Source organism: Burkholderia sp. L27(2015), from assembly GCF_009765705.1.
Taxonomy (GTDB): Bacteria; Pseudomonadota; Gammaproteobacteria; order Burkholderiales; family Burkholderiaceae; genus LMUX01.
This window is the reverse complement of sequence record NZ_LMUX01000002.1, coordinates 1-87877: the sequence shown is the minus strand read 5'-3', so window position 1 is coordinate 87877 and position 87877 is coordinate 1. Positions and strand designations below refer to the sequence as shown.

General features: G+C 59.9%; 81 protein-coding genes, 2 tRNA genes, 1 other RNA gene, 2 pseudogenes and 1 riboswitch. Of the genes and pseudogenes, 38 read left to right on the top strand and 48 right to left on the bottom strand.

Features of this window, described 5'->3' with window-relative positions; genetic code table 11:
- Positions 1 to 833 (bottom strand): PhzF family phenazine biosynthesis protein (locus GSQ77_RS00435; protein WP_254067387.1); only part of this gene is annotated, 833 nt, incomplete at its 3' end.
- Positions 834 to 997: 164 nt separating this feature from the next.
- Positions 998 to 1819, bottom strand: a complete 822-nt coding sequence (locus GSQ77_RS00430) for an AraC family transcriptional regulator (protein WP_158897918.1) — start codon at positions 1817 to 1819, stop codon at positions 998 to 1000.
- Positions 1820 to 2122: 303 nt separating this feature from the next.
- Here GSQ77_RS00430 and GSQ77_RS00425 point away from each other — a divergent pair, with 303 nt between their 5' ends.
- A complete protein-coding gene (locus GSQ77_RS00425) occupies positions 2123 to 3679 on the top strand; it encodes an NADH-quinone oxidoreductase subunit M (RefSeq protein WP_158897916.1) in 1557 nt (518 codons plus the stop codon).
- A 28-nt stretch (positions 3680 to 3707) separates the two neighbouring features.
- On the opposite strand, the pseudogene GSQ77_RS00420 reads toward GSQ77_RS00425, so the two are convergent.
- Positions 3708 to 3917 (bottom strand): annotated as a pseudogene (locus GSQ77_RS00420) (sterol desaturase family protein); the annotation flags it as partial.
- Between the two features lie 326 nt (positions 3918 to 4243).
- Here GSQ77_RS00420 and GSQ77_RS00415 point away from each other — a divergent pair.
- On the top strand, positions 4244 to 5884 hold the full coding sequence (locus GSQ77_RS00415) for a methyl-accepting chemotaxis protein (protein WP_158897914.1): 1641 nt from the start codon (positions 4244 to 4246) through the stop codon (positions 5882 to 5884).
- Between the two features lie 10 nt (positions 5885 to 5894).
- Here GSQ77_RS00415 and GSQ77_RS00410 read toward each other — a convergent pair whose 3' ends face one another.
- The 8 genes from GSQ77_RS00410 to GSQ77_RS00375 form a co-directional block, all read right to left on the bottom strand.
- Positions 5895 to 6608 (bottom strand): response regulator transcription factor, encoded by a 714-nt coding sequence (locus tag GSQ77_RS00410; RefSeq protein ID WP_158897912.1) that lies wholly within the window; start codon positions 6606 to 6608, stop codon positions 5895 to 5897.
- Between the two features lie 2 nt (positions 6609 to 6610).
- The gene (locus tag GSQ77_RS00405; RefSeq protein WP_158897910.1) at positions 6611 to 8041 is read right to left on the bottom strand and encodes a HAMP domain-containing sensor histidine kinase; all 1431 of its coding nucleotides are present in this window, start codon (positions 8039 to 8041) and stop codon (positions 6611 to 6613) included.
- Positions 8042 to 8156: 115 nt separating this feature from the next.
- Complete coding sequence (locus tag GSQ77_RS00400) at positions 8157 to 8837, bottom strand: response regulator transcription factor (RefSeq protein WP_158897908.1); 681 nt, start codon at positions 8835 to 8837, stop codon at positions 8157 to 8159.
- Positions 8838 to 8971: 134 nt separating this feature from the next.
- Positions 8972 to 9220 carry a DUF4148 domain-containing protein gene (locus GSQ77_RS00395; RefSeq protein ID WP_158897906.1) on the bottom strand — a complete coding sequence of 83 codons (249 nt, stop codon included), beginning with the start codon at positions 9218 to 9220 and terminating at the stop codon, positions 8972 to 8974.
- A gap of 187 nt (positions 9221 to 9407) precedes the next feature.
- Positions 9408 to 10070 carry a GNA1162 family protein gene (locus GSQ77_RS00390; RefSeq protein WP_158897904.1) on the bottom strand — a complete coding sequence of 221 codons (663 nt, stop codon included), beginning with the start codon at positions 10068 to 10070 and terminating at the stop codon, positions 9408 to 9410.
- Between the two features lie 11 nt (positions 10071 to 10081).
- Positions 10082 to 10441, bottom strand: a complete 360-nt coding sequence (locus tag GSQ77_RS00385; protein ID WP_158897902.1) for a DUF4810 domain-containing protein — start codon at positions 10439 to 10441, stop codon at positions 10082 to 10084.
- Positions 10438 to 10755, bottom strand: a complete 318-nt coding sequence (locus GSQ77_RS00380; RefSeq protein ID WP_158897900.1) for a hypothetical protein — start codon at positions 10753 to 10755, stop codon at positions 10438 to 10440. The genes GSQ77_RS00385 and GSQ77_RS00380 overlap by 4 nt, the downstream gene beginning before the upstream one ends.
- A gap of 4 nt (positions 10756 to 10759) precedes the next feature.
- Entirely contained in the window at positions 10760 to 11707 is a 948-nt protein-coding gene (locus GSQ77_RS00375) for a CsgG/HfaB family protein (RefSeq protein ID WP_158897898.1), read from the bottom strand.
- 501 nt (positions 11708 to 12208) lie between these two features.
- Between GSQ77_RS00375 and GSQ77_RS00370 the strand changes: the two genes are divergently transcribed.
- Together GSQ77_RS00370 and GSQ77_RS00365 are read left to right on the top strand one after the other, a co-directional pair.
- Positions 12209 to 13090: a fructose bisphosphate aldolase gene (locus GSQ77_RS00370; protein ID WP_367889642.1), complete on the top strand. Its 882-nt coding sequence runs from the start codon at positions 12209 to 12211 to the stop codon at positions 13088 to 13090.
- A gap of 184 nt (positions 13091 to 13274) precedes the next feature.
- Positions 13275 to 13348 (top strand) — tRNA-Gly (locus GSQ77_RS00365).
- A 170-nt stretch (positions 13349 to 13518) separates the two neighbouring features.
- On the opposite strand, the gene GSQ77_RS00360 is transcribed toward GSQ77_RS00365, so the two are convergent.
- Positions 13519 to 15243, bottom strand: coding sequence for a methyl-accepting chemotaxis protein (locus tag GSQ77_RS00360; protein ID WP_158897894.1), 1725 nt, complete (start codon positions 15241 to 15243; stop codon positions 13519 to 13521).
- A gap of 503 nt (positions 15244 to 15746) precedes the next feature.
- Here GSQ77_RS00360 and trmB point away from each other — a divergent pair.
- Entirely contained in the window at positions 15747 to 16466 is a 720-nt protein-coding gene (gene trmB / locus GSQ77_RS00355) for a tRNA (guanosine(46)-N7)-methyltransferase TrmB (RefSeq protein ID WP_254067386.1), read from the top strand.
- Positions 16467 to 16475: 9 nt separating this feature from the next.
- Here the strand turns inward: trmB and GSQ77_RS00350 are convergent, their stop codons facing one another.
- Positions 16476 to 17063, bottom strand: a complete 588-nt coding sequence (locus tag GSQ77_RS00350; RefSeq protein ID WP_158897890.1) for a DUF1439 domain-containing protein — start codon at positions 17061 to 17063, stop codon at positions 16476 to 16478.
- A gap of 158 nt (positions 17064 to 17221) precedes the next feature.
- Positions 17222 to 17482 carry a YkgJ family cysteine cluster protein gene (locus tag GSQ77_RS00345; RefSeq protein ID WP_158897888.1) on the bottom strand — a complete coding sequence of 87 codons (261 nt, stop codon included), beginning with the start codon at positions 17480 to 17482 and terminating at the stop codon, positions 17222 to 17224.
- 139 nt (positions 17483 to 17621) lie between these two features.
- Between GSQ77_RS00345 and GSQ77_RS00340 the strand changes: the two genes are divergently transcribed.
- Both GSQ77_RS00340 and GSQ77_RS00335 read left to right on the top strand, forming a co-directional pair.
- Positions 17622 to 18275: a protein-L-isoaspartate O-methyltransferase gene (locus GSQ77_RS00340; RefSeq protein ID WP_158897886.1), complete on the top strand. Its 654-nt coding sequence runs from the start codon at positions 17622 to 17624 to the stop codon at positions 18273 to 18275.
- Positions 18276 to 18323: 48 nt separating this feature from the next.
- A complete protein-coding gene (locus tag GSQ77_RS00335; RefSeq protein ID WP_158897884.1) occupies positions 18324 to 18647 on the top strand; it encodes a rhodanese-like domain-containing protein in 324 nt (107 codons plus the stop codon).
- Between the two features lie 68 nt (positions 18648 to 18715).
- On the opposite strand, the gene GSQ77_RS00330 is transcribed toward GSQ77_RS00335, so the two are convergent.
- Positions 18716 to 20017 carry an aspartate aminotransferase family protein gene (locus tag GSQ77_RS00330; RefSeq protein WP_254067390.1) on the bottom strand — a complete coding sequence of 434 codons (1302 nt, stop codon included), beginning with the start codon at positions 20015 to 20017 and terminating at the stop codon, positions 18716 to 18718.
- Between the two features lie 296 nt (positions 20018 to 20313).
- Between GSQ77_RS00330 and GSQ77_RS00325 the strand changes: the two genes are divergently transcribed.
- Positions 20314 to 21735: a PLP-dependent aminotransferase family protein gene (locus GSQ77_RS00325; RefSeq protein ID WP_158897880.1), complete on the top strand. Its 1422-nt coding sequence runs from the start codon at positions 20314 to 20316 to the stop codon at positions 21733 to 21735.
- A gap of 170 nt (positions 21736 to 21905) precedes the next feature.
- Complete coding sequence (argH, locus tag GSQ77_RS00320) at positions 21906 to 23315, top strand: argininosuccinate lyase (RefSeq protein ID WP_158897878.1); 1410 nt, start codon at positions 21906 to 21908, stop codon at positions 23313 to 23315.
- A gap of 107 nt (positions 23316 to 23422) precedes the next feature.
- On the opposite strand, the gene GSQ77_RS00315 is transcribed toward argH, so the two are convergent.
- From GSQ77_RS00315 to apbC, 4 genes are all read right to left on the bottom strand, one after another.
- The gene (locus GSQ77_RS00315) at positions 23423 to 25693 is read right to left on the bottom strand and encodes an arginine/lysine/ornithine decarboxylase (RefSeq protein WP_158897876.1); all 2271 of its coding nucleotides are present in this window, start codon (positions 25691 to 25693) and stop codon (positions 23423 to 23425) included.
- A gap of 69 nt (positions 25694 to 25762) precedes the next feature.
- Positions 25763 to 26332, bottom strand: a complete 570-nt coding sequence (gene dcd, locus GSQ77_RS00310) for a dCTP deaminase (RefSeq protein WP_158897874.1) — start codon at positions 26330 to 26332, stop codon at positions 25763 to 25765.
- 308 nt (positions 26333 to 26640) lie between these two features.
- Entirely contained in the window at positions 26641 to 27195 is a 555-nt protein-coding gene (locus GSQ77_RS00305) for a superoxide dismutase family protein (protein WP_158897872.1), read from the bottom strand.
- A 39-nt stretch (positions 27196 to 27234) separates the two neighbouring features.
- Positions 27235 to 28323 (bottom strand): iron-sulfur cluster carrier protein ApbC, encoded by a 1089-nt coding sequence (gene apbC, locus GSQ77_RS00300; RefSeq protein WP_158897870.1) that lies wholly within the window; start codon positions 28321 to 28323, stop codon positions 27235 to 27237.
- A gap of 242 nt (positions 28324 to 28565) precedes the next feature.
- Between apbC and GSQ77_RS00295 the strand changes: the two genes are divergently transcribed.
- Together GSQ77_RS00295 and metG are read left to right on the top strand one after the other, a co-directional pair.
- Complete coding sequence (locus tag GSQ77_RS00295; protein ID WP_158897868.1) at positions 28566 to 29213, top strand: OmpA family protein; 648 nt, start codon at positions 28566 to 28568, stop codon at positions 29211 to 29213.
- Positions 29214 to 29498: 285 nt separating this feature from the next.
- Positions 29499 to 31676 carry a methionine--tRNA ligase gene (metG, locus tag GSQ77_RS00290; protein WP_158897866.1) on the top strand — a complete coding sequence of 726 codons (2178 nt, stop codon included), beginning with the start codon at positions 29499 to 29501 and terminating at the stop codon, positions 31674 to 31676.
- A 130-nt stretch (positions 31677 to 31806) separates the two neighbouring features.
- Here the strand turns inward: metG and GSQ77_RS00285 are convergent, their stop codons facing one another.
- Complete coding sequence (locus tag GSQ77_RS00285) at positions 31807 to 35922, bottom strand: translocation/assembly module TamB domain-containing protein (protein WP_254067385.1); 4116 nt, start codon at positions 35920 to 35922, stop codon at positions 31807 to 31809.
- A 129-nt stretch (positions 35923 to 36051) separates the two neighbouring features.
- Positions 36052 to 37785: an autotransporter assembly complex family protein gene (locus GSQ77_RS00280; protein ID WP_254067389.1), complete on the bottom strand. Its 1734-nt coding sequence runs from the start codon at positions 37783 to 37785 to the stop codon at positions 36052 to 36054.
- A gap of 297 nt (positions 37786 to 38082) precedes the next feature.
- Here GSQ77_RS00280 and GSQ77_RS00275 point away from each other — a divergent pair, with 297 nt between their 5' ends.
- The 4 genes from GSQ77_RS00275 (at position 38083) to panD (ending at position 40626) form a co-directional block, all read left to right on the top strand.
- Positions 38083 to 38268, top strand: a complete 186-nt coding sequence (locus tag GSQ77_RS00275; RefSeq protein ID WP_158897862.1) for a DUF3460 family protein — start codon at positions 38083 to 38085, stop codon at positions 38266 to 38268.
- A gap of 64 nt (positions 38269 to 38332) precedes the next feature.
- The gene (locus GSQ77_RS00270; protein WP_158897860.1) at positions 38333 to 39226 is read left to right on the top strand and encodes a ScpA family protein; all 894 of its coding nucleotides are present in this window, start codon (positions 38333 to 38335) and stop codon (positions 39224 to 39226) included.
- A 154-nt stretch (positions 39227 to 39380) separates the two neighbouring features.
- A complete protein-coding gene (gene panC, locus GSQ77_RS00265; RefSeq protein WP_158897858.1) occupies positions 39381 to 40211 on the top strand; it encodes a pantoate--beta-alanine ligase in 831 nt (276 codons plus the stop codon).
- A gap of 19 nt (positions 40212 to 40230) precedes the next feature.
- Complete coding sequence (gene panD, locus GSQ77_RS00260; protein WP_158897856.1) at positions 40231 to 40626, top strand: aspartate 1-decarboxylase; 396 nt, start codon at positions 40231 to 40233, stop codon at positions 40624 to 40626.
- Between the two features lie 24 nt (positions 40627 to 40650).
- Here the strand turns inward: panD and GSQ77_RS00255 are convergent, their stop codons facing one another.
- Entirely contained in the window at positions 40651 to 41274 is a 624-nt protein-coding gene (locus GSQ77_RS00255; RefSeq protein ID WP_158897854.1) for a ParA family protein, read from the bottom strand.
- Between the two features lie 99 nt (positions 41275 to 41373).
- Here GSQ77_RS00255 and cobU point away from each other — a divergent pair, with 99 nt between their 5' ends.
- On the top strand, positions 41374 to 41949 hold the full coding sequence (gene cobU, locus GSQ77_RS00250) for a bifunctional adenosylcobinamide kinase/adenosylcobinamide-phosphate guanylyltransferase (RefSeq protein ID WP_158897852.1): 576 nt from the start codon (positions 41374 to 41376) through the stop codon (positions 41947 to 41949).
- 89 nt (positions 41950 to 42038) lie between these two features.
- Here cobU and GSQ77_RS00245 read toward each other — a convergent pair whose 3' ends face one another.
- The 3 genes from GSQ77_RS00245 to cobT are packed head-to-tail and all read right to left on the bottom strand — an operon-like array spanning position 42039 to position 44681.
- Positions 42039 to 42785: a histidine phosphatase family protein gene (locus tag GSQ77_RS00245; RefSeq protein ID WP_158897850.1), complete on the bottom strand. Its 747-nt coding sequence runs from the start codon at positions 42783 to 42785 to the stop codon at positions 42039 to 42041.
- On the bottom strand, positions 42776 to 43561 hold the full coding sequence (locus GSQ77_RS00240) for an adenosylcobinamide-GDP ribazoletransferase (RefSeq protein WP_158897848.1): 786 nt from the start codon (positions 43559 to 43561) through the stop codon (positions 42776 to 42778). Before GSQ77_RS00240 ends, GSQ77_RS00245 begins: the two co-directional genes overlap by 10 nt.
- Before the next feature lie 25 nt (positions 43562 to 43586).
- Positions 43587 to 44681: a nicotinate-nucleotide--dimethylbenzimidazole phosphoribosyltransferase gene (gene cobT / locus GSQ77_RS00235; RefSeq protein ID WP_158897846.1), complete on the bottom strand. Its 1095-nt coding sequence runs from the start codon at positions 44679 to 44681 to the stop codon at positions 43587 to 43589.
- A 231-nt stretch (positions 44682 to 44912) separates the two neighbouring features.
- On the opposite strand from cobT, the gene GSQ77_RS00230 reads away from it, so the two are divergent.
- The 6 genes from GSQ77_RS00230 (at position 44913) to GSQ77_RS00205 (ending at position 49412) form a co-directional block, all read left to right on the top strand.
- Positions 44913 to 45269 carry an ATPase gene (locus tag GSQ77_RS00230; protein ID WP_158897844.1) on the top strand — a complete coding sequence of 119 codons (357 nt, stop codon included), beginning with the start codon at positions 44913 to 44915 and terminating at the stop codon, positions 45267 to 45269.
- Complete coding sequence (locus tag GSQ77_RS00225; RefSeq protein ID WP_158897842.1) at positions 45266 to 45583, top strand: cell division protein ZapA; 318 nt, start codon at positions 45266 to 45268, stop codon at positions 45581 to 45583. The genes GSQ77_RS00230 and GSQ77_RS00225 overlap by 4 nt, the downstream gene beginning before the upstream one ends.
- Before the next feature lie 159 nt (positions 45584 to 45742).
- Positions 45743 to 45924, top strand: a non-coding RNA gene (gene ssrS, locus GSQ77_RS00220) — 6S RNA.
- A 52-nt stretch (positions 45925 to 45976) separates the two neighbouring features.
- A complete protein-coding gene (locus GSQ77_RS00215; protein ID WP_158897840.1) occupies positions 45977 to 46441 on the top strand; it encodes an EVE domain-containing protein in 465 nt (154 codons plus the stop codon).
- A gap of 82 nt (positions 46442 to 46523) precedes the next feature.
- The gene (locus GSQ77_RS00210) at positions 46524 to 47240 is read left to right on the top strand and encodes an SIMPL domain-containing protein (protein ID WP_158897838.1); all 717 of its coding nucleotides are present in this window, start codon (positions 46524 to 46526) and stop codon (positions 47238 to 47240) included.
- A gap of 84 nt (positions 47241 to 47324) precedes the next feature.
- Positions 47325 to 49412 carry an OPT family oligopeptide transporter gene (locus tag GSQ77_RS00205; protein ID WP_158897836.1) on the top strand — a complete coding sequence of 696 codons (2088 nt, stop codon included), beginning with the start codon at positions 47325 to 47327 and terminating at the stop codon, positions 49410 to 49412.
- Positions 49413 to 49523: 111 nt separating this feature from the next.
- Here the strand turns inward: GSQ77_RS00205 and lgt are convergent, their stop codons facing one another.
- Both lgt and GSQ77_RS00195 read right to left on the bottom strand, forming a co-directional pair.
- Positions 49524 to 50441 (bottom strand): prolipoprotein diacylglyceryl transferase, encoded by a 918-nt coding sequence (gene lgt, locus GSQ77_RS00200; protein ID WP_158897834.1) that lies wholly within the window; start codon positions 50439 to 50441, stop codon positions 49524 to 49526.
- Positions 50442 to 50599: 158 nt separating this feature from the next.
- A complete protein-coding gene (locus tag GSQ77_RS00195; protein ID WP_158897832.1) occupies positions 50600 to 51520 on the bottom strand; it encodes a LysR family transcriptional regulator in 921 nt (306 codons plus the stop codon).
- Positions 51521 to 51736: 216 nt separating this feature from the next.
- Between GSQ77_RS00195 and ilvD the strand changes: the two genes are divergently transcribed.
- On the top strand, positions 51737 to 53410 hold the full coding sequence (gene ilvD / locus GSQ77_RS00190; protein WP_158897830.1) for a dihydroxy-acid dehydratase: 1674 nt from the start codon (positions 51737 to 51739) through the stop codon (positions 53408 to 53410).
- 188 nt (positions 53411 to 53598) lie between these two features.
- On the opposite strand, the gene GSQ77_RS00185 is transcribed toward ilvD, so the two are convergent.
- The 3 genes from GSQ77_RS00185 to GSQ77_RS00175 are packed head-to-tail and all read right to left on the bottom strand — an operon-like array spanning position 53599 to position 56094.
- Positions 53599 to 54144 (bottom strand): DUF2486 family protein, encoded by a 546-nt coding sequence (locus GSQ77_RS00185; RefSeq protein ID WP_158897828.1) that lies wholly within the window; start codon positions 54142 to 54144, stop codon positions 53599 to 53601.
- Positions 54137 to 54553: a DNA polymerase III subunit chi gene (locus GSQ77_RS00180; RefSeq protein ID WP_158897826.1), complete on the bottom strand. Its 417-nt coding sequence runs from the start codon at positions 54551 to 54553 to the stop codon at positions 54137 to 54139. The genes GSQ77_RS00185 and GSQ77_RS00180 overlap by 8 nt, the downstream gene beginning before the upstream one ends.
- A 20-nt stretch (positions 54554 to 54573) precedes the next feature.
- Positions 54574 to 56094 carry a leucyl aminopeptidase gene (locus GSQ77_RS00175; RefSeq protein WP_158897824.1) on the bottom strand — a complete coding sequence of 507 codons (1521 nt, stop codon included), beginning with the start codon at positions 56092 to 56094 and terminating at the stop codon, positions 54574 to 54576.
- Positions 56095 to 56203: 109 nt separating this feature from the next.
- Between GSQ77_RS00175 and lptF the strand changes: the two genes are divergently transcribed.
- The 3 genes from lptF (at position 56204) to GSQ77_RS00160 (ending at position 58943) form a co-directional block, all read left to right on the top strand.
- Positions 56204 to 57316: an LPS export ABC transporter permease LptF gene (lptF, locus tag GSQ77_RS00170; RefSeq protein WP_158897822.1), complete on the top strand. Its 1113-nt coding sequence runs from the start codon at positions 56204 to 56206 to the stop codon at positions 57314 to 57316.
- Between the two features lie 3 nt (positions 57317 to 57319).
- Positions 57320 to 58468, top strand: coding sequence for an LPS export ABC transporter permease LptG (gene lptG / locus GSQ77_RS00165; protein ID WP_158897820.1), 1149 nt, complete (start codon positions 57320 to 57322; stop codon positions 58466 to 58468).
- 79 nt (positions 58469 to 58547) lie between these two features.
- On the top strand, positions 58548 to 58943 hold the full coding sequence (locus tag GSQ77_RS00160) for a sirohydrochlorin chelatase (protein WP_158897818.1): 396 nt from the start codon (positions 58548 to 58550) through the stop codon (positions 58941 to 58943).
- Positions 58944 to 58952: 9 nt separating this feature from the next.
- Here the strand turns inward: GSQ77_RS00160 and cobA are convergent, their stop codons facing one another.
- The 6 genes from cobA to GSQ77_RS00130 form a co-directional block, all read right to left on the bottom strand.
- The gene (cobA, locus tag GSQ77_RS00155; protein ID WP_158897816.1) at positions 58953 to 59726 is read right to left on the bottom strand and encodes a uroporphyrinogen-III C-methyltransferase; all 774 of its coding nucleotides are present in this window, start codon (positions 59724 to 59726) and stop codon (positions 58953 to 58955) included.
- Between the two features lie 44 nt (positions 59727 to 59770).
- Complete coding sequence (locus GSQ77_RS00150; RefSeq protein ID WP_158897814.1) at positions 59771 to 61105, bottom strand: sulfate adenylyltransferase subunit 1; 1335 nt, start codon at positions 61103 to 61105, stop codon at positions 59771 to 59773.
- A gap of 37 nt (positions 61106 to 61142) precedes the next feature.
- Positions 61143 to 62090, bottom strand: coding sequence for a sulfate adenylyltransferase subunit CysD (gene cysD / locus GSQ77_RS00145; RefSeq protein ID WP_158897812.1), 948 nt, complete (start codon positions 62088 to 62090; stop codon positions 61143 to 61145).
- An 89-nt stretch (positions 62091 to 62179) separates the two neighbouring features.
- A complete protein-coding gene (locus GSQ77_RS00140; protein ID WP_158897810.1) occupies positions 62180 to 62911 on the bottom strand; it encodes a phosphoadenylyl-sulfate reductase in 732 nt (243 codons plus the stop codon).
- Positions 62908 to 63456: a DUF934 domain-containing protein gene (locus GSQ77_RS00135; RefSeq protein WP_158897808.1), complete on the bottom strand. Its 549-nt coding sequence runs from the start codon at positions 63454 to 63456 to the stop codon at positions 62908 to 62910. Before GSQ77_RS00135 ends, GSQ77_RS00140 begins: the two co-directional genes overlap by 4 nt.
- 29 nt (positions 63457 to 63485) lie before the next feature.
- The gene (locus tag GSQ77_RS00130; RefSeq protein ID WP_158897806.1) at positions 63486 to 65159 is read right to left on the bottom strand and encodes a nitrite/sulfite reductase; all 1674 of its coding nucleotides are present in this window, start codon (positions 65157 to 65159) and stop codon (positions 63486 to 63488) included.
- 253 nt (positions 65160 to 65412) lie between these two features.
- Between GSQ77_RS00130 and GSQ77_RS00125 the strand changes: the two genes are divergently transcribed.
- The 3 genes from GSQ77_RS00125 (at position 65413) to GSQ77_RS00115 (ending at position 67872) form a co-directional block, all read left to right on the top strand.
- Complete coding sequence (locus tag GSQ77_RS00125) at positions 65413 to 66354, top strand: CysB family HTH-type transcriptional regulator (RefSeq protein ID WP_158897804.1); 942 nt, start codon at positions 65413 to 65415, stop codon at positions 66352 to 66354.
- Between the two features lie 109 nt (positions 66355 to 66463).
- Complete coding sequence (locus GSQ77_RS00120) at positions 66464 to 67642, top strand: ABC transporter substrate-binding protein (RefSeq protein ID WP_158897802.1); 1179 nt, start codon at positions 66464 to 66466, stop codon at positions 67640 to 67642.
- 145 nt (positions 67643 to 67787) lie between these two features.
- Positions 67788 to 67872: transfer RNA gene (locus tag GSQ77_RS00115), tRNA-Leu, on the top strand.
- An 89-nt stretch (positions 67873 to 67961) separates the two neighbouring features.
- On the opposite strand, the gene GSQ77_RS00110 is transcribed toward GSQ77_RS00115, so the two are convergent.
- Together GSQ77_RS00110 and GSQ77_RS00105 are read right to left on the bottom strand one after the other, a co-directional pair.
- Entirely contained in the window at positions 67962 to 68363 is a 402-nt protein-coding gene (locus GSQ77_RS00110) for a type II toxin-antitoxin system VapC family toxin (protein WP_158897800.1), read from the bottom strand.
- Positions 68364 to 68371: 8 nt separating this feature from the next.
- Positions 68372 to 68614 (bottom strand): antitoxin, encoded by a 243-nt coding sequence (locus GSQ77_RS00105; RefSeq protein WP_158897798.1) that lies wholly within the window; start codon positions 68612 to 68614, stop codon positions 68372 to 68374.
- 358 nt (positions 68615 to 68972) lie between these two features.
- On the opposite strand from GSQ77_RS00105, the gene GSQ77_RS00100 reads away from it, so the two are divergent.
- Both GSQ77_RS00100 and GSQ77_RS00095 read left to right on the top strand, forming a co-directional pair.
- Positions 68973 to 69584 carry a hypothetical protein gene (locus tag GSQ77_RS00100; RefSeq protein ID WP_158897796.1) on the top strand — a complete coding sequence of 204 codons (612 nt, stop codon included), beginning with the start codon at positions 68973 to 68975 and terminating at the stop codon, positions 69582 to 69584.
- Positions 69585 to 69828: 244 nt separating this feature from the next.
- Positions 69829 to 70092 (top strand): DUF4148 domain-containing protein, encoded by a 264-nt coding sequence (locus tag GSQ77_RS00095; protein WP_158897794.1) that lies wholly within the window; start codon positions 69829 to 69831, stop codon positions 70090 to 70092.
- Positions 70093 to 70182: 90 nt separating this feature from the next.
- On the opposite strand, the gene GSQ77_RS00090 is transcribed toward GSQ77_RS00095, so the two are convergent.
- The 5 genes from GSQ77_RS00090 to GSQ77_RS00070 all read right to left on the bottom strand — a co-directional run bounded on the left by GSQ77_RS00090 (position 70183) and on the right by GSQ77_RS00070 (position 76390).
- On the bottom strand, positions 70183 to 71847 hold the full coding sequence (locus tag GSQ77_RS00090; RefSeq protein WP_158897792.1) for a thiamine pyrophosphate-binding protein: 1665 nt from the start codon (positions 71845 to 71847) through the stop codon (positions 70183 to 70185).
- Positions 71840 to 73081 carry an MFS transporter gene (locus tag GSQ77_RS00085; RefSeq protein WP_158897790.1) on the bottom strand — a complete coding sequence of 414 codons (1242 nt, stop codon included), beginning with the start codon at positions 73079 to 73081 and terminating at the stop codon, positions 71840 to 71842. Before GSQ77_RS00085 ends, GSQ77_RS00090 begins: the two co-directional genes overlap by 8 nt.
- Before the next feature lie 168 nt (positions 73082 to 73249).
- A complete protein-coding gene (locus tag GSQ77_RS00080; protein ID WP_158897788.1) occupies positions 73250 to 74176 on the bottom strand; it encodes a LysR family transcriptional regulator in 927 nt (308 codons plus the stop codon).
- 97 nt (positions 74177 to 74273) lie between these two features.
- Positions 74274 to 75317 carry an endo alpha-1,4 polygalactosaminidase gene (locus tag GSQ77_RS00075; RefSeq protein ID WP_254067384.1) on the bottom strand — a complete coding sequence of 348 codons (1044 nt, stop codon included), beginning with the start codon at positions 75315 to 75317 and terminating at the stop codon, positions 74274 to 74276.
- Positions 75318 to 75340: 23 nt separating this feature from the next.
- Complete coding sequence (locus tag GSQ77_RS00070; RefSeq protein WP_158897786.1) at positions 75341 to 76390, bottom strand: DMT family transporter; 1050 nt, start codon at positions 76388 to 76390, stop codon at positions 75341 to 75343.
- 128 nt (positions 76391 to 76518) lie between these two features.
- Positions 76519 to 76713: riboswitch (cobalamin riboswitch) on the top strand.
- An 89-nt stretch (positions 76714 to 76802) separates the two neighbouring features.
- Between GSQ77_RS00070 and GSQ77_RS00065 the strand changes: the two genes are divergently transcribed.
- On the top strand, positions 76803 to 77864 hold the full coding sequence (locus GSQ77_RS00065) for a HoxN/HupN/NixA family nickel/cobalt transporter (protein WP_158897784.1): 1062 nt from the start codon (positions 76803 to 76805) through the stop codon (positions 77862 to 77864).
- Here GSQ77_RS00065 and GSQ77_RS00060 read toward each other — a convergent pair.
- On the bottom strand, positions 77861 to 78724 hold the full coding sequence (locus GSQ77_RS00060; RefSeq protein WP_158897782.1) for a LysR substrate-binding domain-containing protein: 864 nt from the start codon (positions 78722 to 78724) through the stop codon (positions 77861 to 77863). The genes GSQ77_RS00065 and GSQ77_RS00060 overlap by 4 nt on opposite strands.
- Before the next feature lie 196 nt (positions 78725 to 78920).
- On the opposite strand from GSQ77_RS00060, the gene GSQ77_RS00055 reads away from it, so the two are divergent.
- Positions 78921 to 79646 (top strand): HAD-IA family hydrolase, encoded by a 726-nt coding sequence (locus tag GSQ77_RS00055; RefSeq protein WP_158897780.1) that lies wholly within the window; start codon positions 78921 to 78923, stop codon positions 79644 to 79646.
- Positions 79647 to 79795: 149 nt separating this feature from the next.
- Positions 79796 to 80590 (top strand): aldolase, encoded by a 795-nt coding sequence (locus GSQ77_RS00050; protein ID WP_158897778.1) that lies wholly within the window; start codon positions 79796 to 79798, stop codon positions 80588 to 80590.
- Positions 80591 to 80598: 8 nt separating this feature from the next.
- Here the strand turns inward: GSQ77_RS00050 and GSQ77_RS00045 are convergent, their stop codons facing one another.
- Both GSQ77_RS00045 and GSQ77_RS00040 read right to left on the bottom strand, forming a co-directional pair.
- Positions 80599 to 80793: a DUF2964 family protein gene (locus GSQ77_RS00045; protein ID WP_158897776.1), complete on the bottom strand. Its 195-nt coding sequence runs from the start codon at positions 80791 to 80793 to the stop codon at positions 80599 to 80601.
- Positions 80794 to 80891: 98 nt separating this feature from the next.
- On the bottom strand, positions 80892 to 82595 hold the full coding sequence (locus tag GSQ77_RS00040) for an EAL domain-containing protein (RefSeq protein WP_158897774.1): 1704 nt from the start codon (positions 82593 to 82595) through the stop codon (positions 80892 to 80894).
- A 189-nt stretch (positions 82596 to 82784) separates the two neighbouring features.
- Here GSQ77_RS00040 and GSQ77_RS00035 point away from each other — a divergent pair, with 189 nt between their 5' ends.
- Positions 82785 to 83492 carry a 16S rRNA pseudouridine(516) synthase gene (locus GSQ77_RS00035; RefSeq protein WP_158897772.1) on the top strand — a complete coding sequence of 236 codons (708 nt, stop codon included), beginning with the start codon at positions 82785 to 82787 and terminating at the stop codon, positions 83490 to 83492.
- 131 nt (positions 83493 to 83623) lie between these two features.
- Positions 83624 to 83812: a hypothetical protein gene (locus GSQ77_RS00030; RefSeq protein WP_158897770.1), complete on the top strand. Its 189-nt coding sequence runs from the start codon at positions 83624 to 83626 to the stop codon at positions 83810 to 83812.
- Here the strand turns inward: GSQ77_RS00030 and GSQ77_RS00025 are convergent.
- The gene (locus tag GSQ77_RS00025; protein ID WP_158897768.1) at positions 83805 to 84887 is read right to left on the bottom strand and encodes an SDR family NAD(P)-dependent oxidoreductase; all 1083 of its coding nucleotides are present in this window, start codon (positions 84885 to 84887) and stop codon (positions 83805 to 83807) included. The genes GSQ77_RS00030 and GSQ77_RS00025 overlap by 8 nt on opposite strands.
- Before the next feature lie 85 nt (positions 84888 to 84972).
- Here GSQ77_RS00025 and GSQ77_RS00020 point away from each other — a divergent pair, with 85 nt between their 5' ends.
- Positions 84973 to 86010 carry a CDP-6-deoxy-delta-3,4-glucoseen reductase gene (locus tag GSQ77_RS00020; protein ID WP_158897766.1) on the top strand — a complete coding sequence of 346 codons (1038 nt, stop codon included), beginning with the start codon at positions 84973 to 84975 and terminating at the stop codon, positions 86008 to 86010.
- A 257-nt stretch (positions 86011 to 86267) separates the two neighbouring features.
- Positions 86268 to 87455 carry an acetylornithine transaminase gene (locus GSQ77_RS00015; RefSeq protein ID WP_158897764.1) on the top strand — a complete coding sequence of 396 codons (1188 nt, stop codon included), beginning with the start codon at positions 86268 to 86270 and terminating at the stop codon, positions 87453 to 87455.
- 152 nt (positions 87456 to 87607) lie between these two features.
- Here the strand turns inward: GSQ77_RS00015 and GSQ77_RS00010 are convergent.
- A pseudogene (locus GSQ77_RS00010) lies at positions 87608 to 87877 on the bottom strand (ABC transporter ATP-binding protein); the annotation flags it as partial.

Sequence of the window (87877 nt, the reverse complement as noted above, 5' to 3'; positions counted from 1 at the left end):
CCCGCCGCTGGAGAAAAGCCGTAATGACGTAAGCCATAAAGAAGCGCAGTGGCCGCAATTCCCGTCGCTGCGTCCTCGTGATAGCCCGACGATCGTGGGAACTGGCGCGCATGAAAGATATGACGCTTCGAATCTTCTACCGCGAATGGATAGAGTCCGGTTGAATCCAGGGCCGCGCAGACCGCTTCGACGGATGCGAAATCGGGCTTGAGAGCATGTAAAACATCGGGAGACCTCAACGCAATTAAGGTCTTGATTCGACTCGTCTTTGAATTCAGAACCGAAAGCGGCATTATGTCGCCAGGACGCAGATTCAGCACTTTCATCAAGGTGTCGATAATCGCCGTATCCGTGAGCGGGTACACGACGCCCTCAGGCTGGCTGACTTCGATACGTTCCGCGCTTGCGACCTGACTTGCCACCGGGCGCGCGACCACGCTTGCGACCGCGTTAACCAAACCACTCATGGTTTCTACCCGCGCCCGCGGTGTCGTCCATAAACCGTTGCGCCTAAGCAGCCAGAGCGCGCCAACGGTCGCATGCCCGCACATCTCCATTTCATGATTCGGCACGAAAAACCGAAAGCGGAAATCGTTGTTAGGGTCTTGCGCAGGCAAGACGAATCCGCTCTCGTGTCCATAAGCTGCCGCAACTTGCTGCATTTGCGCCGCGTCAAGCTGGCTGGCATCGAGCACGATCGGAGCGGGATTTCCGCCACCGGGCCCAGCGCTAAAGACTTTAACAACATCCACTCGGCAATCGCCAACAGGACCGCCCCGTGTCCCGCGCCTCGCATTCTCTCCGACACCTTGCATTTTTTCCGCTCCCTCCATTGTTGGAGCAAGCGTAACGCGTCAAATATTATTTTTCGCGCTGGATCGGGCCAACTAATCCGCACAATCGGGCCACGTGATCGGACTACCTAGTCTGGGCATGTAAGCGGACAGGTAAGCGAGCCACATAATCCGGCCACATGATCGAGTTCCATGCAGGAGCGCTAGATTCGTGGCGCGCGCGGGTGTTGCACGCCATATTTCGCAAACAATTTCGCCAAATAAGAGGGCGATTCAAGCCCGACCGCGAGGCATACGGATAGAACCGTGCTTCCCGGACTGCTCAACAAAACGGCAGCTCGCTTGACCCGCAACCGATTGATAAACTCAACGATGCTCACCCCACTCTCCTCGCGAAACACCCGAGTGAGGTGCCGGCGAGAAATGCCAAATTCGGCCGCGACACCATCGATTTCGATTTTCTCGTCGAGCCGCGCTTCAATGAATGCCTGAATGCGCTCGATCAAGAGCGTGCGCCTCGCGCCCGTCGCCACGGTAACCGAATCGGCGAAGATGCTGTGCTCGATACACAGCGCAGCGAGCAGTCGACCGGCCAAGTCGTCGCAATATTGAACCAGGCCCTGGCGTGCCATGCCATCCAGGGCATCTCGACACGCTATAGCGGCCCTCAGTCGCGTGGGTACGCTCCAGATCAGCGCTTTGTCTTGCGCTATCGAGCGCCCGGCTTGGCCCTCGCAATATTTTACGAAGTCGCCATCCACGTAGACGGAAAGATGCGCTTGCGGGCATAGACTCGCTTTCGTCGAATGGTAAATCCCCGATGGAACGAGCGCGTACTGCGCGCGAGCAACCTGCAAAGGCGCTTTCGAAATCTCGGTCGAAATCGACAGGTCGCCACTTCGAGGCAGGATGAACATGTACTGGTCGTGAGCGTGCCAGTCGGTTTCATAGTCGGCCGTGTCGACATAGCAAAACTTTGCCGCTGCACCTGGCAAAAGGTGCGAGCGTGTCGTTTCGTAGGACATATGCCGCCTCCCCACCAATGAAAGAGAAATGCCAGATTCGAGAATCGGACTGGCGTATAGATCAATGTTACCCGGTAGTGACCATCGCCGCGCCGGCCCTGAGCGTCCATTTCCAATTGTTGCGACGCCGCAAAATTTAACAAGATTTATACATGTTAACCCCTAGAATTCGAGCCGCTTGCATAAACGCCGGTCCGCGTTACAAATGACTGTGCCTTATGCAGGCTGCTTTCGTTCGGTTCGAATCGAGCGCCAAGCAAAGCGTTAATTCGCTGCACAGCAGCTTTAAAGGCCTCGTCACGCATGCAATCGCCACCTTATTTGAGTTTAGCCATTTGGGTCCCCATCCTGTTTGGCTGCGCGATCCTCGGGTTGAGCTCAGATCGCACCCCGCAAAGAGCGCGGTGGCTAGCGCTCGTCGGCGCGACGGTCGGACTGCTGCTGACCTTCCCGTTGATTGCCCATTTCGACAACCATGCCGGGCAGATGCAGTTCGTCGAACAGCTCGCCTGGTTGCCGGCATTGGACATCTCCTACCATCTTGGCATCGACGGCGTTTCGCTGTGGCTCACCGTGCTGACCGCTTTTACGACGCTGATTATCGTGATCGCGTCGTGGACCGCCATTACCGTAAGGGTTGCGCACTATCTCGCGTCCTTCATGTTTTTGTCGGGGCTGATGGTCGGGGCATTCACCTCGCTCGACGGCATGCTGTTCTTCGTGTTCTTTGAAGCGACGCTGATCCCGATGTATCTGCTGATCGGCGTCTGGGGCGGCGCGCAGCGCGTGCTCGCGGCGCTCAAGTTCTTCTTCTTCGCGTTTATCGGCTCGCTCGCGATGCTGGTTGCGATGCTGTACCTGCATTGGCAGTCGCATACCTTCGACATGGCGACGTGGCAGACGATGCAGCTCGGCTTTACGCCCCAGCTCCTGATCTTCCTCGCGTTCTTCGCCGCGTTTGCGGTCAAAGTGCCGATGTGGCCGATCCACACATGGCTGCCGCAAGTTCACCTGGAAGCACCGACCGGCGCTTCCGTCGTGCTTGCCATGCTCAAGCTCGGCGCCTACGGCTTTCTACGGTTTTCGCTGCCGATCACACCGGATGCGAGCCATTTCTTCGCTCCCGCGATGATCACCCTGTCGCTAGTCGCCGTCATTTACGCGAGTCTCGTCGCCTTGGCGCAGACCGACATGAACAAGGTCCTTGCGTATTCCTCGATCGCGCATATGGGGCTCGTCACGTTGGGGCTATTTCTGTTCAACCGCATCGCCATGGAAGGCGCGATCGTGCAGATGATTTCGTACGGGTTTGTCGCGGGCGCCATGTTCCTGAGTGTCGGTTTGCTCTATGAACGCATGCAGACCCGCAGAATTGACGCGTATGGCGGGATCGTCAACGCCATGCCGAAATTCGCCGTGTTCGTGATGTTGTTTTCGATGGCGAATGTCGGCTTGCCGGGCACCTCGGGTTTCGTCGGCGAGTTCATGGTGATCATGGGGGCGATCAAGTTCAACTTCTGGATCGGGGCGATCGCCGGCCTCACCCTGGTTCTCAGCGCGTCTTATACGTTATGGATGTACAAGCGCACGATCTATGGCCCGCTTGGCAACAATCAAGTGGGCAAGCTCGTCGATCTGAACAAGCGTGAATTCGCCATGCTGGGCGCGCTCGCGGTGCTGGTGCTGGCGATAGGAATCTATCCGCGGCCGCTCACCGATGCGATCGATGCTTCGTCCACGACCTTGCTCGGGCAAATTGCCGAGACTAAGCAACCGTCGGATGATGGGGGTGCGTCGGCGCGAAGCGCTATCGTGCAGAACCGTAGCCCGAAAATCGGTGGTTCGCAAGCGCCGACGTAATTTCCGAATGGGTCGTTCGCAAGCGCCTAATGATGTAGGTATCGATGACGCTTTTCTCGAAGCCGAGCAAAAACAGAGGTGCCAACACCGCCACGCGGGTCACCGTTATTTCCAGCAAGTGCAGCCGCGAGCCGGCCAGCCAGTCCAGCGTCTTGACGCTATGGTGAACCGCATGGAACTTCCATAGCCAGGGCACCTCGTGATACGCACGATGCGTCGCATACTCCATCAGGTCCGCCCCGTGGCGCCCCCAGGCTCGCCAGCGTAACGGCGCACTCCGCCTCGGTTCACGCCAAGTCTCCCCCCGCCTCGCGTCACCGCTCCAATCACGCTAGCAGGCACGCGCTTATTTGTAATACAAATTAGAGAACTCGCTCTCAATCTCATAGGTTTTGCCGAAATTGAGATTTAAATGGGCTTTTACAGGCTATTTTCGATGATTTTTATCGGTTTTCCGGACTTTATCAGTATAAACTGGCATTGACAGTTGCCTGACAACATTGGTAGTTTGTATCCAGCGCAAGGACTGCGCGCATCGCTAGCAAACTCACCAAGGACAGCCAGATGAAGTGGTTACACAGCCTTAAGCTTGCGAACAAATTGCTGTTGGCTTTCGCGGTTTGCGCAATGATCACTGTGGCGGTGGGCGCGATCAGCGTAGTGACTCTGTCCAGTTTGAGCGCCATGCAAACCACCATGTATGAGCGCGAACTCACGCCGATCCGCGGTATCGGTAACGCCCTCTCGGAAGCCGCAGAGCATTACCGCCGCCTATTCGACATGCTGACCAACGACGATCCCGTGGCCAGCGCAGCGTCGTTGGACCTCAATCGACACGGCGAGCAAATCATCGTTGCCGCCATCGACTTCGAACGCGCTCACGCCACCAGCGATGTGGATAAACAGTTGCTCGCGCAATTCGATACCGTATGGCCCGCATATCTCGCTTCCGTGAAAAAGGTCGTAGAGGCCGCCGACGAAGCCAATCTGCCGGGCGGCCTGCACGAAATGCATGCTCAAACCGACGCATTGCATGTCAAGGTGCGCACGATCCTGAGCGCGTTTGCCAGCGCGCACGACAACTCGGCGAAAACTCAATACCAGGCCGGCGCCGCGCTCGCGGTTCACGTGACCGAATGGATTGGCGGCTGTGCGCTCCTCGGCATGATCCTCGCGCTCTCGGTGGGGTTCGCGATCAGCCGCTCGGCGACGCGTTCGATCGGTGGCGAGCCGCGTCAAGTGGCCAAGGTAGCAGCCGATATTGCCCGCGGTAACTTAAGCGAAAACATCGCGTTAATGCGAGGCGACGACAACAGCATCTTGTTTGCGATGCACGAAATGCAGACCTATCTTCGCAACACGGTGGGATCGATACGCACCAGCAGCGTTTCGGTCGCAGACTCGGCAAGCGAAATAGCCCATGCCAACGAAGACATGTCCCAACGCACGGAGCGGCAAGCAGTCTCGCTAAGCGAAACTACGCACAATATGGACCGCTTGATGGAGATGGTCAGGGACAACGCCGCCAACGCGCACAAAGCCAGTACGCTCATGCAACAGGCATCGGGCACGGCGAGCCAGGGCGGCTCGGCGGTACAAGAACTCGTGGCCACCATGAACGTCATCGAACAAAGTTCAAAGCGCGTGGTCGACATCATCAGCGTGATCGACGGCATTGCCTTTCAGACCAACATCCTCGCGCTCAATGCCGCCGTCGAGGCGGCACGCGCCGGAGAACAAGGGCGCGGCTTCGCCGTCGTGGCATCGGAGGTGCGAAACCTGGCGCAGCGCAGCGCCACGGCTGCCAAGGAAATCAAAGTGCTGATCAACGATTCCGTAGGCAAGATCCAAAGCGGCTTGTTGTTGACGCAGAGCGCGGGCAACACGATCAACCATACCGTCGAGGAGGTGACTAACTTGTCGGGGTTGATGACTCAAATCGCGACGGGATCTGCGGCGCAAACCGATGGCCTGGAGCAAATCACGCTCGCCGTTGCTGCGATGGACGAAGTTACGCGTCAGAATGCTGCGCTGGTTGAAGAGGCCGCGGCAGCGGCGGCATCGTTAAGCGAAACGGCCGGTGCATTGCGTGAGACAGCGGCTCACTTCGACATCGAACGCAGGGACAGCGCGCAAACGCCGGCATCCGCGCGGGCGAGCGCAGGCGACTTGGACTACCGAACCGCCCAGCGTCGAGCGACATGAAGCCGCCCCGCTAAGGGTGACTGAGTTGATAGCCGAAGCGGCTGATGGTTTCCAACCGAGCACTGATGCCGTGTTCCTTGAACTTGCGGCGCAGGCGTGTGATGACATGATTGACGTTCAACGGATCCACACTGTCGCTCTCCGGCCATGCGTACCGACTCAGGTAGTCGCGAGCGACCGGGACATTCGACCGGCGAAGCAGGCATTCGATCAGCAGAAACTCACGCGGGCTCAGCGGTAGCCGCTTTTCACCCGCGCTCTCACCCGCGCTTTCACCCGCGACGAGTTCGCGCGTGGAAGCGTCGAGCCTGAACGGCACATTCGACACGGGCTCGGCACGCTGCGTCGGCGACGCCCGGCGCAAAGCCAGCATCCTCTCGTGCATTTCGACGAATGAATACGGCTGCACAAAGCAAGCGTCCGCGCCGTCGCGTAGCAAGCGTATGCGATCGGCCGTGCTCGCACGGCCGAGCACGGCAACAATAACGGGCGATCCAGCCAAGCGCGCAAATTGGGCCAAGAGCGGTGGCAGGAGCGCCTCTGCGCTCGCGATCGCATCGACGTCTGGCGCCACCATCAGCACGGCATCGAATGCGTCATTCGAAGCAAGATAGAGGCCATCATGGAGATCATCGGTCACCTGCAAGCTGTGCGCGCTTTCGCCCAATGCTTTGTACAGATAGTCGGCCTGCGCACCAGGAGGCGAAATGATCAGGATACGCATGATCAGTGCAGCGCGTGTGACCAACACTCAAGCGTTACGGTAGTGCCCGCGGCCTCACCGTTCGAGCCGATGCGCAACGTGAAGTCGTGCAGTCGAACGACCGCGGAGACAATGCTCAGGCCTAGCCCCGACCCCGCAAGGTGACGGGCCTGCTCGCCGCGGTAAAAGCGCTGCAGCACCGCCTCCCGCTCGGCGCCGGGAATGCCCGGGCCGTTGTCCGAGATGCGCAGGCGTGCGCCGTGCTCGAGTGCCACCAATTCGATTCGCACTTCGCCGTTGTCAGGTGCGAACTTGATCGCGTTGTCCAGCAGATTGCTGAACGCTTCGAAGAGCAAGGCGCGATCGCCGTGTATCTCCGGCACATCCTCCACGTGCACATTCCAGACGATGCCGCGATCCTCAGCGAGCGGTTCATACAACTCGCTGACCTCGCGAACCAGCGTCGCCAGATCGACGGAGGAGAAACCGCCGCGCCGCTTGAGTGCCCCGATCTCCGAGATCCGCAACATCGCCCGGAAGCGATCGAGCAACACGTCCGTCTCGAGGCGCGCCTGTTCGACCATGCCGCTGACGTTGGCGTCTGCGCTGACATCGAGCCTCTGCGCGACACTGCCAAGCAGTGTACGGATATGCGCCAACGGCGTTCGCAGATCGTGCGCGATTCCGTCGCAGGCGCCTTTGACTTCGGTCATCAAGCGCTCGATTTCGTCCAGCATGTAGTTGACGAGATGCGAGAGCATGTCGAGCTCATCGCGCCCGCCCGTGGGCAGGCGCTGGTTCAGATCGCCCTCGGCGATGCGCAGCATCGCGCGGCGAATCTCGCGCACGCGACGCATTTGCCGCGTGCTCAGAAGCAGCCCTGTCGCAATATTGAGTAGCAGGAAGAACACGCCACCGCCGAGCAGCGCATTTAGCGTTGTCCGGCGAACTTGCAGGATCGCCGTGAGATCGCGCGCAATCACGAGTTGCGATCCGTCGGCGCGTCGTTCAGCCATCACGCGAACCACCGGTGGGCCCGACGAGACATCCATCGCGAGCGTTTGTTTCAGCGTGAACCCCGTGGCACTGAGGCCGCGCCCGTTGGCGGCAGTCGTGATGCCCGGGGGCATGACCAGGATATCCCCGGCGATATGGGAGCCGTCGGCGGCAAAGAGCCCGAAATAGCTGGTATGAAAGTGTTCCTGCTCCAGCCTGCGGCGGATGGCGTCGGGCACATTCTGGTCGGATATCGATTCGAAGTAGAACAGCTCCCAATGCATCAGGTGGTCGGTGTCTCTTTCCATCCTCACGGTCACCGACCAGCCGATAAAGCCGAGCAACACCATGACCGACAACACGAAGATCGCCGCATAAACGGAGAGCCAGCGGAAGGTCGTGGAGTGCCAGCCTCGCCCCAGGTCCGCGGACGGCGCGCGCTTCAGTGCGTCGCTCATAGTGCCTTATGCAGGTGCTTCATGTGGGTGCTTCATGTGGGTGCTTCATGTCGGTACATTCGTGCGGATGTGCTCATGGGGTGGCATGCATGTGGGTACATTCATGCGACAGCGTTCAAGAGAGAATGTAGCCCGAACCGCGTACGGTCTGGATGACGGCCTTCACGCCGGGAGGATCGATCTTCTTGCGCAGGCGTCCCATATGGACGTCGATCAGGTTGGTGCCCGGGTCGAAGTGATACCCCCAGACCTCTTCGAACAGCATGGTCCGGGTGATGGTCTGCCCGGACAGCCTCATCATGAATTCGAGGATACGGTATTCGGTGGGCAATAGCGCGATTTCCACACCATCGCGCTTGACCTTGCGCGAAATGAGATCGACCACGAGCGGCCCCACTTGCAGCGTCGAGACGTTCTGCGCAGGTGCCTCGCGACGTCGGCGCAACAATACTTCGAGACGCGCGACCAGTTCGTCGGGATCGAACGGCTTGGTCAGGTAATCGTCGCCGCCCGCACGCAGGCCGCGAATGCGCTCATCGACATCGCCCAGCGCGCTGAGCATGAGAACCGGTGTCTGCACGCCCACCGTGCGCAAGGTGGTGAGGACGGTCAGGCCGTCGAGTCCAGGCAGCATCCGGTCGAGCATGATGAGGTCATAGCCGCCACTCATTGCGCGAGCGAGGCCGTCCGTGCCGTTGTCGACCCAGTCCACGTCGAACCCGCACTTCTTGAGCTCGGTCACGATCTCGTTCGCCGTCAACGGATCGTCTTCAATCGTGAGTACTCGCGTAGTCATCGCCCTTGATTGCGCGGCGACATCTGTCGAAAGCCCGACGTCGCCTTTATTTCCGATGAGTAAATGATGCCACAACCCCGAATCGCAGGTATTTGCGCAGAGTTGGTGCGTACGCATGTCACGCCCAGCCTGCCTTAGGAACCTTGATAGATGAAGGTGTTGAGATAGCGCACCTCGCCGTCCTGTTGCGCGACGGCCAGTTGGTGTTCGACTTGCGCGCGGGTCAGCGTCGAAGTCTGCTGTGTGGACGATAGCTCTTGCTGCGCTTGCGCTACTGCTTGCGCTTCCGCTTGCTCTTGCGCCGTGGTGGGCGCTTGGGCAGCGAATGCGGCCGACGAACATAGGCCGGTGAGTACGCTTGCGGCGATGAGAAGTTTCTTCATGGTTCACTCCGGTTTGTACAGCGGCGGTATGGCCGCAATGTATGGCCGCGATATGTGGCCACCGGTTTTGAGATTACGCCCCCGCCCGTAACGGTTCGGATGCGCATTCATGAAGAAAAATTTAGGTTGGAGGGGCTTTTGCGCTCGATCGATTCACGGCGATGCCGGTTTGCACCGCCGGGCGTGGTCAATAATCCGTGATGTCTGCCTTGTATTGACTGTCATAGGGCCCCGCCGGCAAACCCTGGCCATGCATACCCACCGACAAGAAGTTGGCGCGCTGAGCCAACGGGATGTAGTTCGGTTTGGCCTTCGCTATCGCTGCCTGGACGGCCGCTACGATCAATGTTGCAAGCGGATTACCCCCACTCGAACCCTGTGGCTGATAGAACACCCGCTGATGGTGCTTCCACAGAGTCTGGCCCGTTGTGCCACTTTTCAACACGTACTCGAGCTCGACCGTCACGGTTGTGGATATAACCAGGTACCGGGCATCCCAGCGATCGATCGTGATGTACATGATCGCATCCGCGCCGAACATCTTGCCTAGCTTCGTCGGATCCTGAGCGTGCACCATGTTTGCGTCGCTCAGCCCATCGTCCTCCATCACGCGCTTGGTCAGGTTGACGGGAAATACGTAGTAGCCGCGCTCGGCGATCGGACGCGATATCGTGGAAAGGAAATAATCCGGCGCATCCACGTCAACGCTGCGATTGATCACAGGAACGATCAGGATCGAGTGCGGATCGCTGTTACGCAGGGCCGAGTAGTCTAGATGGACAGGCGCTTGCACACAGGCCGCCAGCGTCGATACGCTCGCCGCGATCCCGAAAAATTTGAATAGGCGCATGACAGCTCTCACTATTTGGCGGGCTTGGTGTTAGATGCGAGCCGGATCATCGTGTCCATCAGAAGCTTGGACTCAGGCCACGTTTGTTTTTCTTTCTGGAAATACACGATGGCCTGCGGGCCATTGCCGCTTTCCAGCAGCACGTTGCCGTACTCGGCATACAAACCCGGCGGGACTTTTTTGTTCGTACTTTCGGCGCTGCTGATTGAGTCCGCCAAATGCTGGGCGAAGTCGGTCTTGTCGGCCGGCGTCTTGTAGTAGCTGTAGAGCGATGACTCGTAGCTCCCCCACGCGTACTTCGGCGGCGGAGCACACGCGGCGACAGTGGCCGCCAACGCGCAAATGACGGTGATGCGTGCGAGTGTCATCATGGTGTTGTGCCCGCTGAAACGTCGACGTTCACGGACTCGCCGGAAGCCGCAAAAATGCGCTTGGTCAAAATCGCCGTCGTGCCTTGACGCACCTCCACCAAGTGCACACCCTCTTCGACAGCGAGCACTTCCTTGCTGCCGTCATAGCGATCGGCAGGCCCGATGGACTGCCCGTCGAGTATCAGCTCGCTGCCTTGCGGTGCACCGCTGAGGCGCAGGGTTGGCCGATCGCTACCCGACGTTACGTTGGAAGCGGGCAAAGCACAGCCCGCAAGCGCGACGCAGAGCGCCACGACATAGGTGGTTCGTTTCATCGCTTCACTCGGCTACGAAAGCACTGCTGGTTTGGGTGAGGGTTCCCGATGTGAGCTCGGCAATCGAGCCTTCATTGGTTTCGTTGTCGCCAAAATTTCCCGTGACGCGTAAGGTGGCGATCCGGGTCGATGGCAGCGCGATCGAGAAGCCGGTTTGTGCGCTCTTGATCTGTTCGCCCGCACGGTAGACGTGCAGCGTGTCGCCGGGCCGGATGCCCTGGCGGGCTCCACCGCTGATATAGACAGTTTGCCCCTGCGCCTTGAGGATGTCGGTATGCCACGGGCGCTCTTTGAGTTTTGTCATCATCGCGCCGATCACATCGGAAATGGCGGCAGCAATCGCTTTGTCGTTGAGCGATTCGTCGTAGTCTGCGCGAGCGCCGAACCCGGCTACCTCGCCCGATTCCGTGGACGCGTCGCCGGTACCCGAGGCCGAGAAAAACACATGGCCCGTCTTCACATCGACCAGACGCAATTCGACCTTTGCATGGGCATGCTGAATCTTGGTCGCACTCAGAAAGCCCGCAGTACCCGTGGTGCTGCGCCCGAACTCGGTGACCGAGCCGAGCACCAGCGAGTCGACCCCGACGAGTTGCCCGTCGCCCGACAATGATTGCTCGGCCGTGACCTTCGCCAGATCCGGACGCTCAAACACCATGAATTGACCCGACGCGACGAGCCGGCTGGCGAGGATGTCGCTCGCTTGCTTGCCAAGCGGATCGAGGCTGCCATCCGTCACAAAGGTGCGGCCATATCGCGTTTCGTTACTGAAACGCCCGATCGCGATTTTGCGTTTGAGGGTTTTTATATCGACAGCGGCAATCTGCGCTTGTGCGCTCTGCTGCTCCATTCTGGGCTTCGGCGCTTCGGTTACTTGAGGCTGCGGCGTAACCGTCGCGCATCCCCCCAGCAACGTGCAGGCCGCTGCGAGCGCAAGAATTTTTCTTGTCATTTCCCCTGACTCTTCAAGTGTTTATGGCAGAAACTTAATTTTTATATTCTATTTTTCCTGAATTCCAGCCCGCACACTTCTTTAAAGTGAGAGTTATCGATTTGGAAAAATTAGTTTTTTGCAGAATAACATCACCGTGATTTACGATTAGAACGTGCAATCCATTATTGTATTAATTTCAACTTTGTGTCTGCATTAGAGCGCGGATTGAAATGTGCCATTCAGGGGATAGCGATTTTCGGATCAAAACGATAATCCTGGAAATTAAAGCAATTACATTGCGCCTGGAGTGGTATTCCGCCCATTTCTAGCGATTGCCAAAAATCTGGGTGGAATGTCGGATCGTCACCTGGTGACGTCGGCAACTGTTTCTGCGTGGGGTCTCTGACATTTGCATTAACATCAGTACACTGAACGTATTGAACGCAATGTGTCCCGGCCAGACGTGCTGGTCCGATATTCCGTTGTCGAAAGAGGGAGGCGATCGTGGCTGATGAGAACATGCTGGCGCAAGTTTGTGAAAAGCAGGGATTTTTCGCAGCACTGGATCAGAGCGGCGGATCGACCCCCGGAGCCCTGCGGCTTTACGGCATTCCGGAGAGCGCCTACAGCGGCGACGCCGAGATGTTCAAACTGATACACGAGATGCGGGTGCGCGTCATCACTGCGCCCGCCTTTACAGGGGACAAGGTCATTGGAGCCATTCTGTTCGAAGCTACCATGGACGGACAGGCACTGGGAAAGCCCGTTCCGACCTTCCTGTGGGAGGAGCGCGGCGTCGTGCCGTTCCTGAAGGTCGATAAAGGCCTGGAAACCGAAGCCGACGGTGTGCAACTGATGAAGCCGACACCCGGGCTGGACGCGCTGCTCGATCGGGCTGGAAAGCTCGGTATCTTCGGCACCAAGATGCGGTCGGTCATCAACCTGAATTCGCAAAGCGGTATCGCTGCGATTGTGAAGCAACAGTTCGCACTGGCAGCGCAGATCGACGCGCACGGTCTCATCCCGATACTGGAACCTGAGATTTTGATCAAGAGTCCGGACAAGCCAGGGGCGGAAGCTACCCTCCTCGCGGAACTGACCAAAGGGCTCGACGCCTTACCGGACAGTCGTCGCGTGATCCTCAAGCTGACCATACCTGACGTAGCGGACTTCTATCGTCCGTTGATCGAGCACCCGCGTGTCGCACGTTTAGTCGCGCTTTCCGGAGGCTACGCGCGAGCCGACGCATGCGAACGGCTCGCTTCGAATCACGGCATGATCGCCAGCTTCTCCAGGGCTTTGATCAACGAGCTCAAGCAATCGATGAGCGACAGTGAGTTCAACGCGACGCTCGCGAACTCCATCGACGAGATCTATAGTGCGTCCGTGGTAAAGGTTTGACGCCTGTTTCAGGAAGGCAGCCTCTGGCGGATCAAGGCTCCGAGGGGCGCAGGAACTCTGCCCTCTATCGTCGATTACGGCCTCGATGCCCGCAATAGCTTTCCAAGTGCATCCACTTTCGACGCTACCCGCCAGGAGCCACAGCTGGCAAAACCACCGAATCCCGCGTAGAATGGCGGCCTGCGCGGGCGTCGTATAATGGTAATACCCTAGCTTCCCAAGCTAGAGCCGTGGGTTCGATTCCCATCGCCCGCTCCAGTAGCACCCATATAGTCCGTCTGATCATTCCCCTACGTTTTGAGAGCCGTTCGGCGCCATGCGGCGCGTGCGCGAGCCGCTTAATCTTGCCGCAAAATAAAATGGGCCGCGCTGGCGATGAAGCCAGCGCGGCCCAAAAGCGTTGCTACGCAGTATTGCTATGGCTTACTTCAAAACGTTTCCCAATCTCCCGCCGCACTAGCCGATGCCGTAACCGCCGGTGCCGCAACCCTCGGCTCGCGACGTGGTGCACTTGCGGGCGCAGTCGCAGCGCTACGCGCCACGGCCCGCTTCATCTCAGGCTTCTTCGCGACATGACCGGGGGCAACCACAGCCGACGCTTGTGCCTTAGGACGTGCAACCGTAAACACCGAAACCATCTCATTCATTTTCATCGCCTGCTCTTCCAGCGACTGAGCGGCGGCCGCAGCCTCCTCAACCAACGCGGCGTTTTGCTGAGTCACTTCGTCCATCTGATTCACGGCCAAATTCACCTGCTCGATCCCGCGGCTCTGCTCTTCGGAAGCCGCGGCAATTTCGCCGATAATATCCGCCACACGCCGTACCGCCTGCCGTGCCTCGCCGGTAGTCTGGCCGACTTCCGCCGCCTGGCTCGAACCTTCCTGGATCGTCCCGACCGACTTCTCGATCACGTCCTTGATCTCTTTGGCCGCCGCCGAAGAACGTTGCGCCAGCGTGCGCACCTCGGCCGCCACGACCGCGAAGCCTCGCCCTTGCTCGCCCGCACGCGCCGCTTCCACTGCCGCGTTCAATGCCAGGATGTTGGTCTGGAACGCGATGCCTTCGATCAGTGTGGTGATTTCCGCGATCTTGCTGGAGCTGGCGGTAATCTCGCCCATGGTCTGGACCATGCGCTCCACCACCGAATTGCCTCGATCGGAAATGTCCGATGCGGTCACAGCCAGCGCGCTCGCTTGGCGCGCGTTGTCGGTATTCTGTTTCACCGTACTGGTCAATTCCTCCATGCTGGCGGCCGTTTGTTCGAGCGAGGCCGCCTGCTCTTCGGTACGTGCAGAAAGATCGATGTTGCCCGCAGCAATTTGCCTGGACGCTACGCTCACCGAACCCGAGGACAGCCGCACTTCACCGATGACTTCGGCCACGCGGCTCATCAAGGTATTGAATGCGCTGGCGGTAAGACCAATCTCATCCATGCGGTCGATCTTGGCTGTGGTGGTCAGATCGAGCGATTCGCTCACATGTTGCAAGGTCCGTTGAACATTGCTCAGCCCTTTCGTGACCAATTGATAAAGGTGCACACCTAATCCGCCCGCGACGATCAACACTGCAATAATCGTGGTAACCAGCAACCAGAATGCCTGCGAGTAGTCGGAGTCATTGGTCGCACGAATCGTATGACTCAGCGAGTCGTTGTACGCGATATGGTTGTCGATACCGGTCCCCAGGGTCTTGCCCGCGATGTCCTCGACACCACCCGCGACTAGCAAAGCCTTCGCGCCGTCTTGGTCGCCGCTTCGAGATTTCGCTACGAAGTTGTCGCGACTGGTCCGAAACGCCGCCATGTTCGCTTTGTCGGCGTCCAGCATTTTCCGATCGGTGTCGTCAGAGATATCGCTGCGCTCGTAAGTCGCCATCTGTTGATCGAAGACCTTATCCGCGTCGGCCATCTGTTGCTCGACCGCAGCCTTACCGGCCGCATCGACGGCCAGAACATGCCGCAAATTCAGTCGGCGCAGCGTCTCCATCGTGCTCTTGGCCGTATAGAGCGTCTTGATGCTCGGGATAATATCGGTTTGAACCTCGTCGAATCGCTGCTGCGCCGCGCTGAGTTGCCGCAGGCCAAAACCACCGACCAAAATTAGGGCCAACAAGGCGATGGTTAACGTCAGGATCAAACGTTTGGAGATGGTCATGAATTCTTCTTAAGTTGTGGCGTCAAAAAATTTCCGCGCAAAGCCCGCTCCAGCCGATCGGGTCGCGAGCACTGCTTTATCAAGCAATTGATATATACGTGTCAAGCGTTACAACAATCTGTCAATTAGGTGTCGCGATAGTGCCACCGCCAAAAACAAAAAGATTGTGTTCAGGGTGCAGCCAGGGATAAGTGCAAGCACTTTGGTGTCGACTTTGGCTCGCCTTCCTTTCGATCACCTTTCGCCCGACTGAAGAAGCGTCGGCGCTCGTCGAATCGACCGCCGAGGCTCCGCTTGATCCACACAGGCACATGCACAGGCGCAAGGTATAATTGCCGCTTGCCCGTTAGTCCGTAGACGAGTCGCGTGGTGCGCCGCAGTACTAGTCGCTGCTCACGCGGCTTGGCCGCAACGGCTGCCCTACTCGTCGTATTGAGCCGTCCACTCCGCGTAGCGGTATTTGTCCGCCCCGCGTTCTACTCAGCATCATGAAGCCCTTTTCTTTGCCAGATTCCCCCGACGAGTCGACCACCGCCGCGGACCCTGCGCTGCGTCATCGCAAGATTCGCAGCTTCGTCACGCGCGCCGGACGCGCCTCCAAGGGACAATTGCGCGCACTTGAAGCGCTGGGGCCGGAGTTTTGCCTACCCTATACAGCCGCGCCGCTCGACTGGGCGCAGACGTTCGGGCGCAGCGCGCCGCGCATTCTGGAGATCGGTTTCGGCATGGGCGTGACAACGGCTGAGATCGCGGTGCTACGACCGCAGGACGATTTCCTCGGGCTGGAAGTCCATCAGCCCGGCGTCGGCGCACTGCTCAAGCTGATCGGCGAGCAGGACTTGACCAACATCCGGATGATGCAGCATGACGCGGTCGAAGTCGTGGAGCACATGATCGCCCCGGATACGCTTGATGGCATCCACATTTTCTTTCCCGATCCCTGGCATAAGTCGCGTCATCACAAGCGACGCCTGATACAAGCGCCGTTTGTGACGCTGCTGGCATCGCGACTACGCCCCGGTGGCTATTTGCATTGCGCGACCGATTGGGAAAACTACGCCGAGCAGATGCTCGAGGTGCTCTGCGCCGAAGCGTCGCTGGAGAATACGGCCGAAGGCTACGCGCCCAGGCCAGCCTATCGTCCGGTAACGAAGTTCGAGCGGCGCGGCATAAAGCTCGGGCACGGCGTGTGGGATCTGCTGTTCAACCGGCGTGTGGGCTGAAGCTAGGCTTCAACCGGCAGATTTTTCGATAATCGCAACGCGAATTCCGTGGCTCTCCACGCGGATTTCGCCCGGTTGGTAAGCAACACCAGCAAACGACAACTGTTGCGGCTTGAACGTGTAGATCGGATAGTGATCCAGCAACTGCGTCGCCAGCACCGATGCGACAGCGTTCAATTGCTGTGCATCCTCGCCCGAAAGATCCGCCACATCGATACGCTCCAGCTTGGGGCTACGCAGTACGACGGCCGCACGCGCCGGATCGTATTCGAGTTGGCTGTTGACGGCGAAACTCCCGCTTGCCGGATGACGCAACAAGGGGCTTTGGAAATCCGCGTTGAGTGCGATCGTGACGCTATTGGTTTCCGGATGCAGCATCAATACGGGGTGACTCAGGTTCACCGTCATGAATTGCCCGAAGTTACGCTGATAGGGAAACTTGCGCTCGACGGCGCTTTGCGCGTCACTCTGCGAGAACGTGTAGTGATCGGGGATAAACGGAAACACCTGGCAAGCGCCTAGCGTCAATACGGTCGCCAAGCCAGTGAATACGGCTAGTTGAAAGAATCGGCGACGCAATACGCGGGGATGGGACATCGTCAAAACGCTCCTGTTTTTTGCGAACGTAGGTGATCTTGGACGGCTTCGAACTCGGCTTCGAACTCGATCCTGAACTCGCATTATGCGCGAGCATCGAGCCGGCACGCGGCTCTGACCATTTGGGCTTATTTTGGACTTACCGCAGCAAACAGGGTTCAGCCGCCGGGGCACGTCTCTATTTCAAGTCGTTGCAGCCAGATAAGCGCGTGAGCCGCGTCGGCGCCGCACATTTCCGCGCTCGCCTGCAGCCCTCCGCAGCAAGCCGGCCGTTCGGGCTGTCCGAAGATGGCGCAGCGGTAATCGGCGCCCAACTGCACGCAGCGCTCGCCCGCAGCCTTCCCCAAAGGCATGCCGGGGATAGCGCTGGATATCGAAGGCGCGATGCAACACGCGCCGCAATCAGGTCGGCAGTCCATCTATTCTCCTGTTCGAGCCCTCGTGCGGGACGGTATTGCGATAAGGCTGCGGATTGCGCCGCCAGTTTGATACAATTGCACAGTTAAGTTGCATCACTTCTTTGCGTCATTTCTTGACTGATCCGGAACGATCCCCACCATGAATATTGAGCAAGCACGTTTCAACATGATCGAACAGCAGATCCGCCCCTGGGATGTGCTGGACCAGGAAGTGCTCGGTCTGCTCGCGGTCGTCAAGCGCGAACATTTCGTGCCCGTCGCGTATCAGGCCCTGGCGTTTGGTGATTTCGAAATTCCTCTTCCGGCCGGCCAGCAAATGCTCTCGCCCAAGGTCGAGGCACGCGTGCTGCAGGAACTCGGCGTGAAAAAACACGAGTCCGTGCTGGAAATCGGTACCGGTTCGGGTTACATGGCGGCCCTGCTCGCCCACCGCGCGCAACACGTGCTGACGGTCGACATTCTCCCCGAACTGACCACGTTTGCTAAGGATAATTTTGCGTCCAACGGCGTGACCAACGTCGAAGCCGTCACCGGCGACGCGGCGCTGGGATGGCCGGCGCAAGGTCCCTACGACGTGATCTGCGTGTCCGGCGGCCTGCCATTGCTGCCGCCCGAGATGCTGAATCAGTTGAAAATTGGCGGACGCTTGTCGGCCTTCGTCGGGATGCGCCCTGTCATGACGGCGCAGATCGTCACGCGCGTGAGCGAAACGGAATTCCGTGTGGCCGAAGTATTCGACACCTATGTGCCGCCGCTGGTCAACGCCGTAGAGCCGTCGCGCTTCCACTTCTGATCGCGCGTTGATCTCACATTATTGCGTTTTTTCGCTACAAGGCTGCAGATGCAAAACCTGACCGCTCCCGCCCTGGCCGAATGGCTGGCCGATCCAGCGCGCCCCGCTCCGATTCTGCTCGACGTGCGCGAACCGTGGGAAGTGCAAACCGCCCATATCGCCGGCATCACGCCTATCCCGTTGCAGCAAATCCCCACACGCGGGCTGGAGCTGGATCAAGACGCTGAAATCGTCTGCATCTGCCACCACGGCGGCCGCAGCGCCCAAGCCGCCATGTTTCTCGAAGCGCGCGGTTATACGAAAGTCCACAACCTGCAAGGCGGGGTCGATGCGTGGGCCCGTCAGGTTGACGGGACCATGCAGACCTATTGAGGTATTAGGTGGAGCCCGGGCCGGGGCCCGGGTTGTTGTGCCGGATCGCCGTGCCGGGTCGCAGTACATCAATCGACCGTATTCAACACCTCCTGCACCACGCTGAATAGCTGCTGGATCTGCTTTTCTTCGATGATCAGCGGCGGCGAGAACGCCAAGATGTCGCCGGTATAACGCAGCATCACACCTTTCTCAAAACACTTCACAAACACCTCGTAGGCACGCGCGCCTGGCTGGCCCGGGCGCGGTTCCAGCTCGACTCCGCCGACCAAGCCCAGGTTACGCACGTCAATCACATGCTTTTCGCCGCGCAAGGCGTGGATGGCGTTTTCGAACACAGGCGCCATTGTCGCGGCCCTTTCGAACAGGTTTTCGCGCTCGTACAAATCGATGGTCGCCACGGCAGCGGCGGCCGCCACCGGATGGCCCGAGTACGTGTAGCCATGGAATAGCTCGATGCCATTGGGCGCGGCAGCGCCTACGATGGTGTCGTGCACTGCGGTCTTGACGGCCACTGCCCCCATTGGCACGGTGGCGTTATTGGTGCCTTTGGCCATAGCCAACATATCGGGCACGACGCCGAAGTAATCGGAGCCGAACGCGGTACCCAGGCGGCCCCATCCGGTAATGACTTCGTCGAAAATCAACAGGATGCCATGCTTGTCGCAAATTTCGCGCAAGCGTTGTAGATAACCTTTGGGCGGCACCAACACGCCGGTGGAACCCGCTAGCGGTTCAACGATCACCGCTGCGATGGTCGACGCGTCGTGCAGCGTGACCAGACGCTCCAGATCTTCGGCGAGATGCGCACCCCAGGCCGGCTGACCGCGCGAAAATGCGCTCTCCTTGATATTGAGCGTGTGGGGCAAATGATCGACCGCGGGCAGTAGCGCACCCGAATAGATCTTGCGGTTCGGCGCGATGCCGCCCACCGAAATACCGCCGAAACCCACGCCATGATAGCCGCGCTCGCGGCCGATCAATCGGGTTCGCTGCCCTTCGCCACGGGCGCGATGGTAGGCCAGTGCGATCTTTAGCGCACTATCGACCGCCTCGGAACCGGAGTTGGTGAAGAAAATGCGTTTCAGGTCGCCCGGCGTATGTCGGGCGATTTTCGTCGCGGCTTCGAATGCCTTCGGGTGGCCCATCTGAAAGGTGGGCGCAAAGTCCATTTTCGCGACTTGCTGCTGTACCGCCGTCACGATTTCATCGCGGCAATGGCCCGCGTTGACGCACCACAGCCCCGCTGTCCCATCGAGAATCTGGCGGTTGTCGTCCGACGTGTAATACATGCCCTTGGCGCTCACCAACATGCGCGGCGTCGCCTTGAACTGGCGATTGGCCGTGAACGGCATCCAGAACGCTTCCATATCGACCGCTTCGGCGGGACCGACTGAAGGTGCGTGATTGACGGTATTGGCGTGGTCGGTACTGGCGGGATTCGAGTCGCGCGTATTCATGGAAGCTCCAAGGGTAGGCATCTCCTAATTTTAGGCAGTGGCCACCATTACAGACATGCACAGTTTCGAGCTTTTACCGACAAACTGTAGTGGTATGATCGGCAGACTGTGTTGCTTGAGGTGCTACTACCCGCTGCAACGCTAGCGCTCTTTCAACCTCTACGTCCTGACTTTCGGGCGCCCCCGATCGGTCTGCGCATATCGCCATGAAACGCCTCGCCTTATTCGAACTTGACCGCGAACGCCCGCAGTCCTTGGTGGATCAACTGGTCGGCGCTGTGACCGGCGCGCTCGCCGCGCATCTGCTGCGAGCCGGCATGCGCATGCCCTCGGTGCGTCAACTCGCGCAAGAACAAGGCGTCAGCACCTTTACAGTCGTCGAGGCATACGACCGGCTGGTGGCTCAAGGTGTACTGGTAGCGCGGCGTGGCGCGGGGTTTTTCGTGGCCGGCAAGGGGCCGAGCGAAGCCAGCATGCCTCAACGCGAACCCGGGGCGCTCGATATCGGCAACACCTGGTTGCTCTCCGAGGTGTTTGCCGACAACAGCGATTCCGTCAAAGCCGGCTGCGGCTGGCTGCCGGCCACCTGGGTCGACGAAGCCGGCGTGCATGGGGCGCTGCGGCAACTCGCCAAAGATGTGCTGCCGGAATTCGTCAACTACGGTCAGCCGCGCGGCTATCTGCCGCTGCGCCAGTGGATCGCGCGCCGCCTCGAAGACATGGCGATCGATGTGCGGCCCGAGCAGGTGATACTGACCCATGGCGCAACCCAGGCGCTCGACGTGATCGCGCGCACGCTGCTGCGGCCTGGCGACACCGTCTTGGTCGAGGAGCCCGGCTACTGCAACTTGCTGGAGATCCTGGCGCGTACCGGGGCACGCGTGATTGGCGTGAGGCGCACCCCTCAAGGTCTGGATCTGGCGCAGCTCGACATACTCGCGAGTCAATACAGCCCGCGTGCGCTTTTTCTCAATACCGCGTTGCAAAATCCGATGGGCACATCGCTCACACCTGCCTGCGTACATCGGGTTCTGCAATTGGCTGAACGGCATGATTTTCATATCGTCGAGGACGATATCTACCGCGATCTGGCGCCGCAAGGCACCGCGCTATTCGCGGCGCTCGACGGCTTGAACCGGGTAATCTACGTCAACAGTTTCTCCAAAACCATCTCGCCTTCCACGCGGGTCGGCTACATCGCTTGCACGGCCGCCCTGTGCGGCGACCTGACCCGCACCAAGATGGTGGCCGGCCTCACCACCTCGGAAATCAACGAAAGGCTGGTGCATACCATCCTCACCGAAGGCCGTCACCGCAAGCACGTCGAACGGCTGGGCGATCGCCTCGCGCGCGCCCGCGGACAGGTTTCCACCCGTCTCGCCGATAGCGGCATGACGCTGTTGGCGGAACCGGCCGGCGGCATGTTCGTCTGCGCGAGCTTGCCTGAGGGCGCGCCGCATGCGCGCGAGGTCGCACAGCAAGCGCTCGCGGCCGGGGTGATCCTCGCGCCCGGCGAATTTTTCATGGCGAGCGGCGTACCCACGCACTGGCTGCGCTTTAACGTCGCGTTTTCCGACGATCCGCGGCTGTACCGCTTTCTCGACGCGCTGGCGGACCGCTACGCGTAGCCGGTCCGTGAGCGCTACGCTTTCCGTCTCGCTCTCTTTAAACATGGGCCAACCATGACGTCCGAGCGATGCTTCCGAAGCCGCAGGTGGGTCGCACCGCTCGCCGGGTTGTATAATCGAAGGCTCGATCGGCTGCCCATGCGGGGCGCCCACTACTTCTGCGGATTTCGATGAGTTCCCAACTGCATAAAAAAGGCGAGGCCTGGTCGGCCCGCTTCTCCGAGCCGATGTCGGATCTGGTCAAACGCTATACCTCGTCGGTGTTTTTCGACAAGCGTCTGGCACTATTCGATATTGAAGGCTCGCTCGCACACGCCACCATGCTGGCTACCCAGGGCATCATCGCCCAGGACGATCTGGCCTCGATACGCACGGGCATGGCCCAGATCCGCGGTGAAATCGAACGCGGCGAATTCGAATGGTTGCTCGACCTCGAAGACGTTCATCTCAATATCGAAGCGCGCCTGACCGCGCTGATCGGCGACGCGGGCAAGCGCCTGCACACCGGTCGCTCGCGCAACGATCAGGTCGCCACCGATATCCGCCTGTGGTTGCGCACCGAGATCGATCGCATCGTTACGCTGCTCGCCGCTTTGCGTAGCGCGCTGCTCGACCTGGCCGAGCACAATGCCGACACCATCATGCCCGGCTTTACGCATTTACAGGTCGCGCAGCCGGTGACCTTCGGCCATCACCTGCTCGCGTATGTCGAGATGTTCACGCGCGACACCAGCCGCATGCTGGATTGCCGGCGCCGTATGAACCGCTTGCCGCTGGGTGCCGCGGCGCTCGCCGGCACCAGCTACCCGATCGCGCGCGAACAGGTAGCGCAGCAGCTCGGCTTCGACGGCATTTGCGCCAATTCGCTGGACGCCGTATCAGACCGCGATTTCGCGATCGAATTCACGGCGGCGGCATCGCTGGTGATGACGCATATCTCGCGCTTTTCTGAGGAGCTCGTGCTGTGGATGAGCCCGCGCATCGGCTTTATCGACATTGCCGACCGCTTCTGCACCGGCTCGTCGATCATGCCGCAAAAGAAAAACCCCGACGTGCCCGAACTGGCGCGCGGCAAGACCGGCCGCGTCTATGGTCACCTGATGGGCCTGCTGACCTTGATGAAAGGCCAACCGCTCGCCTACAACAAGGACAATCAGGAAGACAAGGAACCGCTGTTCGATACGGTCGATACGGTTGTCGACACCTTGCGTATTTTCGCGGAGATGGTGGCCGGGATCAGCGTCAAACCGGACGCCATGCGCGCCGCCGCATTGCAGGGTTTTTCGACGGCCACCGACTTGGCCGACTATCTGGTCAAGCGAGGCTTGCCGTTTCGCGACGCACATGAAGCGGTCGCGCATGCGGTGCGTATCTGCGTCGACCGCGGTTGCGATCTAGCCGACTTGACGCTGGACGAAATGCGGGCGGAGCTGCCCAATGTCGCAGCGCTCATCGGTGAAGACGTGTTCGAATACCTGACGCTCGAAGGTTCTGTCGCGAGCCGCAATCACCCGGGTGGCACGGCGCCGCAACAGGTGCGGCTGGCAATTGCCGCGGCTCGCCAGGCACTCGAAAGCTGAAGGCGGCGTGCGGCCGCATTGACGGAAAAAAGCCGTTCGGATGGTAAATCCCGAACGGCTTTTTTGTGCCTGGACATTCTCGTGAAGACTAGGTGTTCGCTGCGTTTTTAGTCCCGCACACAATCCACGAAATATTCGAGCCGGCCGTTGATTTGCTCCGTGACCAAGCCGTGAATATCGGTGTGGAAACCCGGGAAGCGGCTATTGAAGTCGCGGGCAAACTGCAAGTAGCGCTGGATGATGCCGTTGAACCGCTCACCCGGAATCAGCAGCGGAATGCCCGGCGGATACGGCGTCAGCAGAATGCTGGTGACACGGCCCTCGAGTTCGTCGATCGGCACCCGATCGATCTCGCGGTGCACCAGCTTCGCATAGGCATCGGCCGGACGCATCGCGGGCTCCATGTTCGACAGGTACATCTCAGTCGTCACGCGAGCCACGTCGTTGGCCTTGTACACGCTGTGGATCTGGTCGCACAGTTCGCGCAAACCGGTGCGCTCGTAGGCGGGATGCAGCGCGACAAACTCCGGCAGAACGCGCCATAGCGGCTGATTGTTGTCGTAGTCGTCCTTGAACTGCTGCAACTCGGTCACCATGCTGTTCCACCGGCCTTTGGTAATGCCGATGGTGAACATGATGAAGAACGAGTACAACCCGGTCTTCTCGACAATAATGCCGTGCTCGGCCAGGTACTTCGTGACGATCGCAGCAGGAATGCCGGTCTCGCCGAATTCGCCGTCCACGTTCAATCCCGGCGTAATGATGGTCGCCTTGATCGGGTCGAGCATGTTGAAGCCCGGCGCGAGGTCGCCAAAGCCGTGCCACCGCTCGTTGGGTTTGAGCACCCAGTCTTCGCGATCGCCTATGCCCTCTTCGGCCAGCGCTTCGGGGCCCCACACCTTGAACCACCAGTCTTCGCCGTACTCGTCATCCACCTTGCGCATCGCGCGGCGGAAGTCGAGCGCCTCGGCGATCGACTCTTCCACCAGTGCCGTGCCGGCCGGCGCTTCCATCATCGCGGCCGCGACGTCGCACGAGGCGATGATCGCGTATTGCGGACTGGTCGAGGTATGCATTAAATACGCTTCGTTGAAGCGGTGCTTGTCGAAGGTGCTGTTCTCGGAGTCCTGCACGACAATCTGCGACGCCTGCGAGATGCCGGCCAGCAGCTTGTGCGTCGAGTGCGTCGCGAACACCAGCGCGCCGGTGCGCGGACGGCCCGCGCCGATCGCGTGCATGTCCTGGTAGAACTCGTGGAATTCCGCATGTGGCAGCCACGCCTCGTCGAAATGCAGCGTGTCGAGCAGGTCGCCCAGCAGATCCTTGATCATCTCGACGTTGTAGATCACGCCGTCATAGGTGCTTTGCGTAATCGTCAGGATGCGCGGCTTGACGTTCGGGTTCTTGGCCAACGCCGCACGCGTGAACGGGTTCGCTTCGATTTTCTTGCGGATGTTTTCCGGCTTGAATTCGTCGCGCGGAATCGGCCCGATGATGCCGAAGTGATTGCGCGTCGGCGTCAAGAATACGGGAATGGCGCCCGTCATCGTGATCGCATGCAGGATAGACACGTGGCAGTTGCGGTCCACCAGCACGATGTCGCCCGGTGCCACCGTGGCATGCCAGACGATCTTGTTGGAAGTGGACGTGCCGTTGGTCACGAAGAACAGATGGTCGGCGCTGAAAATGCGTGCGGCGTTACGCTCGGAGGCCGCTACCGGACCGGTATGGTCGAGCAACTGGCCGAGTTCGTCGACCGCGTTGCACACGTCGGCACGCAGCATGTTCTCGCCGAAAAACTGGTGGAACATCTGTCCCAGCGGGTTTTTCAGGAACGCGACGCCACCTGAATGCCCCGGGCAATGCCACGAGTACGAACCGTCGGCCGCGTAATGGGTCAGCGCGCGGAAAAACGGCGGCGCCAGCGAATCGAGATAAGTCTTGGCTTCACGGATGATGTGACGCGCAACGAACTCCGGCGTGTCCTCGAACATGTGAATGAAACCATGCAGTTCGCGCAGGATGTCGTTCGGGATATGGCGCGAGGTGCGCGTCTCGCCGTAAAGGAAAATCGGCAAATCGGCATTGCGACGTCGCACGGCTTGGACAAAAGCCCGTAGCGAAACGATCGCGTGCGCCAGCTCGCCGTTTTCCTCGACACCGTTCACGCCGAGCTCATCGTCGTCGATCGACAGGATAAAGCATGAGGCGCGGCTCGCCTGCTGCGCAAACGAGGACAGGTCCCCGTAGCTGGTCAGCCCCAGCACTTCCATCCCCTCGCCCTCGATCGCCTCCGCCAGCGCGCGTATGCCGGAACCCGAAATATTCTCGGAACGAAAGTCTTCGTCGATGATGACGACAGGGAAACGAAACTTCATCGGGGCTGCTCTCCAAAAAAACGATCACCGCCTGCTGGGCGGCGGTGCTGCGGGTAATTTATCCTTACGTCACGTCTTGGGCAGCGTGACACCTTCCTGGCCCTGGTACTTGCCGCCGCGATCCTTATAAGACACTTCGCAGACTTCGTCGCTTTCAAAAAACACCACCTGCGCGACCCCTTCGTTAGCGTAAATCTTGGCCGGCAGCGGTGTGGTATTCGAGAATTCCAGCGTGACGTAGCCTTCCCACTCGGGTTCGAACGGCGTCACGTTGACGATGATGCCGCAGCGCGCGTAGGTCGATTTGCCCAGGCACACGGTCAGCACGTTACGCGGAATCCGGAAATACTCGACAGTGCGCGCAAGTGCAAACGAATTCGGCGGGATGATGCAAACGTCGCCCTTGAAATCGACGAACGATTTTTCGTCGAAGTTTTTCGGATCGACGATGGTCGAATTGATATTGGTGAAAATCTTGAAATCGTCAGCGCAACGGATATCGTAGCCGTAGCTCGATGTTCCGTAACTGACGATCTTTCGTCCGTCTTCGCCGACCCGGATCTGGCCGGGGACGAAAGGCTCGATCATTTTGTGCTGTTCGGCCATACGCCGAATCCATGTGTCCGATTTGATAGTCATGTGCGCGCGGGCGGCCCGGATAAATGAAAGTGAGAAATAGGTACAAAACCAGGTTCAAAAACAGATTCAAAGCGAGATTCAACGCGAGGGTCAAAGCGATTTGAGTCGGTTCGAATCGGGTCGTTCCGCTGCAATGGCGCAACTGCGCTAAGGTGGGCGGAAACAGAGCCGCTTATTCTACTTTATCTGGCCACACGAAGGCCCACTTTGGCCATTTGGCCTGCAACGGGAAACCCGTCGTTTCCGCGGGGCACCATGCTCGCCCGGATTGTAAGGCGCCGACCGTGATGCCTACGTGACAAGCTCGTTCAGGGGCTATGCAGCACGCCGCACGCGAGCGCGGGGCCCGCGCCACGGTCCGGCGCGGTATCGTCCAGATCCGGGTCGCGATGCAGCAGCACCGCGCGCCCGACCGCCGAATCGACGCCGTCCAGCGCCAATTGCGGCGCCACGATGAAACCGCTGGCATTGCCATTGCTGTCTGCACGCACGTCACCCAACGCCCCATCAGGACGGGCGCCGCGCTTCAGGCGGCCAGCATCGGGATCGAAAATCGGCCCGGCGCTGCTCGCATCGCGTGCATTGCAATTGCCTTGTTCGTGCAAATGCAACGCATGTAGGCTGCCGGGCACAAGACCGTACAGGTCATACGTGACCTGTACCCCGTCGGCACGCTGGACGAAACTCACCGATCCACTAGCATGGCTACCGCGTGTAGGCAGCAGGTCGGTGCCGGCCCGCAGCTCACTGGGCCGCAAGAACCCGCAGGCGCCCAACAAAGCACAGCCGGCCGCCACCGTCCCTACGCGTGTCCACCGGCCGAGCGCCGGCGCGCGAAACCGCACATCAAACGGCTTGCTCATCAGCCTCCTCTTCAGTCTCCTCTCCAACCACCGATACGCTCAGGTGTTCTGCACCACGATGGCGGGAAATTTCGACGCCATGTCGCGCGATTTCTGCGCCACCTTGATCGCGACTTTGCGGGCAATGGCGCGGTACAACTCGGCAGGCTTGCCGGCCGGGTCGGCCACCACCGACGGACGTCCCGCGTCAGCCTGTTCGCGGATCGCGATATCGAGTGGCAAACTGCCCAGGAAATCGACGCCGTATTGTTCGCACATCGCGGCGCCCCCGCCCGCACCGAAAATATGCTCAGCGTGACCACAATTCGAACAAATGTGGATGCTCATGTTCTCTACGATGCCGAGGATCGGAATGCCGACTTTCTCGAACATTTTCAATCCCTTCTTCGCGTCGAGCAAAGCGATATCCTGCGGCGTGGTCACTATCACCACGCCCGTCACCGGCACCCGCTGCGATAGCGTGAGCTGAATGTCGCCGGTGCCTGGCGGCATGTCGACCACCAGATAATCGAGGTCGGTCCAATTGGTCTGGCGCAGCAGTTGCTCGAGCGCGGAGGTCACCATAGGCCCGCGCCACACCATCGGACTATCGGCTTCGACCAGAAAGCCTATCGAATTGGCCTGTACGCCATGGCCAATGAGTGGCTGCATGGTCTTGCCATCGGCCGACTCGGGGTTGCCGCTGATGCCCAGCATGGTCGGCAGCGACGGACCGTAGATGTCCGCGTCCAGGATACCCACTTTGGCGCCCTCGGCGGCCAGCGCCAGCGCGAGATTGACTGCCGTGGTGCTCTTGCCCACGCCGCCCTTTCCGGACGCCACCGCAATGATGTTCTTGACGTTAGGCAACAGTTTGACGCCCTGCTGCACCGCATGCGCGACGATCTGCTGCGATACCGCCACCTCGACCTTTTTGACGCCCGGTAGCGCGCCCACGGCCGCCTCGACGCTTGCGCGTATCAATTCGAACTGGCTGTGCGCAGGGTAGCCCAGCACCACGGCCACCATCACCTGCGAACCGTCGATGGTCACGCCGCGCACGCTTTTGGAACTCAGCAAGTCGATGCCGGTGTTGGGATCGACGACGCGCGCCAAGGCGGCGTCCACTGCACTTTTTTCGAGACTCATGCCTACTCCATCGATACTCGGTTAATTGTTGGCTTCTTGCGACTCAGATCTCAAAATGAGCGCCGAGTGGATGCGATAGTTCGTGGTGGAACCATGACATGTCGCTCGGGTTCAATACCGACATTGTAGTGGCTCGCACCATCTCGCGCCCATGCAGACTGAACCGCAGGGCCGAGTCGCCATCCAGCGTTGCTTACACATGCTTATTTTTTTAACGCAACGCTTTTATTAGGAGAGCTTTAATGCTGTATTCCAAGACATCGCGCCTATTGATCATCTCGGGGTTAGCTGCCGCCCTTTTGGCCGGCTGCGCGACGCAACAAGGCACCGACACCGCGATCGGCACCGGTGCCGGAGCCGCTACTGGCGCGTTGATCGGCGGGTTAGTGGGACAAGGCAAAGGCGCCGCGATCGGCGGTGCGCTAGGCGCGGCCGGCGGTGCCGCCGTCGGATACAACTGGTCGGCAATTCATCGGAAATTGAGCGGCGCGACCGCCGGCACCGGCGCACAGGTCGTCGAACAGCCGGACGGCTCGCTCAAGGTCAACATTCCCAGCGCGATTTCATTCGATACCGGCAGCTACGCGATTAAGCCCGGCTTCGCTCCAGTGCTCGACCAAGTGGCGCAAACGCTGGTGCAAAACCCCGAGTTGGTGGCCCATGTGGTTGGACACACCGATAGCACGGGCAACTCGGCAAGTAACCTGACCCTCTCTCAAAACCGCGCACAAAGCGTAGTGTCCTATCTGGTTCAGCGCGGTGTCGCGGCGAATCGCCTCGGCGCCGAAGGCCGTGGCGCATCGCAACCGGTTGCCAATAACGGCACAGCTGAAGGGCGCGCGCAGAACCGTCGGGTGGAGATCTATTTGCGCCCCGCCCGTCCCCAGTAATAGGCAGAAACATCGGGCCGCACCAAGCCGGAAATTAATTCGAACTTAGGGCTAAGGGGGGTGTCAGTATTAATGATGCATGTCCAGTTTCATCGGTACATCATCATCTCCTCTTGTCGTTGTTCTTACGGGGCCTTTGGGCCCCGCTTTTTTTGTCCACCTTATTTTAGTTTTTACCTTCGAGTTTGTCTTCTGCCCCCGCCCCACACCTCGGCTCGGCGGTCCACCCGCCGCGCGCCTGCTAGAATCGCTGTTTGATCCGATTGCTTCCTGGAACGCCGCCTCATGCCCTCGCTCACATCTGCCCCTCTCGCCGCCCGTCGCATTCTGGTGACTTCGGCGCTGCCTTATGCCAATGGCCAGATTCATATCGGCCATCTGGTCGAATATATCCAGACCGACATCTGGATTCGGACCCTGCGCATGCACGGCCATGAGGTGTATTACGTGGGCGCCGACGATACGCACGGCACGCCCATCATGCTGCGCGCCGAAAAGGAAGGCATTACGCCCAAGCAATTGATCGATCGCGTATGGACCGAGCACAAGCGCGATTTCGACAGCTTCGGGATTTCCTTCGACAACTACTACACCACCGATTCGCCAGAAAACAAGGAATTGTCCGAGAAAATTTACGCATCCTTGCAAGCTGCAGGACTGATCGATGCCCGCGATATCGAGCAGGCCTATGATCCGGTGCGCGAAATGTTCCTGCCGGACCGATTTATCAAAGGCACCTGCCCAAAGTGTGGCGCGAAGGACCAGTACGGCGACTCATGCGAAGTGTGTGGCTCGACCTATCAGCCTACCGAGCTGATCGATCCGTACTCGGTGGTCTCGGGCGCCACGCCGATACACAAGACATCGACCCATTATTTCTTCCGGCTTTCCGACCCGCGCTGCGAATCGTTTCTGCGAGAATGGGTGGCGGGGCTGGCACAACCCGAAGCGACCAACAAGATGCGCGAATGGCTGGGCGACGATGGCGACGCCAAGCTCGCGGATTGGGATATTTCGCGCGACGCGCCGTATTTCGGCTTCGAGATCCCGGGCGCTCCGGGCAAATATTTTTATGTCTGGCTCGATGCACCGGTCGGTTACTACGCGAGCTTTAAAAATCTCTGCGAGCAGCGCGGCATGAATTTCGACGAGTGGGTCGCGCCCGATTCCACCACCGAGCAATACCATTTCATCGGCAAGGACATTCTTTATTTCCACACACTGTTCTGGCCCGCGATGTTGAAGTTTTCCGGTCACCGTACGCCGACCAACGTTTTTGCCCACGGCTTCCTCACGGTTGACGGCGCCAAGATGTCGAAATCGCGCGGGACCTTTATCACTGCGCAAAGCGTGATCGACAGCGGCTTGAACCCCGAGTGGCTGCGTTATTACTTCGCCACCAAGCTCAACGGCTCGATGGAAGATCTCGATTTGAATCTCGATGATTTTGTCGCTCGGGTCAACAGCGATTTGGTCGGCAAATACATCAACATCGCCAGCCGCACAGCCGGTTTCCTGGTCAAGCGTTTCAACGCGCGCGTGCAGGACAGCGCCATGAATCATCCGCTGCTCAACACGTTGCGCACCGCTTTGCCGCAAATCGCTGCACTTTACGAAAGCCGCGACTATGGCCGCGCGCTGCGTCAGGTGATGGAACTAGCCGACGGCGTAAATGCCTATGTCGATAGCGCCAAGCCGTGGGACCAGGCTAAAGACCCGGCCAATGCGGTAAGCCTGCACGAAACCTGCTCGGTCTGTCTCGAAGCCTTCCGCCTGTTGACGCTCGCGCTCAAGCCGGTGTTGCCGCAGTTGGCCGCCTCGGTTGAACGCTTCCTGGCCATCGAGCCGCTGAGCTGGGCCGACGCCGACCTGCCGCTCGCCTCGCATCGTCCGATCAATGCTTACCAGCACTTGATGACGCGGGTCGATATCAAGCAAATCGAAGCGTTGCTGGCCGCCAACCGGGAGTCCCTGCTGGCAACCGAAACAGGCCCGATCGATGCTGCCGGCGCGGCCAATGCAAGCAAAACGCCCGCAGCCGATGTCGCTAACGGCAGCGTCGCGGCTGCGCTCGCGAAAGCAGCCGCACCCAGCAGCGCAAGCCAAGCCGGCGATGCCGGCGCAACCATCAATATCGACGATTTTGCCAAGATCGATTTACGCATTGCACGTATCGTCGACTGCCAAGCCGTGGCGGGTTCGGACAAGCTGCTGCAGTTGACGCTGGATATCGGCGAAGAGAAAACACGCAACGTTTTTTCGGGCATCAAGTCGGCCTATCAGCCGCATGAACTGGTCGGGAAATTGACCGTTATGGTCGCCAACCTGGCGCCGCGCAAGATGAAGTTCGGCCTATCGGAAGGCATGGTGCTCGCGGCTTCAGCGCGCGACGAAAAAGCCGAACCGGGGATTTACATCCTTGAACCCCACGACGGCGCTCAGCCCGGCATGCGGGTGAAGTAGACGGGAGTCGGCAGACTGTGACGTGACGGCGCGATCCGTCACGTCACGTCACGCCAAGCCATGTCACGCCCAGCCCAGCCCAGCCCAGCCACGTCACGTCACGTCACGTCACGTTACGTTACGTCATACTTCAATCGAAACGCCGGTTATACAACAGCGTTGCACCGTTCAGCGCGCCGGTATGAATTGCCACTGCCCAGAAACGCGATAAATTCAGCGTGGCCTTGAACACGCTAGCCGCCGTGGTCAGCCCCTGCTCGTAACCGAGCACGATCCGTTCGTTGACTGCTTTGGACAGTATCACCACCTGCGGATCGGTCAGTCCCACTTCGCTTTGCCCAACCGTAAATTCATCGAGCCCCAGCGTTTTTGCCACGCGCTTGCCACCGGCCGAGCCGAGTAGCGCGAACGCCTGCGAAACCGTGCTTTGCTGACCGACTGTACTGCCCTGATCGGTGCCATGGCCGAACAATAGCCACGACAGCTTTTCGTTATCGGCCACACTGGGCTCCGAGGTCAATCGAGCAATCGGTGCCTGCAAGGTACCGGTCACCTGCACACCCGCTTCGACCTCCTGGTTGTGACGCATCGCCAGGATATTGATGCCCGGGTTATCGATCGGCCCGTTGAACGTGAAATAGCCGTTGTCGATCGCCAGCTTGCGGCCGAACGCGGTATAGGTGGAACCCTGCGCCACGGTGATGTTACCGACTGCGCGCAACGGCTCGCCCGGTTTGCTGGTCGCCTGCAACTCGCCGCGCAAGGTCAGATCGGCACCCGCGCCGCGAAAGCGAAACTTGTTGCCCAGATCGATGGCGATATTGGCATGCGGCGAGAACGTCCCGGCGGGTTTTTGCGAGCTCGGCAGTTCCGGCTTTTTCGCCAATTGCTCGGTGCCGTCCTGAGTAATGATATGCACGTCGCTACCCAGTGACGGCGCCGGACTTTCCGGTAAATCGAACAGCGCGTGGTCGACGAGGAATTTGCCGTCGATCGCGATGCCGCCGCCCGCCCCTTCATTGCGTACGGTCGCTTGGCCTGAGAGCTGCAGTTGGCGGTCGGGTGTGGAAAACAGTTCGAGTTTGTCGGCAACCACGCTCACGGCCAGATTGGCGTTGGCCTCGTCGAGTTTGATCTGCCCGCTCGCCCGCACGGTGCCCGATTCGCCGTGAAACTCGACCTGCTGGAATTGCACCAGATTGTCGGCAAGCGCGATGCGCACCACGCCTTGCTTGAACTGGATACCCTGGTCGATGAGGGTGGCCGACAAGTCATTGCCGCTGATCAGTCCGCTGAATTTGGGGCGAGCCAGTTGGCCGGCCACCTGCAGTTGCAATTGCAATTTGCCGTCCAGGATATAGGTCGGCCCCAAGAGGCCGCCGGTGGTACGCAATTGCGGCACCTCGCCGCTGACCGTGCCGCTTAACGGCGCGTCGTCGGCGAGCACCAGCATGCCATCGCGTGTGCTCAGCGCACTGTGCAGTTCGGCGTTCAGCGTGCCGACACGATCCGCCGTCGCGCCGATTTTCAAGGTCACGCGATTGCCCGCGCTGAATTCGGCACGTGCCTGTAGCGCGCTGAAACCCAAGGCCGAGGCCCCGCGCCAGGTACTGAGCGTGACGTCGCCCGAGCGCCGCGTCAGTTGCACATAGCCGCTGGCGGTATCGGCCACGCTGACGTTCCAATCGCCATCGACGATCAAATCGGTCTTGAACGGGGGAGCGGTGCCGGTAAGCTGCTGACCGATGCGCAGCATCCGGTCGACGTCGATCCCACGCACCGAACCCGCAGTCTGCAATTTGCCGCGATCCAGCACGAATTGCTGCAACACCAGGTTCGCCCCCTCCACCGTGAGGTTGGCTGCTCCGATGCTCACATGCTGGCTGGCTACGCTGAGTTGCACAGGCGCCCCGAGTTGCAGGGCGGGAAAGCCGCGATTCACCAATTGCGTGAGCGTGCCGTCCCAACCGGTGCTACCGCCCTTGTCGGTCAATTTGCCGTGCGCGGCCAAGTCCAGATCGACCGGCCTGCTGTCAACCGCTCCCGCGGCGTGGGCGACCAGGGTATGGCTTGCGCGGGTTCCCGCCAGCGTAGCTGAAACGGTCGTGAGAGAGAGATTCGGCGCGCTCAAATCGCGCGCATCGAGATTGAGCGAGAGCGCGCCGTTGGCGCCGTCGCGCAACTCGGCGCGTCCCTGCGCGTGGCCCAGATGGTAAGCGCCGAACGCGAGCGCGTCGGCGCTGTAGGTGACGGCAATATTCGGATGAACCAAGTTGCCCTGCACCGTGCCGTCAGCATGCACGGTGCCCGCGAGGCCAAATCCGAGCCGGTCGACGTTAGGCGCATCGATATGAAACGCGAGCCGGTCGCCCGGTGCGCCAAAGCCGCCCGACAAATCGACTTCGTTGCCGGCCACCGAAAGCTTTAGATGGCTCGGGAGCAGTCGCTCGCCTGCCAGTTGGACAACGCCGCCGCCCGTGAGTGGCAGTTCGTCGTAGACGCTATCGCGCAGCGTCAGCGTAGCTTTGGTGCTTAGCGCAGGACTCAAGGCGCCGGTCGCGTCCAACGTGCCGCTGATGCGCGCCACCACCGGGGCGCGATTGTCCGCGACACGCGGCTTCACGGGGGGTGGCTTGAGGTCGGTATTGAGCCCAGCTCCGGCTTCGGAACCCGGTGCTGAACCGATAGCACGACGGGCCTCGACGGGCGTCGCGGCTGGCCCCTCGCGACCTCGCACATGAGGTGGTCCGCTACCGGGAGGCCCCTGCACCAGGATGGCAAACGGATTGAAATCGGTCAGCGTCGTCTTGAGCGCGTAGGTATCGGCCGCATCGTGCTTGAGGGTCCCGTTCAAGTCCACACGGCCCGCGCCGGCGGTAAGACGAACGGTCTCGAACGTGGTTTGCGCCGGCTCAAACCGCAAGGCGGCTTGCACGCGCAACGCGGCCTTCGGGTCGGCCAAGTCCAGCGTCAAGTGTTGACTGTCTGGCTGCGAAACCAGCTTGAGCGCGCCGCCCAACCGGGTTGGGCGGATGCGCGCTGCGAGCAGATTCAGATCGAGCCCGGCGACATTCAGGTCCAATTGCCCCTTGCCCGCGCCGAACTGACCGGCGCCCTGCAACGTTCCGCCCTGGAACAGCCTCACCTGCAGACCTTCGAGAACCTGCGCCTGCGCATCTAGACGCACGTTGGCGCTGGCGTCCACGAGCGGCAGCAACTGCGCCGTCAGCGCACCGGGATGCGCGTTCACGATGGAAATCGGCCCCTCGACCGTGAGCCCGGGCGCATGGGCCGGATCGGGCTTGCCGCGCACCGTTGCAGATGTGCCGCCACTCACCGGCACAAGCCGCGCGCGCAACGATAGATCCGCTGCCGGCGCACCGGGCGCGAACGCACGCAAATCGACGTGATCGGCCGCGAGCGTAATGAACTTGAACGGCACGGCCCCGAACGGCATCGCTTCGAGATGAGCGCGCCCATTCAATTGCTTGCCGCTTGCGTCCACATCGGCGCTCAGTTGTTCGAGCGAGCCGCCAAAGCGCGCCGACATCTTGATCGGATCGCTCGCCAGTTGCCCGGCAAAGCCGAGCGCACCCGAGAGCTTGAACGGTCGCACGCCGTCCAGATCGAGAGAGCCGCTCAAACTGCCGTATTCGGTATTCAAGCTATCCAGGGCCAGCGCATGATGCGTGCCATCGCTGCGTGCGCTCAATGCAATACGATCGAGCGCGGTGACGCTCGTCCCACTATGCCAACGCAAATGATCGATGCGCACACTGCGAACTTCAAGTTGCAAAGGCAGCGTGAGGCTGGTGGGCAGTTGCGCCGGCGCCCCGCTGCTGGACGGCGCGAGCTTCAGATCAAGCGTACCCACGTGCAGAAAATCCACTGTGAAACGCCATGGTGCGCGCGTCAGCGCCCACTGGCCATTCAGGAAGTCGATCTGGATCAGATCGTCAGGCGTGCGCCATACCACCTGTTCGAGCTTGATGCCGCGCTCCAGCGTGCCGCCCATGTAGCGCCCCGCAAGATGACCTGCGCTGAGCTTGATCGCGGTGTCCCACGCCAAACGAGTGCCACGCTCGGTGCGAGCGGCGATAAAAAGCGCGGTGATCGGCAATAGGATCAGCAGCGCCACCACCACGAGGCTCACGAGCCACCAGCGGCGCGCGCGCCTGCGCCCGCCGCTTGCGGGCGGTGTAGGCGCGCTTGATCCGCCGCCCGACGAGCCGGATGCGACCAACACGTCGGAGCTCCCGTTCGCGACTAAGGCGTCGGAATCACGCAACGAATCAGGCGGCGAATCGGGTCGCGAATCGGGCCGTGACTCAGGTGGATGCGATTGCACTGTGCTCATAATTCTCACGGGGCCGCGTCAAAACGCGACACCCAAAGTCAGATAGGGTCGCACGCTGCGGTTGCGCAAACCATAAGCCAAATCGACGTTGATTGGCCCGATCGGGCTGCGCCAGCGCGCACCGATGCCCACACCTTGGAATACGGTCTTTTCCGCCCAGGTGTCGGCCGCGGTGCCGAGGTCGAAAAACACCGCACCGCCGTATTCATGGGTGAACCAGTGCTGATATTCGGCTGAGCCGGTCGCCACGTATTTGGTCGGCAGTACCGACCCACCGACATTGTTACCAATACTGTCGTAACTATAGCCGCGGATCGAATCGGCACCCCCCGCCCGAAACAGCAGCGACGCCGGGATTCCGCTCGAACCGCCCGTCGTGAACACGCCGCCGAGTTCGGCGCGAAACACCAGCAAATCCGACTTGCCCAGCGGCAGGTATTGCTTGCCGTGCGCGTACACGCGCCCGAAACTCTGGTCGGTTAATAGCCCCTTCACCGCGAAACCGGCCTGTACTTGCACCAAGTTGCCATGGCTCGGAAAAATCGGATCATCGACATTGCGACGCGTCCACGACCACCCCGGCACCAGCGCGCGGCTCGTGGTCGGGCCCGCCGTATTCTGATCGAGACGATCTTCGTAAAACAGCAGCGAATAGGTCCAATCGTAGTTCTCCAGCGAACGGGTGCGCTGCAGGCCTGTGAGCACGCTGTGAATATCGGTGTCCTCGTAATCGGTACGCGTGTAGGACGCCATCACGCTATTCACGTAAGCCTTCGAGTCGGGCGGCATCGCCAGTGTAAGCGCGCCATTCTGCGTTTGCGGTTGCAGCAGGCCCTGCACCGTAAACACCCACGCCTTGTTGAAGACGTTGTTGTACTGGTAACTGCTCTGCAGGCTCGGACCCGTGCCGGTCGAATAACCGACACCGCTGCGTATGCTCTGATACTGGAACTCGCTGAGCTTCACATGCACGGGCGAGAGTGCGGGTTTGGCGGGGTCGTTGGCGACATCGATGGCGACGTTCGCGTAATAGGGCGTGGCCTGAATCTGACGCTGCAACTCCTGCACCTGCGAGGCGTCGTAAATCGCCCCGGGATGAATCGGGTCGATATTGCGCACGATCTGTTCGGGATAGCGTTGCCCCCCGCTGATCTCGACCGGGCCGAACGTAAACGTCGGGCCGCTGGCAAATTCGACCTGCAGCGCCGCGCGATGCGTGCGCGGATTGACCTGGGCATCCGAGTGGATGATCTTCGCGCCCAGATAACGGCGCGCTTGCAATGCCTTGAGCGATGCGTTCTTGGCCGAGTCCCAGCTACCCTGCGTAAAGGGTTCGCCCGGATGCAGGTCCCAGGCGAGCCGTGCCGTATTTTGCAAGCCCGGATCTTCCGTTTCGATCGGACCGGTAAAGGTCAGTTTCACCGATTCGACCACGGTGCGCTCACCAGGCTCGACCGTGACGGTCACGCGCTTTTTCCCGCCAGGCTTACCGTCGGCGCTGCGCACGTCGGTTTTGACGATCGCGGAAAAATAGCCGGCGGTCTGCACCAGGTCGTTGGCCTGCTGCGGCGCGGCCGTCACCAGAAAGCCGAATTGCTCGTCGGAAATATCGGTGCGCTTGGCAAATCGGTACAAATCAAGATGGTCTTTGAGCAAACTACGAACCGAACGCGGCGCGTCGATGTCGACCTCATAGGTCGCCTGCGCACGGCTACAGACGGCCAGCAGCAGCACGCCGAACAGCCCGGCGATGCAGTACCTGCCAAGGCGCGTTGCGCCCCGCGCGGCCGAGGATCGAAAACATCCACTCACAGCCAAACAAAATTCTCCCGAGGCGTAAATCAGCCTATGCTGACGTCATGTTGCAGGCCAGCACGTATTTCACCACATCGAGCCCGATGCACCGTGATCGTTTTTCGCACCGGCCGGCCAATTTCGCGCGCTGGACGCGACGCATGCGGTAAAATCGCGAAATCCCGGGCGCTTGCCCTGTTTTTGCCTATTTCCGGTATTGCGGCCCGTTCGCCGCATTTCATTTGGATTGTCGCCATGTATCAGTCGGATATCACGCAATTTCTCCAACAGCTCAAAGCGCAAAAGCCTACGCTCGAAGCCGAGCAACGCCAGGGCCGTTCCCTGCTGTGGGATAAGCGTCCCGTCGATCTCGACGAAGCCGAGCGCGCCAAGCAGTCGCGCGTCCAACAGTCGGCCTACGTCTACTATCAAAAATTCTGAAACGCAATCCGCCTGCCCGCTCTGAGCACCCAGCCGATCGCCCCCGACGCGTCGCCGGCCGACCATGAGCGCGACTGAACCTCACCCGCACGGGCCAAGCGCCACGGATGTTTCCGCGGCGGCGCTCAGCGAGCGTCTGCACGCGCCCGGCAGCGACAGCACGCCCAACGTCATCGACGGCGTAGCGTTCGCTCGCCTGTATGGCGAGCCGCTCTTCAAGCTGCCGCAAGACCTGTACATTCCGCCCGACGCGCTGGAAGTGTTTCTGGAGACGTTCGAGGGCCCTCTGGACTTGCTGCTCTACCTGATCCGCAAGCAGAACTTCAATGTGCTCGATATCCCGATGGCTGACGTCACGCGTCAGTATCTGGGCTACGTCGAGCAGATTCGCGGCACCAATCTCGAACTCGCGTCGGAATACCTGCTGATGGCAGCGATGCTGATCGAAATCAAGTCGCGCATGCTGTTGCCGGTCAAAAAAGCCGACAGCGACGACGAAGCCGAAGATCCGCGTGCCGAGCTGGTGCGCCGCCTGCTGGAATACGAGCAGATGAAACTCGCGGCCCAGCGCATCGATCGCTTGCCGCAACTAGGGCGCGACTTCCTGCGCGCCGAAGTGTTCGTCGAACAAAGTCTCGCGCCGCGCTGGCCCGACGTGAATATGGACGATCTGCGCGAAGCCTGGCTCGATGTGATCAAACGTGCCAAGCTGGTCCAGCACCATAAGATCAGCCGCGAGGAGCTTTCGGTGCGCGAGCACATGAGCCAGATCCTGCGCAAATTGCAAAATATCCGTTTTATGGAGTTTTCCGAACTGTTCGATGCGACGCACGGCGTGCCCACCGTCATCGTCAATTTCATTGCGATGCTGGAGCTATCACGTGAATCGCTGCTCGAAATCACCCAAGCCGAGCCGTTCGCACCGATTTACGTGCGTCTGGCCTACTCGCCGGCCTGAGCGCGAGGCCATCGGCAGTGCCACCGACATCTTGCCGCTTGGCGGCTCGGTGGCTTTGCGTGTGCCCTGCAGAAAAATCTTATAAAATCGCGCGGTTTTGCGCAGGCCGGCGGCAGTAGCGCCACGGCACACATCACTCAGGAACGATCGGAACATGAAAGTCATCAGCTCGATTCATGAATTACGCGATCAGATGCGCGGCCAGAACCGAGTCGCCTTTGTGCCGACCATGGGGAATCTGCATGCAGGGCATCTGTCGCTGATGCGCTTGGCGCGCCAGCACGGCGACCCAGTCGTCGCCAGCATTTTCGTGAACCGCCTGCAATTCGGACCCAACGAAGACTTCGACAAATATCCGCGCACCATGCAGGACGATATCGCCAAGCTGCAAGGCGAAAACGTCTACGTGCTGTTCGCGCCGACCGAGAGCGAGCTTTATCCCGAGCCGCAGCAATACCGGGTGCATCCGCCGACCGACCTCGGCGATATTCTGGAAGGCGAATTCCGCCCCGGCTTTTTCCAGGGCGTATGCACGGTCGTGATGAAACTGTTCATGTGCGTCAGCCCGCGGGTGGCGGTGTTCGGCAAGAAGGACTATCAGCAGTTGATGATCGTGCGCCGTTTGGCGCAACAATTCGCCATCCCCACCGACATCGTGGCAGCCGAAACCGTGCGCGACGCCGATGGTTTGGCTTTGTCGTCGCGCAACCGTTTCCTGCAAACGGCCGAGCGCGCCGAAGCCCCACGCCTGTATGCCACGCTGGGTGAGGTGGCCGAGGCGGTGCGCGCCGGCAACCGCGATTTTGCCGGGCTCGAGCGCAAAGCCATGCAGGCTTTGGCCGATCACGGCTGGGCGCCCGACTACGTAGCGATACGCAAGCAGGCCGATCTCAGGGCGCCCGGCGCCAATGAAGAACCGCCGCTGGTGGTGCTCAGCGCCGCCAAGCTGGGCGCGACGCGCCTGATCGATAATCTGGAAATCTGACGCGAAGCGAGGAAAGGCGATGCTGCGTACCCTTTTGAAATCAAAAATCCACCGCGCCACGGTGACGCACTGCGAATTGCATTACGAAGGTTCATGTGCAATCGACGAAGACCTGCTGGAAGCGGCCAATTTGCTCGAAAACGAGCAAATCGATATCTGGAATATCAATAACGGCGAACGGCTGACCACCTACGCGATTCGCGGCGAGCGCGGCAGCGGCATGATCTCGCTGAATGGGTCGGCCGCGAGACGGGCTCAGTTGGGCGATCTGCTGATCATCGCAGCCTTCGCACAGTTGGACGAAGCCGAAATCAAGGCCGGTTTTGCGCCGCAGTTGGTGTTTGTCGATGAGCACAACCGCATCAAGGGCAGCCGCGACCATGTACCGGCGCAAGCCTGGACGCAGCCGGCTTGAGCGTCCGCTTGAGCCCCGGCAGCCCTATTTGTCGAGCCAACTGATGAGCGGCTCCCACTGCTCCAGGTCTTTTTCGACCTTGCTGCGCGCCACGTCCCACAGCGTCAGCCCATGCGCGGCGGTCTGCACGTAATTCTGCGTATCGCGCAAATACCCCAGCACCGGCAAACCCAGACCGTCGACAAATCGATGCAATTGCTCGGCCGAACGCGTGCGCGCATCGACGCGCATGCCGACGATACCGATCTCGATATTGCCCTTACGTATCGCCTTTTCCTTGGCGAGCTTTTGCAGAAAATCCTGGGTTGCGAGAATATCGAATAGTGACGGTTGCAGCGGCACGATCACCTTGTCGGCAAGCGCCAGCGCCGTGTTCAGGCGAGTGCCGTGAACGCCGGCCGGCGTGTCGATCACGGCGTGCTCGAGCCCCTGCGGCGGGCGCGTCGGGTTGTCGAGGTCGACCGGCCAGTATTCGATGACGGGCAAACCCTGTGGTCGCAAATCGAGCCACGATCGCGACGACTGCTGGCGGTCCAGGTCCGCGAGCGCGACCCATTCGCCGCGCGAGGCAAACAGTCCGGCGAGATTGGTCGAGAGTGTACTTTTACCTACGCCTCCCTTGGGATTCGCGACCACGATCACTGCCATAACCGTCTCCTCGTACGATATAAGGGTTTTATTATCATCGAAACACCGATTTGAGTGTAAGACGCTTTTACCCCACCCCGCTGCCCTTACAATATTGCGATGAATCCACTCGACCTGCATTTTGTCCTCGGCGGCGCGCGCTCCGGTAAGAGCGCCTACGCCGAAAGGCTCGCCAGTGAAGCGCGACAGCCCGTCACCTATATTGCCACCGCACGTATCGGTGACGACGAATTTGCGGCACGCGTAGCCTTGCATCGTGCCCGGCGCCCAGCTGACTGGACGCTCGTCGAAGCGCCGCTGGATTTGGCGCAAGCGCTAAACCACGCCGATGGCCCGAAACAGGTGATCCTCATCGACTGCCTGACGTTGTGGCTCGCCAACCTGCTGTGCCCGCCCGATAGCGAAGCACCTCAAACCGGCTGGCAAGCAGCGCTCGACGGCTTTATCGATGCGCTGCAGCACGCTCGCGCGCGGGTCCTGATCGTGAGCAACGAGATCGGTTTAGGGGTGGTGCCGATGGGTAAGGTGACGCGGTTGTATGTGGATGAGCTGGGGCGACTGAACCAGCGGGTTGCAGAGTTATGCCCGGCAGTAACCTTGATGGTGGCGGGTATTGCGATGGTCGTTAAGGCGCCCGCGCCGCCATTCCCAGCCGACTTGTACCGTCATAATTGAACTTTCGGGTCAATTTGACAGGGATTGCTGACAAGTTGCCGTGAGTTGATAGACCCGAAGGGGTTATCGCCGGAGTTCAACGCGGGCCGTCAAACACCGTTCCAGCTCACCAATATCCACCGCTTTTGCGACACCTTGTAACGTAACTGGCATAAGCCACCAAATGGCAGATGCCAATCGACGCAGGTAGCGAGCGGCAGGCGCAGGGCGAGTGCCGCGAGCACGCGGATGACGCCGGCATGAGCGATCACCACGACGGGACGTCCCGCCGAGTTCTTATCCGCGACCGCCGATGTCTCCGATGTCTCCGATGTCTCCGATGTCTCCGATGTCTCCGATGTCTCCGATGCGTTCGATGCGTTCGGCATGTTCGCCAATGGCGTCGCGTGCCTGCCACTCACGGCAAGCACGGCCCGCCCCAGTGTCCGTTCGCACTCTTCGAGCCACGCCCCCACACGCAGCGCCAGCATCGCGACGCTTTCACCGCCGTGAGCTCGCGCGTTTTCCAGGTCCTGCACCCAGGCGTCGATTTCTGCGCGATCAATGGCGTCCCAGGCTTGCATTTCCCAGCGGCCGAAGTCGATTTCCCGCAAACGGGGATCGGCTTGCAGGGCGACATTGAAGTGCGCAGCCAGCGGCGCCGCGATCTGTGTGCAACGCGACAGCACGCTGGCGTGCACCGCGCCAACCGGGTCGCAAAGGTTCAGCATACCGATCCGGTTCAGGTAGCGCTGCACCTCCGCGCTCGGGTCTGCGGCGAGCGGCACGTCGCTGCGTCCATAGCAGATTCCGGTCGGCACCCCCACCGCCGGGTGACGAATCAAGATCAGATCCATGCCAGCGCCAGTAGATAGATCAGGATTTCACTGAGTTGTTGAGCCATGCCGAGGCAATCACCGGTATAGCCGCCGATGCGGCGTCGATACCACCACGCGAGCAGCGCACGCAAACACAGTAACGCAAGTACGGCGGCCAGCCCGAAGCGCCACGCAGGCCAGAATAACCAGATCAAGCCAAACACAGCCGCCACGCACATCGCTGCAGCGTTCATTCGGTGCGCCACGGGCTTTGCTTTGCCGTCGCCGCCTACATAGGTGAGCGTGATCATCAGGCTGATTGCCGCGGCGCGGCTTGCGGCATGAGCGCCGATCAGCAGCCATGCCACCTTCGTGGCAGGCAATGCTGCCAGCGTCTGCCATTTCAGCAATAGCGCCAACGCAATGCCAATCGCGCCGAAAGCGCCCAGTCGCGAGTCGTGCATGATACGCAGCACATCATCACGCTGGTACGCGCCGCCAAACGCATCGCAGCAGTCGGCCAAACCATCTTCGTGCAAGGCGCCTGTCGCTAGCACAGTCGCCACCATGGACAGCAGCACCGCGACGGTCGCTGGAAACACTTTGAGCGCCAGCAAGTAGACTGCCGCACCGAGCGCGCCCACCAGCACGCCGACCAGCGGAAAATACCGGGCCGCCGCGTTCAGATAGCGCGGCTCGAACCCCACCCAGCGCGCGAGTCGCGACGGCAGAGGCACGCGCGTGAAATACATCAGCGCGGTCAAGGCATAGCGCAACTCGTCGGCAAGCGGCGTGCGGCTCGTATCGCTGGTCATAGCGCAGTTCGCCTTGCCGTCCACATCACGCCTCGCGCCCGCTGACGCCCGCCGTGTCGAAGCTGGCCATCTGCTCCATAAACGCGCTCGCCGCCCGCAGCAAAGGCAGAGCGAGTGCGGCTCCTGTGCCTTCGCCCAAACGCAGCCCCAGCGAGAGCAAGGGCTGCGCCTTGAAATGGGCAAGCAACTGCCGGTGCCCCGATTCATCCGACTCGTGGGCGAACACGCAGTAATCGAGCACCGCGGGCGCGATCCGCGCCGCCACAAGCAGCGCCGAGCTGGCGATAAAACCGTCCACCAGTATCGTCATGCGCTGCGCCGCCGCACCGAGAAATGCGCCTGTCATCATCGCGATTTCAAAGCCGGCGAACGTCGCCAACACCTCGACGGGGTCGCTACTCGCCGGATGACGCGCGAGTGCGCCGGCCAGCACCGCACGCTTGCGTGCGAGCCCGGCGTCGTCCAAACCGGTGCCGCGCCCGACACAGGCATCTATCGGCAAATCGCACAGGCGACTCATCAAGCAAGCGGCCGACGAGGTGTTGCCTATGCCCATTTCGCCGAAGCCGATGACATTGCTGCCGAGTGCCGCGTGATGGCGCACGCGTGTGGCCCCGGCGGCAATCGCACGCAGCGCCTGCGCGCGCGTCATCGCCGGCTGGTCGGCGAAGTTGCGTGTACCCGGCCCGATCGGGATGTCGATCACGCTCGCTAACCCGTGTAATGCCGGTAACGCATGTAGATCGCCCGCTACGCCGGCATTGACGACTTCAAGCGCCATCCCCGCGACACCGCTAAACGCATTGATCGCGGCGCCCCCAGCGATAAAGTTGGCGACCATCTGCACGGTAACAGCTTGCGGGTAAGGGCTCACCCCTTCGGCCACAATCCCGTGGTCACCGGCGAACACGATCAGTATCGGACGCGCTATCACCGGCGTAAGGCTGGACTGGATCAAGCCGAGTTGCAGCGCGAGCGCCTCGAGTCGTCCCAGACTGCCAGGTGGCTTGGTCTTGTGATCGATCTTTTCGCGCAACGCCGCTTCGAGGCCGCGTTCGAGCGGCGCGACCACGGGCAATTCAGGCAGCAGCGTATCAGGAGGTATATCAAGGTTGGTCAAGACGTTCAGCCTGCAATGTGAGAATAAATCGTGTTGAAGCGAACAATGCGACGGGGCGCACCTCTAAGCTACGCAGCAGATTATAAGCGCCCGCGTGCACGCCGCAGCGGCCAACGCGTGGGCTGGTAGGCTACCTTTTTTAGCCTGAACGCGATCGGGGCTCGGCCCGCGCACCGATCCGGGTTAAAATATGTGGCTCTTGAAGTACTTAGCCGACAGGACGCAGACGAGATGCTTAGCGAACTCGAACAACTCTCCCAAAATATTAGCCGGCTGATTTCTCTTAGCAGCCGGCGCATTCAGGCGCATCGCGACCTGGAGCAACAACTCGCCCTCGCCCGCGAGGAGCGCGATGCTGCGCGCGCGGCGCTCGATCCGTTGCATGCCGAGCGGGACCAATTGCGCGATGAACGTGACGCGCTAGCCGCAAAGATCGACGATGCCCAGGTCCGCCTGAACGCGATTCTGGAAAAATTGCCCCATACCAAAACCGACGACAATCAGCTCGACTTGCTCGCGCCAGGCTCGGCTCACGCCGTGGGCACGCCGCATGCCGCAGTGCTTGCCGATGAAGGAACCGATGAATGAGCAACGCCAAGCAAATCGAAGTCACTATCCTGGGCCAGCAATATCGACTGGCCGTGCAGGAGGAAGCCGAAGCCGCGCTGCTTGAAGCGGTATCTCGCGTCGATGCCGAAATGTCCAAGGTGCGCGCCTCCAGCACCGTGCGTGGTCAAGATCGTATCGCGGTGATGGCGGCACTGAGTCTTGCATCCGAATTGCTCAAGCTGCAGCAGAGCGTGCGCTTTGGCGAAGCATTTCCGGCCGACGAAATCAAGCACACTTTAGTCGAAATGAATCAGCGCATCGGTGCCGCAGTCGACAACCTGGAAAAGTTTTAAGCCCTTACACCATCTGGGCTTTCGTGTCGCTTACAAACAATAAACAGGGCTCAAATAAAGTGAGCTGCACGAGATTGAAATGCGTTGTATAGTGAAGCCATGTTGCAGACGTTTTGGTGTTGGCAGTTTCATTCTGCTTAGGCAACAACTGGTTTTCCGGTTTCCCTGCCTGGTTCGCTAAGGTCATATATTCCTTGAACCAATGCCTTTGTGCACGGTTGTGGAAATTTGTTGCGCGGGCGTGATCGTCACTCTGTCTGACGAACCCGAAGTGCTTCTAACTGCGACCACTCTTGAACCCAGGTTCAGGATGCCGGCCTGGCGGCCAAGGTGGGGATCTTAATTAACGGCATCGGATACTGTTCCGATGCCGTTTGCGTTTACGGATTCCCTATGCACTATTGGTTGATGAAATCGGAACCTGAAGAAGCCAGCATCGACGATCTGGCTCGCGCACCCGATGCCACGCTGCCTTGGACAGGCGTGCGCAACTATCAAGCACGAAACTTCATGCGCGACAGCATGCAAGTGGGCGACGGTGTGCTGTTCTATCACTCCAGTTGTGCACAACCCGGTATCGCGGGCATTGCCAAAGTGGCGTCAACGGCGTATCCCGATCCCACTCAATTCATTTCGGATAGTCCTTATTTCGATCCGAAGGCATCGCCGGAGTCCCCGCGGTGGATACTGGTCGATGTCAGCTTTGTGCGCAAGACACCGTTGATCTCCATCGCCACGCTGCGCGAACATCGGCAGCTCGAAGCGATGCGCGTGCTGGCCAAAGGCAATCGCTTGTCGATCACGCCGGTAAACGCGCAGGAATGGCGCTACATCACGGAGCATCTGGCCAAAGGCTAGTGCTGGGAACTTGCGGGGTTCGATTGCGCACTAAAGCACACTGCGCCGTGCTTACTGAGCGCATATTTTTCGGACATCGACAATGAAAAAAAATACCCTGGCACTGCTGCTCTGTCTTGCGCCGCTGACCTTCCCTGTTGCTCACGCTCAAACCCGCGACTTCAACGCGCGCCCTTCCGGCGTGCTCACGCTCGACGCCCAGGCAAACGCAGAGGTGCCGCAGGATGTCATTCACATTACGGTGTTTGATGAACAGCAGGCGAGCGACCCGGCGCGCTTGTCCGAAACCTTGAATCAGCACACGGCCCAGGCCCTGCGCACCGCGCACGAGGCCAATCAAACGGCCGTGACGGTGCAAACCGGGCAATTGACAATCTCGCCCTCGACCGACACCAACGGCAAGATCTCTGGGTGGCGCGGACGCAGCGAGCTGGTGCTGGAGTCGCACGATTTTGCCGCGGCGTCGCGCCTTGCCGCACAGCTCAATGGCGAAATGCAAGTGGCTGACGTCAGTTTCTCCTTATCGCCCGAGGCGCAACGTGATGCGCAAAGCAAGCTGACCGATCAGGCGATCGCGGCGTTCAGGCAGCAAGCGCAAGCCGCCGTCCACGCGTTTGGATACAAGAGCTTTACCGTGCGCGAAGTCAATGTCGGGCGCAACGGCGTGTTCGCGCGGCCGATGAAAATGACGCTGATGCGCAGCGCACCGGCGAGCGCACCCGCGGACAACATCCCCGTGGAAGCCGGACTCGCGACCGTGACCGTAACCGTTTCGGGATCGGTGCAGATGGCGCAGTAATGGCGCAGAGTGCCGGTGGTTCACTCCGGCACTGTGAGCCGCCCACTCATCAAGAGCAGAATAAATAATAAGCAGGAGATTCGCATGTCGACATCCACTCACGCTCACCCCGCCGGTCGCATAGCCGACGACACATCGCTTGCTGAATTGACAGTGCGCGGCATTATCCTCGGCGCGATCATCACGGTGATCTTCACCGCATCGAACGTCTACCTCGGCCTGAAAGTCGGGTTAACCTTTTCCTCGTCGATTCCCGCAGCAGTTATTTCGATGGCAGTCCTACGTATGTTTTCAGGGTCGAACATTCTTGAAAACAATATGGTGCAAACCCAAGCCTCGGCTGCCGGCACCTTGTCGTCCATCATCTTCATCTTGCCAGGCCTGGTGATGATCGGATATTGGCAAGGTTTTCCCTATTGGCAAACGCTCGCCATCTGCGCGGCAGGTGGCATGCTGGGCGTGATGTACACAATACCGTTGCGTCACGCGATGGTCGTGCAAAGCGACCTACCCTACCCGGAAGGCGTGGCTGCAGCCGAGATTCTACGGGTCGGCACACGACACGACGAGGTGCAGGGTGCCACGCTTGGCGGCACACGATCGAAGACCGTCGGCCAAGCGGAAACGGGCATCACCGAAATCGTCGCCGGCGGCGTGACTGCCGCAGTAGTTACCTTCGCGACGTCCGGGTTACGCGTACTCAGTGAAGGCGTGAACGTCTGGTTTGCCGCCGGGACGGCAGTGATTCGATTATCGACGGGCTTTTCGCTCGCTTTGCTCGGAGCGGGCTATTTGATCGGTATCGTGGCGGGGATGGCGATGTTGCTCGGCTTGGTCATCGCGTGGGGCGTCGCGGTACCGGTGCTGACTTCCCTGCATGCCATGCCTGCCGGCAGTACCTTGGCTCAATACGCTACAGGCCTGTGGAGCCACGATGTGCGCTTCATCGGCGCCGGCACGATCGGTGTCGCGGCGGTGTGGACCTTGGCAACCTTGTTCAAACCGATGTTGGAGGGTCTGCGCACGTCATTTCGCGCTTTGAGCATGGCGAAAGGAAAGATAACTATCCCGCGGACCGAACTCGACCTGTCGCCAACCTGGATCGCCGTCATCACCTTGGTACTGATCGCCGTGCTGGTCGCCACATTTGCCAGTTTTTTGGGCACTGCGCCCATCACCCGAAGTGCGATCCGGGGTTTGGTGATTTATAGCGTTCTGTTCGCGGTGTTGTTCGGCTTTCTCGTTGCAGCGGCGTGCGGCTACATGGCAGGCTTGATCGGCTCGTCAGCCAGTCCAATTTCGGGGATAGGGATAGTCGCGGTGATCCTCGTCTCGTTATTGATTCTGCTGGTCGCCAGTGGTAACGGATTGCTCGAGAGTGGCGCTGCGGGCAGACAACTGGGCATTGCCTTGGCGATCTTCACGACTTCGGCCGTGATTGCCGTGGCCACCATTTCCAATGACAACATGCAGGATCTGAAAACGGGCTGGCTGGTGGGCGCAACGCCGTGGCGCCAGCAAGTTGCGTTGCTGATCGGCTGCGTGGTCGGCGCGATGGTGATTCCGCCCATACTCGATTTGTTGTATCACGCGTATGGCTTCACCGGGGCGATGCCGCGTGCGGGGATGGACCCGGCCCAGGCATTGGCGGCGCCGCAAGCCACGTTGATGACCGCGATCGCAACGGGAATTTTTAGCGGTGCGCTCAATTGGAACATGCTCTTGATCGGCGTTACGCTGGGGGTGGTGCTGGTAGCGATCGATGAAATTTTACGGCATCGCGCGGGCCCGGCTAGATTGCCCGTGTTGGCTGTCGGTATAGGCATTTATTTGCCGCCGACGGTGGCTGCAACGCTGGTGTTGGGTACGGTGTTGGCTTGGCTGATCGAGCGTACGTTGAAGGCGCGGGCGCGCAAGCAAAATGTTCCGTATGAGCGATTTGCTGAAGCGTCAAACCGGCGTGGGGTGTTACTGGCGTCGGGGTTGATCGTGGGAGAAAGTCTGGTCGGGGTGTTGATCGCCGCCGTGATCGGATTTAGCGGTAAGGACGCACCGTTGGCGGTGGTGGGCAGTGGGTTTGGCGCTACCGCGCAATGGCTGGGGCTGATTGTGTTCGCAGCCGTGGCGTGGATGTTTGCGCGGCGAGTACTCTCGGCGCGAGCGGCTTTTTAAGCCGGTTTGACTGCGCCGACTTGATTGCGCCAATTTCATCGCGCTAATTTCACTGCGATGCGAGCGATCTCGCATCGCAGGCGGCGGGCAACCGAAATGCCCCGCCGTCCCTCAAGCCTTCTTGAGCACTTCTCGTCCCGCCGGCGCCACTGGAAACTTTCCACGTCGATACGCCCACACCAGCATCACAACTCCGGCAATAATCATCGGCAATGACAACCATTGCCCCATCGACAAGCCAAACGTGAGCAAGCCGAGAAAATCATCGGGCTCTCGCGCAAATTCGACGATGAACCGCGCGCACCCGTAGCCGATTAAGAATAGTGCCGAGATTGCCCCGATTGGGCGCGGCTTGCGGGCAAACATCCACAACACGATCAGCAGCAGGAAACCTTCGAGCGCCATTTCATAGAGTTGCGACGGATGACGTGGCAAGCCATGAAATTGTTGGAACACCGCATATAAGCCGTTTTGCGCAGCCTGCTGGGGATGTGCAGCCAACCAGGCCGCGTCGTCAGGCGCCGCCGACTGAAATAACATCGCCCACGGCGCATCGGGCGAGGTCACCCGCCCCCACAACTCGCCGTTGATGAAATTGCCGAAGCGCCCGCTCGCCAGGCCGGTCGGCACGAGCGGCGCGACGAAGTCGGTCACCTCGAGCCAGGTACGTCCGCGTTGCCGCGCGAACACCACCACCGCAACGACCACGCCCAAAAAGCCCCCGTGAAACGACATGCCCCCTTCCCAAACTTTGAAAATATCGAGCGGGTTGGCAAAGTAGTAGCTTGCCTTGTAAAACAGCACATAGCCTAGTCGGCCGCCGAGAATCACGCCCAGCACGCAATAAAACAGCAAATCGTCAATGTCCTGCGCGCGCCAGCCGGCCGCCGCAACGTGCGGCTGACGCAAGCGGATACGACCCAGCACGATGGCCATAATGAAACCGACCAGATACATCAGGCCATACCAACGCACGGCCAACGGACCCAGATGAATCGCTATGGGGTCAAAATTCGGATGAATCAGCATCGAGGGAATGCACTCCAAAAATCAGTGAATCGTAAAAGCGGCTGGCTTGTGTACTTGCTATCTGCCTGCTGCGTGTCTGGTTGGCTTGTGCGTCTGCTTGTGCTTGTGCGTCTGCTTGCATGGCGGCTTCTGTGTCTCTAATGCCCCTATCAGGCATGCTAGCCTCGAATCGACAGCGCAAAGCGCCGCGCAATCGCGATGAAACCTTCCAGCACCGGACTAACCTCGGAATTACGCCAGACCAGCCCCGTTTCGACCACCGGCTGCGCGTCGCGCAGGGGCCTGTACACCACACCAGTGCGCTGCAGATTACACAACGATTGCGGCACCAATGCGACTCCCATGCCCGCCGATACCAGACTGACTATCGTCTGCATCTGGATAGCTTCCTGCCCAATCTGCGGCACCAAACCTGCCTGAGCGAAGCAATCCATAATGATGTCATAAAAGGCCGGCGCCAAGCGCCGCGGAAACACAATCAACGCAATCCCGGCCAGTTCGCGCAGCGTTATCGGTGTCGCGGCGTCGCTGCCGATCAGCCGAGCTTGCGTTTCGGACATTGCTACTACAAGCGGCTCGCGGGCAATCGGCAAGTAGACCAATTGGGTAGCGAAACGCGCCGGGATCGGCGGGATGATCAAGCCCGCATCGACCCGGCCCGCCATCAATTCTTCGATTTGCACGTCGCTCGTCGCCTCGCTGAGTTGCAGGCGCACACCCGGATGCAATTCACCGAAACGCTGTAACAGCGGCGGCAGCACGCCGTAATCGGCGGTGGAAACGAAAGCCAACGACAACAGCCCCGCCTCGCCTCGCGCCAGGCTTTGCGCCATCGGCGCGAGCGCGTCCGCGCCCGCCAGCAGCCGCCGCACTTCAGGCAATAGATCGCGCCCGACCGCGGTAAGTTCAACCGAACGCTTGGTACGCAGGAACAACGGCGCGCCCAAGCTCTCTTCAAGCGAACGGATCTGCTGCGACAACGGCGGCTGGGTCATCGCCAGACGCTGCGCGGCGCGGCCAAAATGGCGCTCCTCAGCCACTGCGACAAAATAGCGCAGTTGGCGTAGATCGAAAGACATAGCCCAAGGTTCCTTATGCCGCCGGACATGGCAGCTACACATACGTTGAAGACACTGGACGCGATACTGCGAGAACCGACAGGTATTAATACTTTAAACGACCTAATAGGCACTGAATAATATATTTGACACGCATCAAAGGAAACCTCATTCTTGCGCCTACCCGGCCCACGGTGCATTCTGTGTGGGCTCAGCTTTTCTTTGTGGAGACTCGACATGCCCTATAACCGCCGCTCGAAAAATATTACGCAGGGCGTCTCGCGCGCCCCCAACCGGTCGATGTATTACGCGCTCGGTTATAAAGAGGAAGATTTCGACAATCCGATGATCGGCATCGCCAATGGCCATTCGACCATCACGCCGTGCAATTCCGGACTACAAAAACTGGCCGACGCGGCCGTCAGTGCCGTCAAGAGCGCCGGCGCCAATCCGCAGATTTTCGGCACGCCGACCATTTCGGATGGCATGGCGATGGGCACCGAAGGCATGAAGTATTCGCTGGTGTCGCGCGAAGTGATTTCCGACTGCATCGAAACCGCCGTGCAAGGTCAGTGGATGGACGGCGTGCTTGTGATCGGCGGTTGCGACAAGAATATGCCCGGCGGCATGATCGCGCTGGCCCGCGCCAACGTGCCAGGTATTTATGTATATGGCGGCACGATCAAGCCAGGCAATTGGAAAGGCAAGGATCTGACGATCGTTTCATCGTTCGAAGCGGTCGGCGAATTCACCGCCGGACGCATGAGCGAAGTCGATTTCAAGGGTATCGAGCGCAACGCCTGCCCGAGCAGCGGCTCATGCGGCGGGATGTACACGGCCAACACGATGAGCTCGTCGTTCGAAGCGCTGGGCATGTCCCTGCTGTATTCGTCGACGATGGCCAACCCCGACGAAGAGAAGGTGACCTCCGCAGCGGCTTCCGCCCAGGTGCTGGTCGAGGCGGTCAAGGCCGACCTCAAGCCGCGCGACATCATTACCAAGAAGTCGATCGAGAACGCCGTGGCGGTGATCATGGCGACCGGCGGCTCGACCAACGCGGTGTTGCATTATCTGGCGATCGCCCACGCTGCCGAAGTGGAATGGGACATCGACGATTTCGAACGGATGCGCAAACGCGTGCCGGTGATTTGCGACCTCAAGCCATCAGGCCAATACGTGGCGACCGATCTGCACCGCGCCGGCGGCGTGCCGCAGGTGATGAAGTTGTTGCTCAACGCAGGCTTGATGCACGGCGATTGCATGACGATCACCGGCAAGACCCTGGCCGAAGAGTTGGCACACGTGCCCGACGTGCCGAGCGCCGACCAGAAGGTCATCTACCCGATCGAGCAAGCTATTTACAAGGAAGGCCATCTGGCGATCTTGCGCGGCAATCTCGCGGTCGATGGCGCCGTGGCCAAGATCACCGGCCTGAAGAGCCCCGTCATGACCGGCCCCGCACGCGTGTTCGAAGACGAGCAAAGCGCGATGGCCGCGATCTTGGCCGATCAGATCAAGCCGGGCGACGTGTTGGTACTGCGTTATTTGGGTCCGAAGGGCGGCCCCGGGATGCCTGAAATGTTGGCGCCCACCTCCGCGCTGGTCGGCCAGGGTCTGGGCGAATCGGTCGGGTTGATTACCGATGGGCGTTTCTCGGGCGGTACCTGGGGCATGGTGGTCGGGCACGTGGCGCCCGAAGCGTTTGCCGGCGGTACGATCGCTTTGGTGCACGAAGGCGACTCGATCACGATCGATGCGCATCGTCTGGTGTTGGAGCTACATGTCGACGAGGCCGAATTGAGCAAGCGTCGCGCTGCATGGAAGCAGCCAGCGCCGCGCTATACGCGTGGCGTGCTGGCCAAATACGCGGCGCTCGCGCTGCCGGCCAATAAAGGTGCAGTGACGGGCTGAAGCTGCGGCTACGGCTACGGCTACGGCTACGGCTACGGCTACGGCTACGGCTGCAATAGGAAAGGGCTGGATCGCAACCGTTCACGGTTTCGAATCCAGCCCTTTTCGTTTGAAATTCTGCTGGGCGTGGCCCGGTTTCCCGCCGCTGCGCCACGTGTGCAGCCCGACTCGGCAGAGTCGGCTTCTAACTACTTGCCCGAGCCCGTTGCGCCGTTCTGGCGCTCCAGCGCTTCCACTACGGATTCATAAATCCACTGACGGATCTGGATCTCGAGCATCAGTGTGACTTCCGCTGAAATCTGCTCGACCATCTGGGCCGTGTGCGTTTCCAGCATGCTGCGGCAACGCAGCTCGATCAAGCCGCGACCGTCTTTGCGAAGATAATCGTTGAGCTGTCCGCGCATGCGTTCCGCAAAGTCGCCGGCGCTATCCATCGTCAGCTCTGGCGCTTGCAGCGGCATCGCAGGCTCTCGTGGGCCAGGGCTCGCGTAAGCCGAGCTGAACGGCGCGGCGGGGCCGACGCTGGAGGCCGTGTTAGACGTAGGATTGAACCCACTCCCGCCCGCAGTTTGCCCTAAAACCCCCTGCACCCCAGCGCGTGCCTTCGCGGGGTCGCCCGTGGCCAGCACTTCCGTCAGGACCGGCACGGCCTGCGCAGCAGCGGGCTTTGCTGAGGCCGCATTGGCACGTGCGGCACTGCCCCATCGCAATAAAGGTTCGGCGCGTTTAAACATTGGGCTTATAGGTATTCATCGGATAACCGCGGTCGCGGTAAAAACGGTAGCGCTCACGCCCCGCGGTCAAATCGTCGGGCGCATCGCCTACCACCTCAAGCAAACGTTCGAAGCGCGCAAAGCGCTCCGGCACTGTAGCCCCCAGGTTGAGCAAAATCCGGTAATGCGGGGCATCGTCGAATTGCTCAGCCAGTACGACTGGGGTCACCGCCGCAAGTTCACTGCCCAGAGCACAATGGGGAATGAAGTCCAGCGGCGAAAAAGTCCAAAGCAGCGCATCGAACGCCTGCAAAATCTGCGCCTCGCCCGTCACCAGCACAGGCTGACCCGCGAGGTAGGCCTTGCGTGCCAAGCGGCACGCATAGGCGAGTTTATCGCCGACGTTGGTATGGAAATCGACTTGCGTCATCCGCTTGCCCGCGTCGCCTATCAGGCCGTACGGTCGATCAGGTACTGCGTGAGCAAGGGCACCGGACGTCCGGTCGCACCCTTGGCCGCGCCGCTCTTCCAGGCCGTGCCGGCGATATCGAGGTGGGCCCACGGATACGCTTCGGTGAAGCGCGACAGGAAACACGCCGCGGTCACGCTACCGGCGGGGCGCCCGCCGATGTTCGCGACGTCGGCGAAATTCGACTTCAGCTGATCGTGGTATTCGTCGTCCAGCGGCATGCGCCAGGTCGGATCGATCGCCGTCTTGGAGGCCGCCAGCAAGGCGTCGGCCAGCGCATCGTCTTTCGAAAACAGCCCCGTATTGTGATGGCCCAGCGCAATGATGCAAGCGCCGGTCAGCGTCGCTACGTCGATCACCGCTGCCGGCTTGAAGCGCTCGACATAGGTAAGCGCGTCGCACAGGATCAGGCGCCCTTCGGCATCGGTATTGAGGATTTCGATGGTCTGCCCGGACATGCTGGTGACCACATCGCCCGGCTTGCTGGCATTGCCGTTGGGCATGTTTTCACAGGTCGGCACAACGACGATGACGTTCTGCTTGAGGCCCATCTCGGCGACCGCGCGCAGCGTGCCCAGCACAGAGGCCGCGCCGCACATGTCGTACTTCATTTCGTCCATGCCTTCGCCAGGCTTGAGCGAAATACCGCCCGTATCGAAGGTGATGCCTTTGCCTACCAGCACCACCGGTGCTTGTTTGGCCGCCCCGCCCTGATAATGCAGGACGATGAAGTGAGGCGCTTCGACCGAACCCTTGGCGACGGACAAAAAGGAACCCATCTTGAGCGCTTCGATCTGCTTTTGACCCAGTACTTCGACTTTGAGTTTCCAATCGCGTGCCAGCTTCTTGGCCGTGTGGGCAAGATAGGTCGGGGTACAAACGTTGCCCGGCAGATTACCCAGATCGCGCGTAAGATCCATGCCGTTGGCCAGTGCGACACCTTGTTTGACGGCAAGCTTGGCGGCCTTCTCATCGGTCGTGTCGACGGTCAGCACTGCTTTTTTCAGCGACCCGGGACGTGCTTCGGGTTTGCTTTTCATTTGCGTGAATTTATAAGCAAGGTCGCGCATCGTCACCACGGCGGTACGCGCCGCCCAACTGGCGTCGCGTTCCTTGACCGGTTCCTGGGCCAAGGTCCACACTACCTGGGCCACCTGCGTGTCGGCCAACGCGCGCCAAGCACTGCGAGCCGCTTCGGTATAGGCTTTGTGACTGAATTTGTCCTGTTTGCCCAAGCCCACCAGCAGCACGCGGGCAGCGCCTATGCCCTGCACTTCATGCAGCATCAGCGTGGAGCCGCTTTTGCCGTCGAAGTCGCCGGCCTTGATCAGCCGGGTAATCAACCCCTTGGTGGCGAGATCGACCTGATGCGCCGCACCTGCCAGGGTCTGCCCTTCGAACAGACCCACCACGATGCAATCGGATTTGCCGCTCAGTGAACTATTGAGTGAACCGTTTTGTGATGCTTTGTTCCAATCACAGCCTTTTATGCTAAAGTCCATCGCGCTAATCCTCGGAGAAAGTCATGGCATTCGTTGCGGTTTGCCGTAATTATCCGCTATTTTTCCCTGCGGCGGCGGTCCGCACGCCCGAGGCGCAAACCACCCCATCATGATTTTCGAACGTTCCCTGCAACGCGAGCTTACCTACACAGCTGCTGCTGTGTTTATGGTACTGCTGACCATTATGTTGACGACGATGATGATACGCATCGTCGGCTTCGCCGCGTCCGGCCAGGTCGACCCGCGCGATGTGGTGGTGCTGATCTCGCTCACGGTGGTCGGTTATCTGGCCGTGATGCTGATCGTCACCCTGTTTGTCTCCATCCTGTTCGTGCTGACCCGCTGGTATCGCGACTCCGAAATGGTCGTGTGGCTGGCCTCGGGCGTCAGCCTGACGCGTTTCATTCGCCCAATCGCGCACTTTTCGGCGCCTATCATCGCGCTGATCGCGTTTTTTGCCTTCGTCGGCTGGCCGTGGTCCAACGAGCAAAGCAAATTGCTGCGCGACCGTTTCCAGCAGCGCGACGATGTTTCGCTGCTAGCGCCTGGGCAGTTCCGCGAATCGCCGCTGAACCACCGCGTATTTTTCGTCGAAAAGATGTCGCCGGACCAGAAGCACGTGGAAAACGTGTTCGTGACCTCGACCGAGAACGGCAAGGTCAGCGTGATCGTATCGAGCCAAGGCCACGTAGAGATCTCGCCCAACGGCGACCGCTTCGTGGTGCTGGAAAACGGCCGCCGTTACGATGGCGAGCCGGGCGCGCTCGACTACAAGATCATGGAATTCCAACGCTACGGCGTGAAGCTTGAAAACGCCCAGTTGACGAGCATACCGACCGCTTCGACCACGTCCACGCTGGCACTGCTGCAAGCGCCGACTCCAGCCAATCTGGCGGAGTTCGCGTGGCGCGCGGGCTTGCCGCTGATTGCGATCAACCTGTTCCTGCTGGCCATACCGCTTGCGTATCAAAATCCCCGACGCGGACGCACCATCAACTTGGTACTGGCCGTGCTGATCTACCTGACTTATTCGAATTTACTGAACCTCGTGCAAAACTGGATCGAACAACAAAAGCTCTCGTTCGTATTCGGCCTGTTGTTCCTGCATGTGATCGTCGCCGTCGTAGTCGCGGGTTTGTTCTGGTTCCGGGTACGCAACCGGCCGTTGTTCCCCCCCTCGCTGTTTCGGCGTGCTGACCGCAACGACGGCAAGGAGGCGTAACGGATGCGTATTTATGAGCGTTACTTCGCGCGGCAAATCTACCTCACGTTCGCGTTTGTCCAGTTTGCGTTTATCGGGCTGTTCTTCTTTTTCGATCTGATCAACGAACTCAATACAGTCGGGCACGGCAATTACAAATTCAGTTACGCGGTATTACGGGTACTGCTGCTTACGCCGTCGCGTTTCTACGAGATTATCCCCGTCGCCACATTGATCAGTTCGATCTTCGTGTTCTCGACGATGGCGTCGACGTCGGAATACACGATTTTCCGCGTGTCCGGCCTGTCGACCCGCATGTCGCTGATGTCGCTATTGAAAATCGGCGTACCGCTGGTGATCGTCACGTTCGTGTTCGGCGAAGTGATCAGCCCGTACTCGGACCAACTCTCGGAGCGTATCCGCCTGGAAGCACTGGGCTCGGCGGTGTCGACGAATTTCCAGTCCGGGGTATGGGTCAAGGATACTGTCAAGGATGACGAGGAAGGCCGCAATGTGACGCGCTTCGTCAACGTCGGCAAGTTGAATCCGGATACAACGATCGAGAACGTGCGGATCTACGAATTCGACTCGCACTTCCGGCTCAATGACGTGCGCCTCGCAGCCAAGGGCTCGTTCGTCGCACCCGATCACTGGCGCCTGCAGAACGTGACCGTAACGCAACTGCAGAGCCTGGTGCCCAATACATTCTCACCGGCGACTGCACTCACGCCGGTGTACCGCTCGAGCGTGAGCAAGCTGCCTGAATACTTGATGCGCTCGCAATTGACGCCGGCGATTCTGTCGGTGTTGCTGATCGCACCCGAGCGCATGTCGATTTACAATTTGTTCGGCTATATCAGTCACTTGCAGCAAAACCAGCAGGATGCGCAAACCTATCGCATTGCGCTGTGGCGCAAATGCGTCTATCCGTTCGCGGTGTTCGTGATGCTGGTGCTGTCGTTGCCGTTTGCCTACCTGCATACGCGCGCGGGCGCCGTCAGCGTCAAGGTGTTTGGCGGCATCATGCTGGGCATGAGTTTCCAGTTATTGAACACACTGTTCTCGCATATCGGCACGCTCGATACTTGGCCCGCTCCTATCACCGCGGCCGCGCCTGGCTTGCTGTACCTGTTGCTGGGTCTGGGCGCGCTACGTTGGGTGGATCGGCATTGACGCGCGGCACTGAAGCGCTCGGGGGCGGCTGCCGCGGCTAAGCCGGGGCAGATAAGCGCGATGTCTCGGGAGTCACATCATGAGTAAAGACAATTCGCAGGGCGTCGTTCTGTTTGGTCACGGCGCTCGCGATCCGCGCTGGGCCGAGCCTTTTGAGCAATTGGCCGAGGTGTTGCGCAGCCAGCGCATCGCTAACGGCGATACGGGGCCGGTGACACTCGCCTTTCTGGAGTTGATGCAGCCTGATTTGCCCAGCGCCATTGCGGCTCAGGCGGATGCCGGCTGCGACGTCGTTACCGTCGTTCCGGTGTTCTTCGGTCGGGGGTCACATTTGCGGGAGGATTTGCCGGCGCTGCTGGCGGCTTGCCGAGCAGCGCACCCCGCGCTTGAAATTCGCTGCACCACGGCCGTGGGGGAAGATTCTACGGTGCAGGCGGCCATTGCCAGTTTTTGTCTAACGCAGATAGGCGCTTAGGTCAGGCTATCAAGCAGCGCTCAACAAGCCCGCACTCACCTGTTCTTGCAGCACGTCGCCGGCCAGCCCTTGCGCTGCACGCGCCGCAAACGCCTCGCCTATCATCACCAGGCTCGGTTGCGCGGCGTCGAGCCAGCTCTGCGCGCGCCCATGCGCCAACTCACCCAGCGTCAACGTCAAGGTGCGTTCGCGCGGCGTGCTGCACGCCTCTACCAGCGCTACCGGTGTCGCCGCATCGCGTCCGGCGGCTAGCAACTGCTGCGCGATCTCGGGGGCTGCATCGCGGCCCATGTAGAAGACCAGCGAATCGGCATTCACATGCTCGCGTATCTCTTCGGAATCGGCTGCCCGGCTGTAAGTGGCAAACGCGACCGAGCGGGCCACGCCGCGCAGCGTCAGCGACCGCCGCAACGTGGCGGCACTGGCCAGCGCCGCGGTAATCCCCGGCACGACCTCATAAGCGATGCCTGCGGCTTCCAGCGCCCGCATTTCCTCGTCGGCGCGGCCGAACAACATCGGGTCGCCGCCCTTCAGACGAACCACCACATCGTGCCCACGTGCCGCGTCCACCAGTTGCTTGTTGATAAAATGCTGCGCGGTCGAACGCTGACCACAGCGTTTACCCACCGCAATCAAATGAGCCTGCGCCGCCATTTCGAGCATTTCGGGTTCTATCAATGCGTCATGGAGCACCACCTGGGCTAGTCCCAAAATGCGTGCGCCGCGCACTGTAATGAGGTCGGCCGCCCCAGGTCCCGCACCGATCAGATAAACCTTGCCCATATCGAATCTCACTGTGTGATCACCACGACCGCAGCCGCTCGGGTTCACGAAGAATATGCACGAATCATACCCGCAGCGACCGTATGATGCGTCGCTTCGTCGATCAGCACGAATGCGCCGGTCGCCGGATGGCTATCGTAGGTGTCGCACACCACGGGCTTTTGCAGCGTCAACGAGACCGCGCCGATATCGTTCATGCTCATGTCGAGCCGGTCGGTCGCCTGTGACAGCGTATGCACGTCCAGCACCTCGCGCACGGCACTCACCTTTGCAAACACCGTGTTTGCGGTCTGCTTGAGCAGGTATTTCCGTTGCTGCGACAGCGGCTCCTCGTCAAACCAGCACAAGTCGGCTTCCAGCTTGCGCGCCGGCACCGGCGCGTGCTGTTCGGCAACGAACGTGTCGCCGCGCGAAACGTCGATGTGCTCGGCCAGGCGCACCGTCACGCACTGCCCCGCGTACGCCCGTTGCACTGGACCTGTACCGCCCGGCACCGGTGCGATGATTTCGGCAACCGTCGCGCGACGATCGGCCGGCAGGATAGTCAGCGTCTGACCGACCACGATTTCGCCCGATTCGATGCGCCCCATGTAGCCGCGGAAGTCGTCGGCCTGGTTGCCGTCCTGGCGAGCAACCCATTGCACGGGAAAGCGCAGCGCACCGGTATGTTCGTCACGCGCCGGCAGCGTTTCGAGTATCGCCAGCAAGGGCTCGCCCGCGTACCAGGGCATCGCTTCGCTGGCCGTTACCAGGTTGTCGCCCTTGAGCGCCGAAACCGGCACAAAAATGACGTCGCTCAGGCCAAGCTGGCGTGCCAGCAATACATAGGCCTGACGGATTTCGTTAAAACGCTGCTCACTGAAATCAACTAGATCCATCTTGTTGATCGCGACAATAACGTGCTGCAATCCGAGCAGTCGCACGATCGCACTGTGACGCTTGGTCTGTGGCAGCAATTGCGCAGCACCGGCCGTGTCATACGTCACGCGGGTGGCGTCGACCAGAATAATCGCCGCATCGGCGGTCGAAGCGCCGGTCACCATATTGCGCGTGTACTGCTCATGACCCGGCGTATCGGCCACGATGAATTTGCGTTTGACGGTGGCAAAGTAACGATAGGCGACATCGATGGTGATGCCCTGCTCACGCTCCGCTTCCAGTCCGTCGGTCAGCAACGATAAATCGATCTCGTCGCCCACCGTGCGTTTATTCTTGGCGCGCGAAAGCGCCGAAAGCTGATCCGACAGCACAGCCTTGCTGTCGTACAGCAAACGTCCGATCAAGGTGCTTTTACCGTCGTCGACGCTGCCCGCGGTAATAAAGCGCAGCACGCCAAGATCCAGCGTGGTTTGCGTGGTTTCCGATGTTTTAGTCGTCATGCTTTATGCTCCAGCTCAAACCGGCAAGGCGGCGAGCTCAGAAGTAACCTTGTTTTTTACGTTGCTCCATCGCAGCTTCCGAAGCCTGATCGTCCATGCGGGTTGCGCCCCGCTCGGTGATCTCGGTCACGGCCGTCTCAGCGATGATCTGCTCCAGGTTGGTCGCATCGGACTCGACCGGGCAGGTGCAACTGATATCACCCACCGTGCGAAAGCGCACCGTGGCCATTTCGCTCACGTCGCCCTCGCGCATCGGCGTGAGTGGCGTGACAGGAACCAGCAAACCGTTGCGGCGCACGATTTCGCGCTGATGCGCGTAATAGATCTCCGGCAATTCGAGGCGTTCGCGCGCGATGTATTGCCACACGTCGAGCTCGGTCCAGTTCGAAATCGGAAACACGCGCAGGTGCTCACCGGCATGATGGCGCGCGTTATACAGACTCCACAGCTCGGGGCGTTGCGATTTCGGATCCCATTGACCGAACTCGTCGCGAAACGAAAAGATCCGTTCCTTGGCGCGGGCTTTTTCTTCATCGCGGCGCGCGCCGCCGATCATCGCGTCGTAACCGTATTGCGCGATCGTCTCGAGCAAGGTCACCGCTTGTGCAGCGTTGCGCGAATCGGTCTCGCGACGCAGGCGCACGGTACCGCGCTTGATCGAATCCTCTACATGGCCTACCACCAGCTCGGCGCCGATTTCAGCGGCGCGACGGTCGCGAAAGTCGATGACTTCCGGGTAGTTGTGACCGGTGTCGATATGCACTAACGGGAACGGCAACACCGTGCGACGGTTCGGGCCCAGGCCAAACGCCTTGAGCGCAAGATGCAGCACGACGACCGAATCTTTACCACCCGAGAACAGCAACGCCGGCTTGGCGCACTCGGCCACCAGCTCGCGCAGAATGTGAATCGACTCGGCCTCTAGCCAATCGAGGTGGTCCATGCGTGTCGCCGCAACCGGCGGGGCATCTAAAGTGAAACCCATGATCTAGGTCCTTCGTTGGAACATTTGGTTTTTCGAAGTTGGGAAGTGGACAGCCCGGGCACGCCAGGCGCCAACTTCACGCACGCTATTCAGTTCGGTGCGGGCGCAATCGCGATATGCAAGCCGCATTCCTTGGACTCGCGCGATTCCCACCACCAGCGTCCGGCGCGACTATCTTCGCCAGGACGTACCGCGCGCGTACAGGGCTCGCAGCCGATGCTCGGATATCCACGTGCATGCAGCGGATTGACCGGCACGTCGAAAGCACTCAGATAAGCCCACACGTCGGACTCGCTCCAATCGGCAAGCGGGTTGTACTTCGCGATCCCGCGTGCGGCATCCTGCTCTTCCAGATGCAACTCGGCGCGGGTAACCGACTGTTCGCGCCGCTGGCCTGTCACCCAGGCCTGCACGCCGGCGAGCGCGCGATTCAACGGTTCGACCTTGCGAATTTCGCAGCAGCGTTTGCGCAGATCGACGCTTTCGTAAAACGCATTCGCGCCTTGCGAGGCCACGTATTCGGCGACCGCTTCGCGCTGCGGATGCAATTGTTCGATCGCGTAGCCGTAGCGCGCTTCGACCTTGTCGAGCATCCCCAGCGTCTCGGCATGCAAGCGGCCGGTGTTGAGCGAGAAAATGCCGATGCCCAGCTTGCGCGACAGGATCGCATGGGTCAGGACCATATCCTCGGCGGCCAGGCTACTGGCCAGCTTGACCGAGCTGTGGCGCTGCGCGATCGTGTCGAGAAACATGTCGAGCTCGGCAATCTTGGCGGCCAACCCGTGCTCCTGCGCTACGCGCGCAGCTGCGACGGCAGTCATGCTGACGTCCCAGCGTGCACGGCGCGGCGGCGGAATAACGGGTTAGGTTCGTCTTGCGCGGCCTGATAGCTGACAGTGAATTCACCAAAGGCTTTCAGTGCGTCATGAATATCCTTGTCGGCGCGCACGGCAAAGGCGTCGAAACCGACGCGCGACATAAAGAACAGTTGATCGCGCAGCACGTCGCCAATCGAGCGCAGCTCACCGTTCCAGCCGTAACGCGAACGCAGCAAGCGCGCAATGCTATAGCCACGGCCGTCGCGAAACACTGGGAAATCGATGGCAATCAGGCCCAGCGCGGCAAAGTCGTCGACCAGTTCGGCCGGCTCCTGATCGGGGTCCAGCCATACGCCCACTTGTTCGGGCGCATGAGTGGCGATCAGCGCTGCGCGATGCGCTTGCCAGTAGACAAACGGCACGATCACCTTGCTCGAAGGCAGTGCCGCCGGCTCAGGCAGGCTACCGTCTTCGGCCGCGCGAATCACGGTCCAATCGTCGCTGACCACCGTCGGGGTAGCCGCGACCAATTTGATAATTTCTGACATGAAGATATCTCGGTACTGTGTCGGTTACGTTAGGCGGTGGCGGGCTGGCGGGACGCGTAGACGCGATCTTTGAACGGCGCGAGGCCGACGCGCTGATAGGTCTCGATAAAACGCTCGCCGTCGATACGCTGCTCGACGAACGTCTCGATCAAGCTGCTGACCACGTCGGGCATTTCTTCCGCCTTGAACGACGGACCGATCACGCGGGCCAGCTTGGCGCTGTTACCCTGCTCGCCGCCCAGCGACACCTGGTACCACTCCTCGCCATCCTTGTCGACACCGAGCACGCCGATGTTGCCGACGTGGTGATGACCGCAGGAATTGATACAGCCAGAGATATTCAAGGACAAATCGCCCAAGTCGTAAACGAAATCGAGGTTGTCGAAACGCGCTTGGATACCTTGTGCGATCGGAATCGACTTGGCGTTGGCCAGCGAGCAGAAATCGCCGCCGGGGCAAGCAATGATGTCGGTCAACAGCCCGATATTCGCGGTGGCGAAATTCAACGCCTTGGCGCGCAACCACACAGCGTGCAGGTCGCGTTTACGCACATCGGCCAGAATCAGGTTCTGCTCGTGCGACACACGCAGTTCGCTGAAGCTGAATTCATCGGCCAGGTCGGCCGCTGCATCCATTTGCACGTCCGAGGCGTCGCCCGGGGGCGAGCTGACACCCGGTTTGAGCGACAAGGTCACGCTCGCATAGCCGGGCACCTTGTGCGGACGCACGTTGCGCTCGACCCAACGGGCAAAAGCGCGCTCGTCCAGCAGATGCTTCTCGTACGAAGTATCGGTGTCGGGCAACTTTTCATAGGCCGGGGCCGAGAAGCAGGCCGACACACGCGCGAACTCTTCTTGCGTGATGGTGGTCTGCTGATCCTTGAGGTGGGCCCATTCGGCTTCGACTTCCTCGGCGAACTTCGCCGGACCGAGCGCTTTCACCAGAATTTTGATGCGTGCCTTGTAGATATTGTCGCGACGGCCATAGCGGTTATAGACGCGCAACACGGCCTCGCAATAGCTCAGCAAATGGCGCACCGGCAGATCTTCGCGGATCACCGAGCCGATGATAGGCGTGCGGCCCAGGCCGCCGCCGGCCAGTACGCGCGCCACAACTTCGCCGTGCGCGTCTTTGTACAGGAAGATGCCGATATCGTGAATCAGCACCGCGGCGCGGTCTTCGCGCGCGCCGCAGACCGCGATCTTGAACTTGCGCGGCAGCCAGGCAAATTCAGGGTGGAAGGTCGACCACTGGCGCAGGATCTCGCAGTACGGCCGCGGATCGACGATTTCGTCGGACGCCACACCCGCGAATTGATCCGAGGTGATATTGCGCAGCACGTTGCCAGACGTCTGGATCGCGTGCATCTGCACCGACGCCAGCTTGGCGAGGATCTCCGGGGTATCTTCGAGCTCGATCCAGTTGTACTGGATATTCGTGCGCGTCGAGAAATGGCCATAATTGCGATCATGCTCGCGCGCAATGCGCGCCAACATCCGCATCTGGTCGCTGCGCAGATGTCCGTAAGGAATGGCCACACGCAACATGTAGGCGTGGCGCTGCAGATAAAGACCGTTCTGCAACCGCAGCGGACGGAATTCTTCTTCGGTCAACTCGCCCGACAGACGCCGGCGCACCTGGTCACGAAACTGAACGACACGTTCATCGACAATCGTCTGATCGTACTGATCGTACTGATACATGCAAGGACCTCAGTGGTTCTGGAAGCCGGTGCTACGCACTGGCATCGAAAATAAATTTCGACAGAGGTGGCGAAAACCCGCAATGGTTTTGCTGGGTGCGCTGGACCTGCCGCCGGGATGGACTCGCTTGACGCTCGTTTGACACCGAGCTGACACTATTCCTAGCTTTCTTGAATCCTTATCCCGAATCGTAATAAACTCGCTTTATATGTCAAACTACTAAAAAATTCTTTTGATATACCCTGAGGTTATTATGAATCTGCACCAATTCCGTTTTGTGCGTGAAGCCGTCCGTCAAAACTACAACCTGACAGAAGCCGCGAAAGCGCTGTACACCTCGCAGCCGGGCGTGTCCAAGGCGATCATCGAGCTTGAGGAAGAGTTGGGCGTGGAGATTTTTACGCGCCACGGTAAGCGGGTCAGATCACTGACGGAACCGGGTCGCATCATCCTGGTATCGGTAGAAAAGATTCTCCAGGAGGTCGAAAGCCTGAAGCGCATCGGTAAAGACTATGCCGCCCAGGACCAAGGCAACCTGACCATCGCCGCCACGCATACGCAGGCGCGCTACTCGCTGCCGGCCGCGGTCGCGGAGTTCAAGAAGCGTTTTCCGAAGGTGCGGCTGTCGATCTTGCAGGGCAGTCCGACCCAGGTGGCCGAGATGGTGCTCCATGACCAGGCCGACCTGGCGATCGCGACCGAGGCCATCTCCAGTTACAAGGACCTGGTCTCGCTGCCCTGCTTCCAATGGCATCACGTGGCCGTCGTCCAGCCAGACCACCCGCTGTTGGAAAAGCGCAGTCTTACGCTTGAGGATCTAGCCCAATACCCGCTGATCACCTACGATCCGGCGTTTGCCGGCCGGGCCAAGATCAATCATGCGTTCGCCCTGCGCAACCTGACGCCCGACGTAGTACTCGAAGCGATCGACGCCGACGTGATCAAGACCTACGTGGAACTGGGCCTCGGAGTGGGATTGATGGCAGACATCGCTTACAACGCCGAACGCGACAAAAACCTCAGGGTGATTCCGGCTGGCCATCTGTTCGGCAGCAATCTGACGCGCCTCGCGCTCAAACAAGGTGCTTATCTGCGCAGTTATGTATACACGTTGGTCGAATTGCTCTCGCCCACGCTGAACCGCAAGTTGATTGAACAAGCGCTGCGCGGCGAGCACGAAAACTACGAACTGTAAGCTTGCAGCCCTGGGGAAAACGCTGTGCACAGGGAATTTGCGGCGGTTTATGATTGCTGCGCAATCAATTAATGTGCGGTCCCACCTCTCGTTAGAACAAGGAAGATCCATGCCCGTTTTATCTTCTGCCGCGCGCTTCGCGGCTACCGTGTTCAGCCTTACCGCATTTGCCGCGGCGCCTGCCTGGGCCGCGTCCGACACGCCGATCAAAGTCGGCATCGACTTGTCGAGCACCGGCCCGGCCGCCGCCATCGGCATCACCAGCAAGAACGCGATGTTGATGTGGCCGGCCACCCTGGGCGGACATCCGGCGCAGTACACCATCCTCGACGATGGCTCGGACCCGGGCGCGGCGGTGCGCAATGTGCGCCGGTTCGTGTCGGAGGATAAGGTCGATGTGGTGGTTGGACCTAACACCACGCCCTCGGCGCTTGCAGCGTTGGATGCGGTGGCCGAGACCGGTACGCCGATGATCACGCTGGTGGGCACCTCCAACGTGGTCGAGCCACAGCAGGGCAAGCGCATCTGGGCCTTCAAGATGGCGCAGAACGACGCTGCCATGGCTGACGTGGTGACGCGGTATATGTCGAATCACAATGTGAAGACAATAGGGTTTATCGGGTTTTCCGACGGCTACGGTGAAAGCTGGTTGCAGCAAATGACGAAATTCGCCGAGCTACGCCACATACAGATTGTTGATGTCGAGCGCTACAACCGCACCGATGCCAGCGTGACCGGTCAAGTGCTTAAGGTCATGGCCACCAAGCCCGATGCGATCCTGATTGCGGGCGCGGGGACACCGGCCGTGCTGCCGCAGCGCACATTGATAGAACGCGGGTACAAAGGTCCGATCTATCAAACGCATGGCATCGCTACGCCGGAGTTCATCCGCTTAGGCGGCAAGGACGTCGAAGGCACCCTGTTCCCAACGCAACCGGTAGTGGTGGCGCGCGATCTGCCCGCTGATAATCCGATCAAGAAAACCGCGCTCGATTTTGTGACTCGCTATGAAGCGCGTTATGGCGCGGGTAGCGTGACTCAGTTTGCTGGGGATGCTGCAGGGGTATATCCGTTGTTGAATGATGCGGTGACTCGGGCGTTGACGAAGGCTCAGCCCGGAACTCCGGAGTTTCGTGCGGCGTTGCGCGATTCGCTTGAGCAGACACATGAATTGGTGGTGCCCAACGGTATTGTTAGTACCAGCAAGGCCGACCATGTTGGACTCGACCAGCGGGCCAGCGTAATGGGGATCATCAAGGGTGGCCAGTTTCATTATTTGAGCCAGTGATCGCGGGATGAGCGGTGTTTGAATAGGCTAGTTGGAGTAAACAGTCACGCACCGCTTGTCTGAGCGAGAGTTTTCGGACATAATTTCGGTCTTGTCCGGGGGTTACCACTCGGACACGCCAAGCGGGTTCGCCCCGCAGCCCAAAGCCCGGGTGGTGAAACAGGTAGACGCAGGGGACTCAAAATCCCCCGACGAAAGTCGTGTCGGTTCGAGTCCGACCCCGGGCACCAAGCATTAATCCCAAACGCTCCAAAGAAGTCCATAAAGCCGCATAGCCCATTAGGTTTGCGGCTTTTTTGTTGATTTGATGCCTCTATCCTCACGCCTTAATGATCCAGTCCTCGACAGCAAGAACCCCACCAGGAACAAGGGAAAAAGCCTCATCGTGCGTGACGAGAATCGCTTTAGCGGCTATCGCATGCGCAGCAATCATCATATCGAGCGCACCAAGCGTGATACCGGAAGCGGCGCAGGATAATCGCAAATCGCCGTAGACGGTTGCGGCCTCTCCATCCCAAGGTAACACTTCTACGCGAAGCAAAAATTCGCGTATGAGATTTGCAAAAGCGGCGGGATGCCCCTTGCGCGCCGAGCCGTAAAGCAGTTCCGCTTGCGTGACAACCGAGACGACAACGTTGTCCATCGGCAACGCGGCCAGTCGCTGGCGAGCTTCCGGCGGATGTCCCTTAATGACATAGCTCGCCATGTTTGTGTCTAGCATGACGCGACTCAAAACAGGTTCCTTTCTTCGGCAGGCAGGTCTTCGCGATCAGTCATGAAATCGGCAGGAATGTCGGTGCGGTCGGCAAGCTCGAAAAACGCTAACCAAGATGTTGGCTTCGGCGATAGAACAACCTCACCCGTTGCCGGATTGCGACGAATGAAAACTTCGGTTCCCTCAAACCGGAATTCCCTTGGCAGTCGTACCGCTTGGCTGCGTCCTGTGATGAAAAGCTTAGCAGTAGATGACATTTGAACCTCCTTTCTGATACCTACCAAAAGTATATATCACCCCAATGATAGATATCAACGATAGATACCGCATGGAGTGACCCCACCAGGCTGGACCAGAGCGCAGCAGCGGGAAGACTGGTGAATATGGGCAGCGGATCGCACGCCATACGCAACGAAGAACCTGTCTCCCGGCAATGGTAGGTTATCGTAGAGCTCTTTTCGAACAACCCGTTTTTCTTCTGCACAAACTATGGAGCCCACTATGCCGGTCGCGGCCGCCGTTGTAGCGCCTCGGAGCCAAACCAGCAATGTTCCTGGGTTGATTCTCGTGGCGATAGGCGCCGCCATTGCCGCCATAGCGCCATGGGGGATCGCAATGGGCACGGCAACGGGGCACTCACCTGGGCTTCGTGCGTGTTTAGTTTTTGCCCTAGGGCTGATCGGTCTATTCTTTGCGCGACGCACGGGGCTCGAAATCATGCCGACGGGTCTCAAACACCCGGTGCGGGTTTCGTTTCTGATAGGAGCCGCGGTCGCAGCCTACGTGCTATTTATAGACGGCTTTGCATTTCGGTCCGTGCTTCCAGCAGAATACCGGGCTTATTTCGCAGCGCAAGGACTCACCGTCCGTCTAATCTATTTCACATTGCGCGCGTTCAACGAACATGTCATCTATCAGCTTTTTGTCGGATCAACGCTGGTCTGGCTAATGGGTTTGGTTTGGCGCCAGGCCGATGGGCGCATCGCTCCAAACGCTTACTGGCTTGCAATGATTCTTGCGCAGGTGCTGAACATCTACATCAACGTCGTCGCGATAACGGTAGAGCCCCTTACGCCCTTGATTCTGACGTACGACATGTTTCGGTTTGTTACACCGGGAATACTCTGGGGCATCTTGTATTGGCGTTATGGGCTTGCCACCGCGGACTTAGCGCATATCTCGACTCATATCTTCCTGCAGCCGACGCTGGGAATCGTATTTTCGTAGATCGGGCGACCCGCTGGTTTCCGGTGGCGCAGGCGCGTGAGCATCGTCGACAGTAGCGATTCGACTACGAATTTCTCACGCACCATCCACAAATATTAATTCGCACTACAAATTTAATTAGACAGAATCGATCCCTTATTGTTATTACCTGAAATACTTTTTTTGGGGCAGACAGGAATATTCGCGGACGAACAAGCGTTAGCCCCTATGCATACCCCATCAAACACATACACTGGAGTTGAAAATGAAGAAGATCGCCATGCTTACCCTCTCGCTTATCGTTCTCGCATCCTCGAACGCATTCGCGCAAGAAAAAACACGCGCCGAGGTTTACCAAGAATTGGTAACGGCCCAACAAAACGGTTCGAATCTCGTGACCGACGAGTCATATCCGGACATCAGCCCGGTGTACACGCAACAAGCGCTGCAACTGCAAGCCCGCTATGCGCAGTCGCATGGCACCGTGGACATGGCAAGCAACGGCGTGCCCGCCAACCCGTACAACTGAGCGGCATGACCGCACCTGCCGCGTTGACGAAACCCTACCAGATTCAACGATACGGCCGCACAGCATCGACACTGTGCGGCCGATTCGGGGTTATCGTTCCAATCGTGCGGTTGGAGTAATTTGCAGAGGGTCCGTGCGCAACTCGAGCACCGCCGCCACACCTGCGGCCCGTGCGCGAGCAAAAGCCGCCGGGAAATCCTCGCTACGTTCGACCGTTTCACCATATGCGCCAAAAGAACGAGCCAGCGCAACGAAATCGGGATTGCGCAGATCAGTGCCGGAGACTCGACCTGGGTACTCGCGTTCCTGGTGCATGCGTATGGTGCCCAGCATGCCGTTGTTCACCACGATGACTATCATCGCCGCGCCGTATTGCATCGCTGTCGCCAATTCCTGCGGATACATCATGAAGCAACCGTCGCCGGCGAAGCACACGACCTCGCGCTCCGGGTGCTGCAATTTCGCAGCGATCGCGGCGGGCAGGCCGTAACCCATTGCGCCACTGGTAGGCGCCAGTTCGGTCGCGCTCTGGCGATAGCGGTAAAAGCGATGCACCCAAACCGTGTAGTTGCCCGCGCCGTTGGAGATGATCGAATCGGCCGGCAACACCTCGCTCAAATGGGCAACAACCTGCGAAAGGTCAACGCCATTGGGCACGATGTCGGGAACCCTGGCGGTCGAATGCGCCATATACGCTTCACGCGCGGTTCGCGTCCACGACTGCCATTGCACGTCGAGCGCAGGCAATGCCGCTAGCGCCTGGGCAAAGTTGCGCATTCCCGAGTTGATCGGCAACGTGGCCTGATAGACCCGACCCAGTTCATTCGCGTCGGCATGCACATGCACGAGCGTCTGCTCCGGTACGGGGCTTTGCACCAGCGTGTACCCGCCCGAGGTCACTTCGCTCAAACGCGTACCCACGGCGATCACGAGATCGGCCTCGCGCACGCACTGGGCCAGTTTCGGTGAAATTCCAAGGCCGATCTGGCCGACATAATTAGGCGCGCAATTGTCGAACAGATCCTGCCGCCTGAACGCTGCCGCAACTGGGATGTCGTTAGCTAATGCGAAGGCCTGCAGATCTGCGCAGGCTTGCGGGTCCCAGCCCGTGCCACCGATCACCATGAGCGGTCGGCGCGCCTGCGCAAGCAACGCACGAAACGCGTCCATGTCGCTGGCTGTAGGAGCGCTTTGCGCAGTGCGCGACGGCGGTGCGTCTTGCGCCACACCCGACGCGAACAGAACATCCTCGGGCAGCGCCACGACGACCGGGCCCGGCCGCCCCGAAGTCGCCACGCTGAACGCACGAGCCAGCACTTCGGGAATCCGCGTCAGGTCCTGGATCTCCGTCACCCACTTGGCCAGGCCGCCGAACATCTGCCGGTAGTCGACTTCCTGGAACGCCTCGCGTTCTGCAAAGCCGGTGTCGACCTGACCAATAAAAAGAATCATCGGCGTCGAATCCTGGCGGGCCGTATGCACACCGACACTGGCGTGCGTGGCGCCTGGGCCGCGCGTGACGAAGCAGATGCCGGGGCGACCGGTGAGCTTGCCGTAGGCGTCCGCCATATTGGATGCAGCGCCTTCATGACGGGCTACGTAGGTGCGTATGCTGGTGGTGTCATGCAAAGCGTCGAGCACAGGTAAATAGCTTTCGCCAGGCACGCAATACACCGTGTCCACGCCGTTGATCTGGAGCGCGTCGACCAGGATGCGGCCGCCCGTGCGGGGTAGTTGAGGTTTGAGGTCAGACATGTAGTTCAAGCTCCTTATTACGAGTCTCGGGCATCGCCAGCGCGGCCACGAAAACGAGTGCATATGAGGCCGCCGCCCAAGCGCCTATCGACGGTCCGAGTCCGTATTCCGCACTCGTGATGCCGACTGCAGCCGGCACCAGCGATCCGAAGGCGCGGCCGAAGTTGTAGGAAAAGCCGCCGGCGCTGGCGCGTATCTGTGCCGGAAACAGCTCGGAAAAGCAGGCTCCCATGCCGGAGACGATGCCCGACTGGAACATCCCGACCAGGAAACCCAGCAACAGCATGGTCATGCCGACCACAGGCAGGAAGGTATAAGTCAGAATCGCAAGCGTCGCGCCGAGCGCGGACAACACGAACGTCTTGCGTCGCCCGAGCAGGTCGCTCAAATAAGCCGCGCCCACATAGCCGCAAAATGAGCCGAAGATATTGATCGCCAGGTAGCCGGTCGTCCCGCCGATCGACATGCTGTGCGTTTGCCGCAAGTAGGTCACGAGCCAGGTCAGAATGGTGTAGTTGCCACCCAGCGCACCCGCCGCCAGCAACGAGGCCGTGAGGGTGCGAGGCAACACGTTGCGTGAAAAGATCAGTGCAAAATTGCCGGCGAAGCTGGTTTTCTTGCGTACGTCGGCTACAGCCTTGAAGGCCTCCGACTCGGGGACGTTGCGGCGCAGCCAGATGACCGCCAACGCGGGCAGCAAGCCGACGAAGAACAGCAAGCGCCAAGCTACATCCGCGGGCCACAAGCTGAAAATAATGAAGTAGGCGAGCGCAGCCATTGCATAACCGATCGGCCAGCCCGCCTGGACTGTGCCCACCGCTCGGCCGCGAATACGTTTGTCGACGGCCTCGCCGATCAGCACGGCGCCAGCGGCCCATTCCCCGCCAAAGCCCAAGCCCTGCAGGCTGCGGGTCAGCAGCAGTTGATGATACGAATGGGTCAGCGCCGAGAGTCCGGTAAAAAGGGCGAACCAGAGTATCGTAATCTGCAGGACACGAACCCGGCCGATACGGTCCGCGAGCAGGCCGGCCAGCACTCCGCCGATCGCCGACGTAATCAGGGCGGCGGTGCCCACGATGCCCGCTTGCGACTTCGTCATCCCCCACAGCGTGATCAGTGTCGGAATCACAAACGCGAACAGCTGAACGTCCATGGCGTCGAGTGCCCAGCCCATCAGGCACGCCCAAAATGTCCGCTTTTGCGGCGGATTCATGCTGCGATACCAAGACGTCATTGTGTCTCCTGTGCTGTGCCAATGTTTTTTTATAGTGCGCGAGCTCCGCGCGAAAGTATGCCGCAGCCACCGCCGCCATGCTATGCCGTGAACACACATCAGATATGGGCGCCATGCATCGAAGCGCGGGACAGGTTCCCACGGGGCTTGTTTGCCCAGGTTCGCAGCCTAAACCAGCGTCGCGCCGGCCCAAGCCCCGATCTCGACCAGTTGCACGATTTGTTGGCGGACCGTTTCAAGAACCTGCCGTTGACTCGGTATAGGCGGTCTATTGCGCGCAGAAATGATCGCCACATCGCGAACGATCTCGGGATCGATCAGGGGCGCCGCTTGAAGAATGCCCTTTTGCACTTCTTCCTGGACCGAAGCCAACGGCAGGATGGTGCAGCCGCAGTTTTCGGCCACGAGCTGCTTGGTGATGTAGACGGACGCGTCACATTCCATGCTCAGGTTCAGCGTCCGGGAAAATCGCGCAGTGAGCGATTGCGCGAGCACTCTCAACCCATGCGGATGCGCGGGAAGCACCAGCGGCACATCGGCCAGACGCTCGACCGGAAACCCCGCGCCGATCGGACCGAATTCTGGCGGTGCGACAAAACTCAGTTGCTCGCGCAGGATTACGTCGACACCCAGCGACGAATGATTCTCGGGCAGATAGACGATCGCCGCGTCGATTTCTCCGTTGGCAATCCACTCCTGAATATGACCGCCCAAGCCTTCCTTGAAGTGCATTTTGATACCCGGATATTGCAGCTTCAACGCCTTGCCGATCGAGCCGAACAGAATTTTCGCAATCGTCGGCTGTGCGGCGAGGACAATGCTGGAAGGCCCCTGATGCGCGGGAGACGATAGATCCAGAGTGGCCCGCTGCAGGACGTCTGTGACCTCGGTCGCATATTTGGCCAGACGATGCCCCGCTTCGGTGAGCACGACACCGCGCCCGCTACGGTAAAAAAGCCGGACATTCAACTCGGCTTCCAATGCGGAGACTCGCCGGCTCAACGCGGACTGGGACAAACCAATTTCGATCGAGGCGCGCGAGAAATTGCCATTGATCGCTACATCGAGAAACAGCTTCAGATCTTCGGAGTTCATCTTGTGATGCCCGGCAGGAGTACGGTGTTGCCTGCGGAATTCGGTGCGAAGTTGGGTGCAAAATTGCGTGCAAGGTTGAGTGGAAGCGAGAACACCGTCACGGCCCAACCTCTGAGCCCAGCAACGGCCAATAGCAGACGGTTTGCTGGTCTGCGCTGGCGTTGGAGGCGTAGGGCGAAAAGTGGCGTGCCCGACTGCGCGCGTAGTCGGCTCGCGCAGCGGCCAGGTTGCTGCACTTGCCGACGTAATCGACCGTGCCTATCCAAAACGGTTGGCCGCCCGGGCGTAAATTCATCCCGGACCAGAGCATCAGCTCCCCTTCGGCAGTGAGGTCGTGGGCCGGTTGATAGACTTCCTCGTGCGCGACGCCGTCGATGAGCGTCGCATAAGCGCCGGCCGACGTGCGCCCAAGACGCGTGACATCACTGGTGGCGTTTTGCATCACGATCGTCAGGTTCGGATATTTCGCACGCAGCTTGGCGACGAAGTCCAACGCCCCTCGCACGCAAGCGCTATTGCAAGGCCCATTGGCGGTCCGAGTGCCGTGCTCGACGATTTCCATGTTGTCCAGATAGAAGCCGTCGACGCCTTGGGCGACCAGCCGCGGTGCTACATAGTCCAAGAGCAGATGCTGATAATCGGCGTTGCTCGGGTCCATCCAGACTTCGTTCGGATAGCCGTCGTAGTTGCCGCGCTGGGCGGCAAGATTGGCCGAACAGGAGACGAAACCCTCGGGCACCTCAGACCAGTAGTTGCGACTTTTCTCGCAGGAGCCGATGTTGAAATAACTCAATACCTTGTTGCTTCCGCCATTTTTTAACGCGGCGACTTGCTGCGGCGTGAAATTTTCCTGGTCCGGATCGGCATCGATATCGAGCATCCGGAAGGTGGCCGCCAGTTTAGTGAGATCGATATCCGTCGCCGCGCCATAGAACGTCGCCCACGGTGCGCCTTGCCGTATGCCCCTTTGCGACGACGCATCGGACAACGCCGACGACTGCGCCGACGAATGAGCCGATTCGGGGGCCATGGAAGCGATTTGCGGCGAGCCCAAGGCACTGGTGGTATCGGTAGCGTAAGCGCTCGAAGACAAAATGGCCCATAGCAAAAGCAGGCACTTCCAGCCGGTGCGACTATTCATCTAAGGTGTCTCGCTGAGAAAGATCAATGCCGGTGCCGATGATGCATATCCGGAAAATGCGCATGCGCGTGGACCATAGCAGTATGCCTATGCTGATGGCTATGCCGCGTGCCAGGCGCAACCGGAAAATCATGTTCATGCTGATGATGCGCGTCATGCACATGCTCATGCCGATGCTCCGTCGCTTCATGAGTGTGCGTATGTACGTGGCGTTCGGTCAGGTGCAACCAGATACCGACGGCCATCAATGCCCCCGCCACCAGCAGCGGCAACGTCAGCGGCTCGCCCATCGCCAACGCCAGAACTGCCCCGAAGAACGGTGCGATCGAGAAGTACGCGCCGGTGCGCGCCGTACCCAAATGGCGCAGCCCCATCACGAACAAGGTCAGGCTGACGCCGTAGGCCAAAAAACCGACCAGCATTGCGGCACCCAGATGAGCCCAGTTAGGGAGCGTCGCGCCCAGCGATAAAGCCAGCACCAGGTTGACACTGCCCGCCACGCCCCCCTTGACGCAGGCCACCCAGGTTGCGTCGCTGAGCGACACCTTACGCGTCAGATTGTTATCGAGACCCCAGGCCAGGCAAGCGCCTAGGATGGCCAGTGCGGGCCAGCCCCCGGCCAGCCGAACGGTGCTAGGCCAGCTCAACACCGCCGCGCCGGCCACAATAGCCGCCATACCGAGTGCAATGCGCCGATCGAAGTTTTCCTTGAACGCAAACCACGCCAGGAGCGCGGTAAATACCCCTTCGGCGTTGAGCAGTAGCGAAGCGCCGGAAGCCGGCATGCCGGTCAGACCGATCATCAACAGCACCGGCGCGATGACGCCGCCGCACAGAATCGCGCCGGCAAACCACGGCGCTTCATGACGTGGTAGCCGCACCGCGGGCGCGCGGCTCAGACGCCGATACACCGCCAAACCGATGCCGGACCCCAGATACAGCAGGGCGGCCAGCATCCAGGGGCTGACATCGCCCAGTAGAGCCTTGGCCAGTGGCGTTCCGGCGCCAAATAACAATGCCGCCGCAAGCGCCGCGAGTACGCCCGGCTGCCGCACTGCGCTATTCCAATTCATGATCGCAATCCAGATGAGGGAGTGTAGGCGTGTGGAGCACCCCTTCCAGCTTAAACGCTGGACGGGCAATCGTCCAACGGCCGAGCGCTTCGCACGCCAGTACCCTTAACTATTTGGAGGAAACCCGCCATAATCCGCTCCATGATGGCTGCCGCAAGGCATTAATAGGGAATGTGGTGAGGCTTCGGCCGAGACCACAGCTGTGCCCGCAACTGTGAACGCAGAGTTTGTTATCGAATGCCACTGGCAACTAAGAAGCCGGGAAGGCGATAGCAAACGATGACGCGTAAGCCAGGAGACCTGCCCTCGTCGAGTCCGCCTCGTGCAATCCCGCAATGTTGCATTGCATGCACATCGGCTCGTACCACACTCCGGCGTTTTGCCGGATCCGTTAACAGCATGCGAGGACTTCATGCCCAATAAATTCATCACCCTGTTCAACGATACCCCTGCCCATCTGCGCGCCAAGATTGGCGGCATCTACCTCTTGCTGATTGCCGCCAATGTCGGTGCCTGGGTGTGGGCTTTTGTCCTGTTTCACGGCCAGTCGATTCTGCTTGGAACAGCCTTATTGGCCTATACCTTTGGCCTGCGCCACGCCGTGGATGCCGATCACATCGCCGCGATCGACAACGTGACGCGAAAATTGATGCAGGAAGGCAAACGTCCCGTTTCGGTCGGGCTGTTCTTTTCGATGGGGCACGCCAGCGTGGTGTGCGCTCTTTCGGTCGGCATCGGCTTTGCCGCGACCGCTTTGCAATCGCACTTCGAAATCATGAAGTCGATGGGTGGCGTAATCAGCACGATCGCCTCGGCAGGCTTTCTGTTCTTGATCGCGTTTGCGAACGTCCTGATCCTGATTTCGGTGTTCCGCACGTTCCATGCGGTCAAGCGCGGCGAAGCGCTGGTCGAAAACGATTTCGATTTGCTGCTCAATAAGCGTGGCCTTCTGTCGCGTCTGTTTCGCCCGTTGTTCAGGATGGTAACGCGCAGTTGGCACCTGTTCCCGATCGGGATACTGTTCGGCCTCGGTTTCGACACCGCCACCGAAGTGGCGCTGTTCGGTATCTCATCGAGCCAGGCCGCTCACGGCATGACGTTCTGGAGCATCATGGTGTTCCCGGCGTTGTTTTCGGTGGGGATGTCGCTGATCGACACCACGGATGGCATCTTGATGCTGGGCGCCTATGGCTGGGCCTTTTTGAAGCCGATACGCAAGATTTACTACAACATGACCATCACCTTTGTTTCGGTCGTGGTGGCCGTGGTGATCGGCGGCATTGAGACCTTGGGCCTGATCGGCGATCAGTTCAAGATGACGGGACCGGTGTGGGATTCGATCAGCATGCTCAATGACAATTTCGGCGTGCTCGGTTACATCGTGATCGGCGTGTTCGTGGTGAGCTGGCTGCTCTCGATGATGATTTACCGGATCAGGCACTACGACGATATCGTCGTCGAGGTGCAGCACTAATCGATCTGGACCGACTGCTCCAGATACGCCGCCAGTTGTGCGGCCGCCGGGCTCAGGCCCGCTGCGGTCGTGATCAGCGCCAGCTCTGCGGTTGGCGGCGTGCTGAAGCCATCGTCGTCGCCCAGCACGCGGTGATCGCTCAACACCGCGTTCTTCGGCAAAATCGTGATTCCGAGCCCGGACGAGACCGCAGCCTGCACGCCCGCCAGACTATGGCTACCGTAGGCGACGCGCCAACGGCGCCCCGCCGCCTCGAGTGCATGGATCGCTCGATTGCGGTAGATGCAGCCCTGAGGGAACAGCACCAACGGCACCGGACTGGTTTCGTCCGCGCCGCTTCGGTCCTCATTTAAGCCGGCTACCCAGGCCACCTCTTCAGGCCAGCAGGCCAAGCTGGGGCCACTCCCCGGTTCTCGTTTGATCAACGCCAGATCCAACTCGCCAGCATCGAGATGCAGACGCAGGTCGACGCTCATTCCACTGACCGTATCGAGCCGAATCCCGGGATGGGATCGTGCGAAACCCGAAAGCATCTCGGTCAATTGGCGTGCCGCAAAATCCTCGGGAATGCCCAATCGCACCAAACTCACCGTCTCCGGGTTGCACAACACATCGTGCGCCTCGGCCGAGATCGCGAGCAGTTGTCGCGCGTATCCGAGCAATCGCTCGCCGGCTTCGGTGGGGACGATCTGGTTGCCCGAGCGAGTTCGCACCAGCAATGGCTGCCCTGCGCTCTCTTCGAGCTTGCGGATCTGCTGGCTGATCGTCGATTGCGTGCGGTGCACACGCTCCGCCGCGCGCGTGAACCCGCCCGCATCGACGACGCAAACGAAACTTCTCAATAGCTCCAAATCGAACATGCCGGACCTTAGTCGAAAATCAACTTATTATCATTATTATATTTAATTTTCAAATAACATGCCAACTCTCTATGCTGTCGCTATGGAGCCCGAGTGAACGCGAGGGCGCACCGCGGCAAGCGGCATTTCATGCTCGATCGCCTGCTGGTTTTATTGAATTTTATCGACGGTTATCGACCTATTGGACAGCACGACCATGAACACTCTGCACCATACGACACGCCCTGAGTGGCTGACCTTTGACTGCTACGGCACCTTGATCCAATGGGACGAGGGTTTGCTCGCGGCGGTCCAGCATATTCTTGCCATCCGCGGCCATGCAGATATCGACCCGATGCGCTTGATTCAGATTTATGACAAGTATGAGCATGCGCTAGAGCAAACCGCGCCCCATCGCACGTTCAAGGAAGTGGCCGGGGAAGGGCTACGCCTGGCCATGACCGAGTTGGGCATGCGCTATGCGCCCGAGGATATCGACATCCTGACGAGCCGCATTGCCAAAATGCCGCCTTTTCCCGAGGTCGTGCCTACGCTGGCGCGCCTTAAAGCGGACGGGTTCAAGCTGTGCATTATTTCGAACACCGACGACGCGATCATCGCCGGCAATGTCGCGCAAATGGGCGGCTACATCGACCGCATGATAACCGCCGAGCAAGCTGGCGCTTACAAGCCGTCGCGGCGCATTTTCGAATACGCTCACGCGCAGCTTGGCGTTGGCCTGGCAGACGTGGTTCATATTTGCGCAAGCCCGCACCTGGACCATGCCGCCGCACGCGATATGAAATTCCGCTGCGTATGGATAGACCGGGGTACCGGGCGCAAGCCGCTTGCCGATTACACCGCGGATGCGACACTGGCTACACTAGACGGCGTGCCGGAATTATTCGACTCGCTCGGTTGGGGGTTTAAGCCCAATGCGTAGCGCGATCGGAAAGTTTAATCCGCAAGCTCGCCGGCTCTAAGCTCGCTGGCTTTAAGCCCGGCCTATTGCTCCGGACTAACATATCCGCAAGGCGTGCACGTTCGAGCGTATCGATTGGAACGTATTGATTAGATTAGGGAAGGTCCAAGATGGCCCATGAATTGACGACTGGCGGCGCCGACTCAGCCGCAATCCTGCGTTATGGCAGACTAGATACACAAGCGGTCGTGCAGGCCCGCATCGATCTTGCAGCGTGCTTCCGCATGGCCGCGCGGTTGGGCATGGCCGAGGGAATTTGCAATCACTTTTCTGCGTTGGTGCCGGGCTGCGAAGGCCTGTTTCTCGTGAATCCGTACGGTTTGGCTTTCGAGCAGGTTACCGCGTCCAGCCTGTTGATTTGCGATTTCGACGGACACGTGATTGCCGGTCACGGCAAGCCCGAAGCGACCGCGTTCTACATACATGCGCGGCTGCATAAACAAAAACCGCGGGTCGTCGCGGCCTTTCATACCCACATGCCGTACGCAACCGCGCTTGCCATGGTGGAGGGCGAACCGCTTGTCTGGGCGGGTCAGACCGCATTGAAATTTTATGGCCGCACGGCTGTCGATGAAAATTACAACGGGCTGGCGCTGGACAATTCCGAAGGTGATCGAATCGCCGGCGCCCTGGGCGACGCCGATGTGATTTTCCTGCGTAATCATGGCGTGATGGTGGTTGGCCCCAACATTGCCGAAGCGTGGGACGACCTCTATTATCTGGAACGCGCGGCGCAGGTGCAGGTTACAGCGCTGAGCACTGGACGGCGCATCAAACCGATACCGCATGAGATCGCATTAAAGACTTATCGGCAGATGCGCGAAGGGGATCCGGCCAGCGCACAGCAACACTTGTTGAGTATCAAATCGGTGCTCGCCGGCGATGGTGAGAATTTCATGGCGTGATTTTTCTGCTAGTCCTGACCAATCCGATTCAAGATGGTTACGTAGGTCAAGGTGCCCACGACGATCATTCCGACACCGAGTTTGGTCAGGTCATATTCGATGAGCAACAACCCTCCTATCGTCAGGCAAATGCCACCGACCGATACGAACGCGCCAGCGACGGCAACGCACATCCAAAGCGTCCGCACATTTTCTTTTAACACGATGTCTTACCCTTTGTTCAGCCTTCTCGTTTTTTGCTTAATGGCTTCTAGTCCTATTACAGACTATACAAGAAACGGTAGCAGGATGAGAGGGGTGCTCAAGCGGCAGTAGGGGCGCCCGCCGGCCTTTCTCGCTCAGCCAGCCAGGTAAGCAACGCATTGAACGCGAGCGGCGGGCTGTAGTAATACCCCTGCAGCAACGAGATGCCTTGCGCTAGCAGAATCTCAACCTGCGCTTCGGTTTCGACGCCTTCGGCGATCACTTGCATGCCGAGCTTTGCACTCAGTGTGTATAACGCCGAGACAATCGCGAGGCTGGTGGCGTCGTCGGGTAACCCTGCCACGAAACTGCGATCTATTTTCAACACGTCGAAGCGGAACTGCTGCAGGTATTTTAATGAGCTGTAATCGGTGCCGAAATCGTCGACGGCGATTTCAACGCCCAATTGACGAATCTGATCCAACACCGCTTGCGCTTGTGTGAAATCGCCGATCACCGCGCGCTCGGTAACTTCGACGTCCAGCCGATAGTGCGGCAGCAGATCGTGAAAAATTCCGCGCAGATCCTCGACTATGACGCTATCGCACAAATGCCGGCTCGAGAGATTGATCGCGACTCGACAGCCCGGCGGGAAGGCTCCTGAGCGCAGGTCTACCGCAACCCGCTCCATCAGTTGGCGCGTCAACGGGATCACCAGACCGCTGCGTTCAGCCAGATCGATAAATGCGGCAGGGCTAAGGATTTGACCGTCTGGGGTACGCCAGCGCGCCAGCACTTCGACGCCCACGCAATGTCCCAGGTGGGCGTCGATCAGCGGCTGATAGTACGGAATAAAGGCCCGTTCGTCGATGGCGCGTCGCAAGCGCAGCGCAGCGCGGCGGTCGCGCTCGCAGTACCGATAGACAAGGGAAAAAACCAACGCCGCGAACGCAATGCCAAGCAAAGCGAGACGCGGGTACTGCGCGGCTGCCAGGAAGGCCGTGTACCGCGCCGAGGGTTCGATTTCCACTGCCAGACGAGGTAAACCCGCTTCGGCGGCACGTATGAAATTCGGATGCATTGGTGTGCTTGAGGCCGTGCCACTGCCGCGACTCGTCAGCGCAATGGGCCCGATCTGCGCACTCACGCCCGCGTAGCTGCGGCTTTGCTGCGCGGCAAGCAAGTCGGTGAAATAAGCGCTGTCGATCAAGGCGACCACCTGCCGGTCCTGCGTCTGCGGCCCTCGCACCGTAAGCACCGGCCGATCGGCAAATTGACCGGCCAATCGAGCAGTGCCGATGCCTGAAGCATCGGGCACGTCAGCCAACAACGGTATGCCGTCGTCTGGCGCAAAACCGCTGATCGATGAGCAATAAATCTGCCCGCGCTCGATCAGATGAATGGCGCTGAGGTAAGGCAAGCGTGTGACCTGATCGCGCAACGCCGCGCTTACCGAATCGCATGGGCGGGTCAACAGTGGCGCGTCGCTGCTGACTGCGGGCAGCACCTCCAGAAAGACGTGATCGATGGCGCGCCCTATTCCCTGCGCGGCGCTCGCCAGTAGCTGCTGCTCCTGGCGATGGGCCAGCCGCTGCGCCCCCCAGTGGGCCAGCAGCAGACTGAGCGCGAGCACCACGCAGGCGCTCAGGCTTGCTGCGCCGAGTCGGTGCCATTCAGGCGCCGAGAGTTTGGGAAAGGGCCGCATGGTGGGAGTAAGGTCTGAAATCGGATCGAGGTAGCGGGCTGAGAAGTGGCTCGAAACCCGGCTCGAAACCCGGCTTGGATAGTGGTCGGAGGCCGGTTTGGGTATCGGGTTGAACACCTTCAGAGCGGTAAACCGACACAGCCTGCGCCAATCGGGGTTTCTTCGAGCGTTTCTTACTTAAAATAAGACCAACCCAGATTTACCTCACCCTCTTACGCTTGACGAAAACACCAATAACGTCGATCCTGCCCGGCGGCCGCAGGAGACCTCTCGGGCCATATACTTCGTTTTTTGGAACCCGTTCCGATGGAACTCGAACGCATCCTTCATACGCAAGGGTTTGGCAGTCGGCGCCAGTGCCAGGCGCTCGTCGCGAGCGGCGCAGTCGCCATCGCCGGCGAGCCATGCGTGGACCCGCATCGAAGGTTCGAGACCGAGGGCCTTACATTCACTGTGGATAACGTCGTCTGGGCCTTTCATGAGAAGGTCTACCTGGCCATGCACAAACCGGCCGGCTTCGAGTGTTCGCATACGCCGCAGCACCACAGCAGCATTTTCAGCCTGCTACCCGCACCGCTTCGTGAGCGCGGCGTGCAATGCGTGGGGCGGCTCGATCAGGACACGACGGGGTTGATCCTGCTCTCGGACGATGGCGCTTTTATCCACGCCTACACCGCGCCAAAACGCAAGGTTTCCAAGGTGTATCACGTTGGCGTCAAGCATCCGTTGGACGAAAATCAGCTCGAAACCCTATGCGCCGGCGTCATGCTGCACGGCGAATCCACTGCGTTACGCGCACTGGCTGCTCGTCGCCGGACCGCGCACGAACTCGAGTTGAACATCCTCGAAGGCAAATACCATCAGGTAAAGCGGATGCTGGCGGCAGTGGGCAACCGGGTTGAAAGCTTACACCGCCACGCGATCGGCGGTTTCGCCCTGCCCCCGGAACTTGCGCCTGGACTATGGATGTGGCTGGGAGCGGCCGAACTTGCCCGCTTGCAGGCGCAAGACTGACGGCAGCGGCACCGAAACACGCTTTTTGCATCTCACTGCCAACGCCAGACGGATGCACCGCAACGTGTTTTCATGGCTGACCTCTCCTATACTTGAAGAGTCGACTCGCACGGTCGATCACGGAGGTCATCATGAACTGGAACGGTTTAAGCGTTGACTTCGTCTATGTCGGTAGCGCCCTACTGCTGGTCGCCACCCTTGCGGCCGCGCTTACCGTGACGGCCTATCAACTTAATCGCATCAATCCCCAACTCGCCGGCGCCGTGATCGGCGCGCTGATCAGCTTGATCGTGCTGGAGTGCGTGCCATTGCTCACGTAAGCGAAGTACGTTGCAAAGCGTATTCCTGCAAAAACTCGGTGACACTTGGATAACGCAAGCGCACGCCCAATTCGCGTTTGAGTCTCGTGTTGTCGAGCCTGCGCGATTCACGCATGAACGACAGCAGCATAGGCTCCAGTTCGCGCCCAGCCTGCTCGCGTGCAATGCGCCGCGGCAAGGGCAAGCCATGAGTCCGGGCGACCAGATCGAAGTAATCTCCCATTTTCAATCGACTATCGTCGCTCGCATGGACCACGCGCTGCGGCATACCGCGCCACAGAGCGCGACACAATATGCTTGCCAGATCGTCGGCATGAATGTGGCTGGTGTACACGTCGTCGGCCGGACATAGCGCGGGGGTGCCTTTGTTCAAGCGCGCCAGCGGCAGGCGATCAGCCGCGTAAATGCCGGGGATCCGCATGACTCGCAGCGATATCAGCCCACGCACGCCGGCATCGCGCAATGCGGTTTCGGCATCCACGCGACGAATCGCACGAGGGTTGGCCGGGCGTGTCGGGCGCGTCTCGTCGATCAGTGCCCCTGCGCAGTCGCCGTATACACCTGAGGTGCTGGCGTAAGACAGGATCCTCGCGGGGGCCAAACCGGGCTCGGGTACAATGCACAGGGATGCCATCCGACGGCGCAGGCGGCCGACCGCCATGCGGGGCACGCATGCCGCATGGGTATTACGCGGCCTAATGCGCGGCATATTGGACGGCGTGTTGCCCGAACTGCGCCGCAGCGGTGCTCGGCCCCTTGCCTGAGCTCGTCCCAGCGCTGCCAGCAGACTGCGGGTGCGCGTATCGGTCGCACCGGTTGTCGGAGGCGGCGCCAAATGCAGAATCCAAGGCGCGAGCGCCGCGATTCGATGCAGGCTTCCAGGTCGATCGAGGTCGGCGTAGACCGGTGTGGCGCCGTGCATGCGCAAGGCCGCGGCATTCTGCAGGTCGCGCGTCACCGCAAAAATACGGAAACGCTTGCCCAGCGCGTCGATACAACGCGTGCCTACGTCGCCGCAGCCAACGATCAACACCCGCGGACGTCCGAGGTTGCCAAATTTTTGTAGGGCTTTCATAAGGCTGGATTGTAACGTCGTGGCGAATGGCGCGATTGGAACACCCTTTTAACGTAATCTGTTTTTTTGATTTTTGATCATAGTTATGGCATTTAATGTAACGCTCCGGCATAGCGGTCGGACTTTCCAAGTCGAGCCCGGCGAACCGGTGCTCACCGCAGCGCTGCGTCAGGGCATCGGATTGCCCTACGGTTGCAAGAACGGCGCCTGCGGCTCCTGCAAGGGCATGTTGATCGAAGGCGAGGTCGAGCACGGCCCACACGCGGCATCTGCCCTCGCCAACGACGAGAAGATGCGCGGCGGTGCGCTGCTGTGCTGCGCCAACCCGCTCAGCGATTTGCTGATCGACATCCGCGAGGTCAACGGCGCCGGCGACATGCCGATCAAAAAGCTGCCGTGCCGGGTCAATGTGATAAACCGCGTGGTCGACGACGTCGTCATCATGGGTCTGCAACTGCCGGCCAACGAACGGCTGCAATTCTTTGCCGGACAGTATCTCGAATTCATTTTGCGCGATGGCCAGCGCCGCAGTTACTCGATCGCCAATGCCCCGCATCATGAAGGCCTGCTGGAATTGCATATCCGCCACATGCCGGGCGGCCAGTTCACCGATCATGTGTTCGGCAGCATGAAAGAACGCGAGATCCTGCGCTTCGAAGGCCCGCTGGGCACGTTCTTTCTACGCGAAAATTCCGACAAGCCGATTGTGCTACTGGCCTCCGGCACCGGCTTCGCACCGATCAAGGCGATTATCGAGCACGCCATCTTCAAGAAAATCGAACGCCCGATGACCTTGTATTGGGGTGCACGCCGTAAAAAGGATTTGTATTTGCTCACGCTCGCCCAAGAATGGGCAAGCCAGGTGCCGAACTTCACGTTCGTGCCTGTGCTGTCCGACGCGCCGCTTGAAGACGCGTGGCAGGGCCGCCGTGGCTTGGTTCATCATGCTGTCATTGCCGATCTGCCAGACTTGAGTGCGCACCAGGTTTATGCCTGCGGCGCGCCGGTGATGGTCGAGGCGGCCCGGCGCGATTTCATCGGACAGCATGGGTTGCCCGACGACGAATTTTTCGCCGATGCGTTTACCAGTGCGGCGGACCTCGCCAATCCGCTGCAGGATTAGCTTGTATACGTAATCCATTTTGACAAACCGCCGCCGCGTAGCGTATTCTTTTTGGCATGAACTCTGCCCTGCTCTCGCTGCGACGTCGCGGTAACCTGCTTTGCGCGGTAAAACCGCCTGCAAGCCGACCTTTCGTCGCGGGTTTCGTCTGAGCATTGAGCTTCATGCGTCCCGAACTCAAAAGGCCACGGCAACCCCCGTGGCCTTTGTTTTTTTTCTGTGTCCCTTTGAACGTTCTTTGTGCGGAGCCCCTTGCCATGAAATCGAATGACTACCCCGTCCAGTCGCTGATGTACATCACCAACCGGCCCGATACCGTCTTTACCAGCGGTAAGGGTTCGTGGTTGACCGACAGTGACGGCAAGCGTTATCTCGACTTCCTGCAGGGTTGGGCGGTGAACTGCCTGGGCCACTGCCCCGACGTCGTGATCGAAGCGCTCGAAGTACAGGCGCGCAAGCTGATCAACCCCAGCCCCGCGTTCTACAACGAGCCGATGGCGCGCCTGGCCAACCTGCTCGTCGCCAATAGTTGCTTCCAGAAAGTGTTCTTCGCCAATAGCGGCGCGGAAGCCAACGAAGGCGCGATCAAGCTCGCCCGCAAGTGGGGCCAACTGAATAAGTCGGGCGCTTACGAAATCATTACGTTCGACCACAGTTTCCATGGCCGCACGCTGGCCACGATGTCGGCCAGCGGCAAACCCGGCTGGGACACGATATACGCGCCGCAGGTGCCCGGTTTTCCGAAGGCCGATTTGAACGATATCGCGTCGGTCGAGCGACTGATTACCGATAAAACCGTGGCCGTGATGCTCGAGCCGATCCAGGGCGAAGGTGGCGTCATCCCGGCCACGCGTGAATTTATGCAACAGTTGCGCGAGTTGACCCGCAAGCGCAATGTGCTGTTGATCGTCGATGAGGTGCAAAGCGGCTATGGACGCGCCGGCACGCTGTTCGCGTATCAATTGTCGAATATCGAGCCGGACATCATGACGCTGGCCAAGGGCATCGGCGCAGGCGTGCCGCTGGCGGCCCTGCTGGCGCGAGAGGAAGTGTGTTGCTTCGTCGCGGGCGACCAGGGCGGCACCTACAACGGCAACCCGCTGATGACAGCGGTCGGTGTCGCCGTGCTGGAAACCTTGATTGCTCCGGGCTTCCTCGAAGGCGTGCGCGAACGCGGCAATTATCTGAGCCGCGAATTGCTCAAGCTCTCGGAGGAGCGCGGTATGGAAGGCGAACGCGGCGAGGGCTTGTTGCGCGCGTTGTTGTTGGGCAAGGATAACGGTGCCGAGATTGTGGAGAAGGCACGCTTGATGGAACCGCAGGGTTTGCTGCTGAATTCGGCACGCCCTAACTTGCTGCGCTTTATGCCTGCGCTGAATGTCACCATCGGTGAAATCGATCTGATGCTGGCGATGCTGCGGGAAGTGCTGGACAGCATCGATTGATATTCGCGGTATTTAGACCGTAAAAAAAGGGCGATGCAGTTGAATGCATCGCCCTTTTGCTATCGAGTCGCAGCTACAGTTCTGGGAGCTGCTCAGATGGTAGCTCGCCTCGCTGTTCGCGTATTCAACGGCTCATTCACCAACTCACCCACTCATTCGCCCAAGTAAGCCGCACGCACCTTGGGATCATCGAGCATGTCTTTAGCATCACCGGACATGGTCACCAGCCCCGAGTCCATCACATAGCCACGGGTAGCTGCTTTGAGCGCCAGGCGCGCATTCTGCTCCACCAGCAACACCGTCAAGCCCTCCTTGGCGATCTCGCGCACCACCTCGAAGATCTTCTCCACCATGATCGGCGAGAGCCCCATCGACGGCTCGTCGAGCAACAACAGCTTGGGCCGGCTGATGATCGCGCGCGC

What these genes read in the sequence shown, in the direction of transcription:
- GSQ77_RS00430 (WP_158897918.1), bottom strand. Translation starts at nt 1,819, where the DNA reads ATGTCCTACGAAACGACACGCTCGCACCTTTTGCCAGGTGCAGCGGCA.
- GSQ77_RS00425 (WP_158897916.1), top strand. Translation starts at nt 2,123, where the DNA reads ATGCAATCGCCACCTTATTTGAGTTTAGCCATTTGGGTCCCCATCCTG.
- GSQ77_RS00415 (WP_158897914.1), top strand. Translation starts at nt 4,244, where the DNA reads ATGAAGTGGTTACACAGCCTTAAGCTTGCGAACAAATTGCTGTTGGCT.
- GSQ77_RS00410 (WP_158897912.1), bottom strand. Translation starts at nt 6,608, where the DNA reads ATGCGTATCCTGATCATTTCGCCTCCTGGTGCGCAGGCCGACTATCTG.
- GSQ77_RS00405 (WP_158897910.1), bottom strand. Translation starts at nt 8,041, where the DNA reads ATGAGCGACGCACTGAAGCGCGCGCCGTCCGCGGACCTGGGGCGAGGC.
- GSQ77_RS00400 (WP_158897908.1), bottom strand. Translation starts at nt 8,837, where the DNA reads ATGACTACGCGAGTACTCACGATTGAAGACGATCCGTTGACGGCGAAC.
- GSQ77_RS00395 (WP_158897906.1), bottom strand. Translation starts at nt 9,220, where the DNA reads ATGAAGAAACTTCTCATCGCCGCAAGCGTACTCACCGGCCTATGTTCG.
- GSQ77_RS00390 (WP_158897904.1), bottom strand. Translation starts at nt 10,070, where the DNA reads ATGCGCCTATTCAAATTTTTCGGGATCGCGGCGAGCGTATCGACGCTG.
- GSQ77_RS00385 (WP_158897902.1), bottom strand. Translation starts at nt 10,441, where the DNA reads ATGATGACACTCGCACGCATCACCGTCATTTGCGCGTTGGCGGCCACT.
- GSQ77_RS00380 (WP_158897900.1), bottom strand. Translation starts at nt 10,755, where the DNA reads ATGAAACGAACCACCTATGTCGTGGCGCTCTGCGTCGCGCTTGCGGGC.
- GSQ77_RS00375 (WP_158897898.1), bottom strand. Translation starts at nt 11,707, where the DNA reads ATGACAAGAAAAATTCTTGCGCTCGCAGCGGCCTGCACGTTGCTGGGG.
- GSQ77_RS00370 (WP_367889642.1), top strand. Translation starts at nt 12,209, where the DNA reads ATGCTGGCGCAAGTTTGTGAAAAGCAGGGATTTTTCGCAGCACTGGAT.
- GSQ77_RS00360 (WP_158897894.1), bottom strand. Translation starts at nt 15,243, where the DNA reads ATGACCATCTCCAAACGTTTGATCCTGACGTTAACCATCGCCTTGTTG.
- GSQ77_RS00350 (WP_158897890.1), bottom strand. Translation starts at nt 17,063, where the DNA reads ATGTCCCATCCCCGCGTATTGCGTCGCCGATTCTTTCAACTAGCCGTA.
- GSQ77_RS00345 (WP_158897888.1), bottom strand. Translation starts at nt 17,482, where the DNA reads ATGGACTGCCGACCTGATTGCGGCGCGTGTTGCATCGCGCCTTCGATA.
- GSQ77_RS00340 (WP_158897886.1), top strand. Translation starts at nt 17,622, where the DNA reads ATGAATATTGAGCAAGCACGTTTCAACATGATCGAACAGCAGATCCGC.
- GSQ77_RS00335 (WP_158897884.1), top strand. Translation starts at nt 18,324, where the DNA reads ATGCAAAACCTGACCGCTCCCGCCCTGGCCGAATGGCTGGCCGATCCA.
- GSQ77_RS00330 (WP_254067390.1), bottom strand. Translation starts at nt 20,017, where the DNA reads ATGGAAGCGTTCTGGATGCCGTTCACGGCCAATCGCCAGTTCAAGGCG.
- GSQ77_RS00325 (WP_158897880.1), top strand. Translation starts at nt 20,314, where the DNA reads ATGAAACGCCTCGCCTTATTCGAACTTGACCGCGAACGCCCGCAGTCC.
- argH (WP_158897878.1), top strand. Translation starts at nt 21,906, where the DNA reads ATGAGTTCCCAACTGCATAAAAAAGGCGAGGCCTGGTCGGCCCGCTTC.
- GSQ77_RS00315 (WP_158897876.1), bottom strand. Translation starts at nt 25,693, where the DNA reads ATGAAGTTTCGTTTCCCTGTCGTCATCATCGACGAAGACTTTCGTTCC.
- dcd (WP_158897874.1), bottom strand. Translation starts at nt 26,332, where the DNA reads ATGACTATCAAATCGGACACATGGATTCGGCGTATGGCCGAACAGCAC.
- GSQ77_RS00305 (WP_158897872.1), bottom strand. Translation starts at nt 27,195, where the DNA reads ATGAGCAAGCCGTTTGATGTGCGGTTTCGCGCGCCGGCGCTCGGCCGG.
- apbC (WP_158897870.1), bottom strand. Translation starts at nt 28,323, where the DNA reads ATGAGTCTCGAAAAAAGTGCAGTGGACGCCGCCTTGGCGCGCGTCGTC.
- GSQ77_RS00295 (WP_158897868.1), top strand. Translation starts at nt 28,566, where the DNA reads ATGCTGTATTCCAAGACATCGCGCCTATTGATCATCTCGGGGTTAGCT.
- metG (WP_158897866.1), top strand. Translation starts at nt 29,499, where the DNA reads ATGCCCTCGCTCACATCTGCCCCTCTCGCCGCCCGTCGCATTCTGGTG.
- GSQ77_RS00275 (WP_158897862.1), top strand. Translation starts at nt 38,083, where the DNA reads ATGTATCAGTCGGATATCACGCAATTTCTCCAACAGCTCAAAGCGCAA.
- GSQ77_RS00270 (WP_158897860.1), top strand. Translation starts at nt 38,333, where the DNA reads ATGAGCGCGACTGAACCTCACCCGCACGGGCCAAGCGCCACGGATGTT.
- panC (WP_158897858.1), top strand. Translation starts at nt 39,381, where the DNA reads ATGAAAGTCATCAGCTCGATTCATGAATTACGCGATCAGATGCGCGGC.
- panD (WP_158897856.1), top strand. Translation starts at nt 40,231, where the DNA reads ATGCTGCGTACCCTTTTGAAATCAAAAATCCACCGCGCCACGGTGACG.
- GSQ77_RS00255 (WP_158897854.1), bottom strand. Translation starts at nt 41,274, where the DNA reads ATGGCAGTGATCGTGGTCGCGAATCCCAAGGGAGGCGTAGGTAAAAGT.
- cobU (WP_158897852.1), top strand. Translation starts at nt 41,374, where the DNA reads ATGAATCCACTCGACCTGCATTTTGTCCTCGGCGGCGCGCGCTCCGGT.
- GSQ77_RS00245 (WP_158897850.1), bottom strand. Translation starts at nt 42,785, where the DNA reads ATGGATCTGATCTTGATTCGTCACCCGGCGGTGGGGGTGCCGACCGGA.
- GSQ77_RS00240 (WP_158897848.1), bottom strand. Translation starts at nt 43,561, where the DNA reads ATGACCAGCGATACGAGCCGCACGCCGCTTGCCGACGAGTTGCGCTAT.
- GSQ77_RS00230 (WP_158897844.1), top strand. Translation starts at nt 44,913, where the DNA reads ATGCTTAGCGAACTCGAACAACTCTCCCAAAATATTAGCCGGCTGATT.
- GSQ77_RS00225 (WP_158897842.1), top strand. Translation starts at nt 45,266, where the DNA reads ATGAGCAACGCCAAGCAAATCGAAGTCACTATCCTGGGCCAGCAATAT.
- GSQ77_RS00215 (WP_158897840.1), top strand. Translation starts at nt 45,977, where the DNA reads ATGCACTATTGGTTGATGAAATCGGAACCTGAAGAAGCCAGCATCGAC.
- GSQ77_RS00210 (WP_158897838.1), top strand. Translation starts at nt 46,524, where the DNA reads ATGAAAAAAAATACCCTGGCACTGCTGCTCTGTCTTGCGCCGCTGACC.
- GSQ77_RS00205 (WP_158897836.1), top strand. Translation starts at nt 47,325, where the DNA reads ATGTCGACATCCACTCACGCTCACCCCGCCGGTCGCATAGCCGACGAC.
- lgt (WP_158897834.1), bottom strand. Translation starts at nt 50,441, where the DNA reads ATGCTGATTCATCCGAATTTTGACCCCATAGCGATTCATCTGGGTCCG.
- GSQ77_RS00195 (WP_158897832.1), bottom strand. Translation starts at nt 51,520, where the DNA reads ATGTCTTTCGATCTACGCCAACTGCGCTATTTTGTCGCAGTGGCTGAG.
- ilvD (WP_158897830.1), top strand. Translation starts at nt 51,737, where the DNA reads ATGCCCTATAACCGCCGCTCGAAAAATATTACGCAGGGCGTCTCGCGC.
- GSQ77_RS00185 (WP_158897828.1), bottom strand. Translation starts at nt 54,144, where the DNA reads ATGTTTAAACGCGCCGAACCTTTATTGCGATGGGGCAGTGCCGCACGT.
- GSQ77_RS00180 (WP_158897826.1), bottom strand. Translation starts at nt 54,553, where the DNA reads ATGACGCAAGTCGATTTCCATACCAACGTCGGCGATAAACTCGCCTAT.
- GSQ77_RS00175 (WP_158897824.1), bottom strand. Translation starts at nt 56,094, where the DNA reads ATGGACTTTAGCATAAAAGGCTGTGATTGGAACAAAGCATCACAAAAC.
- lptF (WP_158897822.1), top strand. Translation starts at nt 56,204, where the DNA reads ATGATTTTCGAACGTTCCCTGCAACGCGAGCTTACCTACACAGCTGCT.
- lptG (WP_158897820.1), top strand. Translation starts at nt 57,320, where the DNA reads ATGCGTATTTATGAGCGTTACTTCGCGCGGCAAATCTACCTCACGTTC.
- GSQ77_RS00160 (WP_158897818.1), top strand. Translation starts at nt 58,548, where the DNA reads ATGAGTAAAGACAATTCGCAGGGCGTCGTTCTGTTTGGTCACGGCGCT.
- cobA (WP_158897816.1), bottom strand. Translation starts at nt 59,726, where the DNA reads ATGGGCAAGGTTTATCTGATCGGTGCGGGACCTGGGGCGGCCGACCTC.
- GSQ77_RS00150 (WP_158897814.1), bottom strand. Translation starts at nt 61,105, where the DNA reads ATGACGACTAAAACATCGGAAACCACGCAAACCACGCTGGATCTTGGC.
- cysD (WP_158897812.1), bottom strand. Translation starts at nt 62,090, where the DNA reads ATGGGTTTCACTTTAGATGCCCCGCCGGTTGCGGCGACACGCATGGAC.
- GSQ77_RS00140 (WP_158897810.1), bottom strand. Translation starts at nt 62,911, where the DNA reads ATGACTGCCGTCGCAGCTGCGCGCGTAGCGCAGGAGCACGGGTTGGCC.
- GSQ77_RS00135 (WP_158897808.1), bottom strand. Translation starts at nt 63,456, where the DNA reads ATGTCAGAAATTATCAAATTGGTCGCGGCTACCCCGACGGTGGTCAGC.
- GSQ77_RS00130 (WP_158897806.1), bottom strand. Translation starts at nt 65,159, where the DNA reads ATGTATCAGTACGATCAGTACGATCAGACGATTGTCGATGAACGTGTC.
- GSQ77_RS00125 (WP_158897804.1), top strand. Translation starts at nt 65,413, where the DNA reads ATGAATCTGCACCAATTCCGTTTTGTGCGTGAAGCCGTCCGTCAAAAC.
- GSQ77_RS00120 (WP_158897802.1), top strand. Translation starts at nt 66,464, where the DNA reads ATGCCCGTTTTATCTTCTGCCGCGCGCTTCGCGGCTACCGTGTTCAGC.
- GSQ77_RS00110 (WP_158897800.1), bottom strand. Translation starts at nt 68,363, where the DNA reads ATGCTAGACACAAACATGGCGAGCTATGTCATTAAGGGACATCCGCCG.
- GSQ77_RS00105 (WP_158897798.1), bottom strand. Translation starts at nt 68,614, where the DNA reads ATGTCATCTACTGCTAAGCTTTTCATCACAGGACGCAGCCAAGCGGTA.
- GSQ77_RS00100 (WP_158897796.1), top strand. Translation starts at nt 68,973, where the DNA reads ATGGGCACGGCAACGGGGCACTCACCTGGGCTTCGTGCGTGTTTAGTT.
- GSQ77_RS00095 (WP_158897794.1), top strand. Translation starts at nt 69,829, where the DNA reads ATGAAGAAGATCGCCATGCTTACCCTCTCGCTTATCGTTCTCGCATCC.
- GSQ77_RS00090 (WP_158897792.1), bottom strand. Translation starts at nt 71,847, where the DNA reads ATGTCTGACCTCAAACCTCAACTACCCCGCACGGGCGGCCGCATCCTG.
- GSQ77_RS00085 (WP_158897790.1), bottom strand. Translation starts at nt 73,081, where the DNA reads ATGACGTCTTGGTATCGCAGCATGAATCCGCCGCAAAAGCGGACATTT.
- GSQ77_RS00080 (WP_158897788.1), bottom strand. Translation starts at nt 74,176, where the DNA reads ATGAACTCCGAAGATCTGAAGCTGTTTCTCGATGTAGCGATCAATGGC.
- GSQ77_RS00075 (WP_254067384.1), bottom strand. Translation starts at nt 75,317, where the DNA reads ATGAATAGTCGCACCGGCTGGAAGTGCCTGCTTTTGCTATGGGCCATT.
- GSQ77_RS00070 (WP_158897786.1), bottom strand. Translation starts at nt 76,390, where the DNA reads ATGAATTGGAATAGCGCAGTGCGGCAGCCGGGCGTACTCGCGGCGCTT.
- GSQ77_RS00065 (WP_158897784.1), top strand. Translation starts at nt 76,803, where the DNA reads ATGCCCAATAAATTCATCACCCTGTTCAACGATACCCCTGCCCATCTG.
- GSQ77_RS00060 (WP_158897782.1), bottom strand. Translation starts at nt 78,724, where the DNA reads ATGTTCGATTTGGAGCTATTGAGAAGTTTCGTTTGCGTCGTCGATGCG.
- GSQ77_RS00055 (WP_158897780.1), top strand. Translation starts at nt 78,921, where the DNA reads ATGAACACTCTGCACCATACGACACGCCCTGAGTGGCTGACCTTTGAC.
- GSQ77_RS00050 (WP_158897778.1), top strand. Translation starts at nt 79,796, where the DNA reads ATGGCCCATGAATTGACGACTGGCGGCGCCGACTCAGCCGCAATCCTG.
- GSQ77_RS00035 (WP_158897772.1), top strand. Translation starts at nt 82,785, where the DNA reads ATGGAACTCGAACGCATCCTTCATACGCAAGGGTTTGGCAGTCGGCGC.
- GSQ77_RS00030 (WP_158897770.1), top strand. Translation starts at nt 83,624, where the DNA reads ATGAACTGGAACGGTTTAAGCGTTGACTTCGTCTATGTCGGTAGCGCC.
- GSQ77_RS00025 (WP_158897768.1), bottom strand. Translation starts at nt 84,887, where the DNA reads ATGAAAGCCCTACAAAAATTTGGCAACCTCGGACGTCCGCGGGTGTTG.
- GSQ77_RS00020 (WP_158897766.1), top strand. Translation starts at nt 84,973, where the DNA reads ATGGCATTTAATGTAACGCTCCGGCATAGCGGTCGGACTTTCCAAGTC.
- GSQ77_RS00015 (WP_158897764.1), top strand. Translation starts at nt 86,268, where the DNA reads ATGAAATCGAATGACTACCCCGTCCAGTCGCTGATGTACATCACCAAC.